Origin of the sequence: Streptomyces sp. NPDC048277 (assembly GCF_040652235.1) — a bacterium.
In the GTDB taxonomy this organism is placed as follows: Bacteria; Actinomycetota; Actinomycetes; order Streptomycetales; family Streptomycetaceae; genus Streptomyces.
In genome coordinates this window covers 1-113,601 of the sequence record NZ_JBEZLQ010000032.1, presented here as the reverse complement: position 1 = coordinate 113,601, position 113,601 = coordinate 1, and the positions used below count along the sequence as shown (strand labels likewise).

Sequence of the window (113,601 nt, the reverse complement as noted above, 5' to 3'; positions counted from 1 at the left end):
CTCGTACTCGCCTGGGAGGGCGGGGATCTGGTTCCCACCAGTCCCGAACTGACTGCCCTTGCGGGGGTGTTGTGGTGTACCCCGGGCGAACTGATCGGGCTCCCGCGGACCTTGCGCGAACACCGGATCGCCCGCAGCCTGGCCCCGGAGGACGTGGCGGCGGCCCTCGGTCTCGGTCTCCTCCCGTACCTGAAGCTGGAGGAGGACGAGGAGTGGCGGGGCACCGACCGCCTGACCGCCACCCTGGCCGATTTCCTCCGCCTCTCCCTGCCGGACGTCATCACGCTCACGGGGAAGGAGGAGAAGCTGGCGGAACTGCTGCGCAGCGCGGTCACCACCACCCGGCGGCATGCCTACGTTCGCCAGGTGAGCAAGCTGATCCCCCTGGACAAGCGACTCATCGAACACGCACTCGACGAGCTGCACGAGTCGTATCAGGCGGAACTGGCGACAACGCTGTCATGGGGCGACTTCACGGCGACGAGCCGGGTACAGAAGCTGGGCGAGGACTTCCTGGCGCAGATCGTCGCCCACTTCTGGAACAGAGTCGAAGCACAGCGCCCCTGAAAGGGGCGCGGGGCTGTGTTCATATGCGGCTCCGCCGCGTGGGCGCGACCAGCCCCCACCCACCCGCGGCCCGAGACCGAACCCAAGCCCTAGAAGACGGACTCGGCCTCGTCCATCCGATCCTTCGGCACCGTCTTCAGCTCGGTCACCGCCTCCGCGAGCGGCACCATCTGGATGTCCGTCCCCCGCAGCGCCGTCATCCTCCCGAAGTCACCCCGGTGCGCCGCCTCCACCGCATGCCACCCGAACCGCGTCGCCAGCACCCGGTCGTACGCCGTAGGCGTCCCGCCCCGCTGGACGTGTCCGAGGATGACCGGCTTGGCCTCCTTGCCGAGCCGCCGCTCCAGCTCGTACGCCAGGGCCGTACCGATGCCCTGGAAGCGCTCATGGCCGTACTGGTCGATCTCGCCCTTGCCGTAGTCCATCGTGCCCTCGGCGGGATGGGCGCCCTCCGCCACGCACACCACCGCGAACTTCTTGCCGCGGGAGAAGCGCTCCTCGACCATCTTGACCAGGTCGGCGGGGTCGAAGGGCCGCTCGGGCAGGCAGATGCCGTGGGCACCGGCGGCCATCCCGGACTCCAGGGCGATCCAGCCCGCGTGCCGGCCCATGACCTCGACGACCATCACCCGCTGGTGGGACTCGGCGGTGGTCTTCAGGCGGTCCATCGCCTCCGTGGCCACGCCGACCGCCGTGTCGAAGCCGAAGGTGCGGTCCGTCGAGGAGATGTCGTTGTCGATCGTCTTCGGGACGCCGACCACCGGCAGGCCCGCGTCGGAGAGCATGCGGGCCGCCGTCAGGGTGCCCTCGCCGCCGATCGGGATCAGCGCGTCGATGCCGAACTGCTCCACCATGTCGGTGGCCAGCTCGCAGGCCTCGCGCAGGCGGTCCCGCTCCAGCCGTGAGGAGCCCAGGATGGTGCCGCCACGGGCGAGGATGCCGCTGACGGCGTCGAGATCGAGGGTGCGGTAGTGGCCGTCGAGCAGTCCCCGGAAGCCGTCCTCGAAGCCGATGACCTCGTCGCCGTACTGCGCGACCGCCCGGTGTACCACCGATCGGATGACGGCGTTCAGGCCGGGGCAGTCGCCGCCTGCGGTGAGAACTCCGATGCGCATGGTGGTGTGTCTCCTGCTCGCTGTCGTTACTTGTGAGCCGATCCGATTGTTTCACGCCCTTTGGGGGCGGTGAAATCTTGACGGGCGCCTTATCCGGCACGGGGGGTACTGTCAAGAGGGTTCTGCTCACCTTGGTGGGCGATTTTTATGCGACTGCAGATAACCGCACATATACGACTTCACAGGGACGGGGTGCACACGTGACGCGCAGCGTGTACGTGACCGGGATCGATCGCGGCGACGGCCGTCAGGTCGTCGAGCTGGGCGTGATGGAGCTGCTGACCCGGCAGGTGGACCGGGTCGGCGTCTTCCGCCCTCTCGTCCACGACCGGCCCGACCGCCTGTTCGAGCTGTTGCGTGCGCGGTACCGCCTCTCCCAGGATCCGGCGACCGTCTACGGCATGGACTACCACGAGGCGTCCGCCCTCCAGGCCGAGCGGGGCGCCGACGAACTGGTCTCCACCCTCGTCGACCGCTTCCACCTGGTGGCGCGGGACTACGACGTGGTCCTGGTCCTCGGCACCGACTACGGCGACACCCAGTTCCCGGACGAGCTCTCCCTGAACGCCCGGCTCGCCAACGAGTTCGGCGCCTCGGTGATCCCGGTGATCGGCGGCCGCAACCAGACCACGGAGTCGGTGCTCGCGGAGACGCGGAACGCCTTCCAGGCGTACGACGGTCTCGGCTGCGACGTGCTGGCGATGGTCGCCAACCGGGTCGCCCGCGAGGACCGCGACGAGATGGCCGAGCGGATCGACGGACGGCTGCCGGTACCGGTGTACGTGCTGCCGGACGAGCCCGCGCTGTCCGCGCCGACGGTCGCCCAGATCACGCACGCGCTCGACGCGAAGGTGCTGCTCGGCGACGATTCGGGGCTGGCGCGGGACGTGCTGGACTTCGTGTTCGGCGGGGCGATGCTGCCGAACTTCCTTCCCGCACTGACCCCCAGCTGTCTGGTCGTGACCCCCGGCGACCGCGCCGACCTGGTCGTCGGCTCGCTGGCCGCGCACAGCGCCGGCACCCCGCCGATAGCCGGCGTGCTGCTCACGCTGAACGAGCGGCCCAGCGACGAGATCCTCACCCTCGCCGCCCGCCTCGCCCCGGGCACCCCGGTGATATCCGTGCCCGGCAACAGCTTCCCGACCGCCGCCCAGCTGTTCTCCCTGGAGGGCAAGCTGAACGCGGCCACCCCGCGCAAGGCGGAGACCGCGCTCGGTCTGTTCGAGCGGTACGTCGACACCGCCGGGCTCAACAAGCGGGTCTCGGCACCGAGCACCGGCCGGCTCACCCCGATGATGTTCGAGCACAAGCTGCTGGAGCAGGCGCGGTCGGACAAGCGAAGGGTCGTGCTGCCGGAGGGCACCGAGACGCGCGTGCTGCACGCGGCGGAGGTGCTGCTGCGCCGGGGTGTCTGCGACCTGACCCTGCTCGGGCCCGTCGACCAGATCCGCAAGAAGGCCGCCGACCTCGGCATCGACCTCGGCGACGCCCAGCTGATCGACCCGGCCACCTCCGAGCTCCGCGAGGGCTTCGCCGAGCAGTACGCCCTCTTCCGCGCCCACAAGGGCGTGACGGTGGAGCTGGCGTACGACGTGGTCTCCGACGTCAACTACTTCGGCACCCTGATGGTGCAGGAGGGGCTCGCGGACGGGATGGTGTCGGGTTCGGTGCACTCCACGGCCGCGACCATCCGGCCCGCCTTCGAGATCATCAAGACCAAGCCGGGGTCGTCGATCGTCTCCTCCGTGTTCTTCATGTGCCTCGCCGACAAGGTGCTGGTCTACGGCGACTGCGCGGTCAACCCGGACCCGAACGCCGAGCAGCTCGCCGACATCGCGATCCAGTCCGCCGCCACCGCCGCGCAGTTCGGCGTGGAGCCGCGGATCGCGATGCTGTCGTACTCGACGGGTACGTCCGGTTCGGGCGCGGACGTCGACAAGGTGCGGGAGGCCACCGAGCTGGCTCGGTCGCGGCGGCCCGACCTGATGATCGAGGGGCCCATCCAGTACGACGCGGCCGTGGAGCCGTCCGTCGCCGCGACGAAGCTGCCGGACTCCGAGGTCGCCGGGCAGGCCAGCGTGCTGATCTTCCCGGACCTGAACACCGGCAACAACACCTACAAGGCCGTGCAGCGGTCGGCCGGCGCGATCGCCGTCGGGCCGGTGCTGCAGGGGCTGCGCAAGCCCGTCAACGACCTGTCCCGGGGCGCCCTCGTCCAGGACATCGTCAACACCGTCGCCATCACGGCGATCCAGGCCCAGCACCCGAGCGAAAAGGCAACCGCCCAGTGAGCCCCTCCCGCGTCCTCGTCCTCAACTCCGGCTCCTCGTCGGTGAAGTACCAACTGCTGGACATGCGGGACAGCAGCCGGCTGGCGGTGGGCCTCGTCGAGCGGATCGGCGAGCAGACCTCGCGGCTGAAGCACACCTGTGTCGACAGCGGTGACACCCGTGAGCAGAACGGGCCGATCGCCGACCACGAGGCGGCCCTGAAGGCGGTGGCGGAGGAGCTCGCGAAGGACGGGCTGGGGCTCGACTCGCCGGAGCTGGCCGCGATCGGGCACCGGGTGGTGCACGGCGGGATGTTCTTCACCGAGCCGACGGTGATCAATGACGAGGTGCTCGCCGAGATCGAGCGGCTGATCCCGGTCGCCCCGCTGCACAACCCGGCGAACCTGACCGGCATCCGTACCGCGCAGGCGCTGCGCCCGGACCTGCCGCAGGTCGCCGTCTTCGACACGGCGTTCCACACGACGATGCCGGAGTCCGCGGCCCGCTACGCGATCGACCCGAAGATCGCCGACCGGTACCGGATCCGCCGCTACGGCTTCCACGGCACCTCGCACGCGTACGTCTCGCGGGAGACCGCGCGGCTGCTGGGCAAGGCGCCCGAGGAGGTGAACGTCATCGTGCTGCACCTGGGCAACGGGGCGTCCGCGTCGGCCGTCGAGGGCGGCCGGTGCGTGGACACCTCCATGGGGCTGACGCCTTTGGAGGGGCTCGTGATGGGAACGCGTTCCGGCGATCTGGACCCGGCCGTCATTTTCCATTTGGCCCGAGTTGGCGGAATGTCCATGGATGAGATCGACACTCTTCTCAACAAGAGGAGTGGTTTGTTCGGCCTGTGCGGTGACAACGACATGCGGGAGATCCGGCGCCGGATCGACGAGGGCGAAGAGGACGCGAAGCTCGCCTTCGACATCTACATTCACCGCCTGAAGAAGTACATCGGCGCCTACTACGCGGTCCTCGGCCGGGTGGACGCGGTGGCCTTCACCGCGGGTGTCGGCGAGAACGCGGCTCCGGTGCGGGAGGCCGCGATCGCGGGCCTGGAGGGGCTGGGGCTGGTCCTGGACCCGGATCTGAACGCCGTACGGGCGGACGAGCCGCGGCTGATATCGCCGGCGGCCGCGCGGGTCGCGGTCGCCGTGGTGCCGACCGACGAGGAACTGGAGATCGCCACGCAGACGTACGCGCTCGTCGGCGTCGGTCGGAATTAACAGCTGAGCACATTAGCGCCCATTTGTATCTTCCACCAGACGGAATATTCCGTAGCGAAACAAACCGATAGGATCGCCCCATGCGCCGTTCGAAAATCGTCTGTACTCTCGGCCCCGCGGTCGACACCCACGAGATGCTCGTCTCCATGATCGAGGCCGGCATGAACGTGGCCCGGTTCAATTTCAGCCACGGCACGCACGCCGAGCACCAGGGGCGGTACGACCGCGTCCGGGCCGCCTCGAAGGAGACCGGCCGTGCCATCGGCGTCCTCGCCGACCTGCAGGGCCCGAAGATCCGTCTGGAGACCTTCGCCGAGGGCCCGGTGGAGCTGGAGCGCGGTGACGAGTTCGTCATCACGACCGAGGACGTCCCGGGCGACAAGACCATCTGCGGTACGACCTACAAGGGCCTGCCCGGCGATGTCTCGCGCGGCGACCAGATCCTCATCAACGACGGCAACGTCGAGCTGAAGGTCCTGGACGTCGAGGGCCCGCGGGTGAAGACGATCGTCATCGAGGGCGGTGTCGTCTCCGACCACAAGGGCATCAACCTGCCCGGCGCGGCCGTCAACGTGCCCGCGCTGAGCGACAAGGACATCGAGGACCTCCGGTTCGCGCTGCGCATGGGCTGCGACATGGTCGCGCTGTCCTTCGTCCGGGACGCCAAGGACGTCAACGACGTCCACCGGGTCATGGACGAGGAGGGCCGCCGGGTCCCCGTCATCGCCAAGGTGGAGAAGCCGCAGGCGGTCGACAACATGGAGGGCGTCGTGATGGCGTTCGACGCCGTGATGGTCGCCCGTGGCGACCTCGCCGTCGAATACCCGCTCGAGAAGGTCCCCATGGTGCAGAAGCGCCTGATCGAGCTGTGCCGGCGCAACGCCAAGCCGGTGATCGTGGCGACCCAGATGATGGAGTCGATGATCACCAACTCCCGTCCGACCCGCGCCGAGGCCTCCGACGTGGCCAACGCGATCCTGGACGGCGCGGACGCGGTCATGCTGTCGGCGGAGTCCTCCGTCGGCGCCTATCCGGTCGAGACCGTCAAGACGATGTCGAAGATCGTGGTGGCGGCCGAGCAGGAGCTGCTGAGCAAGGGCCTGCAGCCGCTGGTGCCGGGCAAGAAGCCGCGCACGCAGGGTGGTTCGGTCGCCCGTGCCGCCTGCGAGATCGCCGACTTCCTCGGCGGCCGCGGCCTGGTCGCCTTCACCCAGTCCGGCGACACCGCCCGCCGTCTCTCCCGCTACCGCGCGCAGCAGCCGATCATCGCCTTCACCACCGACGAGAACACCCGCAACCAGCTCACCCTCAGCTGGGGCGTGGAGTCGCACGTGGTGCCGTTCGTGAACAGCACGGACGAAATGGTCGACATGGTCGACCAGGAGATCGCGAAGATCAACCGCTTCAACCCGGGCGACACCGTCATCATCACCGCCGGCTCGCCCCCCGGCGTCCCGGGCACCACCAACATGCTCCGCGTCCACCACATCGGCGGAAGCAACTGACGCACCCGTAACGGGCCTTGCACGACACCGAGGGCGCCTCCTGCTGTGCGGGGGACGCCCTCGCCGTGTCGACGGACTACGGCAGGTCCGGGGCCACCCGCTCCCAGGACCGGAACTCCTGCCACCGTGGGTGGTCGGCGAGAAGCGGAGCCAACGGGCGCACGGGGTTGAGCAGTCGACGGATCTTCCGGAGTTCGCGTACCTGTGGCAGGAACCCCGGTTTCTGCGCATGCTCCATCTCGGACCAGCGCGCGGCCGGTGCCGCGGCCTCCCCGGGATTCATCGGCATGGCGTCCAAAGCCCGCACGAGGACGGACTCCGGGTCGAACAAGGGGACATCCTCACGCGGGCCCAGATTCTGCAGCAGCCAGGACCTGAGCCACAGGTCCCGGAGGAACCATTCGTCGTCGGCCGGGCCGGTACTCCGCCCGGCGGCGGCCAGCAGCGCGGCCCATGCCTCGGCGACCGCCTGCCACTGCTCACGGGTCAGCCGGCCCGGATCCTGCTGGATGCGGGCGGCGAACATCTGCGCGGCACCGATCCACTCGTTCACCTCGCCGTCGATCCGCATCGCTTCCGGTGCCGACCAGCGACGCGTGTGCGCGTCCACCGGTTCGGCCCGTCACAGGGCTGTGGCCCGGTCCCCCTTGTGCGGTGGACCGGGCCACGGCCGGTTGCGCGGCTCCCGAACGGGTCTCTGTCGACGGTCAGCTGGTTCCGTCGGTGGTGTACACGTGCATCCCGGGCACGTGCAGGGTGCCTCCGAACTGGCCCGCCTGGACGACCTTCACGTTGGTGAAGTAGATCAGCGGAATGTTCAGCGGCGGCGGGCTGTCCGGGGTGAACGTGATCGGGATCAGGCCGAACAGGTTCCCGGAGATGGACTCCGTGTACATCGTCGTGTCGCCGTCGCGGATCGTGGACGTCGAGCCGCTGGCCGCCTGCACGTGATAGGTCTTGCCGATCTTCGTGTCCTTGACGGTCTGGTGCAGGTCGCCGATGTCGGTGCCGCCGGAGATGACGTACTTCAGCACCTTCTTCGTCTTGCCGCTGGCCGTCCTCACCTCGACGATGCCCTTGTAGTCGGCGCTCTTCAGCAGCAGCGAGCTGGCGTTCAGGTACCAGGGGTCGTCGGCCACCGACACCTTGTTGTCGACACCGCTCACGTCGTCGGTGGCGGCGTCGCAGTTGTCGGCGGAGGTGCTGGAGCTCGCGGACGGGCTCGGCGAGGCGCTGGAGGTGGCGTCCTCGGCGGCCTTGGTGACCTCGGCGGCCGCCTTGGTCGCCGTGTCGGTGGTGTCCTTCACGGTGTCCGTGACCGTCTTGGCGGTCTTGGAGACCGTGTCCTTGGCGGTGTCGGAGGCGCTGCTGTCCTTGCCGGACGAGGACGACGAGTCCGAGGACGCGGAGGCCGACGGCGACGGGGTCGCGCTCGCGGTGGAGTCCGACGAGGACGAGGTCGTCGTGCTGCCGCCGCTCAGGATGCCGCTGATCGCGTTCCCGATCGAGTCCAGCAGGCCACCATCGCCGCTGCTGCTCGCGGAGGCGGACGGCGACGCGGTCGCCGTACTGCCGGAGCCGGACGAGTCCGACGAACCCGAGGACGACGAATCACCGGACGTCGAGGACGACTTGGACGCGGACGGCGTCGGCGTGGCCGTGTCGTCGGAACCTGAATCCGACGAGGACGACGTGCCGGACGACGCCGAGTCCTTCGTGTCGGCCGACGCCGTGGCGGACGGCGTGGCCGAGGACGTGGAGTCGTCGCTCGCGCTCGCGGAGGGCGAGGCGGAGTCCAGAGCGGAGACGCAGTCCTTGTACTCGTCGGCCTTCTGACTGTTCGACGTCGACGACGTGTTGTTGGTGTCGGCGATCGCGAGCGTCGATGTGAACCCGAAGCCCATGAGCACGGCCGTCGGCATCGCCACGGAGGCTATCGCCTTGCCCGCCGGCATGTGGAACCTGGTGAACAGCGGCTTCCTGGGTGCCGCATGGCGCGGCCCGGTTCTCACACGGGACTCGTCCACATCAGTCCCGTGGGTCACCTCGTCAGCCGGCACTGTGCCTCCCGTTCGCCCCGTTCACCGGGCTCGTTCCTGACAGGTCGTTCTCCCCCAGCGCACCGGGGCCCTGGGAGGATGCCTCGTGGCCCACACCGTCCGAGCCCGTGAAGTACGTGACCTCGTCGGGGGTGTCGTCCCCGGCCGGCGGGACGTCGCCCTCCGGCTGCGGCTGCTTGGGCACACCCGGCCCCCAGGCCACGGCCATCGCTCCGCCGATCAGGGCGAGCACGAAGCCCATGATGAAGCCGCCGAAGTTGGAGACGGGGAGGGACACCAGCGCCAGCAGGATCGCGGCGACTCCCGCGAACGTGCGGATGTGCTTCTGGAACCAGAGGCTGATGCCCAGGACGACGAGCAGCACGCCGATGATCAGGGATCCGGCGCCCGCGGTGGTCGACATCGCCACCGTCAGGCTGCCGAGCTGGAGATGCGCGTACGGGAAGTACATGATCGGAAAGCCGGCGAGCAGGATGTACAGACCGGCCCAGAACGGCCGCGTGCCCCGCCAGGCGCGGAACTGCAGCCTCCGGCGGGTGAACTGGCCGGGTGCGGCGGCAGGGGTCTCGGCGCTCATGGAAAACAGCTCCCTGGTGCGGCGTTGCTGTGGTGTGGTGCTGTGGTGGTGTTGCTCTGGCGCGGTGGTGGTGCGGTGTACCGCGCGTGAAGACCGTGGGCGGAAGGTGGACGGGCGGGGGTGCCAGCAGCTCCCCCGCCCGTCACGGAGTGCTTAGTAGCACTCCGCGCCCGAAGTCGAGACGGACATGTGCAGACCGCTCAGCTTGAAGGTTCCGGCGGTGGTGGCCCACGCCGTCTGCTTCACGCCGGTCAGCGAGGCGTGGTCCGCCTCCTGCCCGAACCCGTTCGGGTTGGTCAGCCCCTTGCTGACCTCGTCCTGCTTGATGCCAGGACCCTTGCTCATGCTTCCGGCGGCGACACCGATGTTGATGTTGGTGAACGTCGCGTCCGCGGTGAGGTCGTCGAGGTCGATGTACAGCTTGGTGGCCTCGACCGGCTTGTTCGTGTCGGTGCCCGCGTGCAGGATCAGGCTGACGTTCCCGAAGAACGGCACGTTCGGCGTGACCACGGACTGACACAGGTTGGTGATGGTCGCGCTGTTGAACGCCGACACCGCCACCGGGTGGGTGTTCGCCTTGGTGGCGCTGCTGCCCATGTCGACAGCACCGTACTGCTCGAAGCCATCACCCTCGAGCGAGTCGGCCGAGACCTTGAACTGCTGGCCCGACACGCTGAACGACGCGGCGAGAGCGCCCTGCGCGAGGGCGACACCTATACACGCCGTGGCGGCGACGCTGGGCACCATGACCACAGCGAACCGCTTCCATCTGGTCCCGCCACGCACCTGGGACTCCATATTTCCTCCTTCTCGGACGTACATCTCCTGGCCCCGGATCGCCACCGACGGCGGCTCGGCCGGGCAGGGATGGGAGAAGTGCTACGTCCTCGGAAGGGGAGCGCCCGAGTTCACAGGCGCGAACCGCACCTCGATCACCGGCGATCACCCCCGAGCGACAACCACTGGTCGCGCCTGACACGCATCACGCACAACCTTGCTGGACAGGCTTCGCCTCAGGGCGAAGACCCCCCTGCCCAAGAGCCGGCGCCACTGCCGCCGACTCTGCTCGGTGGGGACCCAGATGAACCCGCGCACCCGACTGGTTGTCGGGGTACGGGATTGGACCGAGCGTCGCCGATCGTGGTGCATTCTCGCCGCCCGCACAAGGGGCTTCGTTACTGGGTAGTAACGGGCGGATAACCGAAGGACGACCCGCTGGTCTCGGAGAGCGACTCTGGGTGGCATCCAGGGGCAGAGCAAAGCAGTTGATCCCTGGACGGAATCAGACAGATCAACGCCCCTGATTTACTCCGAGTAACAGCAGCCGCGATTACCAAGATTTGGTAAAGAGCGGCCGCTGTGACATCTCGTCGGCAAATCTTTCACTCGGGCACCACAGGACGTGACGTTTAGCGACTGGTCAGAACTGTGTTCAGAACAGCGCCCGCGCCAGCGCCCGGCGCGCGCCCACGACCCGCGGATCGTCGGTGCCGACGACCTCGAAGAGCTCAAGGAGCCGCCGCCGTACGGCATCCCGGTCGTCCCCGGCCGTCCGCTGCACGGTCTCGATCAGCCGCCCGAAGGCGTCCTCGACATGGCCGCCCACCAGGTCCAGGTCGGCGGCGGCGATCTGCGCCCCGGCGTCGGCCGGCTTCTCGGCCGCCTCCTTGCGCACCCGCTGCGGGTCCATGCCCTGGACGCGCTTGAGCAACTCGGCCTGCGCGAGCCCCAACTGGGCCTCGCTGTTGGCGGGGTCGTCGCTCAGCACGTTCTGGTACGCCTGGATCGCACCGCCCAGGTCACCCGCGTCCAGCGCCTGGACGGCGGCTTCGAGGAGCGCGTCGTAGGGACCGGCCGGCATCACGGGCCCGGCCGGGGCGGCGCCCGGCTGCGCGTCCGGATCGACGACGAGCCCGGTCAGGCCGAAGCGCTGCTCGGCGACCTGGACCAACTGGTCGAGGGTGCCGCGGATCTGCTCCTCGCCCGCCGCCCCCTGGAAGAGCGGCAGGGCCTGCCCGGCGACGACGGCGAACACCGCCGGGATCCCCTGGATCCCGAACTGCTGCATCAGCATCTGGTTGGCGTCGACGTCGATCTTGGCGAGCAGGAAGCGGCCGTTGTACTCGACGGCGAGACGCTCCAGGACCGGGCTCAGCTGCTTGCAGGGCTGACACCACTCGGCCCAGAAGTCGATGACGACGGGGACTTCGGCGGACCGCTGCAGGACATCGCGCTCGAAGCCGGCTTCGTCGACGTCGATGACCAGATCGGCCGGGGAGACGGCACCGGTACCACCCTGCCGGGCCGCTTCGGCGCGCGTCTGCTCGGCCTTGGCCTTGGCCTCCTGGGCCGCCTTCACCGCGGCGAGGTCGACGACGCCGCTCATGGACATGTTCCGTGGCTGCATGCGTCTATCCTCCCCCGTTCCCGCGCGTGTGTGAAAAGCGTTGTGAAAGCCAGGTCCGACGATCCGCCGCAGCTTTCGCTACGACCCGTAGCGTAATGCCCCCGGGAACCCCCGCGACACCACATTCCGGTGATCTCCCTCACGGCATCACATGAACCGCCGGTTATGGTCGTGGGATGCAGAGCCGCACCCCCGCCAGCCGCACCGGACGCCCGCGCAGCGCCGCCGCGGACGCGGCGATCCTGGCGGCGACGCGCCAGGCGCTGGTCGAACTGGGCTGGTCCAAGCTCACCTTGGGAGACGTGGCCACGCGGGCCGGGGTCGCGAAGACGACCCTGTACCGCCGCTGGGCCGGCAAGAACGAACTCGTGGTCGACGCGGTGGCGGAGCTGTTCGACGAACTCGAACTCCCCGACCGCGGCAGCCTGGCCGACGACATCGAGGGCGTGGTGCTCCAGTTCGCGGCGATCCTGGACCGGCCCGAGGCGAAGAGCGGACTGATGGCGGCGGTGGCCGAGTCGACCCGGGACGAGGCACTGCGGGAACGCATCCGCGCCTCCATCGTGGACCGCCAGAAGCGACTGGTACTGGAGGGCCGGGCCCGGGCCCAGTGCCGCGGCGAACTCCCCACGGAGCCGGACCCGGAGGAGGCCGCCCGCACGGTGGACCTGATCTTCGACATGGTGGCGGGTGCGGTGGTCCACCGCACCCTGATGAGCGGCAAACCGGCGAACGAGGCGTGGGTACGCGATTTCACCCGGGTACTGCTGCAGGGCCTCGGCTCACAGCAGCCCGGGGCAGCGGGCAACGGCGCCTAGAACCCCGCCGGCTCCGTGTACACCCCCCACTCGTCCCGCAGCACCCCGCAGATCTCGCCCAGGGTCGCCTCGGCCCGTACGGCGTCCAGCATCGGCTCGATCATGTTGGCGCCGGACCGGGCGGCGCCCAGCATCGCGTCCAGGGCGGCGCGCACCGCGCCCTCGTCGCGCGCGGCCTTCCGCTCGCCCAGCACCCGCACCTGCTCCCGCTCCACCTCGTGCGAGACCCGCAGGATCTCCAGGTCCCCGGTGACGGACCCGGTGTGGACGTTGACGCCGACGACCCGCTTGTCGCCCTTCTCCAGCGCCTGCTGGTACCGGAACGCGGACTCGGCGATCTCGCCGGTGAACCAGCCGTCCTCGATCCCGTGCAGGATGCCCGAGGTGACCGGCCCGATCGGGTGCCGCCCGTCCGGGTGGGCGCGCAGCCCCCGCTCCTTGATCCGGTCGAAGATCTTCTCCGCGTCGGCCTCGATCCGGTCCGTCAGCTGCTCGACGTACCAGGAACCGCCCAGCGGATCCGCCACGTTGGCGACCCCGGTCTCCTCCATGAGCACCTGCTGGGTGCGCAGGGCGATCTCGGCGGCCTGCTCGCTCGGCAGCGCGAGGGTCTCGTCGAGGGCGTTGGTGTGCAGCGAGTTGGTCCCGCCGAGCACCGCGGCCAGCGCCTCCACGGCCGTACGCACCACGTTGTTGTACGGCTGCTGGGCGGTCAGCGAGACGCCCGCGGTCTGCGTGTGGAAGCGCAGCCACTGGGACTTGTCGGACCGGGAGCCGTAGACGTCCCGCATCCACCGGGCCCAGATCCGGCGCGCGGCGCGGAACTTGGCGATCTCCTCGAAGAAATCGACGTGCGCGTCGAAGAAGAAGGAGAGGCCGGGTGCGAAGACGTCGACGTCCAGGCCGCGGCTGAGGCCCAGTTCGACGTACCCGAAGCCGTCGGCGAGCGTGTACGCCAGCTCCTGCGCGGCCGTCGCCCCCGCCTCGCGGATGTGGTAGCCGGACACGGACAGCGGCTTGTACGCGGGGATGCCGGCCGCGCAGTACTCCATCAGGTCGCCGATCAGCCGAAGGTGCGGCTCGGGCTGGAAGAGCCACTCCTTCTGGGCGATGTACTCCTTGAAGATGTCGGTCTGGAGCGTGCCGTTGAGGACCGACGGGTCGACGCCCTGCCGCTCGGCGGCGACCAGGTACATGCAGAAGACCGGGACGGCCGGACCGCTGATCGTCATCGACGTCGTGACGTCACCCAGCGGGATGTCCTTGAACAGGACCTCCATGTCGGCGGCGGAGTCGACGGCCACCCCGCAGTGCCCGACCTCGCCGAGCGAGCGCGGGTCGTCGGAGTCGCGCCCCATGAGGGTGGGCATGTCGAAGGCCACGGACAGGCCGCCGCCCCCGTTGCCGAGGATCATCTTGTAGCGCTCGTTGGTCTGCTCGGCGTTGCCGAACCCGGCGAACTGGCGGATGGTCCAGGTCCGCCCGCGGTAGCCGGTCGGATACAGCCCGCGCGTGAAGGGGTACTCCCCCGGCCAGCCGATCCGCCCGAAACCCTCGTAGGTGTCCCCCGGCCGGGGCCCGTACACCGGCTCCACGGGGTCACCGGAGAGCGTGGTGAAGTCCGCGTCCCGGGTACGGGCCGCGTCGTAGCGGGCCTGCCAGCGTCGGCGGCCCTCCTCGATGGCGTCAGCGTCCATACCCTCGAATTTACTAGGACGTCCAAGTAAATGTCGACGGAGAACCGCCGCACGGGTGTCCGTACGGCGGTGAAGCCGGGATCTAGGCCTTGGCCGCGACCGGGGTGCCCTCGGTCACCTTGGCGTCGAGCTCGCGGGTGACCTTGCGCTCGACGAAGAAGGCGGCCGTCGGGATCGTCCCCGCCAGCAGCACCCACAGCTGCTTGCCGACCGGCCACTTCGCCTTGGAGCCCAGGTCGAAGGCGAAGACCAGGTAGACGACGTAGAGCCAGCCGTGCGCGATGGCGACGACCCGCGTGACGTCGGCCGCACCGTCGATGTCCAGCCCGTACTTGGCGATCATGCTCAGGCACAGCAGCACCAGCAGCACACCGGTGACATAGGCCAGGACGCGGTAGCGGGTCAGCACGCTCTTTTTCATGGGGACGAGCGTAACCACCCGTTCCGGGAGATCTTGCCCCGGGTCACCGCTGCACGGGACGCGGATTCACTCCTCGTCGAAGTCGTGCGCCGAGACCCGCAGCGGCCGCAGCATCGCGAAGATCTCCGCGCACTCCTCGGCGTCGTACACCCCGAGCCCGAAGTCCATCGCCATCAGGTCGCGGGTGGCCGCCTCGACGACCTCGCGGCCCTTCTCGGTGATGGAGGCGAGCGTGCCGCGCCCGTCGTTGGGGTTGGGCCGCTTGTCGACCAGACCGGACCTCACCAGCCGGTCGACGGTGTTCGTCACCGAGGTCGGGTGCACCATCAGACGCTCGCCGATCTTCGACATCGGCAGCTCGCCGGCCTTGGAGAAGGTCAGCAGCACCAGCGCCTCGTAGCGCGCGAACGTCAGCCCGTACGGCTTGACCACCGCGTCGACCTCGGACAGCAGGATCTGCTGGGCCCGCATGATCGAGGTGATCGCGGCCATCGACGGTACGTTCCCCCAGCGCTGCTTCCAGAGATCGTCGGCACGTGCGATGGGGTCGAAGGGAAGACTGAGAGGCTTGGGCACGCCACCGACCCTACCGGCCGGTCATATACCGGTCAGCAGTGTCTCGGCTTTCGGTCAGGTCCGCGCTTTCCGTCAGGTCCGCGCTTTCGGTCAGTTCTACGACGAAGCCGACCGCGCCCCCCGCCGGGCGGCCACCGCGAGGCCGCAGCAGCACACCGCCCCCAGCGCCCCGGCCCCCGCCACGGCGGCCCGCACCCCCACCACTTCCGCCGCCACCCCCGCCAGCGTCATGCCGACGCCCTGGATCGTCATCAGGCCCGCGCTGAGCACGGTCATGGCCCGCCCGCGCAGTTCCTCGGGCACGGCCCGTACGAACCACTGGTCCAGGCCCAGCGTGTACGCCGACCCGGCCCCCGCCGCCAGCAGGAGCAGCAGCGAGACCGCGAGCGAGGGGTGCAGGGCGTAGCCCAGGTACGGCAGCAGGGTGAGGCAGACCAGCGGAAGGGCGATCCGCTCCCGGGCGGCCGGACCGAGCCGTGCCCCCGCGAAGAGCTCCCCGGCGACCGTGCCGACCGGCAGCGCGCACATCAGCAGGCCGAGGCCGGGGGATCCGGCGCCGAGCGCGTCGGCGTAGGGGGCGGCGAGCGCCTCGGGTACGACGGCGAACATCGCCGGTATCCAGAAGAGGAGGAGAAGGCGGCGGACACGGGGGTCGGAGAGGAGCCGGCGGGTGCCGGCACGCTCCCGGGCCCGCCCGCCCCGCGCCGGGCGGTGCCGCGTGCCCAGGCGAAGCAGTGCGGCCGAGGCGAGGAAGCCGGCGACGGTGATCAGCAGCGCGTGGCGCGGGGCGAGGACGGCGAGGAGGAGCCCGCCGAGGCCGTAGCCGACGAGCAGCGCGCTCTGCGCGACGATCCGCAGCAGGGAGCGGCCGAGTACGAACAGGTCGCCGCCGCCGAGGATGTCGGAGAGGGTCGCCATCCGGGTGCCGGCGAACACCGGTGAGACGACGGCGAGGGCGCAGCGCAGCGCGAGCAGCACCCCGATCCCGGTCCCCGGCACCGCCATCACGGCCACGCACGCCGCGCACACCAGGTCGCAGACCACCAGCACCCGCCGGGCCGGGTGGCGGTCGCCGACCCCGGCGAGCAGCGTGCCGCCGACCAGGTACGGCAGAAAGCCGAGCGCGAAGGTCAGCGCGCTGAGCAGCGGCGACGCCGTGAGGTCGTACACCAGCACGGACAGCGCGATCTCGCTGACGATCACGCCGAGCATGGACAGGACATGGGCGGCGAAGACGGCACGGAACTCGGGAACGGAGAGGACACGGCCGTAGCCGACGGGCTGCTGCAGAACGGGCGCGGACATGGACGGCAGCGTGCCCGCGCCGGGGCCGACCGCTTAGAGTTTCGGTTCCAGCCGAATCTTCCGCTCCTGTGTACGGGACCCCGCCATGCCCTCCCACCTCCACTTCGACGAGGACGACTTCCTCCGGTGCCGGTTCGCCGTGTCGCCGCTGTGGGAGACGCAGGAGGCGGTGCGCACCCTGCGGCGGCCGGACCGGCACGGCTATCACGCGCCCTGGCTGCGGCGGATCCGGACGGTCGCCGCCGGTCTCGACCTGACCCCGCTGTGGCTGCTGATGCCGCGGCGCGGCCACACCCCCGACTGGCTGTTGCCCCCGCCGACCGGCCCGGCCGCCTCCGTCGAGGAGGAGCTGGCGGCGCTGCGGGCGGTGGACCCGGAGACGGCCCGCGCCGACACCGCGCGCTCGCTCGCCGACACCCCGGGCGCGCGGGAGTCGGCGACGGCCCGCGCCTGGCTGGCCGATCCGGCGCGCATGGTGCGGGAGCTGACGGAGGCGCTCGCGCGGGCCTGGGAGGTCCTGGTGGCCCCGGACTGGCCCCGGCTGCGCGCCCTGCTGGAGGCGGACATCGCCTTCCACTCCCGGCGGCTCGCGGAGGTCGGCCTGGGCGGGCTGCTGCCGGAGCTGCACCGGCGCGTGGGCTGGCGGGCCGGGAGGCTGACCGTGGAGTCGGCCGGCGTGTACGAGCGGCGCCTGGGCGGGCAGGGTCTGGTGCTGATGCCGAGCGTGTTCGCCTGGCCGGACGTGATCAGCACCTTCGACCCGCCCGCACGGCCCACGCTGGTCTACCCGGCCCGGGGCATCGGCGGCCTGTGGACCGACCCGGCCGAGGACACGCCCGACTCCCTGGTACGGCTGCTGGGCCGCGGCCGGGCCGCCGTCCTCACCGCCCTCGCCGAACCCGCCACCACCACGGCCCTCGCCCACCGCCTCCGCCTGGCCCCCTCCTCTGTCTCCGCGCACCTGTCGGTACTGCGCGCCACGGGCCTGCTCACCGCACGCCGCTACGGCCACCAGGTGCTGTACGAACGGACTCCGCTGGGCATCGCACTGGCGGCCGGGACACCGGGCGGCTGAGGCGTGCCACGATGAGGTCCATGGCCGAAGCACCGGACGCGGCCACCGCCTGGCGGTGGCTCCTCGAGCGACGCCCGCACACCCGGGGCTACCTGGACGACGAACTGGTGGAGATCGCGCACGCGGCCCACGCCGAGCCACTGCTGCGCGCCCTGTACCCCTGGCCGAGCCACGGCGCCCTGCACTTCTTGCGCGACGGGCAGGCCGACGAACATCCCGGCGAGCGCTTCCCCTACGTCCTCTACGGCCCGGCGCCCTACACGGTCCACTCGTCCGACTTCATCAGACTGGGCGAGCCCGCGACGGCGGGGGAGGCCGTCGCGCTGCTGGTCCGGCATCTGCCGCCCGAGCCGCGACGGCCCTGACGGCCCTACCGGCTCTACCGGCGGCCGGCCCGGCGCAGGTGGTGGCGGACCGCTCGCTGGGCGACCGGGCCCAGTTCGTCCAGGGCGGCCACCAGTGCGCCGAGTTGTTCCAGGGCGTCCAGGGCCGCGTGGGCGCCTGGTGCGTCGACGCCCTCGTACAGCTCGATGCCGACGAAGGACGCGGCGACCGCGCGGGCGAGCCCGGCCGGGTCGGTGAACTCGCCGAACGGGGTGGCCGCGAGGACCCGGGCGAGCACCGTCTCGACCTCGGCGATCCACAGGTCGAGCCCGGCCGCCGTGGCGGGGCGGAGCGCCTCGTGGGTCTGGGCGCCGGCGAGCAGCTGGCCGAGCAGGGCGACATGGCCGCCCGAGCGCGCCTCCTGGTGTATCTGCCGTCCCACGGTGAGGAGTTCGGAGAGCGAGCCGACCTCGGCGAGGCGGGGCCGGAAGCGGGCGACGGCCTGCTCGGCGCCGTACCGGCAGGCGGCGGCGAGGAGTTCGTCCATGGATCCGAAGTGGTAGAAGACCAGCGCCTGGTTGACCCCGGCGGCCGCCGCCACCGTACGGGCCGACGTCTTGGCGATCCCCTGCTCGGTGAGCGTCCGCAGCGCGCCCTCCAGCAGTTTGTTCTTCGTCTCCTGGGACTTGGCGGTCTCCGGACTCACGCGCGGGGCTCCTCGCGGACGGGCCGCAGCCCGCGCCGCACCCCGCCGCCGCGGATGCCGGTGTACGACGCCTCGAAGGAGCCCTGGTAGCCGAAGAGCGGCCCGAAGTAGCGGTTCACGACCCGGACCTGGATACGGAAGCGGCCGGTGTGGTCGTCGTACGATTCGCGCACCTCGGCGTCTGCGCCGACGAGTTCGGGGACCCGGACGTCCACCGGGCCCTCCCTGAACCGGTGTTCGCCGGAACGGATCAGCAGGGAGCCGTCGGGCTCGGCGCGGAAGTGCAGTTCGCTGGCCAGGTGCTGGTGGGTGCCGAGGTAGTCGAGGATGCGGTCACCCTTGGGACTGAGCACCATCTGGGCGTCGAAGCGGCGGGCCCGGCCGGGCAGGTCGAAGGTGCGCACGAAGGTCACCGTCTCACGGCCGAAGGTGTCCGCGTACGGAACATTCTCGATCTTGAACGGGATGTTCCTGCCCTCGCGCGGAACCAGGATGTTGCGGGTGGTGCCGAGCGACAGGAACGGCTTCACGAAGGCCCCGCCGTGCCAGATCCGGTCCATCACCCCCCGGCCGGTACAGGCCTCGCCGCTCGCCAGACCGACCGAGAAGCGCCGCTGGAGCTGCGGGTGCAGGCGCTCGAAGTCGGGACCGAGGACGGTACGGAACATCGAGGTCACGCCTGCTCCTCCAGGGTGCACAGGACCCGGGGCGCGGTCACCCGGACGGGCGGGGTGCGCAGACAGCGGCGGGCGGCGGGGGTGGTGGCCAGGGGCGACTTGAACAGGGCCAGGAAGAGGGTGACGACGAGGAGGAGCGGGAGCGGGAAGGCGACGGTGGGCGAGAGCCCGCCGAGGACCTGTCCCTCGCTCAGGCCCGCCGCGCATCCGGCGATCAGCAGCGCCCGGACCGTCAGCTCGGCGAGCCAGTTCCGCAGCGCCCGTTCCGGGCTGATCCCGCGCTCCAGCCACAGCCGCAGCCGGTCGAAGGACCAGGCGGTCGCCCAGCCCATCAGGGGGCGCAGGAGCAGCCGGTCGGCGAGCGCGCCGAAGGCGCCCCAGCGGGGGCGGTAGTCGTAGCCGGTGAGGAAGCGGACGCCGTCGGCGGACGGGATGTACCGCCAGTAGCCGCTGCCCTCGGCGAGCAGCGAGAGCGGGTGCGGGCAGGCGAACCGCAGGGCGGAGGTGCGGGTGCCGTCGGGGCGTTCCTTCTCCCCCGCCGAGACGCCGGTGCCCGCGATGGTCAGAAACGGCAGCACGCGCGTGGCGTAACGGAAGCGCTGCGGCTCGCCCACCGTGCGCGGAAGGTAGTCGATCTCGGTGAACCGCAGGTCCCAGCGCCGGTGCCGGGCCGGGTCCTGGGTGCGGGCCCACAGTTCGTCGAGGTCGGCGCGGATGTGCGCCTCTATGTAGAGCCCCACTGGTCCCGTACCCCCGTCACCTGGTCCTCTGAGCGCCCGTTGAGTACCCGTCAGGCACCTTTTGAGCGAGTGCTCAAACCCTCTGGTGACGACGGTAGCCGTTTTTGAGCGATCGCTCAATCACAGGGCAGAAGAAAACCCCGGCCCAAGGGCCGGGGTTCCGCCGGGAGTTGGCTAGGGCCTGCCCGGCGGATCATGCCGGAGACGCGGGGCCTGGCACGCCCTCCCCCACTGCCCTAAAGACGTGGGGGGACCCCCAGCGGCGTTGTCGTCGGTTGCCGACGTCCCCCAGCCTTCGGCCGGGAGGTGCCCCCACCGCGTCGACGCCCTCCTCCGCCTTGCAGCTGGACGCTCCCCCACGCTCGAACAACCTCGCGCGGGAGGTACCCCCACGCCCCCGCTCACGTGCGCTGATGAGGCGCCGCTGTTTTCCTCCGACTTGATCCGCCGGACAGGCCCTAGTCGGCGAGGTACCGCTCGACCGTCTCCACCTTGCTGGTGAGCCCGTCGGTGACGCTGGGCCGGATGTCCGCCTTGAGGACCAGGGAGACGCGCGGGGCACGCTCCTCGACGGCGGCGACGGCACGCCTGACGACGTCCATGACCTCGTCCCACTCGCCCTCGACGGAGGTGAACATCGCGTCGGTGCGGTTGGGCAGCCCGGACTCGCGGACCACCCGGACGGCGTCGGCGACGTACTCCCCGACGTCCTCGCCCACGCCCAGCGGGGTCACGGAGAAGGCGACGATCATGCGCTCACGGCCCCTTCCTTGCGGGCACGGGCCGCGATGACCGCGTCCTCGGCCTCGCGGCGCAGCTTGCGCTCGGCGAAGAAGCCGCCGGTCGGCAGCACGGAGAGGAGGAAGTAGAGGAGGCCGGTCTTCAGGGGCCACTTGGTGCGATTCCAGGCGTCGGCCCAGAAGATCACGTACAGGACGAACAGGACACCGTGGACCGCGCCCATCACGGGCACCGCGTTGAAGTCCGTGGTCCGCTTGAGCACCGAGCAGACGAGGAGGATCAGGAACGAGACGGCCTCCGGGGCGGAGACCAGGCGGAGGCGGCGGATGGCGGTGGCGGTCTTGATGTCCACGAGTCACCTTCGGTGGGAGAGACGTCCACTCTTTGTGAACGCGAGCACAAACGTTCAGCCATTGTGGCAAAGGGGCCTCGCGGGTCCGGCGCGGGGGTGGGAGGCCGGTTCCCTGGAACCGGCGGCAGCCCCCTAGGGGACGGATCCGGGGTGACGTCCACCCAAGGGACCTGTCGCCGCCGTCCGCCTGCGACTACCTTCGCAGCGTGGCGATGTTCCGACTTCAGGGCAGCAAGGTGCTCGCCGTCGAGATGACCGGGGACGCCGTGAAGGCGAAGAACGGCTCGATGGTCGCGTACGACGGGCAGATGGCGTTCAAGAAGCTGAGCGGCGGCGGCGAGGGGCTGCGGGGGATGGTGACCCGGCGGCTCACCGGCGAGCAGATGACGGTGATGGAGGTGAAGGGGCACGGGACGTGCTGGTTCGCGGACCGGGCGTCCGAGATCAACCTCGTCGGCCTCCAGGGCGACAAGCTGTACGTCGAGTCCAGCAACCTGCTGGCGACCGACGCCGGCCTGCGCACCGGCACGACGTTCACCGGCCTGCGCGGCGCCTCCCAGGGCAACGGCCTGTTCACCACCACGGTCGAGGGACACGGCCAGGCGGCGATCATGTCGGACGGCCCGGCGGTGGTGCTCCGGGTGAGTCAGCAGTACCCGCTGATCGTCGACCCGGGTGCCTACATCGCCCACCAGGGCAACGTCCGCCAGTCCTTCCAGTCGGGTGTGACATTCCGCACGTTCCTGGGCGAGGGCGGCGGCGAGGCCTTCCAGATCCGGTTCGAGGGGGACGGGCTGGTGTACGTACAGCCGAGCGAGCGCAACACGATCGCGGGGGACGTCTGACATGGCCCTGCGCGAGGTGAACTCCAAGATGGTCGAGGCGACCGTCGTCCCCGGGCAGCGGCTGTACAGCCAGCGCGGGGCGATGCTCGCGTACAAGGGCGAGGTGTCCTTCACACCCAACATCCAGGGCGGCCAGGGCGGACTGATGTCGATGCTCGGCCGCCGGGTCGCCGGCGAGGCGACCCCCCTCATGACCGTCGAGGGCAGCGGCACGGTCTTCTTCGGGCACGGCGGCCACCACGTGCACGTGATCAGCCTCTCCGGCGACACCCTCTACGTCGAGGCGGACCGGCTGCTCGCCTTCGAGGGCACGCTCCAGCAGGGCACGATGTTCATGGGCTCCCAGGGCGGGGTGATGGGCATGGTGCGCGGCCAGGTCACCGGCCAGGGCCTGTTCACGACCACACTCAAGGGCCAGGGGGCGGTCGCCGTGATGGCCCACGGCGGGGTCTTCGAGATCCCGATCACCCCGCAGCGCCCGGTCCATGTCGACCCGCAGGCCTATGTCGCCCACCACGGCGACGTCCGCAACAAGCTGTCGACCGCGCTCGGCTGGCGGGAGATGGTGGGCCGCGGCTCCGGCGAGGCGTTCCAGCTGGAGCTCAGCGGCAACGGCATGGTGTACGTGCAGGCGTCGGAGGAGAAGCTGTGAGCGCATACGGAGCGGCCGGCCCGGTCGTGTACGACCCCATGACCCTCCCCGTCGACGACAACGTCAACAAGTACACCTTCTGCGTGGAACTCAAGAGCGGCCAGTGGTTCCTGCAGAAGGGGAAGATGATCGCCTACTACGGCTCGATCGACTTCAACGGCGTGGGACACGGCCGCCTGGACCGCCTGGTCCGCACGTCCTTCCATTCGCCTCTGCACGCGAGCGACTGGGTGGTGGCGGAGGGCTCGGGCAAGATGCTCCTCGCCGACCGGGCCTTCGACGTGAACTCGTACGACCTGGACGACGGCAACCTGACCATTCGCTCCGGCAACCTGCTCGCTTTTCAGCCAAGTCTCGCTCTGAAGCAATCGATCGTTCCGGGTTTTCTGACCCTTATCGGAACCGGAAAGTTTGTGGCCGCGTCCAACGGTCCGGTGGTGTTCATGGAACCCCCGATCCGGGTGGACCCGCAGGCGCTGGTGGGATGGGCCGACTGCCCCTCCCCCTGCCATCACTACGACCATGGCTACATGACCGGCGTGATGGGCGGTCTACGTGCGATGACGGGCCTCGGCGGGGCCTCCGGGGAGGAGCATCAGTTCGAGTTCGTGGGGGCGGGTACGGTCCTGCTCCAGTCCACGGAAACCCTGATGGCCGAGCAGGCCACGGGAGCGGTTCCGCACGAGCCCGGAGTGCCCGGCGGAGCAGGGTCTTCCACAGGTCATCCACAGCAATCGGGCACACCGCGCCTTCCCGGACAGCTGGGGGACCTCCAGCGTCGCTTCGGGCTGTGAGCGGTAGTCTGCGGAGTGTGACGTCGAACGCGTGCGCGCAGTCACACCACCCTCACTAGTTCGCCTTTCAACATTTTAGGTAGACTTCATTCATGGAGACCGAAACGGCCACGCGCTGGCTGACCGATGCGGAGCAGTGCGCCTGGCGCACCCACCTGGAGGTCAACAGGCTGTTGACGTACCAGCTCGAGAAGGATCTGCAGCCGTTCGGACTGACGATGAACGACTACGAGATCCTGGTGAACCTGTCCGAGTCGGAGGACTACCGGATGCGGATGAGCGACCTCGCGTCCGCGACGCTCCAGTCCAAGAGCCGGCTCTCGCACCAGATCACCCGTATGGAGAACGCGAACCTGGTCCGCCGCGAGAACTGCGAGTCCGACCGCCGCGGGCTGTTCGCCGTCCTCACCGAGCACGGCATGGAGCTGATGAAGAAGGTGGCGCCACATCATGTCGCCTCCGTGCGACGGCACTTCATCGACCTGCTGTCGCCGGAGGCACTGACAGAGCTGGACAAGGGCCTGAAGCCGATCGCCGAGCACCTGCGGGGGCAGCGCGGGCGCCCGTGACGGCGAACCACGACTGAAGGCAGCGGCGGACGAGGGTTCAGACCTCGTCCGCCGCCCGCTGCAGCGCCCCGTCAGGGGCGCGGGGCCGTACCGGATGTGCGGCTACCGCCGCGTGGGCGCGACCAGCCCCCACCCATCCGCAGCCGGAGGACGGCCCGCACCGCTACGGCGGTGGCCAGAGCGACGCCTCCCGCCAGTGCGAAGCAAACCCCCACCGACAACCGTCCGACCAGCAGACCGGCCACCACGGAGCCCCCCGAACTCCCGGCATTCACCGCCGCGTTCACCCACGCCCCGGCCCGTGTCCGCTCCCCCTCCGCCGCCGTCTCATCGGCCAGCAGATACGCCGTCGTCAGGGTCGGCGCCACGAACACCCCCGCCACTGCCATGGCCCCCGCCAGCGTCCACAGCCCCGGCGCGAGACCAGCCGCGGCCAACGCCACCCCCAGCCCCACCGTGAGCCACGCCAGCCGCTCCCCCGCCGGGCGGCGCCACTCCACCGCGCCGTTCAGGAGACCTCCCACCGCGCTGCCCGCCGAGAGCGCGGCCAGTACCCAGGGGACGACCCCGGCGCCGTACGACCGCCGCTCGGCGAACGCCATCACCAGCAGGTCCGCCGCGCTCAGCGCCAGGCCCAGGCCGGCAGCCGCGACCACCGGCGCCGCCGGGAAGCGGCCGGGCGGGCGGCCCGCCTCCCGCTTCGGGTTCTTCGGCGGCACCGCTCCCCGCACCGCCGGCGACATCACGAACACACACGTGCCGGCCGGCATCAGCACCGCGCTCAGCAGCAGCCCCGTCGGCGGTGGGCCGAAGCGCAGCAGCAGGCCCACCAGCGCCGGACCCGACACGAACAGCAGTTCCTCGGCGACCCCGTCCAGGCTGTAGGCGCGCCGCAGCAGGGCGGGGTCGTCGACCAGCCGGCCCCACACCGCCCGCATCGTGGGGCCGAGCGGCGGCGCGACGCAGCCGGTGAGCGCGGCGGCCACGGCGAGGGCCGCCGGTGGTGCGCCCGGCCGCCAGGTCAGGGCGGCCAGGAGGCAGAGCAGCGCGCTGTAGACGGCCGCCATCGGCGGCAGGGCGCGCCGGGGGCCGTAGCGGTCGACCAGGGTCGCCCGGACGGGCAGCAGGACGACGACCGTGGCGCCGAAGAGGGCCATCACCAGGCCGGAGACGGCATAGGAGCCGCTCGCCCCGGTCACGGACAGCAGCACGGACAGCGAGACCGTGCCGTAGGAGAGCCGGGCCGCGAGGGCGGCCAGGAAGGTGGGGCGCGCGTGCGGGACGCGCAGGACGGCGGCGTAGGAGGGCCGCCGGGCATGCGAAGGACGCGACGAAACCGGCGCGGACATGAGTGGGTTCCTCAGGCAGAGGCGGAAGAGGGGACACCGGAGCGCGCCGCGGCACACAGGGTGCTCGCAGCGCGGGGTGCGCTCTTACGCACGGGAGAGGAACATGCCGGTCAAGGTAGCAGCGGAAGCGGAGGGTCGGCCATGGTCAGCTCTCCGTGAGGTCCGCCACCAACTCGTCCGCCGCGCGGTACGGGTCCAGTTCGCCCGCCACGATGCGTTCCGCGAGGGCGCCCAGATGGCGGTCTCCATGGAGGTCGCCGATGCGTTCCCGCAACGCCGTCACCGCGATCGTCTCGACCTCGCGGGAGGCGCGGGCCAGACGGCGTTCCGTCAGGACGCCCCGCTCCTCCATCCAGGCGCGGTGCTTCTCCAGGGCCTCCAGGACCTCGTCGATGCCCTCCGCCCGCGCGGCGACCGTCTTGACGATCGGCGGGCGCCAGTCGCCGGGGCCGCGGGACTCGCCGAGGCCCAGCATGTGGTTCAGTTCGCGGGCCGTGGCGTCCGCGCCGTCCCGGTCCGCCTTGTTGACGACGTACACGTCGCCGATCTCCAGGATTCCGGCCTTGGCCGCCTGGATGCCGTCGCCCATCCCGGGGGCGAGCAGGACCACGCTCGTGTCCGCCTGGGAGGCGATCTCGACCTCCGACTGGCCCACCCCGACCGTCTCCACCAGGATCACCTCGCAGCCCGCCGCGTCCAGGACCCGGATGGCCTGGGGGGCCGACCAGGCGAGGCCGCCCAGGTGGCCCCGCGTGGCCATCGAGCGGATGTAGACGCCCGGGTCGGAAGCGTGGTCCGACATCCGGACCCGGTCGCCGAGGAGGGCTCCCCCGGAGAAGGGGGAGGACGGGTCGACGGCCAGGACGCCGACCCGTTTGCCTTGTTTGCGGTACGCGGTCACCAGGGCCGAGGTCGAGGTCGACTTACCGACTCCAGGGGAGCCCGTCAGGCCCACCACGTACGCGTTTCCGGTCAGTGGCGCGAGTGCCGCCATGACCTCCCTGAGCTGCGGGGACGCACCCTCCACCAGTGAGATCAGCCGGGCCACCGCACGCGGTCGGCCGTCCCTGGCCTGGGCCACCAGCGAGGCGACGTCCTGCATCACAGCTCCGTTCGCAGAAGGGAAATGCTCAGGCCTTCGGCACCCGCACGATCAGCGCGTCGCCCTGGCCGCCGCCACCGCACAGCGCGGCCGCGCCGACCCCGCCGCCCCGGCGCTTCAGCTCCAGGGCCAGGTGCAGGACGAGACGCGCGCCGGACATGCCGATGGGGTGGCCCAGGGCGATGGCTCCGCCGTTCACGTTCACCTTTTCGGTGGACACCCCGAGATCCTTCATTGACTGGACGGCGACGGCGGCGAAGGCCTCGTTGATCTCGATCAGGTCGAGGTCGGAGACCTCCAGGCCGTCCTTCTTCAGGGCGTGCTGGATGGCGTTGGACGGCTGGGACTGGAGCGAGTTGTCCGGGCCGGCCACATTGCCGTGGGCGCCGATCTCGGCGAGCCACTCCAGGCCCAGCTCCTCGGCCTTGGCCTTGCTCATCACGACCACGGCGGCCGCGCCGTCCGAGATCTGCGAGGAGGTGCCGGCCGTGATCGTGCCGTCACGGGTGAACGCCGGCCGCAGCTTGCCCAGCGACTCCGCCGTCGTGTCGCCCCGGATGCCCTCGTCCTTGCTGAAGACGACCGGCTCGCCCTTGCGCTGCGGGATCTCGACCGGGGTGATCTCGGCCTCGAAGATCCCGTTCTTCTGGGCGGCGGCGGCCCGCTGGTGGGACAGGGCGGCGATCTCGTCCTGCTCGGGGCGCAGGATGCCGAGACGGGTGTTGTGCTTCTCGGTCGACTCGCCCATCGGGATGTTCTCCCAGGCGTCGGTCAGGCCGTCGTACGCCATCGCGTCGAGCATCTCGACGGCGCCGTACTTGAAGCCCTCGCGGGACTTCGGGAGCAGGTGCGGGGCGTTGGTCATGGACTCCTGGCCGCCCGCGACCACGATGTCGAACTCGCCCGCGCGGATCAGCTGGTCGGCCAGGGCGATGGCGTCGAGGCCGGACAGGCACACCTTGTTGACGGTGAGCGCCGGGACGTTCATCGGGATGCCGGCCTTCACGGCGGCCTGGCGGGCCGGGATCTGGCCCGCGCCGGCCTGCAGCACCTGGCCCATGATCACGTACTGCACCTGGTCGCCCCCGATCCCCGCACGGTCGAGGGCGGCCTTGATCGCGAAGCCGCCGAGGTCGGCTCCCGAGAAGGACTTCAGCGAGCCCAGCAGTCGTCCCATGGGCGTACGCGCCCCGGCGACGATCACCGAGGTTGTTCCAGAGGTTCCAGAAGTCATGAGCTGCGAATCCCCTTACCGGCTGCACCGCCGAGGACTGAACGAGGGTTTACTTCGAATGTATTGCGTGGCACTCCGTGCCGTCATCGGGCCGTCAGTGTGATCGCTGGCACGTTGCGTAACCATCGTGGTGGCGCTGCACTGAATCCATGCTGACGCGAATCGACCACATCGGGATCGCCTGCCACGACCTCGACACCACCGTCGAGTTCTACCGGGCCACGTACGGCTTCGAGGTGTTCCACACCGAGGTCAACGAGGAACAGGGCGTGCGCGAGGCCATGCTCAAGATCAACGAGACGTCCGACGGAGGCGCCTCCTACCTGCAGCTCCTGGAGCCGACCCGGGAGGACTCGGCGGTCGGCAAGTGGCTCGCGAAGAACGGTGAGGGTGTCCACCACATCGCCTTCGGTACGGCGGATGTGGACGGCGACGCGGCCGACATCCGCGCCAAGGGCGTACGCGTTCTGTACGAGGAGCCACGGATCGGCTCCATGGGGTCGCGGATCACCTTCCTGCACCCGAAGGATTGCCACGGCGTACTGACAGAACTGGTCACTTCGGCGGCTGTTGAGTCACCTGAGCACTGACCCTCGTACATATGGGCCGGTAGGGTTGGGGGCGGTCGTCCCTTCGCAGGTTCGCAGGGCCGGGGCGGCCGCATGCCGGGGTCCGGGTTTCGGGGGACGAGCGTCGGGGCAGCAGCCCGTGCTCCGCCGTTGATCTGACACCATTCCCCGGGGGCCCCGTTCGGCGGATGGACGGAGCTCGTTCGGAGAAGGTTGCGACCAGGGGACGGATGGGACCGCGCAGTGCGGGGCTACGAGAGCCAGGAGCGAGAGCCGGCGGCTGACGTCGACCACCTCTCTCGGTTCGAGGCCGAGATGAAACGGCTGAAGACCGAGCGGGAAAAGGCGATCCAGCATGCCGAGGACCTCGGCTACCAGGTCGAGGTGCTGCGCGCCAAGCTGCACGAGGCGCGCCGCACCATCATGTCCCGGCCCGCGTTCGACGGCGGTGACCTCGGCTATCAGGCCGAGCAGATGCTCCGGAACGCCCAGATGCAGGCCGACCAGATCCGCCAGGAGGCGGAGCGGGTGGCCGCGGAGGCCCGGGCGCAGACCCAGCGGATCCTCCAGGAGCACGCCGAGCAAGCCGCGCGGCTGCAGTCCGAGCTGCACCAGGAGGCGGTGACCCGCCGCCAGCAGCTGGACCAGGAGCTGGCCGAGCGCCGGCAGACCGTCGAGTCGCACGTCAACGAGAACGTGGCGTGGGCCGAGCAGCTGCGCGCGCGTACGGAGTCCCAGGCGCGGCGGCTCCTCGACGAGTCGCGGGCCGAGGCCGAGCAGGCCATGTCCGCCGCCCGTACGGAGGCCGAACGGCTGACCGGCGAGGCCCGGCAGCGGGTGGCCGGCGACGCCGAGGCGGCGCGCGGCGAGGCCGAGCAGATCCTGCTGCGCGCCCGCAGGGACGCCGAGCGGCTGCTGAACGCCGCCTCCACCCAGGCCCAGGAGGCCACCGACCACGCGGAGCAGCTCCGCAACTCCACCGCCAACGAGTCGGACTCCGCCCGCCGGCAGGCGGGCGAGCTGAGCCGGGCCGCCGAGCAGCGGATGGCGGAGGCCGAGGAGGCGCTGCGCAAGGCGCAGTCCGAGGCCGAGAAGCTGGTCACCGAGGCCGAGGCGAACGCCTCGAAGGCCCTCGCCAGCGCCGAGGCGAGCAATCAGCAGCGCACCCAGACGGCCAAGGAGCAGGTCGCCCGGCTGGTCAGCGAGGCCACCAAGGACGCCGAGGCCACCAAGGCGGACGCCGAGCAGGTCGTCGCGGACGCCAGGGCCGAGGCCGAGAAGATCATCGCGGAGGCCTCCGAGAAGGCCCGCAGCCTCACCGCCGAGGAGAGCGCCTCCCAGCTGGCGAAGGCGGCCAAGACGGCCGAGGACGTCCTGAACCGGGCGGCCGAGGAGGCCAAGCAGACCACCAAGGGTGCTGTTGAGGAAGCCGAGCGGATCCGGACCGAGGCCGAGTCCGAGGCGGACCGGCTGCGCGCCGAGGCGCACGACATCGCCGAGGGGCTCAAGGGCGCGGCGAAGGACGACACCAAGGAGTACCGCGCCAAGACGGTCGAGCTGCAGGAGGAGGCCCGCCGGCTGCGCGGCGAGGCCGAGCAGCTGCGCGCCGACGCGGTCGCCGAAGGCGAATCGATCCGCGCCGAGGCCCGGCGTGAGACCGTCCAGCAGATCGAGGAGGCGGCCAGGTCCGCCGAGGAGCTGCTCGCCAAGGCCAAGGCCGACGCGGACGAGCTCCGCCAGACGGCCACCACGGACAGCGAGAAGGTCCGCACCGAGGCCATCGAGCGCGCGACCACGCTGCGCCGGCAGGCCGAGGAGACCCTGGAGCGCACCCGGCAGGAGGCCGACCGGCACCGCGAGGAGGTCCTGGAGCAGTCCGAGGGGCTCAAGGCGGACGCCGAGCGGGCCGCGGCCGAGCTGCGCGAGGAGACCGAGCGGGGCGTCGAGGCCCGGCGCGCGGAGGCCGCCGACGAGCTGACCCGGCTGCACACCGAGGCCGAGGACCGGCTGACGGGCGCCGAGCAGGCGCTCACCGAGGCCCGCGAGGAGGCCGGCCGGATCCGCCGGGAGGCCGCCGAGGAGACCGACCGGCTGCGCGGCGAGGCCGCCGAACGCATCCGTACGCTCCAGCAGCAGGCCGAGACCGAGGCCGACCGGCTGCGCAACGAGGCCGCCGGCGACGCGTCCGCGTCCCGCGCGGAGGGCGAGGCCATCGCCGTACGGCTGCGGTCCGAGGCCGCGGCCGAGGCGGAGCGGCTCAAGCAGGAGGCCCAGGACACCGCCGACCGGGTGCGTGCCGAGGCGCAGGCGGCCGCCGAGCGGCTGTCCACCGAGGCGTCCGAGACGCTGGCCGCCGCGCAGGAGGAGGCCGCCCGGCGGCGCCGCGAGGCCGAGGAACTTCTCGGTTCCGCCCGTCAGGAGGCCGACCAGGAGCGCGAGCGGGCCCGCGAGCAGAGCGAGGACCTGCTGGCCCAGGCGCGCAACCGGGTCGAGGAGGCCCAGGCCGAGGCGCTGCGGCTGGTCGAGGAGGCGGACCGGCGGGCCACCGAGATGGTGTCGGCCGCCGAACAGCACGCCCAGCAGGTACGGGACTCGGTCTCCGGGCTGCACGAGCAGGCGCAGGAGGAGATCACCGGGCTGCGTTCGGCCGCCGAGCACGCGGCGGACCGCACCCGCCGGGAGGCGGAGGAGGAGTCGGACCGGGTCCGCGCCGACGCCTACGCCGAGCGGGAGCGGGCCAGCGAGGACGCGACCCGGATCCGGCGCGAGTCGAACGAGGCGTCCGAGGCCGCGAAGGCGCTGGCCGAGCGCACGGTCGCCGACGCCATGGCCGAGTCGGAGCGGCTGCGGTCCGAGGCGTCCGCGCACGCCCAGCGGGTGCGCACCGAGGCCTCCGACACCATCGCCCAGGCCGAGCAGGACGCCTCGCGGGCACGTGCCGAGGCCCGGGAGGACGCCAACCGCATCCGTTCGGACGCGGCGACCCAGGCCGACACCCTCATCACCGAGGCACGCAACGAGGCCGAGCGGCTCCAGAACGAGACCATCGCCGAGGCGGACCGCGTCCGTGCCGACGCCATCGCCAAGGCGGAGAAGCTGATCGCGGACGCCACCGGGGACGCGGAGCGGCTGCGCGCCGAGGCCTCCGAGACGGTCGGTTCCGCCCAGCTGCACGCCGACCGGACCCGTGCCGACTCCGAGCGGCTCAAGGCGGACGCGGAGCTGGCGGTCGAGCGCCTGCTCAACTCCTCGCGCGCGGAGGCCGAGCGGACCCTCGACGAGGCCCGCAAGGACGCCAACAAGCGGCGCCAGGACGTGGCCGAGCAGGTCGACACGCTCATCAACGAGACCACCGCCGAGGCCGACAAACTGCTCACCGAGGCCCAGCAGCAGGCCCACAAGACCACCGCCGACGCGGAGTCGCAGGCCGACACCATGGTCGGCGCGGCCCGCAAGGAGGCCGACCGGCTGGTCTCCGAAGCCACGGTCGAGGGCAACTCGATGGTGGAGAAGGCCCGTACGGACGCGGACGAGCTGCTCGTCGGCACCCGCCGGGACGCCACCGCCATAAGGGAGCGGGCCGAGGAGCTGCGCGACCGCATCACCACCGAGATCGAGGAGCTCCACGAGCGGGCCCGCCGCGAGGCCGCCGAGACCATGAAGTCCACCGGCGACCGCTGCGACGCGCTGATCAGGGCCGCCGAGGAGCAGCTCGCCAAGGCCCAGGCCAAGGCCAAGGACCTGGTCTCGGAGGCCAGCTCCGAGGCGGGCAAGGTCCGGATCGCCGCCGTCAAGAAGGCGGAGGGGCTGCTCAAGGAGGCCGAGCTGAAGAAGGCCACGCTCGTGCGGGAGGCCGAGGAGCTCAAGGCGGAGGCGATCCGCGAGGCCCGGCGCACGGTCGAGGAGGGCAAGCGCGAACTGGAGATCCTGGAGCGCCGGCGGGAGAACATCAACGGCGAGATCTCCCGTGTCCAGGACGTCCTGGAGGCGTTGGAGTCCTTCGAGGCCCCGTCGAACAAGGACGGCGGAGTCAAGGCGGGCAGTACGGTGGGGGCCCCTCGATCGGGTGGCAAGTCATCAGAAGGTTAGAAACCACGGCCGGTTCTGTAACGTTCTGAGGCATTTGCCCGGATCTTGGGTAGAGGCTTTGGCAAGCGTTCTCACAGCCGGCCACCCAAAAGGGGTGTCATTCTCCAGATCAAACACGCATCCGCTCGATGACACACCGCTTTCGCCCCTAGGATTCCACCTATCACCTCACCGGTCTCACTCGACAGGAAACCCATGAGCGACACTTCCCCCTACGGCTTCGAGCTTGTGCGGCGTGGGTACGACCGCGCTCAGGTGGACGAACGGATCTCCAAGCTCGTCTCCGACCGTGACAGCGCTCTCGCCCGCATCACCGCTCTGGAAAAGCGCATCGAGGAGCTCCACCTCGAGACGCAGAACGCCCAGGCCCAGGTAACCGACGCCGAGCCGTCGTACGCCGGTCTCGGCGCGCGTGTCGAGAAGATCCTCCGCCTCGCCGAGGAGGAGGCGAAGGACCTGCGCGAGGAGGCCCGCCGGGCCGCCGAGCAGCACCGCGAGCTCGCCGAGTCGGCGGCCCAGCAGGTGCGCAACGACGCAGAATCGTTCGCTGCAGAGCGCAAGGCCAAGGCCGAGGACGAGGGCGTCCGGATCGTCGAGAAGGCCAAGAGCGACGCGTCGCAGCTGCGCTCCGAGGCCCAGAAGGACGCGCAGTCCAAGCGCGAGGAGGCGGACGCCCTCTTCGAGGAGACCCGTGCGAAGGCCGCGCAGGCCGCCGCCGACTTCGAGACGAACCTCGCGAAGCGCCGCGAGCAGTCCGAGCGTGACCTGGCGTCCCGCCAGCAGAAGGCCGAGAAGCGCCTCGCGGAGATCGAGCACCGCGCGGAGCAGCTGCGGCTGGAGGCGGAGAAGCTGCGCACGGACGCCGAGCGGCGCGCCCGCCAGACCGTCGAGACGGCTCAGCGCCAGGCCGAGGACATCGTCGCCGACGCGAACGCCAAGGCCGACCGGATCCGCTCGGAATCCGAGCGCGAGCTCGCTGCGCTGACGAACCGCCGCGACTCGATCAACGCGCAGCTGACGAACGTCCGCGAGATGCTGGCGACGCTGACGGGGGCGGCGGTGGCTGCCGCGAGCTCTCCGGCGGAGGACGAGCCGATCTCCCGCGGGGTTCCGGCTCAGCAGTCCCGGTAAGTTTTAGCGACCATCACGAAGGCCCGCATTCCCTCCGGGGGTGCGGGCCTTCGTCGTTCGGCCGCGGGCCGGTGGGGGCTGGTCGCGCAGCAACCCCCACGGCGCCGCACGTACCCACGGCGCCCGCACCCGGCCGGCCCCCTCGGGTGGCAGGCGCCGCGGCCCCGTCCTAGCGTGGCCGCATGATCGAGCTGGAGGGCCTGAGCAAGCGCTACGGCGACAAGACGGCGGTCGACGATCTCACCTTCACCGTGAGACCCGGCATCGTGACCGGGTTCCTCGGGCCCAACGGGGCCGGGAAGTCCACGACCATGCGGATGATCCTCGGACTCGACCACCCCACCGGCGGCGACGTGCGGATCGACGGCAAACGGTACGAGCAGCTCAAGGACCCGCTGACGTACATCGGAGCGCTGCTCGACGCCAAGGGCGTGCACGGCGGGCGGAGCGCCTTCAACCATCTGCTGTGCCTCGCGCAGAGCAACGGGATCGAGAAGGGCCGCGTGGCCGAGGTCCTCGACACCGTCGGGCTCACGGCCGTCGCGAGGAAGAAGGCCAAGGGGTTCTCGCTCGGGATGGGACAGCGGCTCGGGATCGCCGGGGCGCTGCTCGGGGACCCCCGGATCCTGATGTTCGACGAGCCGGTGAACGGGCTTGATCCGGAAGGGATCCACTGGATCCGGACCCTGATGAAATCGCTGGCCGCCCAGGGGCGGACCGTGTTCGTTTCGAGCCATCTCATGAGCGAGATGGCGCTGACCGCCGAGCATCTCGTGGTCATCGGGCAGGGGCGGCTGCTCGCCGACACCTCGATGGCCGATTTCATCCGGGCCAACTCACGGTCGTACGTCCGGGTCCGCTCCCCCCAGCGCGAGCGGCTGCTCGATGTGCTGCACGGGGCCGGGATCACCGTCGTGGAGACGGGGACCGGAACCCTGGAGGTGGAGGGCGGGAAGGCCGAGCCGATCGGCGAGCTGGCCGCGCAGAACGGGATCGTGCTGCACGAGCTGAGTCCGCAACAGGCCTCACTGGAGGAGGCGTTCATGCAACTGACCGCGGAGTCCGTGGAGTACCACGCGCACGCCGACTCGCCCCCGGTGCCGCAGGCCTGGGGTGCCGGCTGGGACAAGGGGGCGTGAGATGGCGGTCGTCACTCAGGTCGTGCGGTCCGAGTGGACCAAGATCCGGTCCGTCGCCTCGACGGTGTGGACGCTGTCGCTGGCCGTGGTGGTCACCGTGGCCCTGGGCACGCTGATCTCGGGGCTGGCGAACAGCCAGTTCGGCAACATGCCGGAGCGGCAGCGGCTCTCCTTCGATCCGACGAACATCAGCTTCGCCGGGATGACCCTCGGTCAGCTCGGGATGATCGTGTTCGGGGTGCTCGTCGTCTCCAACGAGTACAGCACCGGGATGATCAGGACCTCGCTCGCGGCCGTGCCGCAGCGGGCCACCTTCCTGTTCAGCAAGGTCGCGGTGGCGGCGGGGCTGGCCCTGGCCGTCGGCATGGTGACCAGCTTCGCGGCCTTCTTCCTCGGGCAGGCGATGCTCGGCTCGCACCGGGCGCACCTCGGCGACGCGGGGGTGCTGCGCGCGGTCGTCGGCGGCGGGCTCTACATGACGCTCATCGCGTTGTTCTCCATGGGCGTGGCCGCGATGCTGCGCTCGCCGATGCTGTCGCTGGGCATCCTGATGCCGTTCTTCTTCCTGATCTCCAACATCCTCGGCAACGTCGACGCCACCAAGAAGATCGGCCGGTTCCTGCCGGACCAGGCGGGCAGCCACATCATGCAGGTGGTGCCGAGGGCCGGCGACGACGTCCCGTACGGGCCCTGGGGCGGGCTCGGGATCATGGGGCTGTGGGTGATCGCCGCACTGGCCGGAGGGTACGTCCTGCTGAAGAAGCGGGACGCCCAATGACCTGATCGGTACCGGCCGACTTTGCCAGCTCTTGATGGGAACCGTCAGCATCCCGATATCCTCCTAACCCTTACGGGGGCGTCTGCCCTGCTGTCCTGATCCTTTCGATGGGTGCGGAGCATGATCGAGGCTGTCGGCCTGACCAAGCGCTACGGCGACAAGACCGCCGTCTACAACCTTTCCTTCCAGGTGCGCCCCGGAGCCGTCACCGGCTTCCTCGGGCCCAACGGTTCGGGCAAGTCGACGACCATGCGGATGATCCTGGGGCTGGACAACCCGAGCGCCGGATCGGTCACCATCGGCGGCTACCCGTACCGCAGGCTGCCCAACGCCGCCCGCCAGGTCGGCGCGCTGCTCGACGCCAAGGCCGTGCACGGCGGCCGCTCCGCCCGCAACCACCTGCTCTGCCTGGCCCAGCTGTCCGGCATCCCGGCCCGCCGGGTGGACGAGGTGCTCGGGGTGGTGGGTCTGCGGGAGGTGGCCGGCAAGCGTTCCAACGGCTTCTCGCTCGGCATGGGCCAGCGCCTGGGCATCGCCGCGGCCCTCCTCGGCGACCCCCAGGTGCTGCTCTTCGACGAGCCGGTCAACGGCCTCGACCCCGAGGGCATCCTCTGGGTGCGCAACCTGATGAAGTCGCTCGCGGCCGAGGGCCGTACGGTCTTCGTCTCCTCCCATCTGATGAGCGAGATGGCGCTGACCGCCGACCACCTCATCGTCATCGGGCGGGGCCAGCTGCTCTCCGACATGAGCGTGAAGGACTTCATTTCGGCCAACTCCGCCGACTTCGCCCGGGTGCGCACCCCGGACACCGAGCCCCAGCAGCGCGAGAAGCTCAGCTCGGCACTGACCGAGGCCGGCGGCCATGTCCTGCCCGAGCAGGACGGCGCCCTCAGAGTGACCGGACTGCCGCTGCCCCGGATCAGCGACCTCGCGCACGAGGCGGACGTACGGCTGTGGGAGCTGTCCCCGCACCAGGCCTCGCTGGAGGAGGCGTACATGCGGATGACGCAGGGCGCCGTCGACTACCGGTCCACGATCGACGAGAAGGCCGGGCTCCAGCAGCCGCTGCCGCCCGGCGCACAGCCGCCGATGCCGGTGCCCGGGCAGGGCCAGCCCGGCTGGTACGCCCCGCCGCCGCCCCAGCAGGGCGGCCGGCCGTTCCCGGGCCCCTACGGGGCACAGGGGGCGCCTTCCGGGGCGCACGGCGCACCGCAGGGTCCGTACAACCCCTATGCGGCCCCCGCGCCCGCGCCCACACCGGCTCCCGCCGCCCCCGCCGCCCCCGCCGCCCCCGCCGACCTGACCAAGCCCGAGGACGCCCGATGAGCACCCAGCAGCCCCCGATGCCGCAGGCGGCCCCGGCCGCGCCCGACTGGCAGGCGGCGCCCGGCGCTCCGTACCCCGGTTACAACTCGCCGATCCCGGTGGTGCGCACGCACCTCGGACACGCGATCTCCTCCGAGTGGACGAAGATCCGGTCGGTGCGTTCGACGATGTGGACGCTCGGTGTGTTCGTCGCCCTCCTCATCGGTATCGGCCTCCTGGCCGGCGCGGTGGTCAGCAACTCCTCCTCGTCCGACGGCCCCTCCGAGAGCAACGCGCTGGCCCTGGGCTTCTTCGGACTGCTGCTCGGCAGCATCTGCATCATCACGCTGGGCGTGCTGACCACGGCCTCGGAGTACGGCACCGGCATGATCCGTACGACGATGGTGGCCTGCCCGTCCCGGGTACGGGTGCTCACCGCGAAGTCGATCGTCTTCTTCGGCGTCGCCTTCGTGATCACCCTCGCGGGCACCTCGTTCGTCGCCATGACGCAGGTGTCGATGCTGGGCGACACCGCCCGGACGCCGACCGGCGGTGAATGGCTGAAGGCGACCGTCGGCGTCAGCCTCTACATCGCGCTGCTCGGGCTGCTCTCCCTGGTCATCGGTTCGGTCATCCGGCACTCGGCGGGCGCCATCACGATCATGATCGGCGCGGTGCTCGCCCCGCTGGTGATCGCGCTGTTCATGTTCTCGTCGTCGCTGGAGAAGGTGCGCACGATCCTGTTCGAGTACTCGATCCCGAACCAGATGAGCATCTTCTACTCCAACTCGCTCAGCCAGGAAGGCCCTTCGGGCTGGGACCCGCTGTGGATCATCCTGGGCGTGACGGCCGTCGCGTTCGCGGGCGCCTGCGCGCTGCTGGAGAAGCGGGACGTGTAACAGGGCTAGAACTTAGGCGAGTTACGGGACCGCTGCACCCGCGTGGTGCGGCGGTCCTTCGCGTTCCAGCAGGCCTTGTGCCAGTGCCGGCGCTCGTCGACGCCCGAGTGCTCGGGCCAGGCCACCACGTGCGGGACGCCGGAGGGGATCACCTGGTCGCAGCCCGGGCAGCGGTACGTCTTGCCGATCGCGCTGGCGCCCGCTACATGCCGTACGCTCCATTCCTCGCCCTGCCAGCTCTCCGAGGACTGCCAGCCGCCGTAGCGGTCCGTGCGGTCGTCCTCGGCGCTCCGGCCGGACGAGGCCGCTGCGTTCGGGCCCTTGGGTCGGTTGCGACGCGGGGACACGGGACACCTCTCGGGGCTATACAGGAAGCACGGGCTGTGTCCAGCCTACGACGCGCGGGCGGGGGTACGCGTAGGGCACCAACCCGCACAAGTCCCCCTCCAGGCCGACCCATTCTCCAGACAATCCGCAAATCTCTTCGCCAGGCCGTGTCCTCGGCACGTGTCAGACGGTTATGCCGGGTGGGGGAGCTCCGGGTCGGAGCCAGGAAAGCAGGAAATGCGATGCACGTAGGAAGTTTTGTGCTGGCCGCCCAGTTCCCGGGCCAGGGCCAGGGGGAGGCCCTGCACCGGGCGGTGCGCACGGCGGAAGTGGCCGAGGAGGCCGGTCTCGACGCGGTCTGGCTGGCCGAGCACCACTTCGTGCCGTACGGCACGTGTCCGTCGGCGGTCACCCTGGCGGCGCTGCTGCTGGGCCGCACCAGCCGGCTGAGGGTCGGCACGGCGGTGAGCGTGCTGCCCACCGTCCACCCGGTCGCCCTCGGCGAACAGGCCGCGCTGCTGCATGTGACGAGCGGCGGCCGCTTCACGCTCGGCGTGGGGCGGGGCGGGCCCTGGGTGGATCTGGAGGTGTTCGGGTCGGGCCTGGAGGCGTACGAACAGGGCTTCCCGGAATCACTCGATCTGCTGGTCCGCTGGCTGCGCGAACCGCGCGTGTCGGCGGACGGTCCGCGCTTCTCGTTCCGTGAGGTGACGGTCGTACCCCGTCCGTCGGAGGCGCTCACGGCGACGCTGACGGAGGTGCCCGGGCCGGAGGTCGTGGTCGCCTGCACCTCGCCGGCGAGCGTCCGGCTGGCCGCCGAGCGGGGGCTGCCGATGCTGCTGGGGATGCATGTCGGCGACGAGGAGAAGGCCGAGATGGTCGCCCTGTGGCGGCAGCACGCACGGGCGGCCGGGCGGCCGGGCGACGAGATCGCCGGGGCGGGCCATGTCTCGGCCGGGGTCTGCCAGATCGCCGACAGCCGCACCGTCGCCGCGGAGGCGCTGACGAAGGCGATGCCGGGCTGGCTGAAGCAGGGCCTGGAAGCCCATGTGACGGTGGACGGCCGGTTCCGCTCGATGCGCGACCCGCTCGCGTACACCGAGCTGCTCTGCGGACTGCACCCGGTGGGTACCCCGCGGCTGTGCGTCGACCGGCTCGCCGCGACCTCCGAGCGGACCGGAATCTCCCGTTTCGCCCTCCTGACCGAGGGCTCGGGTGACCTTGCGGCCACGGAGGAGAACGTACGACGGCTGGGTACCGAGGTACTGCCGCACCTCCGGTGACCGCGGCGCCGCGAGGAGCTTGCCGCCCCAGTGACTGATGCACCTCCCGCGTGTGGAGCGGCAAGCAAGCGGCTCACTGTGTCAGCAGTACAGGAGTGCCGCGTCAGCAGTCCCGGAGTTCCGGGGACTGGTTCAGCAGCTGACTGCGCACCGAGGTGAAGCGGGCCAGCGTCTCGTCGACCGAGACGTCCAGCGGGAACACCGCAACCCGGTGGCAGTTCTGGAAGGCCAGCCGCACACCGAAGTGCCGCTGCAGGGCGCCGCGTATGGCGTCACTCGCGAGCGCACGCAGCAGCTGACCGCGTGCCTGCTCGTCCGGCGGGGGCGTCTGGTTGTCGGCGAAGTCTCCGCCGTCCACCTTCAGCTGGGCCACCAGGGAGCTGATCATCTCCCACGCATAGGGCAGGGAGGTCCGGACGCAGTCGACGAAATCTGCTTCGTCGACCTCGCCTCGCTCGGCCTGTTCGAGTAGGGCCGGTGAGACGTCGAGCGACATGGGTTCTCCTCTCGCACCCCCGAACAGCAGGGGTTGCCGGACAGGTAAGGGAGTTCGCGATACCGAACACTCTGAGTACACACATCGCGACCTCCCGTTTACTACGGTAGGCAACGGACGGTGACCTCACCAGGAGATTGCGTATATGCGACGGTCCCTTTAGGCACACAATCGGCCAGAGACGAACAGGGGTTGTCCAGGGCCCCGGTGGGGGCGGGCGCCGAAGGCTCCTGGGCGAATCGCGCCGCCCCAGGTCTGTCGAGTAGCGTTGCCGACCATGCGTCTCGTCATCGCCCGGTGCTCCGTCGACTACGCCGGCCGGCTCACCGCCCACCTTCCCTCGGCTCCCCGTCTGATCCTCGTCAAGGCGGACGGCAGCGTCTCGATCCACGCGGACGACCGGGCCTACAAGCCCCTCAACTGGATGTCGCCGCCGTGCACCCTCAAGGAGGGGACGGGCGAGGAGGAGGGCGTCTGGACCGTCATCAACAAGGCGGGCGAGAAGCTCATCATCACGATGGAGGAGGTCCTCCACGACTCCTCGCACGAGCTGGGCGTCGATCCTGGCCTGATCAAGGACGGCGTGGAAGCGCACCTGCAGGAGCTGCTGGCCGACCGCATCGAGACCCTCGGCGACGGCTACACCCTCATCCGCCGCGAGTACATGACGGCGATCGGCCCCGTGGACATCCTCTGCCGCGACGCGGAGGGCCGGACCGTGGCCATCGAGATCAAACGCCGGGGCGAGATCGACGGCGTGGAACAGCTCACCCGCTACCTGGAGTTGCTGAACCGCGACCCCCATCTGGCCCCCGTCCGCGGCATCTTCGCGGCGCAGGAGATCAAGCCGCAGGCGAAGGTCCTGGCCACCGACAGGGGCATCGGCTGCACGATCCTCGACTACGACGCCCTGCGCGGCATCGAGGACGACAAGCTGAGGCTGTTCTGACGACCAACGCACAGCACACGCCGAACACGCCTCCCTGAGGGCCGTGCGCTTCTTCCTTGCCCCTGCTCCACCGCCCGCTTCTCCACTTCACCTCCGCCGCGACGGAGCAGGCGGCAGGCTGTGAACGTCGGCGGGAGAGCCACGGATTCGGGCGGCGGCGCGTGAAGCGCCGCCGCCCGGTTGTCTCAGATCACCGTGCCGGTCGATGTTCCCGTGTCGCTGCTTTCGGAGGCCGCCGCCGAGCTGCTCTCCGCCGCCGGGGCGCTGGACGCCGGGCCGCTTGCCGAGTCGGTCGTGGACGGGGTGTCGGACGGCTCCGTGGACGTCGACTCCGACGGGGAAGCCGACGGTGTGGGGGACGACTTCGACGGGCTCGGCGATGCCGACTTCGAAGGTGACGACGAGGGTGACGACGACTTCGTCGGGGAGCTCGTCGTGCCGCCGCCCGACGAACCCTTCGTACCCGTCGGCGTGTCCGAGGGCGTCGCACCCTCCGTCGGCGGTGTCGGGTCGTCCGACGTGCCGAGTGTGCCGTCGGCGCCCGGGTCCGTCGTGCGGCTGGTCGCTGTGCCCGTGTCCCCCGTGCCCGACGACTGCTTCGGGTCCGCGCCCAGGCTGCCGTCGCCCGTGCCCTCGCTCGCCGACGGGTTGACGCTCACGTTGTTGGACGGGTTGTCGGCGTTGTCGTGGGACGTCATGCCCAGCCCCACCACCGTGCCGAGGACGGCGGTGAGGAGGACGCCCGCGCCCACCGCCACCAGGTTGCGGCGGGCCATGCGGACGAGACCGCCGCCGCTCTCCTGGACGGGCTTCGGCGCCTCCGGGACCCGGTGGGTGACCACCGTGTCCGAGAACGGGGAGTGGACGGCGGGGAAGGGGGTCGTGACCCCTCCCGCCGGGGATATGGACTCCTCGTGGCGGGCGTCGGGGACCTCGTCGCCCGCCATGGCGGCGATGGCGGGGATGGCCTCGCCGGAGAGGTCCGCGACCAGGGCCAGCGCGCGCCGGCCGGCCGTCGTGCCCCGCTTGTCGGAGAGCGCCCCGCGCAGGCCGATCGAGGCCTCCAGCTCGGCCCGGGCCCGGTCCAGCCGGCCGCCGCAGAGCGCGAGTATGCCCAGCTCGTGGTGGAAGTAGGCCTGTTCGCCGACCTCACCGGCGAGGCGGGAGGCCTCGGCGCCGGCGCGGAGGGCGCGTTCCCAGGCGGCCCAGTGCAGCCCCGCCGCGAACGCGGGCGCGGCCGTACGGGCCAGTCGTACCGGCGTGGACTCCTCGTCCTCGGCCGGCGGCACGGTGGCGGGGACGAGGACCGAGAGGGCGGCGAGGACCGCGTCGGCCTCGGCGCAGACCCGGTCGGGGGTGACGGAGGGGTGTCCGGCCCACCAGGCGTAGTGCTGGGCGGCGGTGAGCGCCTGGGCCGCGGTGTCGTCGGCGTATCCGGAGGCCTCCAGCTGCTGCAGGACGCCCGAGGCGAGCCGGTAGCGGGAGCCGACCGGGGAGACCAGTCCGCAGGCCGCCAGTTCGCCGAGGGCCGCGTCCGCGTGGGTGTCGCCGACGAGCGCGGGGAGGTGGGCCTGGTGCGGGACCTCGCCGCCGAGGGCGACCGCGAAGCGCAGCGTGGCCCGGGCCGAGGTGCTGAGCCGGGCGGCGAGCAGCGGGGCGGGCGCGGCGGCCTCGCCGAGGGACGGGAGGGGGACCTCGTCGGTGGTCTCGGCGTCGAACGGCGCGTCGGCCGGGATGGCGTCCTGGAAGACCCCCAGCTCGTCCACCGCGCCGGTACTGGCGCGCAGTTGGTCGCGCTGGCGCAGCAGCGCGCCCGCCTGGACGAACCGCAGCGGCAGGCCCTCGGACTCGAACCAGAGGTCGCCCGCCCAGTTGGCCTCCTCCTCGGTGAGCACCCGGCCGACCGCGCGCTCCAGGATGTCCACTCCCCCGGCCCGCTCCAGGCCGCTGAGGGGGAGTTCCTCGACGGCGGAGTCGGCGGCGGGCGCCGGCACGTCCGGGGTGGCGCCGATCAGGAACGCGCACTCGGGGGTGGCGTCGATCAGCTCGTCGAGCCCGGCGCCGCCGAACTCGATGTCGTCGAGGACGACGACCGCGCCGATGTCACGGACCAGTTCGAGGAGTTCGTCGGGTCCGGGGCGGTGCGCGGGTGCCTTGTAGACGGCGTAGAAGAGGTCGTGGAGCAGGTCCTCGGGTGTGCGGTGGAAGCCGTTGAGGCGGACCACGCCGTCGGGGGCGAGGTCGGAGCAGTCGTCGGCGACCAGGTCGAGGAGCGCGGTGCGGCCGGAGCCCGAGGGCCCGGTGAGGCGTACGGAGCGGCCGCGGGCGAGGAGCCGTACGAGGCGCTCGCGGTCGTCCTGGCGCTCCAGGAGGTGCAGCTCGGGCTGGACCGGGCCGGGGGGTACCGGCGGCCGGGCGGCGCGCTCGTGGTCGGTGCGCTCGGCGGCCGTGCGCTTCTCGGGTCTGGCGGGGCGCTCGGTCGGCGGGCAGGGTTCTATCTCGCTGCCGTCGACGGGGTTGACGGTCAGCAGGAAGTCGCCGGTGACCAGTCGTGCCGTGCGGGCGAGCGGTGGTGCGCTCTGGCCGAAGTCGTTGGTGAGGGATTCCCTGGGCGGGCGCTGGCGCGGCGTGCTGCCGTCGCCGTCCTGGCCGTACCCCTCGGGTCCCGGGTTGATCGGGTCCATAGGTTCCTAGCCCCCCAAAAGCGTCGTGTGCCGTGAATTCCGGCCCCTCCCGGCCTGTTGCACACCGCGCTGTCGCTTCTGGTCCGGGCCCGCGCTCGAAGGATGGCAAGGGCGGCGGGCGACCGAACCTTAAACCTTGGCACAGTATCTACGACAGTCCGGGGTACCGCGCCGTCCGAGACATCACAGTCTCGTGAGGATTGCGTCTGACGTGCGCTTGCGCGCCGTCCGTCCGGGTCACCCCCGTCGCCCGGTTCACACCCGAGGGCCGTGTCACACCCGGGGCAGTGACTCCACCCCGATACCCCCCTCGATCGCCAGGATGCGGTGCAGCCGGGTGGCCACCAGCAGGCGCTGCATCTGCGGCGGTACGCGGCGCAGCACCAGGCGGCGGCCGCAGCGGCCGGCCCGCCGGTGGGCCCCCATGATCACCCCGAGTCCGGTGGCGTCCCAGGAGTCCAGCTCGGACAGGTCCAGCACCAGGTCGCCGACTCCGTCGTCGACGGCCTCGTGCAGGACCGTACGGGCGTCCGCCGCGCTGCGGACGTCGAGGCGGCCCCCGACGACCAGCTCGGCGTGGTCGCCCCTGATGTACATATGCGCTCCCCGAGAGTGCGTGTCCTACTCCATGAAAGTGATGTCCGGTGATGCAACTTCTGACTGCATTCGACGGCCGGAGGTTGCCATCTGTAAGCGAACCGATACCGAATTCACCCCCAAGAGGGACGCTCCCGGGGTTTGTGCGTTTTCAGAGGCGGTTCAGATGTGATTCAAAGGCGATCAGAGGTGGTACGCACTGATGTTTCAGTACGTGTAGAAGCCCTGCCCGCTCTTGCGTCCGATGTCACCGGCGTCAACCATCCGGCGCATCAGCTCCGGAGGGGCGAACTTCTCGTCCTGCGACTCGGTGTAGATGTTGCTGGTGGCGTGCAGCAGGATGTCGACGCCGGTGAGGTCGGCCGTGGCGAGCGGGCCCATGGCGTGACCGAAGCCCAGCTTGCAGGCCAGGTCGATGTCCTCGGCGGTGGCGACGCCCGACTCGTACAGTTTGGTGGCCTCGACGACGAGCGCCGAGATCAGCCGAGTCGTCACGAAGCCGGCGACGTCCCGGTTGACGACGATGCAGGTCTTGCCGGTGGACTCGGCGAACTCCCGCGCGGTGGCGAGGGTTTCGTCGCTCGTCTTGTAGCCGCGGACCAGTTCGACGAGCTGCATCATCGGCACCGGCGAGAAGAAGTGGACGCCGACGACGCGCTCGGGGTGCTCGGTGGCCGCCGCGATCTTGGTGATCGGGATGGCGGAGGTGTTGGAGGCGAGCACGGCGTCCGGGCGCACGATCTTGTCGAGCGCGCGGAAGATCTCGTGCTTGACCTCCAGCTTCTCGAAGACGGCCTCTATCACGACGTCCGCGTCGGCGACGGCGTCCAGGTCGGTGGTCGTGGTGATGCGGGCCAGGGCGGTGTCGGCGTCGTGCGCCTCCAGCCTGCCCTTGCCGACGAACTTGTCGTAAGAGGCCTGGATGCCGCCGATCGCACGGTCCAGTGCCTCGTCGGTGACGTCACGCAGGACCACGTCCCAGCCGGCCTGTGCGGCGACCTGGGCGATGCCGGAACCCATCAGGCCGGCCCCGATGACGGCAAGCTTCCGTGCCACTCCGCTCCCCTTACACGCTGTTTAGGTATGACCCTTGGGCGGACCCTAGCGCTCGTTCGGGGCCGGGAAACCCGGTAAGTAATGCGTGTCACGGTCTCAGGACGTGAGACAACCGTCACGTCTCGTCAGCCGGGTCCGGCGGCAGGGTCCATTACGCGCCACGCACCGCGTAGTTGAGGACCGCCTCGCTCAACAGGTCCTCGATGTCGTCGAGGAGAACCAGCACCTCTCGTGACACTTCGCCCGGATCGCGCCCCTTGACCATTCCGCAGCCGATGACCGCCGTGACCGTGTCGTGCGACCGCCCAGTAACCGCCTTGCGCGATGCCGTGACCTTCGGCACCAACAAGCGTTACCACGGCGTAGGACGCAAATGTTCGCTCATGGCGCACACGTTCCCGCGGAGGGGAGGCGATGAGCCGGGGCGTAATTACGCTGGTCGCGTCACACGTTCCCTGGCCTGATGGCCAGAGCCGACCCACGCGGGATCAGCTCAGTGTGACCAGCACGAGCCAACTCACTTCAAGGAGGCGACCGAAGTTGGCTACGTTCCACGCAGGACAGGAGACCCACCAGGCCGTGCTTCCTCAGCGGCCTGCTCTGGAATTCGAGTCAGCAGACACCCCCGGGAACAAGGACGAAACGGGACTCGAGGGCCGCGAGGCACCCGGCGTAGGACATGTGCGAGGGGAGATCATCAGCGGTTCGCCTGCCGCTGATGGCGTCACCCCGGCCCGCGAGGGCCGAGAGCAGGGCCGTGAGGTCCATACCACTAATCCGGTCGTGTTCGTACTCGACCGACATGGCATTCCTCTACAACCTACCTCGCCGGCCAGGGCGCGGAGGCTGCTCCGTTCAGGGCGAGCGGTTGTGCATCGGCACACCCCTTTCGTCATCCGTCTCAAGGACCGCACCGCTGGGGCTTCACAGGTGGACGGAGTAGAGCTGGGAATCGATCCGGGCAGTAGGCACACCGGCATCGCCGTCGTCACGACCAAGGATGGGAACCGTCGCGGCCTGTACCACGTGGAACTCACCCACCGAAGCATGCAGATCCGGGACAAGTTGACCCAGCGGGCCGGTTATCGACGGGGACGCAGGACCCGCAATCTCCGACACCGGGCGCCCCGCTTCTCCAATCGGGGACGTTCTGACGGTTGGCTGGCCCCTTCCCTGCGGCACCGTGTGGACACGACCATGGCTTGGAGCCGCCGGCTAGCCCGGTGGGCACCGGTGGAAGCGGTACACGTGGAGTTGGCCGCATTCGACACCCATGCCATCAGCGCCGGGCGCCCCCTTGAGGACGTCGAGTACCAGCACGGAACGCTGCACGGCACAGAGGTCCGCGAATACCTGCTCGCCAAGTGGGGCCGAGCGTGCGCCTACTGTGACGCAAAGGGCGTTCCGCTGAGTGTCGATCACATCGAGCCACGCTCACGCGGCGGGTCCGACCGCATCAGCAACCTCACCTTGGCGTGCGTCCCGTGCAACCAGGCCAAGGACAATCATTCCGTGGAGGACTTCCTGAAACACCGGCCCAGAATCCTCGCCAGGGTTCTGGCCCAAACCAAGACCCCTCTGCGGGATGCGGCTGCGGTCAACGCCACCCGGTGGGCCCTGTGGCGCGCACTCGACGCCGAGTTTTCCGGGAGGGTACGCGGCGCCTCAGGCGGCCGCACAAAATGGAACCGGCAGTGCGCCAACCTTCCAAAATCCCATACATTGGATGCGCTGTGCGTTGGCCGATTCGACACCATCGATCAGTATCCAGCAGACGTCCTGGCTGTTGCTGCAACCGGTCGCGGCACCTACGCCCGTACGCGCACCAACGCGTCCGGCTTTCCGCGCCTACGACTTCCCAGACAGAAGCGATTCCATGGCTTCGCCACCGGGGACCTTGTCCGCGCCATCGTCCCCAAGGGCAGGAAGGCGGGCACACACAAGGGGCGGGTCGCGGTACGTGCCCGTGGAACATTCACCATCCGAACTGCATACGGCCTGATCACTGACATCCACCACCGGCACGTCCACCTGCTCCAGCGAGCCGACGGATACGCATACATCACAACAAAGGAGGCCGCGCGGGCATGCAGATCTGAAGGCAATGTGCCTGCGTAAACCATCTCATGGTCAATCTGACGCGCATCTACACCAGGACCGGCGACCAGGGCAGCACCGCCCTCGGGGACATGAGCCGGGTCGCCAAGACCGATCTCCGGATCTCGGCGTACGCGGACGCCAACGAGGCGAACGCGGTGATCGGGACGGCGATCGCGCTCGGCGGGCTGGAGGAGGAGGTCGTCGCGGTGCTCACCCGGGTGCAGAACGACCTCTTCGACGTCGGCGCCGACCTGTCCACTCCCGTGGTGGAGAACCCGGAGTTCCCGCCGCTGCGGGTGGAGCAGTTCTACGTCGACAAGCTGGAGGCGGACTGCGACCGCTTCAACGAACGGCTGGAGAAGCTCCGTTCCTTCATCCTCCCGGGCGGCACCCCGGGCGCGGCCCTGCTCCACCAGGCCTGCACGGTCGTACGGCGGGCCGAGCGGTCGACCTGGGCCGCGCTCGAGGTGCACGGCGAGGCGATGAATCCGCTGACCGCGACCTATCTCAACCGCCTGTCGGACCTGCTCTTCATCCTGGCCCGCACGGCCAACAAGGACGTCGGCGACGTGCTGTGGGTGCCGGGCGGGGAGCGCTAGAAGCCGCACCGGCAAGGGAGTTGGGGAACCGGCCGCCGTATACAGAGTGGTCCAGACCTATTGACCCGTGGTCCAGACCTTTCTATTCTCGCGGCACTGTGGCGCGAGGGCTCAGTCGCGCCCCCTACTCCCCCTAGGAGGCGCAGCATGCGCTTCAGACACAGAGCCGCGGCGGGGTTCGCGACCCTGTTGCTCCCCCTGGCCGGTCTGGTCGGCCTCGCCGGCCCGGCCCAGGCCGCGACGGCGGCGACCGCGACCTTCACCAAGACCTCGGACTGGGGCACCGGGTTCGGCGGCCAGTGGACCGTCAAGAACACCGGTACCACGTCGATCAGTTCCTGGACCGTCGAGTGGGACTTCCCCTCCGGAACCTCGGTCACCTCCGCCTGGGACGCCGACGTCACCTCCTCCGGCACCCACTGGACCGCCAGGAACAAGTCCTACGACGGCACCATCGCCCCCGGCGCCTCCGTCTCCTTCGGCTTCAACGGGGCCGGGTCCGGCTCACCGAGCAACTGTCTGGTCAACGGCGGGAGTTGTGACGGGGGTACCACCACCCCGGGCGACTCGGCGCCCTCCGCGCCCGGCACCCCGACCGCGTCCGGCATCACCGACACCTCGGTACAGCTGAACTGGTCGGCGGCCACCGACGACAACGGCGTCAAGAACTACGACGTGCTGCGCGACGGCAAGGTCGTCTCCACCGTGACCTCCACGTCGTACACCGACACGGGTCTCACCGCCGGCACCGACTACTCGTACACCGTCCAGGCCCGCGACACCGCGAACCAGACCGGACCGGTCAGCGGCGCGGTCGCCGTCCACACCACGGGCGGTACGACCACTCCCCCGACCACCGGCTCCAAGGTCAAGCTCGGCTACTTCACCGAGTGGGGCATCTACGGCCGCAACTACCAGGTCAAGAACCTGGTGACGTCCGGCTCGGCGGCGAAGATCACGCACATCAACTACGCCTTCGGCAACGTGACGAACGGCCAGTGCGCGATCGGTGACGCCTACGCCGACTACCAGAAGACGTTCACCGCGGACCAGTCGGTCAGCGGCGTCGCCGACACCTGGGACCAGCCGCTGGCGGGCAACTTCAACCAGTTGCGCGAGCTGAAGGCCAAGTACCCGAACCTCAAGATCCTGTGGTCCTTCGGCGGCTGGACCTGGTCCGGCGGCTTCGCGCAGGCGGCGGCCAACCCGACCGCGTTCGCGGACTCCTGCTACAACCTGGTCAAGGACCCGCGCTGGGCCGATGTCTTCGACGGCATCGACATCGACTGGGAGTACCCGAACGCCTGCGGGCTCAGCTGCGACACCAGCGGCCCTGCGGCCTTCAAGAACGTGATGGCCGCGCTGCGCGCCAAGTTCGGGTCCTCCGCCCTGGTCACCGCGGCCACCACGGCCGACGGCTCCGCCGGCGGCAAGATCGACGCCACCGACTACGCGGGCGCCTCGCAGTACGTCGACTGGTACAACGTGATGTCGTACGACTTCTTCGGCGCCTGGGCCACCACCGGGCCGACCGCTCCGCACTCCCCGCTCACCTCGTACAGCGGCATCCCGACCGCCGGCTTCGACACGGCCGACGCGATGGCCAGGTTCAAGGCGCAGGGCGTGCCGGCCAGCAAGCTGCTGATCGGGATCGGGTTCTACGGGCGTGGCTGGACGGGTGTGACGCAGGACGCGCCCGGCGGGACCGCCACCGGTCCGGCCGCGGGGACGTACGAGCAGGGCATCGAGGACTACAAGGTGCTCAAGACGTCCTGCCCGGCGACCGGCACCGTCGCGGGCACCGCGTACGCGCACTGCGGCAGCAACTGGTGGTCGTACGACACCCCGTCGACCATCGCCGGGAAGATGAGCTGGGCCAAGTCCCAGGGTCTCGGCGGCGCGTTCTTCTGGGAGTTCAGCGGTGACACGAGTGACGGCGAGCTGGTGGGCGCCATCAACTCCGGGCTGTCGTAGAAGAGTTACTACGCAACATTGACTCGCTGACCGGGCGGGGCTGCTTCCAGCCACGCGAGGAATCCGGTCAGCGCGTCTTCGCTCATGGCGAGTTCGAGGCGGGTGCCCCGGTGGGTGCAGGCGAGGATGACGGCGTCGGAGAGCAGCGCCAGTTCCTCCTCGCCCTCGGGGAGCCGGCGGCCGGCCACCTCGATCTGGGCGCGTTCCAGGACCCGGCGGGGGCGGTAGGCGTAGGAGAAGACGCGGTACCACTCGACGCTGTCACCGTTGTAGCGGGCGACGCCGTAGCTCCAGCCCTTGCCGCTGGTGTCCGGTTTCTCGGGGACGTCCCAGCGCAGGGAACAGTCGAAGGTGCCGCCGGAGCGCTGGATGAGTCTGCGGCGCAGGCCGAAGAGGAACAGTCCCACCACCACCAGCGCGACCACGATTCCGGCCACAGTCAGAGCGAGGACCATCGGCACCGACCTCCCCGTCTCCTAGGTAATGGAACGTAAAAAGACCCAGATCTACCTCAGCCGCGGCTGGGACCCGAAGGTCCCAGCCGCGGCTGAATGACGTCATCGCACAGCGTGCTGTGTCAGCGCGCTGTCGCCGCCCGCAGGCGGACATCGGCGCGCCGTTCGGCGGTGGCGTCGCCCTCCGCCTTCGCGCGCTCCAGCTCCCGCTCCGCGCGCTGGACGTCGATCTCGTCCGACAGTTCGGCGATCTCGGCCAGCAGCGACAGCTTGTTGTCCGCGAACGAGATGAAACCGCCGTGCACCGCGGCGACGACCGTTCCACCTTCACTCGTACGGATGGTCACCGGGCCCGACTCCAGCACACCGAGCAGCGGCTGGTGACCGGGCATGACGCCGATGTCGCCGGACGTGGTGCGCGCGACGACCAGGGTGGCCTCGCCGGACCAGACCTGGCGGTCCGCGGCGACGAGCTCGACGTGCAGCTCAGCAGCCAAGGGTGGCTCCTCGGGTCACCACCCGGCAGGGGTGCCGGGTGTTGGGGTCAATTCTAATGGGCGTGAATGAGGGGGCGGGACGCGCCCGCCCCCTCACACGAGCACGAGGCTCAGGAGACGCCCAGCTCCTTGGCGTTGGCCTTGAGGTCCTCAATGCCACCGCAGAGGAAGAACGCCTGCTCCGGGAAGTGGTCGTACTCGCCGTCGATGATCGCGTTGAACGCGGCGATCGACTCGTCCAGCGGCACGTCCGACCCGTCGACGCCGGTGAACTGCTTGGCGACGTGGGTGTTCTGGGACAGGAAGCGCTCCACGCGACGGGCACGGTGGACGACGAGCTTGTCCTCCTCGCCGAGCTCGTCGATACCGAGGATCGCGATGATGTCCTGGAGGTCCTTGTACTTCTGGAGGACCGTCTTCACGCGCATGGCGGTGTTGTAGTGGTCCGCCGCGATGTAGCGCGGGTCCAGGATCCGGGACGTGGAGTCCAGCGGGTCCACGGCCGGGTAGATGCCCTTCTCGGAGATCGGACGGGAGAGCACCGTCGTCGCGTCGAGGTGGGCGAAGGTGGTGGCCGGGGCCGGGTCGGTCAGGTCGTCCGCGGGGACGTAGATCGCCTGCATCGAGGTGATCGAGTGACCACGGGTCGAGGTGATGCGCTCCTGGAGGAGACCCATCTCGTCGGCCAGGTTCGGCTGGTAGCCCACCGCGGAGGGCATGCGGCCGAGCAGGGTCGAGACCTCGGAACCGGCCTGCGTGAAGCGGAAGATGTTGTCGATGAAGAACAGCACGTCCTGCTTCTGGACGTCACGGAAGTACTCGGCCATGGTGAGGCCGGCCAGCGCGACGCGCAGACGGGTGCCCGGGGGCTCGTCCATCTGGCCGAAGACCAGGGCGGTCTTGTCGATGACGCCCGAGTCGGCCATCTCCTCGATGAGGTCGTTGCCCTCACGGGTGCGCTCGCCGACACCGGCGAACACGGAGACACCGTCGTGGTTGTTGGCGACGCGGTAGATCATCTCCTGGATGAGCACCGTCTTGCCGACGCCGGCACCACCGAACAGACCGATCTTGCCACCCTTGACGTACGGGGTGAGCAGGTCGATGACCTTGACGCCGGTCTCGAACATCTCGGTCTTCGACTCGAGCTCGTCGAAGTTCGGGGCCTTGCGGTGGATGGACCAGCGCTCGCCCTCGTACTTCTCGTCGACGTTGAGCACGTCACCGAGGGTGTTGAACACCTTACCCTTGGTGAAGTCGCCGACCGGGACGGTGATGCCGTCGCCGGTGTCGGTGACCGGGGCCTGGCGGACCAGGCCGTCGGTGGGCTGCATGGAGATGGTGCGGACCAGGCCGTCACCCAGGTGCTGGGCGACCTCCAGGGTCAGCGTCTTCTTCTCGCCGGCGTTGGCCGGGTCGGCCACCTCGACGTGAAGGGCGTTGTAGATGTCCGGCATCGCGTCGACGGGGAACTCCACGTCGACGACCGGGCCGATGACCCGGGCGACGCGGCCCGTGGCCGTCGCGGTCTCAACAGTGGTCATTTATCGGTCACTCCCCGCGGTCGCGTCGGCCAGGGCGCTGGCGCCACCGACGATCTCGCTGATTTCCTGGGTGATTTCGGCCTGGCGGGCCGCGTTGGCAAGACGGGAGAGCGTGTTGATCAGCTCGCCCGCGTTGTCGGTGGCCGACTTCATCGCGCGCCGCGTGGCGGCGTGCTTCGAAGCCGCCGACTGGAGGAGCGCGTTGTAGATCCGGCTCTCCACGTAGCGCGGCAGCAGGGCGTCGAGGACGTCCTCCGCCGAGGGCTCGAAGTCGTACAGCGGGAGGATCTCGCCCTGGGGCTTCTCCTCGGCCACCTCTTCGAGGCGCAGCGGCAGCAGCCGGGCGTCGAGCGCCGACTGCGTCATCATCGACACGAACTCGGTGTAGACGATGTGGAGTTCATCCACCCCGCCGTCCGCCGTCTCCGTCTCGATGGCCTCGATCAGCGGCGCCGCGACCTTCTTGGCGTCCGCGTACGAGGGCTCGTCGGTGAAGCCCGACCACGACTCCACGACCTTGCGCTCGCGGAAGTTGTAGTGGGCCAGACCGCGGCGGCCGACGATGTAGGTGTCGACCTCCTTGCCCTCCGCCTCAAGGCGCGCCGTCAGCTGCTCGGCGGCCTTGATGGCGTTGGAGTTGAAGGCGCCGGCCAGACCGCGGTCGCTCGTGAGGAGCAGCACCGCGGAACGCGTCGGCGTCTCCGCCTCGGTGGTCAGCGGGTGCCTGGTGTTCGACCCGGTACCGACCGCCGTGACCGCGCGGGTGAGCTCGGTCGCGTACGGCGCGGAGGCCCGCACCTTGCGCTGCGCCTTGACGACACGCGAGGCGGCGATCATCTCCATCGCCTTGGTGATCTTCTTGGTCGCGGTGACGGATCGGATGCGACGCTTGTAGACCCGGAGCTGGGCTCCCATGAGTCAGGTCCCTTCCTTACGTCACTTGGCGGCGGCCGGGGCGTCCTCGCCGAGAAGCTTGCCGTCCGAGGTCTCGAACTGCTTCTTGAACTCGGCGATCGCGTCGGCAACAGCGGTGAGGGTGTCGTCCGACATCTTGCCGCCCTCCTTGATGGAGGTCATGAGGCCCTGCTCCTTGCGGTGCAGGTACTCGAGCAGCTCCTTCTCGAAGCGGCGGATGTCGGAGACCGGGACGTCGTCCATCTTGCCGGTGGTGCCGGCCCACACGGAGACGACCTGGTCCTCGGTCGGCATCGGCTGGTACTGAGCCTGCTTGAGCAGCTCGACCAGACGCTGGCCACGCTCCAGCTGCGACTTCGACGCGGCGTCCAGGTCGGAACCGAAGGCGGCGAACGCCTCCAGCTCGCGGTACTGGGCCAGGTCCAGACGCAGACGGCCGGAGACCTGCTTCATCGCCTTGTGCTGCGCGGAACCGCCGACTCGGGAGACGGAGATACCGACGTTCAGCGCGGGGCGCTGACCGGCGTTGAACAGGTCCGACTCCAGGAAGCACTGGCCGTCGGTGATGGAGATGACGTTGGTCGGGATGAACGCCGAGACGTCGTTGGCCTTGGTCTCGACGATCGGCAGACCGGTCATCGAGCCGGCACCCATCTCGTCGGAGAGCTTGGCGCAGCGCTCCAGCAGACGGGAGTGCAGGTAGAAGACGTCACCCGGGTAGGCCTCACGGCCCGGCGGGCGGCGCAGCAGCAGCGACACGGCGCGGTAGGCGTCGGCCTGCTTCGACAGGTCGTCGAAGATGATGAGGACGTGCTTGCCGTCGTACATCCAGTGCTGGCCGATGGCCGAACCGGTGTACGGCGCCAGGTACTTGAAGCCGGCCGGGTCGGACGCCGGGGCGGCGACGATGGTCGTGTACTCAAGCGCGCCGGCCTCTTCGAGCGCACCACGCACGGAGGCGATGGTCGAGCCCTTCTGGCCGATGGCGACGTAGACGCAGCGGACCTGCTTCTTCGGGTCGCCCGAGCGCCAGTTGTCGCGCTGGTTGATGATCGTGTCGACGGCCAGGGCGGTCTTGCCGGTCTGGCGGTCGCCGATGATCAGCTGACGCTGGCCGCGGCCGACCGGGGTCATGGCGTCGACGGCCTTGTAGCCGGTCTCCATCGGCTCGTGCACCGACTTACGGGCCATGACGCCCGGAGCCTGCAGCTCCAGGGCGCGGCGGCCGGACGTCTCGATCTCGCCGAGGCCGTCGATCGGGTTGCCGAGCGGGTCGACGACGCGGCCGAGGTAGCCCTCGCCGACCGCGACGGAGAGGACCTCACCGGTGCGCTGCACCGGCTGACCCTCCTCGATGCCGCTGAACTCACCGAGGACGATGGCGCCGATCTCGCGCTCTTCCAGGTTCAGCGCGAGGCCGAGGGTGCCGTCCTCGAACTTCAGCAGTTCGTTGGCCATGGCCGAGGGAAGACCCTCGACCTTCGCGATGCCGTCGCCGGCAAGGGTGACCGTACCGACCTCCTCGCGCGAGGCCGCGTCCGGCTGGTACGACTGGACGAAGTTCTCCAGCGCGTCCCGGATCTCCTCCGGCCGGATCGTGAGCTCCGCCATCTGGGTTCCCTGCTCTCCTTGTTGGGCCCGAAGTTTCACTTGGGGGGTCTGGGGGCGACCCCCAGGATTCTTCTTGTACGGCCCAACCCGGGCCGTCGTAAGTACGTACTGCTCTTGAGTTCGGTCAGCTCGCCATGCGGCGGGCCGCGTCCTCGAGCCGGTCCGCGATGGAACCGTTGATGACCTCGTCACCGACCTGCACCCGGATCCCGCCGACGACCTCGGGGTCGACGTCGAGGTTGAGGTGCATCGTGCGGCCGTAGAGCTTCGCGAGGGCGGCGCCCAGGCGCTGCTTCTGCGGCTCGCTCAGCGGCACCGCCGAGGTGACGACGGCGACGACACGGCTGCGGCGGTCCGCGGCGAGCTTGGAGAGGGCCTCCAGGCCCGCTTCCAGGCTACGTCCCCGCGGCGCGGTCACAAGGCGCGTGACCAGACGCTCGGTGACCGGCTTGGCACGGCCGCCGAGCAGCCGGTGCAGCAGCTCGATCTTGGCGGCGGCGGTGGCCTTGCGGTCGGTGAGCGCGGCGCGCAGCTCGGTGTTGGAGGAGACGATCCGGCCGAACCGGAACAGCTCGTCCTCGACGTCGTCCAGCGTGCCCGACTTCTCCGCGGCCGTGAGGTCGGCGGTGTTCGCCAGCTCCTCCAGCGCGTCCACCAGGTCACGGGGCTGCGACCAGCGGGAGCGGACCATGCCGGACACCACGTCGGCGGTGGTCTCGCCGACCTGGCCGCCGATCAGCCGCCGGACCAGCTCGGCCTTCGCCTCGCCGGGCTGCGCCGGGTCGGTGAGAACCCGACGCAGGCCTCCCTCGCGGTCGAGCAGCGCGGTGACGGCCGCCAGCTCGTCGGCGAGCCGCGTCGCGTCCGCGGACGTGCTGTCCGTCAGCGCGTCGAGACGCTCGCGTGCGGCTGCCAGGGCATCGCGGCTCGCACCGTTCATCGCGTCGCCTCGGCCTTCTCCTCGAGCTCGTCGAGGAAGCGGTCGATCACGCGGCTCTGCCGGGCGTGGTCCTCCAGGGACTCGCCGACGAGCTTGCCGGCCAGTTCGGTGGCCAGGTGGCCCACGTCCTGACGCAGGGACTGCGCGGCGGACCTGCGGTCGGCCTCGATCTGGGCGTGACCGGCGGCGACGATCTCCTCGCGCTGCCGCTGGCCCTCGGCGCGCATCTCCGCGATGAGCGTGGCGCCCTGCTCCTGAGCCTCCTGGCGCAGGCGCGCGGCCTCGTGCCGAGCCTCGGCCAGCTGCGCCTTGTACTGCTCAAGGACGCTCTGGGCCTCGGTCTGCGCGGCCTCGGCCTTCTCGATACCGCCCTCGATCGCCTCCCGGCGCTGCTCCAGAACCTTGTTGATGTTCGGAAGGAGCTTCTTGGCGAGGAAGCCGAAGACGATGACGAAGGCGATGAGGCCGATGACGAGCTCTGGGATCGGCGGGAAGAGCGGATTCTCTGTCTCCGCCGCCAGCTGAACCAGGGGGCTCATATCAGTGCCTTTCGTCTAATGGTGCGACGGTCGGGTCAGGAGGTCGGGTAGACGAACGGCATGACCAGACCGATCAGGGCGAGCGCCTCACAGAAGGCGAAGCCGAGGATCTGGTTGGCGCGGATCAGGCCGGCCGCCTCGGGCTGGCGGGCGAGCGCCTGCGTGCCGTTGCCGAAGATGATGCCGATGCCGACGCCCGGGCCGATCGCGGCGAGGCCGTAACCGATCGAGCCGAGGTTGCCCTTGATCTGGGTGGCGGCGAGGGTGGCCTGCGCAAGAGCGGACATGCCGGTTCTTCCTTCTCTTTCAAGGACCGGTGGGGGTTGGCCACCGGATGTCACGGGTGGAGGGTCGGGTTGGCGCTCAGTGGTGCTCGGCGAGCGCGCCCTGGATGTAGCTGCAGGTCAGCAGTACGAAGACGTACGCCTGGACAGCCTGGATGAAGAGCTCGAAGGCGGTCATCACGAGGACCATGACGAACGAGACACCGGAGTAGGCGACGCCGATGCCGTTGAGCATGTACCAGCTGGCGATCGTGAAGAGCAGCAGCAGGGTGTGACCGGCGAACATGTTCGCGAAGAGTCGCACGGCGTGGGTGAACGGCCGGACGAGAAGGTTCGAGAAGAACTCGATCGTCATCGACAGCGGGAGAACCCCGCCGAGCGTCTTGTCGTAGCCGGTGACGTTCTTGAAGAAGCCGACGAAACCCTGGCGCTTGAAAGTGAGCGCGATCCACGTGATGTAGACGAGGCCGGCCAGGACCGCGGGGTACGAGATGATCGCGGTGACCGGGAACTGGGCGACCGGGATGATCGACCAGAGGTTCATCATCCAGATGAAGAAGAACAGCGAGACGACGAACGGAACGTACTTCTCGCCTTCCTTCTTGCCGATGGTCTCGTAGACGACGCCGCGCCGGACAAAGTCGTAGCCGGTCTCGGCGATCATCTGGAGCTTGCCCGGGACGACCTTCGGCTTGGCGAAGGCGGCCCAGAAGAAGCCAACGATGATGATCGACCCGAGCAGCGCCAGCAGCATCGTCTTGTTGAAGTACACATTGCTGTTCGCGTCGCCGAAGAGCGGCTGGAACAGGAACGAGTGCAGGCCCGGAGCCGGGAAGCCACACCCGTCGAACAGGTGACAGCTCGTGTCGAAAGCGAGCGTCTGCGTCGGGTCAGCACTCACCGCGGGCTCCTTCATCGTGGCGCATGGATACGGCAACCTCGTTGTGTCGGCGCGGCGCATGGCCGCGGTTCGGCACGGGACTGGTGTTACGGATGTGGGGGCGGCCGGGGGGCATCTCGCCTCGCGATTGAGCAGGCGTCAGCTCAGATGCCCGCGCCCGCGATGCCGCAGTTGGCACCGGACGATAGCAGGCTCTCTCGTGCGCCTTTATCCCCGCCCTACCTCTCACGACGAATGCCCGGTCTTCTCGGCCTTGTCGGTCTTGTCGGGTTCGACGTAGAGGATCTTTGCCTTCATGTGCGCGCGGGTCTGCGCGGCGATCCAGGTGAGCGTGGCGACCACGAGCGTGATGGCGAAGGCCCGGGGGTTGAACAGCGTCGTGTTCTTGAACAGGGCCATGAAGATGACCAGCAGCAGGAGCTGGGCCGCGTAGAGCATCAGGCCCATCATCTGGAAGAGCTGCGGCATGGACTTGGCCGTGCGCTGCAGAACGTAGAGACCGATCCCCATGAAGAGGATCACGATCACCGTCCCGACGAGCGCCCCGATCGCCCCTTTGCCGCCCGCGACCACTCCGCTGACGACGGCTGCGAGCACGCCGACGGCGGCCGTGGGTACGGCGGCCTGGGCCAGGTTCCGGGCGTCATTGGACGGCATGGCGGCAACTCCGCTTTCACAGGGGGGCAGGGTGTCGTCATGGACGAGCGTAGTCCCGGTCAGAGGGTCGAAGACCTCACGCTGACGGACCGTCGCACTCAGGCCCATCAGCTCTGTCCGGGGTTCTCGTGAACCGTATCACAAACTATTTGATGAGGTCTTTACCTGGTAGGTGTGCTTGCTGTCACACATGAGAGTGAACATGCCCGTCTGAGCGAAAACCGGGGTGTTGTGTCTGGTATTAGGGGCTTTTATTCCCCCACGACTTGGCAATGCTCTAGTCAGATTCTTACCTTGGCGGGCGTCAGCGGGAGGTCTCGGAGGTGCGCCGGTCCAGGAACCGCGAACGGGCTCCGATGGCGGTCGCGCCGTTGGCTCCGGACGTCCCGGCGGTCACCGGAGAGCGGTACTCGTCGCTGTCCGGCTTCTCGACGGCCTCCGCCGCCTGGGGCGTTGCGGCGGCCGGCGCCTCGGCCGCCAGGGCGGCCCGGCGCCGCCGGTAGCGGGGCGGCACGAAGGCCTGCGCCCACATCGGGGCACGCGGCGTGAACCGCGGCAGCAGAAGCAGCCCCAGGCCGATCGCGCTGAGGAACACCACACCGAGCACGATCCACATGGACGCGGAGTTCACCGAGTAGGCGAGCGCCCCGAAGCCGATCAGCGCCGACCAGAAGTACATGATCAGCACGGCCCTGCTGTGCGAGTGGCCGATCTCCAGCAGCCGGTGGTGCAGATGCCCCCGGTCGGCCGCGAACGGCGACTGGCCGCGCCAGGTGCGCCGCACGATCGCCAGCACCAGGTCGGCGGCCGGCACCGCGATGATCGTCAGCGGCAGCAGCAGCGGGATGTAGACCGGGACCATCTGGTGCACGGTGTTGCGCTCGGACCCGGCGTACAGGTTCATCGCGTCCGGGTCCACCTGGCCCGTGACGGAGATCGCGCCGGCCGCCAGCACCAGGCCGATCAGCATCGAGCCTGAGTCGCCCATGAAGATCCGCGCGGGGTGCATGTTGTGCGGCAGGAAGCCCAGGCACATGCCCATCAGGATCGCCGAGAACAGCGTGGCCGGGGCGGCGGCCTCGATGCCGTACGAGTACCAGATCCGGTAGGCGTACATGAAGAACGCCGCGGCCGCGATGCACACCATGCCGGAGGCCAGGCCGTCCAGGCCGTCGACGAAGTTCACCGCGTTGATGGTGATGACCACCAGGGCCACCGTCAGCAGGGTGCCCTGCCACGGGGTCAGCGCCACCGTGCCGATGCCCGGGATGGGCAGCCACAGGATCGTCAGACCCTGCATGACCATGACGCCCGCGGCGATCATCTGACCGCCCAGCTTGATCAGCGCGTCGATCTCGAACTTGTCGTCGAGCACACCGATCAGCCAGATCAGCGCCGCGCCGGAGAGCAGCGCTCTCGGTTCGTTCGACTTCGCGAAGACCTCGTTGAGGTTGGTCATGTGGTCCGCGACGAGCAGACCCGCGCACAGGCCGAAGAACATCGCGATCCCGCCGAGCCGCGGAGTGGGTTCCCGGTGCACGTCACGGGCCCTGATCTCGGGCATGGCCCCGGCCACGATCGCGAACTTCCGTACCGGCCCTGTCAGCAGATACGTCACCGCGGCCGTGATGCAGAGCGTCAGCAGGTATTCACGCACGGGCTTCCCCACAGGTCTCGCTGGCCATCACAGCCCCACACCCTAGCGAGGGACGCATATGTATGGGGACTTCCGGGTAGCGAAGATGGTTGCACGTGTGGCTGTGAGACGGGCTTACATCGGGTGTACGACGCTGCGCCTACCCCGTCTCAGCCGGGATACGGCGGAAATCTACCGGTGAGCTCGCGCACCTCGTCACGCACCCTCCCTACTTCCGTGTCACCGCGCACCACGCCCGCCAGCCAGGCCGCGATCCGGGGCATCTCCGCCTCCCCCATGCCCTGCGTGGTCACGGCGGCGGTGCCCAGGCGCAGCCCCCGCGCGTCGGCGTGCGGCAGGGCGCAGCAGTCGAGGACGATCCCGGCGGCGGCGAGCCGTCCCCGGGCCGTGCGGCCGTCGACGCCGAGCGGGGCGGTGTCGGCGGTGATCAGATGCGTGTCCGTGCCGCCGGTGGTGACCACCAGCCCCTCGGCGGCCAGCGCGGCCGCGAGAACCCGCGCGTTGGCGACCACCTGATGGGCGTAGGCGGTGAACGCCGGAGTCGCCGCCTCCCCGAACGCGACCGCCTTGGCGGCGATGGTGTGCATCTGCGCGCCGCCCTGGGTGAACGGGAACACGGCCCGGTCGAGCCGCTCGGCCAGGTCGGGGGACCCGCACAGCAGCATCCCGCCGCGCGGCCCGCGCAGCACCTTGTGTGTCGTCGCGCACACCACGTCGGCGTACGGCACCGGGTTCGGCGCCGCTCCCCCGGCCACCAGCCCGATGGGATGGGCGGCGTCGGCGATCAGATAGGCCCCGACCTCGTCGGCGACCTCGCGGAAGAAGGCGTAGTCGATGTGGCGCGGATAGGCGATGGAGCCGCACACGACCGCCTTGGGCCGATGGCTGCGGGCCAGCGCCCGCACCTGGTCGTGGTCGATGAACCCGCTCTCCGCGTCCACCCCGTACCCGACGAAGTCGAACCAGCGGCCGGAGAAGTTGGCCGGCGAGCCGTGGGTCAGATGGCCGCCGTAGGGCAGTCCGAGGGCGAGCACGGTGTCACCGGGGCGCAGCAGGGCGGCGTAGGCGGCCAGCATGGCGGACGACCCGGAATGGGACTGCACATTGGCGTGCGCGGCGCCGAACAGGGCCTTGGCGCGGTCGACGGCGAGCCGCTCGGCGACGTCCACGATCTCGCAGCCGCCGTGGTGGCGGGCGCCCGGATAGCCCTCGGCGTACTTGTTGGCGAGCGGCGAGCCGAGGGCTGCGAGCACGGCCCGGGAGGTGAAGTTCTCGGCGGCGATCAGCTGCAGCGACGTCGACTGCCGGGCCAGCTCCCCCAGCAGGATCTCGGCCAGCTCCGGATCCTGCCGCCGCAGCAGATCGGCCTCGTCGAGGAGGGGGGTGACCGACATGACGGACTCCGGGCGGTCGACGATGACGTACGACCAATGTAGGCCGGGGGCCGGTGGGGCGCGCGGTGTGTGCGTACGGTCGGCTACATCCGGGCCGGCACGCCGGTGAGGGCCGTCACCACCGGGTCCAGCGCCTCGTGTATCTCGACGCCGATGGACTGGAAGAACGGCAGCGGGGCGCCGTACGGGTCGTACACCTCGTCCGCCTCCGCCGTCGGCGCCAGCAGCCATCCGCGCAGCGCCGCCGCCGCGCGGACCAGCGCCCGCGCCCGGACGACCACGCCGTCCGACAGCGGCGGCAGCGTCGCCGGGTCGATCGCGCGGACCAGCCGGGTGAACTCCTTCAGGGTGAAGGTGCGCAGGCCCGCCGAGTGGCCCATGGAGATGACCTGGGCGCGGTGGTCACGGGTGGCGGTCAGCACCAGGTCGGCGCGGATCACGTGCTCGTCGAGCAGCTCCCGCCCCACGAACCCGGTCGGGTCCGCGCCGAAGTCGGCGAGGACCGCCTCCGCGTTGGCCTCCATGGGCGCGCCCTCGTGGCCCCAGGTGCCCGCGCTCTCCACGATCAGCCCGCCGCCCAGGAACGTCCCGAGCCGGTCCGTCACGAGATGGCGGGTCAGCCGCTCGGTGATCGGCGAGCGGCACACGTTGCCTGTGCTGACGTGGAGGATGCGGAAACTGTCGCGCGGCAGTCCCACGAAGGTGGTCGTGATCTCCGCCGCGCGCTCCCCGTTGCCTATGCCACGCCCCGCGTCAGGGGCTGTCAATTCGCCACCTCGAGGTCGGGTACGACCTTCCTGAGCTCCTCCGCCGAGATGGCGCCCGCGCGCAGCAGCAGCGGCACCTCCCGGGTGACGTCGACGATCGACGAGGGGACGTTGCCCGGGGTCGGGCCGCCGTCGAGGTACACGGAGACGGAGTCGCCGAGCATCTGCTGGGCGGCGTCGCAGTCCTCGGGCGCCGGGTGACCGGTCAGGTTGGCGGAGGACACGGCCATCGGGCCGACCTCGGTGAGCAGTTCGATGGCGACCGGGTGCAGTGGCATGCGCACGGCGACCGTGCCCCGGGTGTCGCCCAGGTCCCACTGCAGGGACGGCTGGTGCTTGGCGACCAGTGTGAGCGCGCCCGGCCAGAACGCGTCGACCAGTTCCCAGGCCAGCTCCGAGAAGTCGGTGACGAGACCGTGGAGCGTGTTCGGGGACCCGATCAGCACGGGGGTGGGCATGTTGCGGCCCCGGCCCTTGGCGTCGAGCAGGTCGGCGACCGCCTCCGAGGTGAACGCGTCGGCGCCGATGCCGTACACCGTGTCGGTCGGCAGCACCACCAGTTCGCCCCGGCGGACGGCGGACGCGGCCTCGCGCAGACCCGTCGCGCGGTCGGTCGCGTCGTTGGTGTCGTATCGCCGTGCCATGTCTAGCGGGCCTCCTCGTACACGAAGTACACGTACTTCCGGGACTCCCGGAGCTTCCGGGACTGAGTCTGGGGGGTGCTCACGGCAGCGCCTTGCGGGCGGTCGCGAAGCGGGGTCGCCTGTTGAGGTCCGGGTGGTCGGCCGCGTCGGCCCAGCCCCGCTCCTCGGTGAAGATCCACGGCACCTGGCCGCCCTGGGTGTCGGCGTGCTCGATGACGACGACACCGCCCGGGCGCAGGAGCCGGTGCGCGGTGCGTTCGATGCCCCGGATGAGGTCGAGGCCGTCCTCGCCGGAGAACAGGGCGAGTTCGGGGTCGTAGTCGCGGGCCTCGGGGGCGACGTACTCCCACTCGGTGAGCGGGATGTACGGAGGGTTGGAGATGACCAGGTCGACATGGCCGTCGAGGTCGTGGAAGGCGTCCAGGGCATCTCCCTGGCGCAGGTCGACCCTGGAGCCCGCCATGTTCTTGCGGGTCCACTGGAGCGCCTCCTCGGACAGCTCCACGGCGTGCACGCTGGACCGCGGGACCTCCTGGGCGAGGGCGAGCGCGATCGCGCCGGAGCCGGTGCACAGGTCGACGATGCACGGCTCCACGACGTCCATGGCGCGCACGGCGTCTATGGCCCAGCCGACCACGGACTCGGTCTCGGGCCGCGGCACGAACACCCCCGGCCCCACCTGGAGTTCGAGATACCGGAAATACGCCCGCCCGGTGATGTGCTGGAGCGGCTCACGCTGCTCCCGCCGGGCGATGACCTCCCAGTAGCGGGCGTCGAAGTCGGAGTCCTTGACGGAGTGCAGCGCTCCCCGCTTCACGCCGTGCACGAACGCGGCGAGCTCCTCCGCGTCGTTGCGCGGCGAGGGCACGCCGGCGTCGGCCAGCCGCTGGGCGGCCTGGGCCACCTCGGCGAGCAGCAGGTTCACGCTGGTCCTCCGTGTAGTAACTCGTACCTCTTATGCAGCTGCCAGCTTCGCGGCCGAGTCCGCGTCGACGCAGGCCTGGATCACCGTGTCGAGGTCGCCGTCCAGGACCTGGTCCAAGTTGTACGCCTTGAAGCCGACGCGGTGGTCCGAGATGCGATTCTCCGGGAAGTTGTACGTGCGGATCTTCTCGGAGCGGTCGACGGTGCGGACCTGGCTGCGGCGGGCGTCGGCGGCTTCCTTCTCCGCCTCCTCCTGTGCCGCGGCGAGCAGCCTGGAGCGCAGGATACGCAAGGCCTGCTCCTTGTTCTGCAGCTGGCTCTTCTCGTTCTGGCAGGAGGCGACGACTCCGGTGGGCAGGTGCGTGATGCGCACGGCGGAGTCGGTGGTGTTGACGGACTGCCCGCCGGGCCCGGAGGACCGGTAGACGTCGATGCGGAGGTCGTTCGGGTTGATCTCCACCTCGACCTCCTCCGCCTCCGGCGTGACGAGGACACCGGCCGCCGACGTGTGGATCCGGCCCTGCGACTCGGTCGCCGGCACGCGCTGCACGCGGTGCACACCGCCCTCGTACTTCAACCGCGCCCAGACGCCATGTCCGGGCTCCGTGGCGCCCTGGCCGCCCTTGGTCTTCACGGCGACCTGGACGTCCTTGTAGCCGCCGAGCTCGGACTCGGTGGAGTCGATGATCTCGGTCTTCCAGCCGACACGCTCGGCGTACCGCAGATACATCCGCAGCAGGTCCCCGGCGAACAGCGCGGACTCGTCCCCGCCGGCCCCGGCCTTGATCTCCAGGATCACGTCCTTGTCGTCGGACGGGTCCCGGGGCACCAGCAGCAGCCGCAGCTTCTCGGTCAGCTCCTCGCGGTGCTTGTCCAGCTCCTTGACCTCGGCGGCGAAGTCGGGGTCGTCGGCGGCCAGTTCACGCGCGGTCTCGATGTCGTCGCCGGTCTGCTTCCAGGAGCGGAACGTGGCGACGATCGGGGTGAGCTCGGCGTAGCGCTTGTTCAGCTTGCGCGCGTTGGCCTGGTCGGCGTGGACCGACGGGTCGGCGAGCTTCTTCTCCAGGTCTGCGTGCTCGACGACGAGTTCCTCGACGGCCTCGAACATTTTTGGCTCCTGATACTGCTACGGCGTACGGAAGGGAAGGCGGGCGACCAAAAACGCCGGTCCCGGGCACACCCCTCGCGGGGGCGTGGCCGTGGACCGGCGATATGGAGCTCGCTACTTCTTGGAGCCGGCCGCAGCCTTGCCGAAGCGGGCCTCGAAGCGGGCCACACGGCCACCGGTGTCGAGGATCTTCTGCTTGCCCGTGTAGAACGGGTGGCACTCGGAGCAGACCTCAGCACGGATGGTGCCGGACTGGATGGTGCTACGGGTCGTGAACGACGCGCCACAGGTGCAGCTGACCTGCGTCTCGACGTACTCGGGGTGGATGTCGCGCTTCAAGGTGTCTCCTAGATATCGGGAGGGCACCGGGTCGCTGCCGCGGGCTGCGGGAACGTGAACCGGGGCCGACGTATCAGTTTGCCAGGACTGACCGCATCTCCCAAAACCGGGGGGCTCGGTGATCTATTCCCTGCGGGTGCACGGGCCGGACTACGACGTCACGACGCCCTTCGCCTGCCCCGTCGCCGTGCCCTTCGTCGCCGACGCCGGGATCGGCCTGTCGTTCTTCAAAGCCGTCCACACCAGCTTGGCCTTCGCCTCGGCCACTATCACCCGGTTCGGGTTCGACGGGTCGTAGACGACCGGCATCGTGACCATGCGCATGTTCGTGGAGCTGATGGACTTCAGGCCGTTCGCGAAGTCGACCAGGGAGTTCACCGAGCCGAGGTCGGAGTCGGTGGTGACCGTCTTCGTCGCGGTGTCGGCCAGGTCGTACAGCTTCTTGGGGCTGGTGAACACGCCCACCTGCTTGACCTGGTTGATCAGCGCCTTGACGAACGCCTGCTGGAGCTGGATGCGGCCCAGGTCGGAGCCGTCGCCGACACCGTGCCGGGTGCGGACCAGGCCGAGCGCCTGCTTGCCGTTCAGGGTGTGCGTGCCGGCCTTGAGGTCGAGGTGGCTCTCGCGGTCGTCGATGTTCTTCGTCGTGGTGACCTCGACCCCGCCGAGCTCGTCGACGAGCTTCTGGAAGCCGGAGAAGTCGACCTCCAGGTAGTGGTCCATGCGGATGCCGGTCAGGGACTCGACCGTCTTGACCGCACAGCTCGCCCCGCCCGTGGAGTACGCGGAGTTGAACATCACGCCCGTCGCGGCGGAGTGCGTGACGCCCTTCGCGTCCTTGCAGGACGGGCGGTCGATCAGGGTGTCCCGGGGGATGGAGACCACACTGGCCTTCTTGTGCCCCTTGTAGACATGGATGATCATCGCTGTGTCGGACCGGGCACTGCCGTCGTCCGCGCCGCCGCCGAGCTTCTTGTTGGCACCGGACCGCGAGTCCGAGCCGAGGACCAGGATGTTCTCGGAGCCGTTGTCGACCTTGGCGGGACGGTCGCTGCCGAGTGCCTGGTTGATGTCGACGGTCTTCAGGTTGCCGTTGAGCTTGAAGTACAGATAGCCGAGGCCGGTGCCGCCCAGGACGAGGATGCCCGCCGCGGTCCAGGCCGTGACGAGGAGCGCCCTGCGGCCCGCCCCTCGGGGCTTGCGGTGGCTCATGGCCTTGCTGCCGGCCTCGGGTATGCCCGGCTCCGGCGTGCTCTCCGCGGACATGGGCTCCTCTGCTCTCGTACGGCTGCTCGCTTACCCCCTGCGTTCAGGGTCGGGTCCGGTGGGTGCATACCGGACCATCGTCACTCCGCCTGGTCAGACGGCGAAACTCGGGAAAGGGTTGCACAACGCAGTGTGCCCACCGCGTAGGGCGATGGGCACACTGCGTAAGGGGGCAAGTGGGGCGAACCCCGCTCACCAGGTATTTCAGCCGAAGATGTCGTACTGCTGGAAACCGGTACCGAGCGACTTCCTTGTGGCAAAGATCTCGCTGGTGCCCTTGCCGGTGCCCGGGTAGAGGTACAGCGTGCCGCCGGTCGTACGGGCCAGCAGGTCCGCCTTGCCGTCGCCGGTGAGGTCGCCGACCGCGACGAGCGTGTTGAAGCCGGTCCAGCCGGTACGGACCTTCACACGGGCCGAGAAGAGGCCGGTGCCGGACTTGCCGGTGCCCTTGTACAGGTACAGGTCGCCGCCGCTGCTCTTGCGGGCCAGCAGGTCGGCCTTGCCGTCGCCGTTGAAGTCACCGACACCGCGCAGCTGGTTGTACTGGCTCCAGCCGCCGCCGATCCGAACGGCACTGCCGAACGTGCCGTTGCCCTTGCCCGGGTACAGCCACAGCACACCGCTGGAGTCCTCGGAGAGCACGTCGGGCAGGTAGTCACCGGTGAGGTCACCGGGAATGATGATCGCCTTGCGGGTCTTCCAGTTGGAGAAGATCTTCTTCGTGGCCCAGGAGCCGCTGGTGCGGGCACTGTTCAGCACGAAGTGGTCCCAGTAGACGTCACCGGTGGAGGACACCCGGTAGACGAGGTCCTGGTAGCCGTCGCGGTTGAGGTCGGCCTGCAGGATGACGTTGACGCCGCTCCAGTCGCCCCAGGAGACACGGGAGGCGAGCGAGGTGCCCTTGGAGTCCAGCTCGTAGCCGACCTTGCTCGACGACTTGCGGGCGAACAGGTCCGCCTTGCCGTCGGTGTAGCTCAGGTTGGTGTCGGCGATCTGCGGGTAGACGGCACCGACGTAGGTGCTGACCTTCGTGAAGACGCTGTAGGAGCCCTGCACGACGCACTCGACGCCGTTGTCCGTGACACCCCACGAGACCACGCCGACGATCCGGCCGCCGACGACCAGCGGGCCGCCGGAGTCGCCGTTGCAGGTGGCGGTGGAGCCGGTGTCGGAGCCGGTGGCGGGAGTGCCGGCGCAGACCATGTGGCCCTTGATGAACAGGCTGCCGAAGTAGGACGAGCAGGTGCTGTCCGACTGGATCGGCAGCGTGGCCGTCTTCAGGGTCTCGGAGATGTCGTCCGAGGTGGAGCTGGTGCGCCCCCAGCCGTAGACCGTCGCGCTCTTGCCGGCCGCGTAGGAGGCCGTGTCGGTGGACGTCGTCAGCTTGATCGGCGTGGCCGTGACCGGGGCGGCCAGGGTGAGCACGGCGATGTCGTTGTTGATCGTCGACGGGCTGAACGACGGGTTGTTCCACTGGCGCAGTACGCCGGTGACGACGCCGCCGTGCAGGTTGGCGGTGCCGTCGCTGTTGGTGGTGGGCAGCGAGGCGGTGCCGGTGATGACGGCGCCGTAGGCCTTCCAGTTGTAGGCCTTGCCGTTCTCGTCCTTGACGCAGTGCGCGGCGGTGAGGATCTTCGTCGGCGAGACGACCGAGCCGCCGCAGAAGAAGCCGACGTCGTCGCTGGTGCTGGTGGTGCCCTTGTCGTCGTAGTACCAGAGCTGGGCCATCCAGGGCGCCGTGGAGATGGTGGTCTCACTACCGCCGATGATCTTCGGCGAGACGGCCGAGCCGCTGGAGCTCGTCTTGGAGGACGACGTGGACGTCGACTTGGTCGTCGTCGCGCTGTCGGTGGCCAGGGCGCCGGCGATACGCGCGTTCAGCGTGGCCTGCGAGGTGGTGCTGACGACCGGCTTGACCGTCGGCGTCGGCAGAGTGGCCGCGCTGGCGGACGTCGAGATCAGTGCGGCCGTGACGGCGGCGGCGACTCCGGCCGCGGCCACGGGCAGAGCGAAACGTATCCGGCGTCTGTGACGACCGCTCCCGGACATGGGTGTACCCACCTAAGTCCCCCCTCGGGATCAGGAGTTCGTGATTCGGTCAATTGACCGAAGAGCGTGATGGTACATCGGAGAAAGAAACGCAAAGGGCTGCCCCCTGCGTCTTGCGGGGCAGCCCTTTGCTCGCTCACCGAGCGGACATGCCGAACCGCAGCCCGACGGCCGGGAGTCCGCCCGCGCCCGGTGCGTAGGCGGGGACGGCTGTGCGGTGCCTCCGGTCACGAAGGGAGCCGTAGGCGCCCGGTCCATAGGGCATGCCGATGTAGAGGTTGGCCCGCGTGCCGTACAGACTGGTGCCCGCCGCCTGCGCGGCGGTCGGGGTGCCCGGCGCACTGCGTAGACCGAAGACCATCACGGCGCCCGCGTCGGCGACCGTACCGATGTCCTCGCCCGGGACACCGATGGCGACGCGTTCGGGCCGGGGGTGGCCACAAGGCCCTCGCCCGGTATGCCGACCACCACGTACTCGGCACCCGCCTCCAGAGTGCCCGCCACTCCGGAACTGCCCTGGACCAGCGTCCGGTTGACGCTGCACGAGTTCCCCCCTCGTGCAGCAAAGCACGGAATGCACAGCACCGTTTCCATAGCTCAGGCAAAGCGCCGCCTATTGGCCGCCAGCAGCGCATGCAAATGAGTACCCATACTCATGCGCGTTGCGGGATAGCGGCCGGAGACTGCGCGCATGACACCCATCGCTGCCCCCATCAGCGCCTTCGCCCGCCCCCGCCGCACCCTCGCGGCCGCCGCCCTCGCCGCACTGGCGCTTGCCGGCTGCGGAAACAACGGGTCGAGCGACAGCGGGAGTGCCGCACAGTCGGCCCCCGAGCAGGCGGCGTTCGCAGCGATGCTCGACAAGGTCGCGCAACCGTGTTCTTCGACCGTCGAGTCCGCGTCCGGCCCCACCGACAAGGAGCCGACCGGCCCCGAAGGGAAGCAGAGCCTCGCACCCGGCGAGACTCCCCCGACCGACCCGATCGAGCCCGCTGCCCCCACAGGGGCGCAGTTGAGCGACCGAGACCGGTGTGCGAGCGTCCAGCACGAACAGCGCATCATCCAGGCGCTGCAGGCAGTCTCGAAGCCCACCCCCGCCAAGGTCCGCAAGAGCTTGAACGGCCTCGGCCACGTCGACGAGCGCATCCACGGCCTCGAGCAGGACGGCAAGGTCACGCGCTTCTACCTCGACCTGCGCGAGAAGGGCGGCCGACTCTGCGAGGCGGGTACGGCGGCGGGCGGAGAAACGGATGTCACCCCGTGCGCGGCTCCCGCCACCGGATCGTTCGCAGTCAAGAAGCTGCTGTCCGACGGGGCGTGATCGCCCGCCTTCCACCGAGAGCGGATTTCGGCCGCACCGGTGGACCGGCCCTCCGCGTTCGCCACTCCCACCACCAAACCCTTCACCCAGGCAAAGTAGAGGTAAAGGGTTTGGATTGGTGTAACTGGAGACACAGCACAAAAGGGCCGCCCCCTGCGGCTTGCAGAGGGCGGCCCTTTTCGTTGTTCTACGACAGCGCTCAGTCTCCGTTGCCGGGCATCGGCGTCGTCTTCTGGATCTGCATCAGGAACTCGACGTTCGACTTCGTCTGCTTCATCTTGTCGAGCAGCAGCTCGATCGCCTGCTGCTGGTCGAGCGCGTGCAGCACCCGGCGCAGCTTCCAGACGACCGCCAGCTCCTCGTTGCCGAGCAGGATCTCCTCCTTGCGGGTGCCGGACGCGTCCACGTCCACCGCCGGGAAGATGCGCTTGTCGGCGAGCTTGCGGTCGAGCTTGAGCTCGGCGTTGCCAGTGCCCTTGAACTCCTCGAAGATCACCTCGTCCATGCGGGACCCGGTGTCCACCAGGGCGGTGGCGAGGATGGTCAGCGAGCCGCCGTCCTCGATGTTGCGGGCCGCACCGAAGAAGCGCTTCGGCGGGTACAGGGCGGTCGAGTCGACACCACCGGACAGGATGCGGCCGGAGGCCGGCGCCGCGAGGTTGTACGCACGGCCCAGACGCGTGATCGAGTCGAGCAGCACGACGACGTCGTGGCCGAGCTCGACCAGACGCTTGGCACGCTCGATCGCCAGCTCGGCGACCGTGGTGTGGTCCTCGGCCGGGCGGTCGAAGGTCGAGGAGATGACCTCGCCCTTGACCGACCGCTGCATGTCGGTGACCTCTTCCGGACGCTCGTCGACCAGGACGACCATCAGGTGGCACTCGGGGTTGTTGTGCGTGATCGCGTTGGCGATCGCCTGCATGATCATGGTCTTGCCGGTCTTCGGCGGGGCCACGATCAGACCGCGCTGGCCCTTACCGATCGGCGCGACGAGGTCGATGATGCGGGTGGTGAGGATGCCCGGGTCGGTCTCCAGGCGGAGGCGGTCCTGCGGGTAGAGCGGGGTCAGCTTGTTGAACTCCGGGCGGCCGCGGCCGTGTTCGGGCGCCATGCCGTTGACGGAGTCCAGGCGGACCAGCGCGTTGAACTTCTCGCGCCGCTCGCCTTCCTTGGGCTGGCGGACCGCGCCGGTGATGTGGTCGCCCTTGCGCAGGCCGTTCTTGCGGACCTGGGCGAGGGAGACGTACACGTCGTTCGGACCGGGCAGGTAGCCGGAGGTCCGGATGAACGCGTAGTTGTCGAGGATGTCGAGGATGCCCGCGACGGGGATCAGGACGTCGTCGTCGGCGAGCTGCGGCTCGGCGCCGCCGATCTCGTCGCGGCCACGGCGGCCACGGCGGTCCCGGTAACGGCCACGGCGGCCACGGCGGTCACCGAACTCGTCGTCGTCCTGCGGGCCGGCGTTGCGGTCCTGACGGCCGCCGCCCTGCTGCTGGCCCTGCTGCTGACGGTCCGGCCGGTCCTGACGGTCCGGCCGGTCCTGGCGGCCGCCCTGGCCGCCGCCCTGCTGCTCGTCGCCCTTGCCACGGCGGTCGCGGTCACGGCCGCGGTCGCGGCGGTCGCGGCGGCCGCGGCCCTCGCCGTCGGCCTCGCCCTGGGGCTGCTGCTGCGGCTGCGCGACGGAGGTCTCCGCCTTCGGCTCGGTCTTCGCCTCGGCGACGATCGTGTCGGTGCTGTTCGCGGCCGGGCTGCCCGCCTCGGCGGTGGCGCGGCGACGGCGGCGCTCGGTCGGCGCGTCCTCGCTGGCCGGCTGGCCGGGGATCTCGATCTGCTGCTGGGCCACGGCCTTCTCGGCGGGGGCCTCGGCGGGCTGCTCCGCCTTCTTCTCGGCGTCGTCGCCCGTACGGGCCTTGGAGGTGGCCCGGCGCTTCGGCTTGGTCTCGGTGGCCGACTCGGCCTTGGCGGGGGCCTCCCCGCCGGCCTGCGCCTCCTTGATGACCTCGATCAGCTGGCTCTTGCGCATACGCGCCGTGCCCCTGATGCCGAGGCCGGATGCGACCTGCTGAAGCTCGGCCAGCACCATGCCCTCGAGGCCGGTACCGCGGCGCCGCCGGGAGCCGGCACCGGTGGCAGGCGCGGAGGCGTCCGTGGCGGGCGCGGCAGCGGTCTCCTCGACACGTGCGCCCATCAGATCGGTGGTGTCGCTCACGAAGGGTCCTTCCCTGGAGCGGACGTCGGCCTGTCTGGCTCGGCGACCGGTTGTGCTGTCCGGCTTTCGGTCCTTGCTTGTGTGGACCGTGCCGGGGCGGTGGTCCGCCAAAGCGGCGGAAGAGGATTTCTGATGACGGCGCTTCCTCGACGAGCCGTGGCACCCTGTGTCACGCGGCGTGGTCGCACCAATTCCGGAGCGTGCCCAGCGGCCCGCTCAGTGCCCGCGTACGGCGTACTGCCCAGGTACGACATACGGAACGCTGAGTGACTTGGGAGACTCCCGGAAGAATGTCTGTCCCGGACGGGGACACGAAGCACCTCGCCATGGTGGGGTCGGGTGCAGACTTGAGGTTAACACTACCGGATCCAACAAACATTCCCCCTCTCCAAATCCGGCAACCGTGTGTCAGGTCGCAAGCGGCAGCACGCTCGCTCCCAGTACATCCAGGCTCAGCCGGTTGGCCGCCCAGTCGGCGCCGGCCAGGGCCTGCACCTTGTCGGCGCTGTCGGTGTCGACCAGCGCCATGACGGTGGGTCCGGCGCCGGAGATCACGGCGGGGATCCCGTCGGCGCGCAGCCGCTCCACCAGTGCGGCGCTCTCCGGCATGGCCGGGGCGCGGTACTCCTGGTGCAGACGGTCCTCGGTGGCGGGCAGCAGCAGCTCGGGGCGCCGGGTGAGGGCCTCGACGAGCAGGGCGGCACGGCCCGCGTTGGCGGCGGCATCGACGTGCGGCACGGTGCGCGGGAGCAGTCCGCGCGCCGTCTCGGTCAGGACCGGCTTCCCGGGCACGAAAACCACCGGAACGATGGAATCGGCGGGCTCCATCCTGATCGCCCGGGCGGCGCCGGACTCCATCCAGGAGAGCGTGAAGCCGCCCAGCAGACAGGCCGCGACGTTGTCGGGGTGGCCCTCGATCTCGGTGGCCAGTTCGAGCAGGGCGGCGTCGTCGAGCCTGGTCTCGCCGCCTATGGTCACGGCGCGGGCGGCGACGATGCCGGCGCAGATCGCGGCGGAGGAGGAGCCGAGGCCGCGGCCGTGCGGGATGCGGTTGGCGCACACGATCTCCAGGCCGCGGGGCTGTCCGCCCAGCAGGTCGAAGGCGGTGCGCAGGGAACGTACGAGAAGGTGGCTCTCGTCACGCGGCAGCGTCTCGCTGCCCTCACCCGCGATGTCGATGTGCAGCCCGGAGTCGGCCACCCGGACGACGACGTCGTCGTAGAGCCCCAGCGCGAGGCCCAGGGCGTCGAAGCCCGGACCCAGGTTGGCGCTGGTGGCGGGAACGCGCACCCGGACGGCGGCGGCGCGGAACGCTGGACCGGCCATCGCTCGATGACTCTCCTTGAGCTGCGTGATGGTCGAATGACATTCGATAGGTGACATCCGATAGGTACGTGAAGACCCTCGGGCCGTGGAGACGGCGCGGCACCGCGCCATATGCGGAGGCATATGCAGCGGGCGGGTTCACTACAGCCTATCGAAGGAAGGTTCTGTGGCGACATAGGGCGCACAGGAGGCGCACGATGCGTGTCGTAAGCCCCCTGTGCCCCCTCCGTAGGGAGTGCCCTCGCTCGGCTGCTGCTCAAGTACTCCTCGAGCGCTTCTCGAGTACCGCTGGAGCGGTTCTCTAGGCGAGGCCCAGCCGCTCGGCCGCGGTCGCGGCGTCCACCGGCACGGTGACCGGCTGCGGGGCGCCGGCGACGGCCCAGTCGGGGTCCTTCAGACCGTTGCCGGTGACCGTGCAGACAATGCGCTGGCCCGGGTCGACCTTGCCCTGCTCGGCGGCCTTGAGCAGACCGGCGACGGAGGCGGCGGAGGCGGGCTCCACGAAGACACCCTCCTGCGCGGCCAACAGCCGGTAGGCGCGCAGGATCTCACGGTCCGTCACCTCGTCGATGAGGCCCTCGGACTCGTCCCGGGCCGCGAGCGCGAACTGCCAGGAGGCGGGGTTGCCGATGCGGATCGCGGTGGCGATGGTCGACGGGTCCTTGACGATCTCGCCGCGCACGATCGGGGCGCTGCCGGAGGCCTGGAAACCCCACATCCGGGGGGTCTTGGCGGAGATGCCGTCACCGGCGTACTCCTTGTAGCCCTTCCAGTACGCGGTGATGTTGCCCGCGTTGCCGACCGGCAGGACGTGGATGTCGGGCGCGTCGCCGAGCATGTCCACGATCTCGAAGGCGGCGGTCTTCTGGCCCTCGATGCGCACCGGGTTGACCGAATTGACCAGCGCCACCGGGTAGTTCTCGCTCAGCTCGCGGGCGAGGGTGAGGCAGTCGTCGAAGTTGCCGTCGACCTGGAGGATCTTCGCGCCGTGCACGAGGGCCTGGCCCATCTTGCCGAGCGCGATCTTGCCGCGGGGCACCAGCACGGCGGAGACCATCCCGGCGCGCACGGCGTACGCGGCGGCGGAGGCGGAGGTGTTGCCGGTGGAGGCGCAGATGACGGCCTGCGCGCCCTCCTCCTTGGCCTTGCTGATGGCCATGGTCATACCGCGGTCCTTGAAGGACCCGGTCGGGTTCGCACCCTCCACCTTGAGGTGGACCTCGCAGCCCGTGCGCTCGGAGAGCACCTGCGCGGGCACGAGGGGCGTGCCGCCCTCGCGGAGCGTCACGACCGGCGTGGTGTCGGAGACGGGCAGCCGGTCCCGGTACTCCTCGATGATTCCGCGCCACTGGTGAGTCATTGCTGGTTACTCTCCTTCAACCCGCATGATGCTGGCGACACCCCGCACGGTGTCGAGCTTGCGCAGCGCCTCGACGGTCCCGGACAGGGAGGCGTCGGAGGCCCGGTGGGTGACGACGACGAGGGAGGCCTCGCCGTCCTTGCCCGTCTGCCGAACCGTATCGATGGAAACCCCGTGCTCTGCGAACACGGTGGCGACCTGGGCGAGAACACCCGGTTTGTCGGCGACGTCGAGGCTGATGTGGTAGCGCGTGACGACATCGCCCATCGGCGAGACGGGCAGAGCGGCGTACGCCGACTCGCCGGGCCCCGTTGCCCCGCTGAGCCGGTTGCGGCAGACGGCGACCAGGTCGCCGAGGACCGCGGAGGCCGTAGGCGCGCCGCCGGCGCCGGGCCCGTAGAACATCAGCTGACCGGCCGCGTCGGACTCGACGAAGACGGCGTTGTACGCACCGCGCACGGAGGCGAGCGGGTGGGTCAGGGGAATCATCGCGGGGTGCACGCGTGCGGTGACCGAGCCGCCGTCCTCGGCGCGCTCGCAGATGGCGAGCAGCTTGATGGTGCAGCCCATGTTCTTGGCGGAGGCGAAGTCGGAGGCGGTGACCTCGGTCATGCCCTCGCGGTAGACGTCGTCGAGGCGCACCCGCGAGTGGAAGGCGATCCCGGCGAGGATGGCGGCCTTGGCGGCGGCGTCGAAGCCCTCGACGTCGGCGGTCGGGTCGGCCTCCGCGTACCCCAGGGCGGTGGCCTCGTCGAGGGCCTCCTGGTAGCCCGCCCCCGTGCTGTCCATCTTGTCGAGGATGAAGTTGGTCGTCCCGTTGACGATGCCCATCACCCGGTTGATCTTGTCGCCGGCGAGGGACTCGCGCAGCGGCCGGATCAGCGGGATGGCGCCGGCGACGGCGGCCTCGTAGTAGAGGTCCTTGTCGTTGGCCTCGGCGGCCGCGTGCAGGGCGGCCCCGTCCTGGGCGAGCAGCGCCTTGTTGGCGGAGACCACGGAGGCGCCGTGCTCGAAGGCGGTGGTGATGAGGGTGCGGGCGGGCTCGATACCGCCGATGACCTCGACGACCACGTCGATGTCGCCGCGTTTCACGAGGGCCGTGGCATCGGTGGTGACCAGATTCGGGTCGATGCCCTCACGGACCTTGGAGGGCCGCCGTACCGCGACACCGGCCAGCTCGATCGGGGCGCCGATCCGCTGGGCGAGGTCGTCGGCGTGCGTCGTCATGATGCGCGCCACCTCTGAGCCGACAACCCCACAGCCCAGCAGCGCCACCTTCAGCGGACGCGTACGCATCATCCGACCTCGTTTCCTCATACCGTCTACGGTTGGACCAGTCTCACTCACCGGACGGGAGTTTCTACCCTTCGTCCGGATCGTGAGACATCTATTTCATTCTGTGAGGACCGGAAGACAGGAGATCTTCCGGGCCCTGTTCCGTTGCTCAGCCGACGTCCAGACGCAGGAGGTCCTCCTCCGTCTCCCGGCGGACGATCACCCGGGCCTCGCCGTCGTTCACCGCGACGACGGGCGGCCGGAGCACATGGTTGTAATTGCTCGCCATGGAACGGCAGTAGGCGCCGGTGGCCGGTACGGCGATGAGGTCACCGGGTGCCAGGTCGCCCGGCAGGAACGCGTCCTTGACCACGATGTCCCCGCTCTCGCAGTGCTTGCCGACGACGCGGGCGAGCATCGGCTCGGCCTCGCTCGTCCGCGACACCAGGGCGACGCTGTACTCGGCGTCGTACAGCGCGGTCCGGATGTTGTCGGACATGCCGCCGTCGACGGAGACGTAGGTGCGCAGCCCGTCGAGGGGCTTGATGGTGCCGACCTCGTAGAGCGTGAAGGCGGTGGGCCCGACGATGGCACGCCCGGGCTCGACGGAGATCCGCGGCGTACGCAGCTTGGCGGACTCGCACTCCCGCGTCACGATCTCGGTGAGCGCCTTGGCGATCTCGTGCGGCTCGCGCGGGTCGTCGTCACTGGTGTACGCGATCCCGAGCCCGCCGCCGAGATCGATCTCGGGCAGCTCGACGCCGTGCTCGTCCCGGATGTCCTTGAGCAGCCCGACGACCCGGTGCGCGGCGACCTCGAAGCCGGACATGTCGAAGATCTGCGACCCGATGTGCGAGTGGATGCCGATGAGCTCCAGCCCGTCCAGCTGCAACGCCCGCCGCACGGCCTCCGCCGCCTGCCCCCCGGCCAGCGGAATCCCGAACTTCTGGTCCTCGTGTGCCGTGGCGATGAACTCGTGCGTGTGCGCCTCGACACCGACGGTGATACGGATCTGCACCCGCTGCCGCTTGCCCAGGGACTGCGCGATGTGCGCGACCCGCACGATCTCCTGGAAGGAGTCGAGCACGATCCGCCCCACACCGGCGCGCACCGCCCGCTCGATCTCCTCCGTGGACTTGTTGTTGCCGTGGAAGGCGATCCGCTCGGCGGGCATCCCGGCGGACAGCGCCGTGGCCAGCTCCCCACCGGAACACACGTCCAGGTTGAGCCCCTCCTCGTCCAGCCAGCGCACGACGGCCCGGGACAGGAAGGCCTTGCCGGCGTAGAAGACGTCGGCGTCGTGCCCGAAGGCGGTACGCCACGCACGCGCGCGTGCCCGGAAGTCGGCCTCGTCGAGGATGTAGGCGGGGGTGCCGTGCTGCGCCGCGAGGGTCTTCACATCGACCCCGCCGACGGTGACGACCCCGTCACCGTCACGCGTGACGGTCTGGGCCCACACCTTGGGGTCGAGGGAGTTGAGGTCGGTGGGCGGAGCGGCGTAGTGGCCCTCGGGCAGGACATCGGCGTGCCGGGGCCCGGCGGGGTGTGCGGATCGGCTCATTGCTCTTCTGGCGCTCTCTTCAGAGGTGATCGGGTGCGTCGATGCCGAGCAGGGACAGGCCGCCGGCCAGCACCGTCCCGGTGGCTTCGGCGAGGGCGAGCCGGGCACGGTGGGCGGCCGAGGGTTTCTCGTCGCCGCGGGGCAGCACGGTCGGCAGGTACGGCAGGGCGGCATCGGCGACGGTGACCAGGTGCCGGGCGAGCCGGTCGGGGGCGCGGTGGGTGGCCGCGGCGGTGAGGATGCGGGGGTAGTCGGCGAGGGCGGTGACCAGGGCGCTCGGGGCGTCGGGGACATCGCCGGGTACGGCACCGAACCCCAGCCGCCCGGCCCCACGCCCGACGGCGCGTACCCGGGCGTGCGCGTACCGGACCCGGAACAGCGGGTTGCCCTCCCGCTGCACCAGATGGTCGGCGGTGATCCGGGGCCGGTCGTGGGCGGCGGGATGCAGCAGCGCCCACTGGGCGGCGTCTGGCCCGAGCGGCGCGGGGTCCTCCGGCGCGGGCACGGGCCGCAGGTTCACCGGCTCGCCGTGCTCGACCTCGCCACGGCCGCCCTGGGCGGCGACGATCCGCACCACGGCGTCGGCGACGACTTCGGCCCGGACGTCGTACGGCACCCGAAGCGCGACCACCTGTCCGGCGAGGGCGTCGCCGTGGCCGTAGCCGGGCCCGAGGGCGCGGATGTCCTCGACCAGGGTCGCCGTCGGGGACGCGAGGGGGGTGAGGCTGATGTTGAGGAAGCCGGGTCCGGTGACGACGACGTCACCGACGCCGGCGCAGTTCGAGAGGTGGGGCAGCAGGATCTCGGCCACCCGCAGCGGCGGCTGCCCGGCCGGGCGGGCGAGCTGCAGCGCGACGTTGGTGGCGTAGTCCCCGCACCCACCGGGCCCCGGCGGCGTCACCACGACCCGCTCCGGCACGGTCACGCTGAGCTCCCCCTCGTCCACAGCACGACGCACCGCGCGCAGCACGGTACGGGAGAGCTCGACGGGGGTCACGGGACAAGCGTAGGGGAGGAGGGGGGTGGGTAGGCGAGCCGGTTTGAGGACGGTTCCGGGATGTGGACGGTGCGATCCGGTACGACGACGGGGTTCCCGGCGTCACGGGTAGGCCGGGTTGCCCCCCGCCCTCTCCCCGGACAGCTCCACCGCCCCGGCCACTCCCCCGCCGGCGCGCTGCTCACCACCGCGCCCCCGCGCCATCAACTCTCTTACCGTCCTGATGAGTTCGGCGGGCTCGAAGGGCTTGGCGAGAAAGGCGTCGACGCCGACGTCCAGCCCGGCCTCGACCTCGTACTGCGTACAGGCGCTGACGATGGCGAGCGGAAGATCACGGGTCCGGGGGTCGGCACGAAGCTGGGCGGCCGTCCGCAGCCCGTCCAGCCGGGGCATGACGACATCGAGAGTGATCACGTCGGGCCGCACCCGATGAACGACATCCAGACACTCGGCACCGTCGGCCGCGGTCACGACCTCGAGACCCTCCAGTTCGAGATTGACCCTGATCAGCTGCCGGATGACCTTGTTGTCGTCCACAACAAGCACCCGACCCGACGCCCCTGGCACAACTCGAGAGTAGGTCCGGACCGGCCACCGCGTCCGGGTTTTCCGGACTTCCACCTCCTGCGGGGGAGCGACCCCCAGGAAACCCGTTCATGAACACCCCGGACGAGCTGGTAGTGTTCTGTCCGTCGCCGCGAGCAACAGCTCAACGCCAGACGCCCCCGTAGCTCAGGGGATAGAGCAACGGCCTCCGGAGCCGTGTGCGCAGGTTCGAATCCTGCCGGGGGCACCTTAGATGAGGTGCCTAAAGACCCCGCCGCCAGCGCGTTTGCTGGGTGCGGGGTCTTGTTGTTTGTGCAGGCGGATGCGGCTCGATGCAGTCTCACGACAGTGATCACGTAATGGCCACGTAATGATCTTCATGGGTGTCGGGCCTGCTCAGAAGCCACATGCAGTATCTCGCTCGTTCCGCAGCGGATTGCCGAAAGCTCCTTCGTGTGGCTCCGCCGGGCAGCACGATGGGCGATATGGCCTGGGAATGGATAGCACCCGTCATCACGGGTGCCTCGGGGACTGTGGGCGTGATCTTCACATGGCTGGCAGGTGCGCAGGGGAGATCACACACAGAGCGGATGGTCGGGCAGTCACGTGCAGCGGAACAACGCTCCCAGCTAATGAAGGAGCGGCGGGACGCGTACTTCGCTGCGCTCCGAGTTGCCGATCTGGATCTTCGACGCGTGAAGTACCGAACAGACGAAGAGTCCCTCAAGCTCGAAGAGCTTGAGCACTACTGGAACAAGAGCCGACGCATCGAGATGAGCACGGAAGCGCTGATTGGGCTCCATGCCTTCGGCAGCGACGAAGCGCGAGAGTTCGCGGAAGCGTGGCGGATAGCCGTTGACGCCAAGGACTTGGTCACGATGCAAGATCTCACCGAACGGTTCCGGGTACAGATGCGAGCGGAACTTGCAGGAGAACACGTCCAGCCTCCGTCTCACTGACTGCTCGTTGACCATGCGAACCCCTGTCACTGAGAAGCAGCATGAGGCCCTGGGAACCTCAGGGCCTCATGCTGCTTCCGTTGCCTTCAATCAGTAGGTGCCCGTGCCGGTGTCGGCCTCCTCACCAAGGCCTTTCAGGATCCGGTCGTTCATCTCCGCTTCCTGCCCGTCGATGCACTTCGCGTAGATCTTCAGCAAGACGTCCACGGAATGCCCGGCGCGAGCCGCCACCTCCGGAGCCGGAACCCCCGAGTTGAGCCACTGGGAGACGCCCGCATGCCGTAGGTCGTACGGACGAGCCGCCAGGACGGAGCCGACCTGTTCGGGTGGGAACGCCAAGGCTCGGGCTTGCTTCCACGCGCGCGAGTACGACGAGGCGGCGATCACGTTGCCCCGCTCGCTGGAAAACAGCCGGCCGTCGTCGGCCGTGCCGAACTCCTTGATGTGGTCCTGGAGCATCCGCACGAGCGGGGGCGGTATCGGCACGATGCGTACCTCGCCGTCCGCCCGCTGCTTCAGGCCGCGCCGATCGTGTGCCTCGCCGGAGTCGGTCCACGCCTTACCGGCGGTGGGCCTGGTCTCTGCCAGATCAATCCGGCCCCAGCCCCTTTCCGGAAGCGTGCAGTCCGAGAGTCGCAGTCCGAGCGCCTCACCGGGGCGCATGGCCGCGTAGTACAGGCAGCCGAAGAACGCCCGTAACCGCCGGCCGCTCGCCCGCTCATACCCTCCGACGTACGTGACCGCCGCCATCAACTCCCGCGCCTGCCGGGGGTTGACCACGACCCGACGGTCAACCTCCTGCACCGCTCGCTTCCCCCTCTTACGCCGCACTCGGCTCAGCGGGTTCGAGGGCAGCGCCTCCAGCTCAACCCCGTATTCGAGAACGTTGAAGACCACCGCACGCCGCCGACGGTACGTCTGCGTCGCCGCAGGCTTGCCGTCGAGCTTCCGCGTGAGCGCGTCGATCAGGTCGTGCACCCGGGTGATCTCCTGAAGCTCGGCCACCGGGAGCGACGCCTTCTCGATCCATTTCGCTGCCGCCGCGATCTCCTCGGGCCGTTCGCGCTCCCTCCGGGGCGGAGGCAGGACGTACGAACGCAGTGCCCGCCGCAGATCCGCCGGGGCAGGACGCCCACGGACCGACTTGACCAGCGCGGGCATGACCGTTGCCAGGGCATCCGTCATGCTGTCCCGCTGCTTCGCTGACGCCTCGGGCCACCGGGCATCGAGGTACCTCAGCGCCAGCTCCAACAAGGACAGAGCAGCCTTACCCCCGCGCAAGGAGTCGGGCAGACCGGTCACCGTGTCGAAGGGCTCGCCCTTGTCCGCCGCCCGAAGCAGCTTCGCCCGGAAGCGATCGGCGAGCGCCTTGGTCTTGTGCGACTCGTGGAACGGCTCGCCGTCCACGGACCAGCGGACGAGGTACGTCGGTTTCTTCGCGGAGCGGTTGATGCTGAGCTTCCAGATGACGACCTTGTACGACTTCACGATGCCGCCCCTTCCGCCCGTTCCTCCAACCAGTCGTTGAGCACGTCCCGGCGAACCCGGAGCTCCCCGTTCGGCAGCCGGATGCAGGCCGGGGCGATGCGCAGTTCCCGCCAGCGGTAGAAGGTGCGTCGGGAGATGCCGCCCAGTTCGTCGAGCACCTGCCGAACGGTGAGCAGTTCGGCCGTCTTCGCACGGCTGTCACGCGCCATGACGACCACCGCCCTCCCGCACCGAAGCGGCCAGGAGCTCCCCCGCCGGCGAGTAGCCGCGCCCCGCATAACGCCATTGGCCAACCACGACGGTCGGGACGTCAGCCAGGCCCAGCGACGCCCGTTGCTGCTCCGCACGATGATCGGCACGGGCCTGCCGAAGAGCGGTCAACGTGGTCGAGTAGCGCCGCGATTTGCTGGAGAAGTGGCCGCCGTACCCGAGCATGTGGGCCCAGCGACGAAGCCCGAGCGGCTCGAACTCCGCCAGGCCGCCCAGCCACCAACACGTGCCGATCATGCGCAGCACGTGCGCCCGAACGGGCAGCATGACCATGTCCCGCGCGTCGTAGATCCGGCCGTCCACCGCGCCGGCGGTTTCCGCCCCCTTCGTCGCGTACTTGGCGATGTAGCCCGCCACGGCCCCGGCAGAGGCTGGCCGCTCCCCCGCGTCCCGTCGGTACGAGGTGACGGGCCGTACGTCGACCTGCCCGCCGAATCGCAGCTCCCGCGGACCGACGACGTCCACACCCGGGGCCGTAAGCCGCACCCGACCAGCCACCACCGGAACGGCCTCCGCCAGCAGTGCCGTAGTCGCCCAGCCCGGCGGAGGTGAGTCGGGCCCGTCCGGTCCGTCGAGTCGGATCACACCATGGAAGTGGACCAGGCCCCGCCGCTGATACTCCGCGACCTTCGCGTACGAGAGTCGGGCGACTTCCCCGAACTCCGTACGCGACAGACCAGCCCGCCGGGCAATCTCCCGCCGCAGCTCCAGCCCGAACCGGTGCCAGAGGTGACCGGCGAACGCATGCCAGAGAACGGCACCCGCGTAGTCGTAGCAGCGCGGGCAGAGCGGTTCACCAAGGCGAGGATCGTCGGCCGCGTGGCGCGTACGGCATCCGACCGGCCGCCCGTGCCGGCAGCACTCCCCCAGCCGGCGGGGACGACAGGCCCGTACGAGCCCATCGCGTTCCCGCCGGGTGTGGACCGGCCCAAAGCCGGGAGCGGTGAGCGTGGCGAACACGCACGGGTGCCCGCTCACCGCCTCCGTGACGCTCTTGCCGCCGACGAGTCCGGCCCGCACCAGTTGGTACGTGTCCGCCCGGTACAGCGCCGAGCAGGCCGGGCACACCGTCGCCCGCCGGTTGCCGCATGCGGTGAGCAGGCGACCGCCATAGACGTCCGACCCGTACGAGAGCAGAGCCGCACCCGTGGCAGTGTCGAAGACGGTCGCCGTGCCGACGAGGTGAATCGGGTTGGTACAACCGCCGAGGCGGACGATGTTCCGGCGCCAGGCGGCGAACTCGGGTTCCGAGGCCCTGGCGACCAGGGCGGCAGCACCACCCGGTACGAGGTTCGTGGTCATCGTTGACCACCGCCCCCACCGAAGGCGTGCCGCATCACGGCCGAGATTGCCTCCGGCCGAGTCTTGGCACTGAACCGGAACGTCGGATCCGTGAGCCAGACCGCGGCAGCGTGCGCTGGGCACAGGTGCTGCTCGGTGTCGTCGAGCCCGACGAGGACGACACGTTCGGGTCCCTCGCAGGTCGAGACCTCGGGAACGTCTCCCTTGAGGTCGCAGTCGGGCAGCGGAGATTTGCGCGAATGATGCGCAGTGGACAAAGTGTGAGTGCTCCTTTCACTGCTCACGTGGCGGATGGAGTGGGTTCCTGACGGGGTCGGGTTTGGCGACTTCGCGCCCCGTCGGGAGCCCGTCGTACGGGCGATCACTGCCGTTCCTTGGGCGGGATCGCGATGACGCTGTAGGCGATCGGGCCGAAGTCACGGCGTGCGTCGTAGTAGCCCTCGCCGATGTCCTCGACGGGCGCGCCGAGGAACGCGGCAACATGCTCCGCGCCCTCCCTGCGCGCCGCGGTGTCGGCCGCGTCGACGAAGACGCCGAAGGACGCGTTGCGCGGGACGAGGACGGCGGGGTTGGCGGTGAGGAAGTCCGTCAGCTCCCGAAGGCCAGCGATGAACGCGGCCCGGTCACCGGAGCGGATGACGTACTCGGACACAGGAAGTCCCTTTCTCTTCCCAACGGGTGCTTTCAGAAGCGGAGTTGGCCGAGGAAGCCGTTCACGCCGTCGAGGAAGGCCTGAGCGAACGGCGCGGCCACGGTCTTGGAGAGCAGGAAGCCGAAGGCTCCGCAGAGCAGCGCGTCGGCCCACCGCAGGTACCGGATGCGCAGCAGGAACCAGATCAGCAGGCCCAGCAGGAGAACGGTGGACATGGACACCAGCACGGCAGGCCCCTTTCACGGCGCTTCGACGTGCAGCTCGGACAGGACGGGAGTCAAGTGCGCGTACTCGGCGGCAACGGCTTCCGCCTCCGCCTCGGTGATCAGGTGCGAGCGGGCGCGTTCCCAGCCGTCGCCGGAAGCGAGGACGGCGGTACCGGCCTGTTCCGGTGTGATGGCCTGTGCCGCCTTCAGCGCATCGGGGTTGAGGTCGCCGAGCGCCATTTCGGCTGTTCCGGGGTCGGCCACGCGGTGACAGACCCGGCCGCCGAGCTGCGCTCGCAGGGCGGTGACCCCGGGCCCCAGGTCGGAGCCGACGCGTTGGCCGGCGACGACGAGGAACACCCCCAGTGCCGCACCGAGCTGAGCGAGCCGGATGAGCGCCGTACCGGCCGCCTGCGCTTCGTCCTTCTCGCTGCGGCTCGCGACGAGGAACAGCTCTGCGATCTCGTCAACGATCACGACAACGGGTACGGGACGTTTCTTGTCCGGCAGACCCCAGACGTTTCGCACCCGTGCCGCCCGGCACACGCTCATGCGGTCGAGGGTCAAATCAACGAGCGCGGCCAGCAGCCTGACCGCTTGTTCACGGTTGGTCGCGAGGGCGGACAACCGCGGCTCGTAGAGGGACAGCTCCATGCCGCCCTTGCAGTCGATCCCGACCAAGGCGACATGCTGCGGGGCGAGACCCGCCACGAGCGCGTTGATCAGTGTCGACTTGCCGGAACGGGTGGCCCCCACGATCAGCCAGTGCGGCACGCGCCGCAGGTCGACCACCCACGAGGCCCCGGTCTCCAGCACGCCCACGGCCACCCGGAGCAGATGGCCAGAGCCTCGCTGCTTCGGCACCCGCGGAGCGGCCAACGGATCGGACGCCGACGCGACGATCCGTACAACCCCCGGCTTCCAGGAGGTCACCCGCACCGCGTGAACCTGCCAGTCCTCGGCCATGGCAGGCGCCGCCTTGACGAAGTCCTCGGGTACCTGCCCTGGTAACAGCCGGACCAGCAACACGAAGCCGCCGGCAGTCGGCCGTATGAGACCGCGGTGCGGCACACGCGGCTGTGGCGGAGGCGCCCCGTTGCCGACGAGCCCGGAAACGACCGTAAGCGCCGGTCGCCGGCTCACAGCGAGCCCGCACCCGGCCATCAGCGGCCGCCAGGTCCGCACGACCCGGAAGGCGGCGACCGGAAAGCCGAGTAACAGCCACCAGGCGACGGGATGACGGCGGCGCAGGGCCGGGCCCGCCAGAAGCAGGCCCGACACCAGCACTGCGGCCACCAACAGCACCCAACTCGGCCCGGTCGCACCGGCCGATGTGGTGGTGGAGGCCAGTTTCATCACTGCCCGGCCCCCTTGCCCGCCGGAGCGGGAGCGCTCAGGGGCCGGATCTCCGCCGCACGAAACGCGATCCCGTGCCGCCCCTCGTTCTCCCACGGCGTGGCGACCAGATCCCGCACGGCCACCGGCATGCCGAGCTGCACACCGGTCGGCTCACCGGCCACGCTCACGTTCACGACGTCGGCCGACGCCCCGGCCATCAGGCACAGGCCGACCTGGTACATGGTCTTGCCGGTCTCGCGGTCGACCCGCAACTGACCGGTCTCTCGGTTGGCGACCCGCGGAGCCGGGGGCACGGCGCAGATGATCCCCGTGAACTTCGCGGTGTCGATCGGAAGGCTTGCCACTGTTCGTCGCTCCTCATCTCTGGCACCCGCAGGCCGATCCTGCGGGTTGCTAGACCACCCGTAGTACGGGTGACGCAGACCAGATTGCCGACCCGTAGTACGGGTTGTCAACCGACCTAGCGATACGAGAAACTGCCCACGATCGTGGGCAAGCCGTCCACGGCGACGGACAGCCGCAGAAGCCACCGCCACGGAGGGCCCACATGCCGCCGAAGAACACGCAGCCGAAGTACCGGCAAATCGCCGACTACCTGCGCGATGGCATCCTGGACGGCACCTTCCCGGCCGGCCAACCGCTCCCGTCCGAGGAGGCATTGGCGAAACAGTTCGGCGTGACGCGCCCCACAGTCCGTCAGGGCCTGGCCGAGCTGAGGGCATCGGGTCTCGTCGAGGCCATCATGGGCCGCGGCACCTTCGCCCGCTCCCCCCACAGCCGCCCCGGCCTCACCCGCCCACGGGGCGTACGCCGAGCCTCGGACGGCCGCTACATCGAAGCCGACGGCATCCGCTGGACCGACGCCGAGCCCCCAGTGGCCACTCGGACCGACGCCCCGTTGGCACTGGCGGACCTACTCCGCATCCCACCGGGCGAGCCGATGTTCACGTACGACGCCCTGCAGACGGCAGACAACGGCCACCTCCGCCAACTCCACCGGACGTACGTGCCGTTCTCGGTCCTCGTAGACACCAAGTACGAGGAGGAGGCCCCACCGCCAGCGCCGGAGCTCTACGCCGCCCTCGCTTACTTGGGCCACGAGCTCCACTTCACGGAGTACGTCCGCACCCGCATGCCTCTGCCAGACCAGACCCAGGCCCTCCGACTGGCGGACGGGGTGCCGCTTCTCCATGTCCTACGCGTGACGCTCGCGGCAGCAGACAAGCCCTTGGCCCTGGAGGAGTTCCACCTGCCTGGCGACGAGCTGGAACTGTCGTTCAGGCTGTAGCCGAATCCGACTTGGCTCAGAGTCTCTCTACACAATCAAGACGGCTCGCTCCGCTCCCCGTGCGCAGCCACCTGACGTTAGAGAAGGGGTACGTCGTGGCTGGGGCGGTCGGCTCCACGGCTTTACGGAGCCACTTTGGCGCGAGCCTCGAAGATCATGGCCCCAACGTCGTGCTTTACCGGGCAGCTCCACAGACTGCCCGACGCGCCGCAAGCTTACGGGGCCATGATCACTCGCGCCAAAGCAGCGCCGCCCCAAAGCCGTTCCGCCAACCTTCCGGATCAAGGGAACCCTGACACAGCCGTGATGTATACCCCTCACCTCCCGGCGGCGCCGAGCGTAATCTTGAGGCCAGAACGTCCAGCGAGGAATCCGGGGCATAGTCATGCACCTGAGGGGAGAAGCATGAACTATAAAGGGTCATGGCGACGCCTTTTCGGTAACAGTAGGTCCGCAATCGTCAGCGCGATCGAGGTATATAACAAGCCACGCTTCGATTACCGTGACGAAGTTTTCGTAATTTTGCTAATAAATGCCTGGGAATTGCTATTTAAGGGAATCACTTCGAAATCAGGCAACAGAATTTACTATCCGAAGAAACGCGGAGAACCGTATCGAACACTTACTTGCAGGGATGCCTTCTGGCGAGCCGCCAACTCGGCCCTCTGGCCAAAGTCCATCCCCATGCAGGCCGTGGAAGCAAATGTCGATCTACTGACTACCTATCGCGATAATGCGGTTCACTTCTACAACGAAAAGTCGTTCTCGACTCTGATTTATTCACTCGCTCAGACCTCAATACTGAACTACCGAGACATAGCCACAGCCGTCTTCGGCAAAGACCTAGCTGACGAAATCTCATGGCGCATAATGCCGCTGGGCATCGAAAATCCCGTAGATCCGATCCGTTTCATGAAGAGTGGTTCGGGGGAAGTTCCAAAAAGCCGCGCGGTACAGGACTTTCTGGCGTACCTGAAGGAAAAAAGCGACGCACTTGAGTCTGATGGTATCGACACGGAACGCCTTCTAACAGTCTTCGATGTGTCGCTGCAATCCATCAAAAAGATCGACAAGGCCGATATCGTCGTTGGAGTTACCGCCGAAGAGCTGGCCGATGCCGTTGTAGTCTCCCGTAAGGTGGATCCCAACATATCCCACCCCTATCGACAAAAAGACCTACTCCCCAAACTGAAGCGCCCCACGACTTCTTACGAATGGCAGGCTGTGACGTACATGCATGAAATGCGAGAGGAAGCCAAATATTGCTGGCGCGATAAGGATGCGAATCTCGTCAAATGGTCACCAGAAGCCATCCGATACTTCAACAGTCTCACGGATGACCAAATCAAGAAGGCGAAAGAAGAGTACTCGGCCACTTTCAGGAAGTGACAACCGATAATCCAATTCCCTCGCAGGAGAAAGCGTCAACGGTGACACTTAACATGTCGACCGCTGGCGCTTTAAAATTCTATCTGCAGACCAAGATTAAGATCCCTTTCGAGAAAGGGTCTGCTCCGTTAGGACCCTCAGCACCTTATCGGCGTTACTCAGCGGATAGGCAGCCCAGTTGTGGGCAAGAGACACCGGGATCACTGCATCGTCATATAGGTGTGTCCCCATACGGTCGAGGACCTCGAAGGTGCGTCTAAGAGTCGGAAAGCGAGCGGGGTCGTCAGTCCCTTCCCCACCTTGTTTTGCGTACGCCAGGCCTTCCGCCGGCGGGACGGTTATCACCAAATGCTGACCGTCTGCCGCGTGATAGAAAAATTTGCGCCCATAATAGGTTTCACTGAGGCTCTGCACACGCAGCACCTCTTTCATATAAGCGTCATCAATACGCATATAGGAGCGGGGCGGAATTGGCACGGGACGCTTTGGCTCTGCAACCTCAGCAGCACGTTGGATACCCTTGAAATGTTCGACTGGATAACCGCTTTTGGCGATTCCTAGCAAAAGCGGCGGCTGCTGTCCACGTCGGCGAGATCGACGCCATACCTCCTGCCACGATCCCAAGAGGCCGCGAAACATACGGGCACTGTTGCCGAAAACAGCCAAGTCACCATCGTAAAGAAAGGCGGTCTGATTCAGAAGCCGAGGGTAGCGCCGTTCCAAATCCAGGGCAACGCCCAGCAACACCAAGTGCTCTATGATGTCCCGGACCCTCCCTAGCACCTCACCGTTGGAAGCATCCGGACGAAAATCCTCAAAAACGCGGAAGGTGTCTGTTGCCCAAAGCAGGCATGAGCATGAAGGACACGTTCCGGTACCTTTGAGCGCCGTAGTGAGATTTGCTTTTCGTGCCACCTTCGATTCGTTCAGGTCACACGCTAGATTCGGGCACTTAGGAAGAACCACTTCTCCTCTCGCAGCCGCCGCAGCGTCCTCAGGAAGGCCGTACCGCTGCACCTCACGGATGAGACTGAGTAGAGTGCCACTTTGAACCTCAGTTGTGGCGAAGAGATCGTAGAGCTCGGCCCGGAAGGCTTCCACCGGATCCGCGTATTCCTCATGCTTCAGGAAAGAGCCGGGAAGGAAACCCGAGACAACTGAAGCCTCGGTGGCTTCAGCGATGCGACTTGGGTCAACAAAAGGTCCCGACTGCTTCTGCATATGCTCTAGATCGATAAAGACCCCAGCGATCTGAAGGTAAAGAACGCGCGTGGAAGGATAGCGGTCAAACGCCTCCTCATACTCGTGGTTTGATCCGTCAACTGCCACAACGTAGCGGATCCGAGGGTCAAGGGCCTGATCTAGATCGTCCGCGGCGCCGGTCAGCTTTTCGATTCTGCTGAAGTCCATGTTCGCGTCAGGCCGGTTATAACGGGCCAAGCGCTCACGGATATGTTCGTTGGTGACCGTCGGCAGGTGACCCATACTGGAGGCGGCCTCAAAGGCAAGAGCTCCACCCGGGAGACGTGTGCTGTACGGCATCAGCTACCTAACCTCAAATTCATCAAAGAGCAGAGCGTCCTCCTGGCCGGCCGTAGAGTGACCAGCTCGTGCCCCGCTCTCCCTGGAGAACACTTCATCCGGGTCTGGACAGTCCGAGAAGTCGTCAGCGTCCCCACCAGCTTCGGGGGCGAAGTCATCACTGGCAACGGTAGCGTTGAGCCCGCATTCTCGCCGCACATAATTCACCATGTCTAGGTCGAACTTAGCGATCTGCACCGGAAGCGTGTAGGGGGACGAGTCCGTTCGGAGCCGAACGAAGCCGCGGTCATCAGCCGTCAAGATTTGAGCAGCATAATCGGCGAAGTCATAGTAATTCGAAAGCTTTTTTACTTCACTACTGTTGTTCATGTAGGCACAAACCCAGTTCGCAGTATTGGACAGAATCATTTCGTCAACACTAGAAACTTCTTGGGTTGCGTAGACCATTCCGATCTTGTACTTAGCGGCTTCCTTCGCTAGACGAACGTACGGGTCTTTGTCACCGGCCGCTCGATTGAACTTGTCACGGTCCAAGAGACGGTGCGCCTCTTCGAGGAAGACCTGCATCATCCGGGGAGGCTTACCGTCGCGGAACCGTTCGGAGGCTTTCCCGACCACTACGTTAACGATGCGCTCAGCGCAGGTCTGTAGTACCTGCTCAGAGCCTCGCGAGAGGTCAACAATTACCATTCGTCCGCGAGCAAGATCGGCGTAAATGGCTGGCGCGAAATCAGCTTCGGACTCAGGCGAGTGGTAAGGAAGAAGGGCGCGCAACTCTTTGTATCCGTTAGCGCGACCGGACGTCGCGATCATTCCAACCATTCCATCGATCGCGGAATCACCGTGACCCCCGATTGATTTATCCGCTACCCACATCTTCACGGCCTCAACATCGGCCTTCGGCTTGTGTGCCTCCATAGCCGCCCGGGCGATGATCGGCGCGTACGAACGAAGCTGCCCCGCCGAGACTCTAACGATTGGACCGGAGCTCGTGATGCTAAGCAAAGCCCGAGTTTTCTCGTTGGTAGGCAGATCGCAGGTCCAGCCCCTGGGCGGCTGCAAGCCCGCCAAAAGCAAGATGGCGTAGTACATCGCACGCACGGCCAGCAGTCGATTGTAATCACCCATGCGGCTCTCAGCCTTAGCATGCTCGGGTGACCGTGTTGGGTCGCACGCGAGGAAGTTTTGGATGTACTTACGGTCATCGCCCTTCAGTAGTGCATCGATGAGGCCCCAGCAGCCGTCGATTTGCTCAACGTCGAAGAAGTTCAACGACAACGGTCGGATGTTCCGAGTCCGCTCCTTCGCCGTTGCCCCCAGGCGGTAGATACGTACATTGTCACCGAGCTGGGAGAGTGCGGTGCCATCCTGGCGGTTGGCATAGGCATACTCACCAGCCGGGTCGAAAATAAGCTGCCCAACCCTGACTCCGGTTTTATGGGCATAGAGGTGCACAGCTGCCGCTAGAACCTTCATCGTGTTGGACTTACCAGCCCGGGTCATGCCGAAGACAGCCGTCTTGTGCGCCACGAAATCCTTGGGTCGCACCTTAACCTGAATTTCCGTCGACCTACTCTCCGCACGCGCGGCCCACTCACGCTTGCGAGCCGAGGCGTAGCGCAGGCTGCCAATAACCATGGTCTCCGGCATATTGGGCAACCCGGCGTTCGGTGCGTCGTCCCCACCCTGTTCGTCTTCACGTTCCCCCATGGGGAGCTCCACATGATCGACGACCTTTTGAAGGCTGGACCCGTGCGGCTTGGCGACGACGTAGCCGCCGGCGGCGTAGACCGCATCTACATCCTTGCCGAAGACCAGGTCCCCTGCCTCGTTCTCGACGAAGGTCCCGAGGATGCGACACCGGAAAGCCGCTTGCTGCATGAGGTTCCGAGTGAGCACGTCAGCAGGAGCAGACTCCCGGCCGTCGGTGCGGTAGTGGCTCGTGATGGTGCGATCCGTGTCCTCCGCGCGCAGACGCGTCAGGTCTGCCTGGTTGGGCAGTGTCGTTTCACGCGTGACGCGTAGCAGTACGATCTCGCGGTCCTCGGGAGCAACCTCGGCAGCTTTCTTAGGATCGTCCAAGCCGCGGGGATAGGCGAGAAGCAGGCAGTGCTGGGGAACACCGTGAGCACCATGAAGCCAAGCGTCGTTCGTCAAGACGCTTGCCTCGTGGTAACCGAAGTCGTAGATCCCCCCGATCCTGACCGACTCCGTCAACAGCTCGACCAGAGCCGACTCTTGTGCTCCAGCTCCAGCTCCGAGCTTGACCCCTGCCATGGTTCCCCTCCAGGACACACCCCGGCCAACACCGCACGTTGGCGCGTACAGGCATCATCCTGCCAAACCCCACTGACAGTTGAGGAGCCGTTTCGCTTTTTGCGACTGCCGCCCCAAGAGGTCTAGGCCGTGCTGACGTGCTCCGAAGGAAGCTGCGCGAGGTTAGTGATGATCAACTCTGTGGCGCCACGGCCCTTGTGCCGGTTGCAGTAGAGCAGGTCTGTCTTGTGTAGCTGAGGACTGCTGGCAGAGGTGCTCGCCGCAAGCGAGTCTCCTTGCACAGATGCCCGATACAGCTCGACGATCTCCTCGTGATGGTCGTAGGAGAGCACCCACGGGGCATCCATGGCTGTCAACAGCTTGGCGAGGGACTCATGCTGCGCGCGGCCGAACGCCTTGCGGTAAAGACGCTCCCCCTTCTCCCAGAAGGGGGGATCGAAGTAGTAGAGTCGTTCGGAGCTCTTAAACTCCGTCTCCACCCACTCAACGGTCTTATCTACGCTTGTCGGCCGCACTGCGGCTACGCGTCCATCAGAGGCAAGTTTCCCAATTTGCCGCAGGCGGTGAATTATCTCGTCTTTATAGAATCGGCAGTCAATCTTATAGGCACTCTGCTGTTTCTGACCACCAATAGGCCCTGCTCTACCCTGAAGGATTCCTGAGTAGCTTGTTCGATTCAGGAATAGGCAGGCGTAGGCCTTTTCACGGAGTGTACGTCCTGGGTTTGCCCGAAGTCGATGCCATTCTTCCAGCGTGACGTCCGCTGCTGCGATGTCCTGTACGAGCTGCTCGGTATAAAAGCAGGCTTGGTGCCAAAACGCGTAGACCAACGGATCAAGATCGGCGAGAACCACGGCATCAACTAGCCCCGCCGCGAGGAGGTGCAGGGACACAGCCGCCCCGCCAGCAAAGGGCTCGACGAACAAAGGCAACGGTGACTGTCCGTTCAGCTTCAACAAGTCCACAAAGAAGGGAACGAGTTGACGTTTGCCTCCTGGGTAACGCAGAGGACTATGTAGGTCCGCGTTACGGCTCGGCCGCCGAGGCCGGTCAGTTGACTCGGAGAGGCCCTCCAGGGCCATAGGGAGTTGGAGTGCCTCGGGAGCTGCTGGCCTCCCAGGGTCCGTGGCCAGCTCCACGAGGTCTCCTCTGTGTCGATCTTGGTGCAGGGCAGTCTTGTACCGCACGATGTTATAGGAGTGCAAGCGCCCTTCCAGGAGGAACGGCCCCGGGATCGGCTATGCGCGTGCCCGACAGCTGCTGACGGTGCACGGGGCCGAGTCGGACATAACATGCCGCCACCATGAGTCAGATCACATCTTCCAGGCGGTCGCTGCTCCAGGATCGCTTACATGGTTAGCCCTCGCCCCAGAATACGGAGGCTTGGGCTATTCCCGGGCTGGGTCATGCTTACTCGTCGTCCGCGTAGCCTGACCTGCGGCGCTGCCGTACACATTCACGCCCTCCGGGAGCCGCGTGCATCACGGCAAGCGGATGAACCCTGCCACGTGCTGGTCTGCCGCTTCGTCCGGGCTGCGGCGCTGGGGCGCCGGTCCCGGCCGAGCGGCAGACGAAGGACCGGCGAGCAGGGGAAGGCCCTCACTTCGGCTGCCGGAGGGGACCGCGATGTGCGGGGCCAGCCCGGCCGGTCACAGGAGCCTGCCAGCGCTGTGGCCAACCAGAGCCCCACTGGTAGATACGATCACGCCGCTGACGAACTCCGACGGACCGTGCGAGTCACCGTGGGCGATACAACGGAACTCGTCTCCCCCTCCGCCTCAATGCCCGACACGATCAGTTCGGCCAGCATCAGCGCCACCTCGGGGCGGATGCTGCCGAGGCGTACCAAGCCGTCGCCCGAGACGTTCACGTCGGCCGTGAGGCCGGGGAAGTCCGACTCCAAGCCAAGGGCACTCAGTTGCTCAGCCACAGCGCTGGCGCTGCGTCGAGCCTGTGCCCAGCCGCGGACGTAGGGGACGCCGGGCATCAGGTTCTCCGCACGCTTGGCGACTACGCCCCATCGGTCGGTCATGGTTCAGCCCTCTTTTTCACGAGATTCGGTCGTTTCGTCGCCGCTCTCCCCAAAGCGCTGCAAGCCCGAGGCCAGTGCCAGCCGCAGCAGTTCCGCCAGTCGCTCCGCAGTGGCCGGCGATACGCGCCCGAGTTCGACCAAGCCGTGCCCGAAGGCATTCAACTCAGCCCGTAGATAGGGGAAGTCCTTCTCCAGTCCCGCCCGGATCAAAGCGTCCCTCAGAGCGGTGGTGGCATTACGCGCGGCGTACCAACCGTCGCTGTCCAGCGGTGACCAGGTGGCAGCGTCGTGCCGGTCGGTGGCGTCATCCCGACGCATCGATCGGAGCCCCCTCAATCGCAGAGAAGCCGAAGGTGTCCGCGGCCAGGTAGCGCTCGCCATACCGGTCCACCCGGGCAAGCAACTCGGCGGAGGCAACGAGCATGGTCGCCAGGGCCACCGGACGCAGCGGGTTGGCCATCGGCCGCCGGGTCGGGGCGCGTAGCCACTCGTAACGGTCGCCGCGCAGGGGAATGGGACCGGGGACAACGACCGCCGAGCCGCGGCTTAGGTAGCGGTAAGCGGGTGCAGTGCCCTCTTCCTGTGCGAGGTAGTGGAGGAAAGTCTCCTGGCTCCGCGAGCCCAGGAAGAAGCCCACACGTCGTGCCTTGTGATCGAGGACGGTAGGGCCGAACGGCAACCCCCGGCGGAGCAGTTGGTCGAACGTCTCGACGCCGATCCGCTGGTCCACCGTCACCACGTCGAAGTAGCGGCCGGTCGGCAGCATGTACGGTGCACGGGGGTCGTCGCCCCAGGTAGCGCGGCACCCCACCGGATCGTCAGCCGCCGCGGAGAGCCATTCAATGCCTCTCCTGGTCATCCTCTGCACGTCATCTCACCTCGGTCGGACTCAGTTGCGGCCGCGATGCCGCCCTGTGTCCAGACTCAGGGTCACCACCCTGGCCAGGGCAGATGACGAGAGGTGACGGGGGATGACGCGTCACCCGCGCACGCGTCATCCCCAGTCATGTTGCAACCGTTCACGATCTCCGATTACATGCAGCGCTCAACGATGAGCAGCGCGTACATTCGGTCGTAAGGTCAAGGAGTCACGCGTCCCAGAAGTCGCACCCGTGGGCCCGTGGGGAGGGAACGGTCACGTCTTCGATGGAGCCAACTAGCGTTCGCTTACGGCAAGCCCGTGTGGGTCGAGGCTGGAGTCAGCCGCGGTTGGTGCGCGAACTCCGCCAGGCCGCAACGCGCCGTGGCCACCAACTCCCTTCGGATGCGAGCGTGAAGCGCCGTTTCGCCAGTTGGGAGAACGGGCACAGCACACCAGACGACTTCTACGGTCCGTTGCTCTGCGAGGTGTACGGCCTCAGCGCTGCCGAACTCGGGCTGAGCCACGAAGGCGAGCGGGACACCGGGCTCTTGGACGCCGGCTATCCGGCGAGCCCCGAGGGCGCCATCGAAGCCGTCGGTCAGTTGTGGCGAGCAGATCTCAACCGGTATGAGCCCCTGCTCCAGGCCGAGCCCTCCGAACCGGCCTGGAACGAAGCTTCGCTCCGGTGGTTGGTGGCGCCCGAGCCTGCCGTTCCTCGGCAGCGGCAGAGCGGAATGCGCGTCGGTCTCGGGGATGTAGCCGCTATCAAGACCACCGCCGACATGTTCGCCGACTTAGACGACCGATTCGGCGGCGATCACGCGCGGCACTCGCCCATCCAGTACCTCAGTACCGAAGTGACGCCCCTGCTGCGCGGCCAATACACCGAGCAGGTCGGCCGGGCCCTGTTCTCGACCGTCGCGGAGGCAACACTCCTGGCCGGTTGGATGTCCTACGACGCCTGTCGGCACGGCTTAGCGCAGAGGTATTTCCTCCAAGCCCTCCGGTTGGCCCAGGACGCCAATGACCGCCGGCTCGCCGGAAGCATTCTGTCCGCCATGAGCCATCAGGCGACGTTTCTCGGCCGATACGCGCAGGGCGCGACGCTCGCCCGTGCTGCTCTCATGGGTATCTCTCCCGTGGCCACGCCCACGCTTCGCGCTCAGTTCCACGCCATGGAGGCACGCGCACTTGCCCGGACCGGAGACGTTCGGGCGTGCGAAGCCGCCTTGAGTGCCGCCACGAAGGCACTGGAGAGCCGGAACAACGACGACGAACCTGAGTGGATCAGCTATTTCGACGAGGCCGAGCTTGCCGCAGAGGCGGCCCATTGCTTCCGTGACGTCAACAGCGCCCGGCAGGCCGTCGCCCACGCCGAGAACGCCATGAGCGGCAGCCACGTCCGGAGCGACTTCTTCGCAACCATGGTGCTCGCCGATGCCCACCTACGCGCCGGCGACGTCGAGGAGGCATGTCGCGTGGCACTCGACGCGCTAGACCTGGGCGAGCAGCTCAAATCGGCGCGATGCGTCAGCTACCTTGCCGAGTTCCGGCAGAACCTCGCAGTGGCCAGCAGCAGCGCGGACGTGCAGACGTTTACCGATCAGGTCAGGGAGCACAGGCTGTGGATCGCCTCAGGCGATCATGTCGCTGTCTGAGCGCAGGTCGCCGCGCCTTCAGAACGGGCCCCATTCGTCTCGCCCCTTTCCGGTGCGAAGGGACCGCACCCGACGAGCGAATTCCGCGGCGGCCGAGTCGCTGGTCGTGACCTGGTGGCCGAGCCAGGCGACCATCATCAGTTCACGCAGGTCCGCGAGGGTCTCGTACCCGGGCCAGTTCATCAGGTCGAAGCCGTACCGGTGCACGAACTCCGCGTACTCCGCCTTGGTGTGCCAGCGGTACCGGTCGTAGAACATCGCCGTCTGGATCAGATCCCACTCACGCGGGGCGAGGGCGAAGCCGTCCAGGTCGATGAGCACCGCGTGCCCATCCCGGTGGCGGAGGATGTTCCCGATGCTCGCATCGCCATGGATCATGCCGAAGGGGAGAACGAAGTCCAGCCGGTCGTACTCCTTGGCGAGTCTTGCCGCTCGCTCATCGAGGAACGTCCGGTCCTCATCCGAGATGCCGTCCAGCCCTTCGAGGGAGGCCCCCACCTTGGCCAGCGGATCGAAGTACGGCAGTCCGAGGGACTCGGGCTCTTCGAACCAGTGCAGACGGCGGAGCAAGTCGGCCAACTCGGCGACCGTGCCGTACTCCTCGCGCTCCTGGACGCTCTCCCAGAAGGTGACCACTCGGCCGGCGATGACAAGAGGCTGAGCTGTCGAGGCCGGCACGCGCATGGCCGGGAAGTCCTGGGTCTCCAGCCACCGGGCCACACCCACAGCCCGCTCCATGTCCGCCCGGACCGCCGGATCACGCGCGATGCGGACTATGACGGGTAACGACGTGAGACGGTAGACCGCATTCGAACCGAGGCGCAGCAACTCGGCGCCGCGGGAGTCGAGTCCGGCCGTCGCGCAGGCCTCTTGGAGTACGGGCTCCAGGCCCTCCGCCGTGAACTCCGTACCGCCGCTGTCCGGTCCCCCGCTGCTGCCCGAGATCATGCATCGACCATACGGGCCGGACCCAGCGCCCGACAGGCCGCCCACGTAATAGGGACGTAATGATCTTGCTCAGGCCGCACCCCGGTGGGCTCTCCGTCGCAGGTCAGGCCGCCGGTGCCCTCTCGGCCCCACCTGGCCTCCGGAGCCGTGTGCGCAGGTTCGAATCCTGCCGGGGGCACCCAGGTAGCCGGCATTTGTACAGGTCAGGGTGTCCAGGCCCGTTTCCCTCATCGGGAGACGGGCCTTTGCGATATATGTCGCGATGCTTCCTTCGCGGTCGCCTTCTGTCCATCGTCGACTCAAGCATGCAGGTCGTCCGCCCCATGCGGCGCTCGCAACACCGTCGTTGAGTTTGCGCAGGTGTGAGCCCTCTCCGGCACCCAGAACATGGGAACAGGGCTCTCTACGACGGGCCCGTGCGGCGGGGATCCTGGTCGGCTCCCTGATGCTGCCCTTGCTGTTCAACGAGGCATCGCAGGACTTCCAGGATGGCGGCTCCTTGACGGCGGGCCAGCTCCTCCTTCGGGGCCGCCCACGACGACGTACTCATACCGGACCGTCAAGCCGTCCTGCCGTTGGCGCCCCGGCCTCGTGCGCTCGCTCTGGTCCACGCGCACCTCCCGAATGGCGGAGAGGCCAGGTCCCCGCCCCTCTGCGCGCCAGGCGGGCAAGGGGGGGCGGTCAACTCCTGGCGAGTATCGGAAAGTTCGCCGGGTCACGGCGGTCTGGGGTCTCCATGTGGGTGACATACCGTGCGGCGCACAAATCTGCCAGGCGCACAGCGCCAGTCATGGGAGCAGAGCCCGCGGACATGACCCTCGGCTATCAAAGGAGCGGCGTCAGCACGTGTTCAGAGCCGTCGTCGCCCACCTGCGAGGGCCATTCCCAAGCGATGCGCCGGGCTGCCCTCCGGGGGCGCACCCCGGCCGCCGAGGGGTCGGGTCAACTCCATGATGATGGTGGCGATCAACTCGGCTTCACGCTCCTGCTCTTCCTCGTAGGCAGTGCGCTGGAGCGCCCTGCGGACGACTTCGGGCGACAGATGCGGCATCATCCCCTCCAGTAGTTCACCTCTCATCTCGCCGCCGCGATGCCCCGCCAGGATGTGCCCCACCTCATGCAGGATGATGTGGTCTTGATGGGCTGCACTGGTCTCCTGTTGGTAGAAGATGTAATCAGTCGTACCGGTGGCCATCCACAGCCCTGATGGACCGTGCGTGGGGAATCGGTGGGCGAGCAGGCAGATGGGGCGGCCTCGATGGTTCCCAAGGTGTCCGCAAAGCCTTCTCACATCCACGGGAGAGCGAACCCCGAGAACTCGAAGTTCACGCTTGCACCACCGACGTAACCGTCGTTCCACCACTCGAATCCCTTCACGCCTGACACCGACATCGATCATGTAACAATGAGGCAGGGGCATGGACCAGGAGAGTTTAGGCCACGATCGGTGTCGAAGATCACCTTGAATAAATCATTCGAGATCTCGAACGCATTCAACGAGTCCACAGCCCGCCTGGATTTTTTCGGCGGGTATTCCGACAGCCCAGTAAGCTGCACAGCGCATCCGGTAGCACCGAAGAACTGACTTCGGTTTCAGTTTTTCATGCGTCGTTTCCGCTTCTCGTCGTTGAAGAAGTACACCGGAGCTCCGAGTGAATCCTTGATCGAGGCGCATGCGGGAAGGGCCGCCCCTTCTTCCCCTGTTTACCCGGAAGTCTTGGATAAGTTCCCGGAACCGAGCTGTATTACGGCGGATGTGATAGTGATCGAGCACTGCCGGATCAGGGACAGCGAGGACATCGAGTGCAGATTCACCGCGCCGTCTGAGGCATCTCCGATTGCAACGACGCTTCCGTGCCACGAGCCCGGTGGAGCAGACCTGCAACTCCGGCCGTGAGTGTCCACACGAGAAGAGGCAGGGCGGCCACGCGCTCCATGCCTCCTATGCCGAGTCCGAGATAGCGCTGGGACAAGAACAGCGACAGAGCAGTGAGCGCAAGGGCTCCCAACAGGCCAGTCGCCCACCGGAGCCCGGTCCCGACCTCACGCGACAGGCCGGCGCCCGCCGTCAGAAGGCCGATGTTGCCAAGGCCCATGATGAGCATTGCCCCCAAAACATGCTGGTTCTCGTAGACGTCGGCAGGGGCGAGCCCGGCCACGACGAATCCGACGCCGGCGCTCGTGAGGAGAGCCCGTGTCACCGTCGCAGTCCGGTTTGTGCGCCAGAGGGAGCCGCCGCAGGCGACGCCGACGGCGAGGAGCACACCCAGGAGAACGAACGAGAAGTTCATCAAGTCGTGTGCTGGCGAGCAGACGTACCTTGGTCGGGGTTGCGTCTGCGTGGTGCAGTACACGTTGCCGAGGTCGCTGATGTTGTTCCGTGCCCAGCTGTACGGTGTCGACCAGGAGACCTCGACGACCGCGTGCGCCCCGAAGAACTGCACGACGCCTACGATCCACGCGAGGCAGCCGATCCGGTACTTCAAGTACCTCTCCTCTTTCCTCTGGCATTGGGCCATTTCCCCCTATGGACAGTCCCGGCCCAGCCACCGCGGGGGATCGGTTCATGGCTGAGCCGGGACGACTCATCTCGACCAGCGGTCTTCTGCTGCCAGACCACGAGGCCGAGCGTCTTCAGGCATGCCGTCGAAGGTGGGAAGTCGGCGGTTTCGGCGGCGTGCCACCAATTGGGCCACCAGCACTCCCATAGCGATGAGCATGGACACCGCGGGCCCGACGGCGATGACCGTGTATTCGTTCGCTGAGATGCTCCCACCGAAGTATCCGATTCCCACGACGCACGCGACGAACAAGGCTTCCGCTGTGCACATCGCGGCGGCGTAGCGCCACATGGCAAAGCGGGTGAGACCCGCCATAAGGCCTGCGAACAGTCGCCCTCCGGGGACGAATCGAACACCGATCAGAACTGCGACGCCATGGCGTCCTGCGTGACGTGAGGCCCGCTGGACGGTTGTATCCCGGCGCCGGTGCCGGGAGAGCCTGCTCAGCAGCCTCGGACTTCCGCGACGACCGATTGCGTACACGAGCAGGTCGCCGACGAAGGCTCCCGTGAGCGGAATTGCCACGACCAGTACGAGGTTCAGACGGCCCGTTGCGGCGAAGGCCCCTGCCGCGGCCAGTGGGGCGGAGTTGGGGACCAGTGGCAGGACGGTGATGGCTGCCAGAAAGGGATAGATCCACAGCGAGTCGCCCATGTGGTTACGACGTGGCGCGGCGTGCCGCGCCCGACAGGAAGACAGCGGCGAGCATCACGGCCACACTCACGATCAGGAACGTCGGTGACATGCCGGCCGGAGTGCCGTCGTCGGCCCGGATCGCGCCCATGAAGTCGACGGGTGCGATGCCGTTGACCGTTCCGTACCAGAGGGGCAGATAGGCGAACTGGAAGAGGCGGTGGGTCCGGCTGAGGGTTCCGAGGACGAGCGCGAAGGACGGGATGAAGAGCGCCCCGAGGAACCAGTGGACGAGGCCCTGGGTGTCGGATCCGGTGACCATGCGCACCGCCGGGCCGATGCCGGCGATGACCGTGAGCAGGAAGCCTGCTCCCCATTCCGCCGCCATTCGGCTGCGCGCGGAGGGATAGGCGCCCAGGATTGCTTCCACTCCGTACTCATGGCGCTGGGTGCCGAGACGGGACCAGATGAGCACCGGCCAGATCCAGGCCAGCGGGAGCAGGAACCGCGTGACGCCGGTCGCGGGCGTGACCATCTGGGCGACGAGCGTGAGGGCAAGGACTCCGGCCCACCACCACAAGGGCGTTCCCTGAATGAGGATGCGGACCTCTCCGAACAGCAGGCGCAGCGCGGGATTGCCGTACTTCACTGAAGCGCGGGGCAGGTTGGTGAACCCGGCGGAGCGCTCCTCCGTGCGGTCGTCCTGCATGATCACAGCGGGGGTTGTCGACCTTTCCGGCGCTACACCTCTGTCCGAGCCGGGGACCGCGAGGCCGCCTGCCCGGGCCGGGTCGAAACGGGGGAACCAGAGAGCGGGAAGCAGCGCGAGCGCCACGGCGATCATGACAAGGGCATACCGGCTGAGAAGAAACGCGGGACTCGGGTCGAAGCCGTGCCACACGAAGGTCTTCAGAGGCTTGTCGATCAGTGTCAGGCCCAGGCTAAAATCTCCGACCTTGTCAGGGTCGATGCCCTGCGCCTTCATGCTCGCGCTCAGCGACTGGACGACACTGTGGACCCCGATACCGCCGAGCGGGGCGTTGGGTGACTGACCGCCGATCGCGATGAACGCCCAGATGAAGAACCACAGGACGTTGCCGAGCCCCGCCCTCAGCAGCGGAATCGCCTCGAAGAGAAGCGCTGCGGCTGCGGTGAACGCCATCAATGGCAGAGCGATGGTCACGAACGGGCTCAGCAACTCGACGGGGTTGACCGTCATGGCTTCCCCGCGCGCCAGTTGCATCACCACCGCGGTGACCACGAGAACACCCAGCATGGAGGCCAGCACCAGCACACTGCTGAGGAATTTGGCGAGGAGATAGGCCCACGTCCGCAACGGTGTCGCTGCCAGGAGTCTGCCCACACCGGTGCTCTCGTCGCGCGAGATCGCGTTGCGTACGACGTAGAAGCCGCCCAGCGAGAGCCAGACCGTTCCGGCCAGCGCGACGACCATGCCGATGTACGCGCTGTTGTAGGTGCCCCGGTAGGCACCCACCTGCATGACCACCCAGCCTGATTCCTCGGCGGGCGTGGCGAGGTAGCCCAGTCCGACGGCGGCGATCAGGATGACGGCGTATGCCGGTCGGCGCACCCGGTCCCAGAAGTCGCCGATGGCGAGCCTGACGAGTGTCTCCAGCATCACTGCCATCCCGTGGGCTCGGAGGGCGCGGCCAGCGGTTCGGACGGTCGCACAACGGCCTGGTTCACGATGGCCAGGTAGGCGTCCTCGAGGTCGGGCTCGACCCGCTCGGCGGTGGCGTACGGCGGTACGTGCGTCAGGAGTCGTACGCGAACTCCGCTCGAGGTGCGGATCATCCTGCTGACGATCTGCCGCTTTTGGATGACGGGGACGTCCGCGGGGTCGACGAGGACCTCCCACACCCGGTCTTCGACCGCTGCCAGGAGCTCTTCGGGGGACCCCCGGCGCAGGAGTCGTCCGCCGGCGACGACCGCGATGTCGGAGGCTACGGACTCGACGTCGGAGACGATGTGGGTGGAGAGCATGACGACCCGGTCCGCGGCGAGGTCGCTCAGCAGGTTCCGGAAACGGACGCGTTCTTCGGGGTCGAGTCCTGCGGTGGGCTCGTCCACGATGATGACCTTCGGGTTGGCGAGCAGTGCCTGGGCGATGCCCACCCGCCGCATCATGCCGCCGGAGTACTTACCGAGGGGGCGCTTGACCGCCTCGGTGAGGTTGACCAGTTCCAGCAGTTCGTCGATGCGGGCGCGAGCCGAGCGGGCAGAAAGGCCCTTGGCGGCCGCGAGGTAGGAGAGGAACTCCCGCGAGGTGAGGTTCGGGTACACGCCGAAGTCCTGCGGGAGATAGCCGAGGGTTCGGCGCAGCACGTCGGGTTTGGCCACCACATCGGTGCCGTCGAACAGGACCTGGCCGCTGGTCGGCCGGGTCACGGTCGAGGCGATCCGCATGAGTGAGGACTTACCGGCTCCGTTCGGGCCGAGCAGACCGAGCATCCCGGTCTCCAGCCGCATCGTCATCCCGTCCACGGCTCGCTTGCCGCCCCGGTAGACCTTGGTGATGTCGACGAGTTCCAGCATGATCGCGGCCCCCTACGCCCCGAAGTTCCGGGCATCGACCAGCGGCGCCAGAGCAGCTGTCTGTGTGCCCTTCAGCTTCGTCTCACGACCATTGCGCAGGACCTTCACCGACTTCGGCACCTCGACACGGAAGCGCACATCACAGTTGGCGAACCGCTCGCAGCCCGCCTGCAGGTCCAGGGTGCCGTCGTCGAGCTTCCAGCTGGAATGCGGCTTGGCCCCGGGCTCAACGTCGAACCACCGGGTGACCTCCACGTCCTCGCGATCGCTTGCGACAAGGTCGGTGGGGATGCCGTGAGACCGGACGTTGAGTGTCTTCCCGTCGAACGAGAAGGTCTTCTTCTCAGGTGTCGCGTCGTCGGCATCGGCGCAGCCGGTGAGAACGACCAACGAGGTCAGGGCCGCGGCGGCCAGGACGCTCCTTGTCAGACGGCGAGTGAACACGCTTACCTCCGGATAGCTCAGTAGACCTCTTCAGCATGGTTTTCCTGAGCCCGGCGGACATCTGCCGTTCGGCAGATATCCGGCGGCCAGTCAGCGATCCGCGCTCGTCCGGGTCGGCGTGCGCAGCGGCAACGTCCCCGTGACCTGCCAGCCGTCGCCGGCGGGGCCAGCCGTGAGGGCCCCGCCGAGTGTCTTGAACCGCTCGTCCAGCCCGACCAGCCCAGTGCCGCCGCCCTTGCGGTCCGGCAGCAGCGGCTTGCCACTGCTTCGGTCATTCACGACGCAGACCCGCAGCAGGCTCTCGTCCGCCCGCTCGACGGTCACGGTGACCAGACGGGCCGAGACAGCGTGGCGCCGGACGTTGGTCAAGGACTCCAGCACCAGGCTGTACGCAGTCTCGTCGATCTCCCGGGGCAGAGTGCCGACCAGGACCTCGTCGAGGTTGAGTTCGGTGGTGACCGAGTTGGACTCGGCGAATCTGCGAACCAGGTCCGAGACATCCGCCAGCCCGTACAGCCGGGTCGTCGGCTGAGCGGGCTCCTGTCCCGGCGGGGCGTCCTGTTCGGCCTCCGCCTCGCGCAGCGTCTGTAGGGTGCGGTCCATCGAGTCGAGGGCGCGCAGGCCCGCCTGCTCCACCCGGGTCAGCAGCGCCTGGTGCTGTTCCGGTTCGTACGCCGACACTTGGGCGGCCTGTACCTCGAGCACCATGCCCGTCACCTCGTGGGCGACGAAGTCGTGCAGGACTCTGGCCATGTGGAGGCGCTGTTCGCGGCGGGCCTGAAGTACCGCCCGCCGTCGGCGGTTGTCCGTGGACCTCAGATAGCCGCCGATGCCGGCGGCGCAGGCCACCGGCACGAGCGTGACGAGCACCATGGTCAACGACCCGGTGGCCCCCGACTCCGGATTGCGCAGGGTGAAGCGCAGCGGTAGGGCAGCCGTCGTGAGGATGGCCAGCAGCGCGGTGGGGAGGAGATGGCGGGGCTGCGACCGTCGAATGAGACGCGCGGTGAGGATGAGCAGCCCGGCGAACTCGAAGGGCATCCACAAGAGGGTCAGGCCCTGCTTGCCGACGTACACGAGGTCCGTGAGGAGGGAGACCGCCATGACCGCCAGCGCGGCCGCGTTCTCGGTGATCCTTCCCCACGGCCACCGCAGGAGCGGCACCGACACCGCAAGCAGGGCCGATACGGCGAGGAGCAGCGCGATGGGCGGGCCGAGCAGGGCCGGCAGCCCCAGGCAGACGACCGCTGTTCCGATGCATAAGCTCCGCCAACGTCCCAGTGCCGCGCTGCTCGTCGTCATGGTCATCAGCCTACGCAGAGACCTTCGTCGAGGTCGTCTTCGGTGGTCGGCGCCGAGCCCAGCGGCGTACCGCCGGCTGTTCGACACAGACGTTCAGCACCCAGGCCAGCGCCAGGGAGACCATGAAGGCGCCGGACAGGAAGGCGAGGCCTCCGACAGGCGCCCAGGCATCTCCCTTGGGTATTCCGCCGTCCATGGTGTAACCAAGCATCAGATGGCCGAATTTCAGCACGGGGCCGTGGAGCAGGTAGAAGGCGAAGGTGAGTTCACCGAGTCGGACCATGGGGCCGCCGGTGAGGCAGGTGCGGCGGCCCGCCACGTCGGCCACGGCCAGCGAAGCGGTCAGCAGGGCCACGGGCACCGCGATGAGGGCGGCGTACCGGTAGAGGTAGGGCAGTTGCTGGGCGGTCACGTAGACCGCCACCAGCAGGGCTGCGGCGGGCAGCGGGCGCAAGCCTATCCAACGGCCGGTGAGGACGACACGTGCCATCAGCATGCCGAGTACGCATTCCAGCATGCGGGTGAGCGGGAAGAAGTACACGAACCAGTACCGGCTCTCCGACGTGTTCCACAGCGGGGTGGGCGGAGTGTCCGGCAGGAAGACATTGGCGGCCACCGGAATCAACGCGATGACCACGGCGACGCCGCCTACGGCGAACCAGAGCCGCTCCGGCCTGATCCGGCGCACCAACGGCAGCAACAGCGGAAAGAGGGCGTAGAAACCGATGTCCACGGACAGCGACCACGTCGCGCTGTTGCCGACGTCGGTGAATTCGGGCGAGGGGAACCAGGACTGGACGAGCAGCAGCTGGGTCATCAGCGGGAACACCCGCGGCAGCTCGGTCAGTGACGCGATCAGGACGACGGTGAAAGCCAGCGCGACGATGTGGTTGGGGAAGACCCTGACAACGCGTCGGCGCCAGAAGGAGCGGGCTGTGTCATTATCGCGCCAGGTCCACGTGAGAACGAATCCCGAGAGGACGAAGAAGTACGAAACCGCGGTCTGCCCCGTGGTTCCCACACCCTCCAGGTAATTCAGGCTCCAGTCGTAGGACTTGAAGACGATCTCGAATGATCCGTGGACGATGAAGACCAGAACCATGCCGATGACCCGCAGGCTGGTCAGAGAATTGAGCTGAGGACGTCTTTCACGAAACTGGGCGGATATGTCTTCGTCGACCATGATGCCTCTTCCGGGTGTGACCATGTAGGGCTAACATTTCGTGGCGTATCCCATCTCCCATGCCCGCACGGCGATTCCGACACGGTTCCGCACGCCGAGTTTCCGCTGAATGCTGGCGACATGCGTCTTGACCGTGCCCGGCGAAATGAACATCTCCGATGCGATATCGGCGTTGGTGAGCCCTTCGGCGACCTTTCCAGCGATCTCGATCTCCCTCTTGGTGAGGGGGTCGATGAGGGTTTCACGCCCGGTGGCCGCACCGACACCGGGCCCGTTACCGGTGACGTGCCTGAGCAGCCGTACCGTGACGGACGGGCTGATCAGACTGTCACCGGCAACCGCCGCCCGCACGGCCTCCACGAGCAGCGTGGGTCCGGAACGCTTGAGCAGAAAGCCCGAAGCGCCATAACGCAGTGCCGGATACACGTACTCGTCCAAGTCGAAGGTCGTCACGATGACGACCTTGCCTTCGAAGCCGGCCGTGGGGGAGAGCAGGTTACGGGTGACTTCCAGCCCGTCCATGCGCGGCATCCGGACGTCCAGGAGCGCGACGTCGGGGCGCAGACGCTGGGCTGTCTCAAGGGCATCCGCGCCATTGGCGGCCTCACCGATCACCTCTATGTCCGCCTGGCTCTCGAGGATGCGCCGCATACCTCGGCGAACCATCTCCTGATCGTCAGCGATGAGCACACGAATCGTCACGGTGGGCCATTCTTACAGCCGATGGGCGGTGGGATTCCGCGGATATGAAGGGGGACCTGCTAGTTCTCGGCCATCCTTTCGGCCAGACGCCGAGGCCTCATGTCGGTCCAGTGCTCGTTGACGTAGGCGAGTGCCGACTGACGGTCCGTCGCCTCCAGGACGACGAGCCATCCGGCGGGAACGTCGGCGAAGGACGGCCACAGGGAGTGCTGGCCCTCGTCGTTGGCCAGGACCAGGAAGGTGCCGTCCGGATCGTCGAACGGGTTGGTGCTCACGATGTCTCCTCCTTGGGATCGAGCGGGAACTCGGGGTCAGGCAGCAGGAACGCGAACGGCCTGGGGCTGCGCGAACCTGCGTGCGTCAGGGGTTCGGCTGTCGAGCAGGGCCACGCCGAGCGGGGTGAGGGTGTGCAGCGCGGTGTTCCTGCTTCTCGTCGTCATGATCAGGCCGGCCCGGCGCAGTATGGAGGCATGCTTGCTCGCCCCTGCCAGCGAGAGGTTGAGCCGTTTCGCCAGCTCACTGGTGGTGCAGCTTTCGGTCAACACCTGAAGAGCGGCGGCCCGGGTGTGTCCCACGAGCGCGCCGAGAGCCTCAGCGTCCCCGGCACACTGCCTGCTGAACTCCGCTTTGGCCGGATTGTTGACCGGGAAGAGCACCGCCGGTCGTCCGTTCGGACCTGTCGCCTCCACGAACAGACAGGTCTGTTCGGGCAAGAAGAACGAGGGGCTGAGCACCAGTCCGCGGCCGGCCAGGTAGACATCCCGTTCCGGGCCACGGTGGAGTTCCAGGACCGGAGCATTCCAGCGCAGTCTCGGGTGCAGACTGCCGAGCAGTCGTTCCGCGCCCGAGGCGATCATGATGCGTCCGCTTGCGTCACGGATTGCCTCCAGCATGGTGCGCACCTGCGCCCAGTAGGGGCGCACCGCCGCATGGCTGAAGTCGGCCAGCGTGGACATCATGGCGGCTTGGCGGGAGTTGGCCGGGCGTGGGCCCGTGTCCGCAGGTCGCTCGCCACAGTGGACGAGGTTCACCAGCTCATCGATCGATTCGTTGCTGCGCGCCAGGACCTCGAAGGCCGCAGAGCGCTGCCCGAGTTCGACCCGCAATTGTCGGCGCCAGCCGTGGAACGTGACATTGCCGCTGTCGGCGAACAGCCGGAGCGCGAGCGCACTTTCGGTCAGTAGTCCGAGACCGGCTGGCATGTGCAGCCGAGCGAGGTCCTCGGCGGTGAAGTGGATCCTCAGCATGTGTCACTCCCCGAGGAGGGGCAGCAGGCGCCCTCCCTTGAGCGTCTCTGCGTACGAGAAGACATGACCGGCGCCGACCTCGACCGGTCTCAGCCCGGTGAAGTCCTCGTCAAGGGCATCAAGGAACTCGAGTTCGGCCTTGCCGCTCCAGATGTTGTCGAACTCCACGTCGGTCACCTCCGAGGCGGCCAGCGGAGCGGGCCGCTCGATCGGAGTTGTCCAGGCCGGGGTGACGAGGCTGTGGACGAGCGGGACCGTGTGCAGGGCCGGCGGTTCCTGTGCGGGGCCGGTCAGGGTCACGGTGGCCTCGACGACGCGTTGGCCGTGCACCGAGAGGTTCCCGGCGAACAGGCCGCCTTCGGCCCGGCGCGAGCCGGCCCGGCCCGCCAGCCCGTGCCGGGTCTGATGGACGGCGCCGTACTGCTTGGGCATGCCCTGCACCCAGCCACGCACGAGCGGCACTGCCTGGTCGACCCAGGCGTACGGGCACCGCGCCATGGCGGCCCCGTCGTAGGCGCAGCCGAGGAGGATCAGGAACTCGGAGAACTGGCTGCGGGACGGGTCGGACAGTTGTTCGCCCGAGTCGGAGCACCACTGCCATGCAGCGAAGACGGCCGCGGCGGCGCCGGGGTCGGCACCGAGGGTGAGCCCGGGCGGCAGGAAACCCGCGGCCGCCGCCGGGTCGACGCGGTAGTCGACCATGATGACGTCGCCCGAGAAGTGCCAGGGCGGTGGAGTGAGCATGGCGGAACGGCCTGATGGCGACAGAGGCAGGCTGTAGCCGTGCGGGCCCGCGCCGTCGGAGTGAGAGGCGATGGCCTGATGTGGGGCAGGAGACATCAACGGTTCCCGTTTCCGTGTCGGTTTCGTGCGGGGAATGGGGCGGGTGCGGGCGAGCGGGTGCCAGGGTGGCTGGGTCCGTTGCCCGGTCAGACGGTCCACGCTGCGGCGAGGCGGTGTGCCGCCTCGGTCAGCACGGCGGGCGGGTTGAAGCTGTACGCAAGCCGCAGTCGGGGCTGGTGACCGGTGCCGAACCGGGACCCGGGCGCGAGCCGTACCCCGGCCGTCTCGGCGGCGGCGGTGTACGTCTCTTCCCTGACCTCGGGCGTGCCTGCGGGTCCGAGCCACAGGAAGAACCCGCCGCCGGGCACCTGGCAGGCGAACCGCTCGCCCAGGAGGGCACACAGTGGTCCTGCCAGCGCGTCCCGGCGCTTGCCCAACTCTTCCCGTGTCAGGGCCAGATGGCGGTGGTAGTCCCCGCCGCGCAGGACGGTGGCGACCGCCAGGGACGTGGTGTGGTTCAGGGAACCGCCGCTCACGAGCATGCCGTGCTCGCCGAGCCATGCCACCAGGGCGGGTTCACCGAGCAGCCAGCCGAGCCGTAGCCCGGGAGCGAGTGTCTTGGCGAAGGTACCTAGGCGCAGCACCCCCTGGTAGCCGGCCAGCGCGGCGAACGACGGAGGGACGGGCTCCTCGGTGTCGAGGGCAAGTTCGGCGTAGGCGTCGTCCTCGATCACCATCACCTCGTACTCCCGAGCGACGTCGAGCAGTTCTCTTCTGCGGGTGAGCGGGACGACGATGCCGGTCGGATTGTGGAAGGTGGGGTTGACGTAGACGAAGGCCACGCGCCGCCTCGCCGCGCGCTCGGTGCGCACAGCCTCGCGCAGGGACTCGGGGTCTGTGCCCAGACCGTCCATCGCCACCGGGCGCACGCGCAGCCCACAGTCGCTGAAGATCCGCCGCGCCAGGTCATAGGAGTACTGGTCGGTGATCACCGTGTCGCCGGGTCGTCCCAGCAGGCCGGACAGGAAGTGCAGGGCCTGGGATGTGCCGGCGGTCAGCAGTACCTGATCTGGTCCGCAGGGGTGTCCGTCGGCGAGTGTGGCCCGCTCCGCCAGTGCCTCGCGCAACGACAGCGCACCCGTGTTGTGGCCGTAGGCCAGCGCGGCCGGTCCGTATTCGTCGAGGGCCCGCTGGTAGGCAGCGCGCAGCAGACCGACTGGCAGCAGTGCGGGGGCGGGGTAACCGGGGCCCAGGTCGATCAGGCCCGGCGGTGGGACATGCTGGACGATCCCCGGCCGCCAGTGCCGCAGGGCTGGCCCGCGGTCCGCCACCTCGTGTCTGACGGGCGCTGCGGTGCCGAACGTCATCGACGCGACTCCAGCGCGGCGCGCAACATACGGACCGCACGTCCGAGGGGCTCCGCGGGACGAGCGAGCGCGATGCGGAAGCTGTCGTCCCCTTCCTGCGGGTTCGCCCAGTGGAACTTGCGGCAGGGCAGAACATAGACGTTCTTGCCGCGCAGCTCGGTCCAGACCTCCGATGCCGAGCCGTCGTGCAGGCGGACACGCTCCACGCTCACACGGATGTCGTCGCCGAGGCAGGTTATCCCCTCGACCCCGGTCAATCCGTCCCGCACGATGCCGCGGTTTCGGGCGATGAACTCGTGCAGATCGGCGAAACCGCCGGTGGCGGCGTCCTCGGCGAAGCTACGGATCAGGGTGAGGATCATCGGGGAGACGCCGAGCAGAATGTCGGAGTAGATCAGGTCGACCGGCAACCCGAGGTTGTCCGAGTACACGAGAAAGCCGGCCTTGAGGTCGAGAGTCGGCCACAGCTTGCCGGTGTCCTCGATCACCACCCAGCGGCAGCCGCTGGCGGTCAGGACCTCGTAGTGGTCGTACTGGGCGCGCAGGTCGAAGCCTCGGAAGGAGGTGTCCAGGCACAGGACCACGTCGTGCTCGGCGCACTGTTGGGCCAGCCGGGCCAGGTTCTCTTGGGAGAGCACGAGGCCGGTGGGGTTGTTCGGGGTGGTGACGAAGACCGCGCCCACCGACGTGAGAAACTCGGGGTCCAGATCGCCGGAGTGCAGCGGTTCCTCGTCCAGGCGGACCAGTCGCAGGCCGCAGCCGCGCAGGATGTCCGGGATGTTGTCGAAGGTCGGGTGGACCAGCGCGATGGCGTCGATGGAGGTCGCCAGGGTACGGGCGAGGATCTCCATGGCCACGGACGACGCGTAGCAGCTCAGCACGCGACCGCTGCCCGACAGATACCTGTGCTGGCCGAGTGAGTGGAAGAAGGCTTCGTGGGCTTCGTTCTCCAGTTCCTCCACGGGTCGCTCCGCGCTCTCCTCGAAGAGGGCGGGCAGCTCGTTGATGATCTTCTCCTGGGTCGGAGTCAGCCCCTGTCGGGCATGGCCGTCGGCCAGGTTGAGTTCACTGTTGATGGCCATGAACTCCAGCTGGGTGAGGTTTTCCTCGCCCCGGCCGTGCATGATCGGCCGGTTGCCTATCTCGGGTGCAGCAGTCACAACAACCTCGCGTGAAGTGGGGGAAGGTGGGCGTGCGTCGGGTCTCGACGGCGGTGCCGTTCAGTGGATGACGCGGGATTCCGCGTCGAGCCGTGCCCCGCGGGAGGGACGCAGATCCCGGGCGATGTTCAGCCGGCGCAGCCAGCGATCCGTGCCGTCGAAGCGGGCGCGGAAGGGCTTGCGTCCGTGGACGGCCCGGAAGTTGTCGAGGAAGCAGATGTCGCCGGGCCTGAGCACCACGTCAGTGAGGGCGGCGTCGACGGCGTCGCACAGGGTGTCGAGCGCGCGTTGCTCCTCCTCGCCCTGGCTGCCGGCCATGTAGTGGGGGTCGACGCACAGGTACGGGTCCTCGGTGTCGCCGAACAGCACAGCGACGGGCGTGGGATCGGCCAGGGCCCGCTCCACGCGCTCCCGGCTGCGCATGAGCAGTTCGGCACTGCGGCCGGTGGCGGCGAGGGACTCACCGGTCAGCCGGTGGGCGTCGTCCGGTCGGATGACGAAGCGCTCCTGCCAGAGCAGGGCGCGCAGGTCGTCGCCGATGCGGATGTCGGCGAGGTCGGCGACGGTCGTCTCCACACCGTCCGGATTGCGCAGGCACATCAGCCCGAGGTAATCGGCGCGCAGCGGGTGGAAGGCGTCCTCCGTGTGCCAGGTCAGGGTCTCGACGCTGCCCCAGCCGATCTGGCCGTGCTCGTGCTCCTTGACCGGGTAGATGTCGTGCATGAGGCGCCCGTCCTGCTGAGTGGCCCAGCCGACGGGGTCCCCGAGCAGCGCGGCGATCAGGAAGAACGCGATGTCCTGCCGAAGCGAGGCGGTCCCGCTCGGGGAGCCCGCGCGATCGAGAGGGGTAGGGCCGAGCACCGCGTCGTCCAACGGGAGGCCGGAAACGACGAGGGTGGCCGACCGCTCCGAGGACCGGTAGTCCAGTACGGTGCTGCGCAGTCGGCGAGGCAGCTCGGCTGCGTACAGGCGGCTCTCCTTCTGGAAGGAGGCGGACTCCACCGATTGGTGGTGTCGGGATATCTCAACTGTCAGCGCTTCTAATGCCGTTATTTCCTCTTTGTCCAGCACGTGGGTGATCAAGGGGTGTACGACCTCCGCTGGTGGGGTGTCGGTTCCGGCTCACACGACGCGAGGTTCAGGAGCCGTCGCGGGTGCGAGCGAGCACAGTCGGCCGACCCGGCGCAGAGCGAGTTGCCGGGGAAGATGGTTACGGGCTGCTCCACCCGACCGTCCGGACCGTGCTGTATGAAGCCTCTCAGTCGCCCCAGAGGTCTCGCCACATGCTTCGGCCGCTGACGAAACACCCTCAACTTCCCGCACCTGCATCGGTGTTCGTGGACGGGAAGCGGCGCATCGTCGGGCTCGCCGTGACGAGCAGGGCGATCACGGCGAACGCCGCCGCGCATCCCAGGACCGCCGGGGCGCCGCCACCCGTGGCCGCCATCAGCGAGCCGCCCGCCGCGGGGCCGAGGGCCCCTGCCCCGCCGCTGCAGAAGCCGGCCACTCCGCTCAGCCGTCCGCGCAGTGCATCCGGGGTCGCCATCAACTGGTAGGTGAGCACGGCGGTGTTGGCGGTCGGTGCGAGCAACGCGAGCAGTCCGAGCAGCAGCCCCAGCTCTATTCCCGGCGGCACGAAGGCCATGGCCGCAGTGCCTGTTGCCGCCAGCCAGGAGAAGCCCAGGACGATCAACGCAGCCGGCAGCCGGGCGTACAGCCGGGGCGCGGCCAGGGCGCCAAGCACGCCGCCCACGCCGAAGCAGCCCATCATCAGGCCCGTCTCCCCCGCGCCCACGTCGTCCTCCCCGGCCAGAGCGAGGACGACCACCATCAGTGCGCCGAAGACGAAGTTGGTCAGCATCACCCACGCCAGGGTCGTGCGGATGACGCGCCGTCCGAGCACCCAGCTGAAGCCGTCCAGCACGTCCCCTCGGGTGGTGCGGGGCGCCGGGGCATCGGCGGGCGGGGCCGGGCGCCCGGGCAGCCGCAGCAGTGCCAACGCACCGCAGCACAGCGCCAGCATCACCGCGTTGGCGAGGAACGGGTGCACGGGGTGCACCGCGAACAGGAAGCCCGCCGCCGGAGGTCCGAGCACCGCAGCGACATAGGGCCGGGCTGTGTTGCGGGCGACGGCTGCGGACAGTTGCTCCTCGGGCACCACCTGGGTCAGGGCGGCGTGCTCGGCGGGGTCGAAGGCCGCGCCGAAGACGCCCTCGACGGCCACCGCCGCGAGGACGAGCGGAAACGTGTAGTGGCCCAGGGCGAGCGAGGTCGCTAGGGCGGCCATGCCGAGGGTTCGCGCGCCCGCGCTGACCAACAGGATCGTGCGTCTGTTCCAGCGGTCGGCAAGCACGCCCGCCGGTACCACGGCCGCCATCTGGGCCAGGGACAGGACGGAGGAGGCCAGCCCCATCTGCAGCGGGGAGCCGGAACCGGCAAGGATCAGCAACGGCAGGGCGATGGCCAGGATCTCCGCCGTCAACTGCGACAGGAGCTGGCCGGTCCACAGGATCGTGTAGTTGCGATTACAGGAGAGCGGGAGAAGGGGGAGCGGGGGGGGGGGGGCCCCCCCCCCCCCCCCGGGGGGGGGGGGTGGGGGGGGGGGGGGTTTAAAATAAGAAGGTGGGCGTGGGGGGGGAGTGTGGTTTAAATAGGAGTGGGTT

Annotated in this window: 108 protein-coding genes, 1 tRNA gene and 1 pseudogene (1 of these 110 only partly in view); 28 read left to right on the top strand and 82 right to left on the bottom strand. The window is 68.7% G+C overall.

Annotated elements, in window-relative coordinates:
* Positions 1 to 567: the 3' portion of an XRE family transcriptional regulator gene (locus AB0D85_RS44640; RefSeq protein ID WP_362334595.1), read on the top strand. The gene continues 159 nt to the left of window position 1, outside the view; only the last 567 of its 726 coding nucleotides appear in the window; its start codon lies beyond the left edge, outside the window; it ends in the stop codon at positions 565 to 567.
* Positions 568 to 656: 89 nt separating this feature from the next.
* On the opposite strand, the gene AB0D85_RS44635 is transcribed toward AB0D85_RS44640, so the two are convergent.
* Complete coding sequence (locus tag AB0D85_RS44635) at positions 657 to 1,682, bottom strand: ATP-dependent 6-phosphofructokinase (protein ID WP_362334532.1); 1,026 nt, start codon at positions 1,680 to 1,682, stop codon at positions 657 to 659.
* A gap of 200 nt (positions 1,683 to 1,882) precedes the next feature.
* On the opposite strand from AB0D85_RS44635, the gene pta reads away from it, so the two are divergent.
* From pta to pyk, 3 genes are all read left to right on the top strand, one after another.
* A complete protein-coding gene (gene pta / locus AB0D85_RS44630; protein ID WP_362334529.1) occupies positions 1,883 to 3,973 on the top strand; it encodes a phosphate acetyltransferase in 2,091 nt (696 codons plus the stop codon).
* Positions 3,970 to 5,181: an acetate kinase gene (locus tag AB0D85_RS44625; protein WP_362334525.1), complete on the top strand. Its 1,212-nt coding sequence runs from the start codon at positions 3,970 to 3,972 to the stop codon at positions 5,179 to 5,181. The genes pta and AB0D85_RS44625 overlap by 4 nt, the downstream gene beginning before the upstream one ends.
* An 80-nt stretch (positions 5,182 to 5,261) precedes the next feature.
* Complete coding sequence (pyk, locus tag AB0D85_RS44620) at positions 5,262 to 6,686, top strand: pyruvate kinase (RefSeq protein WP_362334522.1); 1,425 nt, start codon at positions 5,262 to 5,264, stop codon at positions 6,684 to 6,686.
* 76 nt (positions 6,687 to 6,762) lie between these two features.
* Here pyk and AB0D85_RS44615 read toward each other — a convergent pair whose 3' ends face one another.
* The 5 genes from AB0D85_RS44615 to AB0D85_RS44595 all read right to left on the bottom strand — a co-directional run bounded on the left by AB0D85_RS44615 (position 6,763) and on the right by AB0D85_RS44595 (position 11,730).
* On the bottom strand, positions 6,763 to 7,296 hold the full coding sequence (locus AB0D85_RS44615; RefSeq protein ID WP_362334519.1) for a hypothetical protein: 534 nt from the start codon (positions 7,294 to 7,296) through the stop codon (positions 6,763 to 6,765).
* 97 nt (positions 7,297 to 7,393) lie between these two features.
* Positions 7,394 to 8,746 carry a hypothetical protein gene (locus AB0D85_RS44610; RefSeq protein ID WP_362334516.1) on the bottom strand — a complete coding sequence of 451 codons (1,353 nt, stop codon included), beginning with the start codon at positions 8,744 to 8,746 and terminating at the stop codon, positions 7,394 to 7,396.
* On the bottom strand, positions 8,736 to 9,323 hold the full coding sequence (locus AB0D85_RS44605) for a DUF6114 domain-containing protein (RefSeq protein ID WP_362334512.1): 588 nt from the start codon (positions 9,321 to 9,323) through the stop codon (positions 8,736 to 8,738). Before AB0D85_RS44605 ends, AB0D85_RS44610 begins: the two co-directional genes overlap by 11 nt.
* A 153-nt stretch (positions 9,324 to 9,476) precedes the next feature.
* Positions 9,477 to 10,121 (bottom strand): DUF6230 family protein, encoded by a 645-nt coding sequence (locus AB0D85_RS44600; protein WP_362334509.1) that lies wholly within the window; start codon positions 10,119 to 10,121, stop codon positions 9,477 to 9,479.
* 634 nt (positions 10,122 to 10,755) lie between these two features.
* Entirely contained in the window at positions 10,756 to 11,730 is a 975-nt protein-coding gene (locus tag AB0D85_RS44595; protein ID WP_362334505.1) for a tetratricopeptide repeat protein, read from the bottom strand.
* A 176-nt stretch (positions 11,731 to 11,906) separates the two neighbouring features.
* Here AB0D85_RS44595 and AB0D85_RS44590 point away from each other — a divergent pair, with 176 nt between their 5' ends.
* The gene (locus AB0D85_RS44590; RefSeq protein ID WP_362334502.1) at positions 11,907 to 12,548 is read left to right on the top strand and encodes a TetR/AcrR family transcriptional regulator; all 642 of its coding nucleotides are present in this window, start codon (positions 11,907 to 11,909) and stop codon (positions 12,546 to 12,548) included.
* Here AB0D85_RS44590 and AB0D85_RS44585 read toward each other — a convergent pair.
* The 4 genes from AB0D85_RS44585 to AB0D85_RS44570 all read right to left on the bottom strand — a co-directional run bounded on the left by AB0D85_RS44585 (position 12,545) and on the right by AB0D85_RS44570 (position 16,547).
* Positions 12,545 to 14,245, bottom strand: a complete 1,701-nt coding sequence (locus AB0D85_RS44585) for a methylmalonyl-CoA mutase family protein (protein WP_362334499.1) — start codon at positions 14,243 to 14,245, stop codon at positions 12,545 to 12,547. The two genes, AB0D85_RS44590 and AB0D85_RS44585, sit on opposite strands and share 4 nt — an antisense overlap.
* A gap of 82 nt (positions 14,246 to 14,327) precedes the next feature.
* Positions 14,328 to 14,666, bottom strand: a complete 339-nt coding sequence (locus AB0D85_RS44580) for a DUF3817 domain-containing protein (protein WP_362334496.1) — start codon at positions 14,664 to 14,666, stop codon at positions 14,328 to 14,330.
* 66 nt (positions 14,667 to 14,732) lie between these two features.
* Positions 14,733 to 15,242 carry a MarR family transcriptional regulator gene (locus AB0D85_RS44575; protein ID WP_362334493.1) on the bottom strand — a complete coding sequence of 170 codons (510 nt, stop codon included), beginning with the start codon at positions 15,240 to 15,242 and terminating at the stop codon, positions 14,733 to 14,735.
* A gap of 96 nt (positions 15,243 to 15,338) precedes the next feature.
* Positions 15,339 to 16,547, bottom strand: coding sequence for an MFS transporter (locus AB0D85_RS44570; RefSeq protein ID WP_362334490.1), 1,209 nt, complete (start codon positions 16,545 to 16,547; stop codon positions 15,339 to 15,341).
* Between the two features lie 85 nt (positions 16,548 to 16,632).
* On the opposite strand from AB0D85_RS44570, the gene AB0D85_RS44565 reads away from it, so the two are divergent.
* Both AB0D85_RS44565 and AB0D85_RS44560 read left to right on the top strand, forming a co-directional pair.
* Positions 16,633 to 17,622, top strand: a complete 990-nt coding sequence (locus tag AB0D85_RS44565; RefSeq protein ID WP_362334487.1) for a DUF5937 family protein — start codon at positions 16,633 to 16,635, stop codon at positions 17,620 to 17,622.
* A gap of 20 nt (positions 17,623 to 17,642) precedes the next feature.
* Positions 17,643 to 17,987 carry a DUF6193 family natural product biosynthesis protein gene (locus tag AB0D85_RS44560; RefSeq protein WP_362334484.1) on the top strand — a complete coding sequence of 115 codons (345 nt, stop codon included), beginning with the start codon at positions 17,643 to 17,645 and terminating at the stop codon, positions 17,985 to 17,987.
* A gap of 14 nt (positions 17,988 to 18,001) precedes the next feature.
* Here AB0D85_RS44560 and AB0D85_RS44555 read toward each other — a convergent pair whose 3' ends face one another.
* From AB0D85_RS44555 to AB0D85_RS44535, 5 genes are all read right to left on the bottom strand, one after another.
* Positions 18,002 to 18,652: a TetR/AcrR family transcriptional regulator gene (locus AB0D85_RS44555; protein ID WP_362334481.1), complete on the bottom strand. Its 651-nt coding sequence runs from the start codon at positions 18,650 to 18,652 to the stop codon at positions 18,002 to 18,004.
* A complete protein-coding gene (locus AB0D85_RS44550; RefSeq protein WP_362334478.1) occupies positions 18,649 to 19,329 on the bottom strand; it encodes a DUF4166 domain-containing protein in 681 nt (226 codons plus the stop codon). The genes AB0D85_RS44555 and AB0D85_RS44550 overlap by 4 nt, the downstream gene beginning before the upstream one ends.
* Positions 19,326 to 20,069 carry a hypothetical protein gene (locus AB0D85_RS44545; RefSeq protein ID WP_362334475.1) on the bottom strand — a complete coding sequence of 248 codons (744 nt, stop codon included), beginning with the start codon at positions 20,067 to 20,069 and terminating at the stop codon, positions 19,326 to 19,328. Before AB0D85_RS44545 ends, AB0D85_RS44550 begins: the two co-directional genes overlap by 4 nt.
* 458 nt (positions 20,070 to 20,527) lie before the next feature.
* Positions 20,528 to 20,821, bottom strand: a complete 294-nt coding sequence (locus AB0D85_RS44540; protein WP_362334472.1) for an MTH1187 family thiamine-binding protein — start codon at positions 20,819 to 20,821, stop codon at positions 20,528 to 20,530.
* A complete protein-coding gene (locus AB0D85_RS44535) occupies positions 20,818 to 21,162 on the bottom strand; it encodes a DUF3817 domain-containing protein (RefSeq protein WP_362334469.1) in 345 nt (114 codons plus the stop codon). Before AB0D85_RS44535 ends, AB0D85_RS44540 begins: the two co-directional genes overlap by 4 nt.
* Positions 21,163 to 21,374: 212 nt before the next feature.
* Here AB0D85_RS44535 and AB0D85_RS44530 point away from each other — a divergent pair, with 212 nt between their 5' ends.
* The 4 genes from AB0D85_RS44530 to AB0D85_RS44515 all read left to right on the top strand — a co-directional run bounded on the left by AB0D85_RS44530 (position 21,375) and on the right by AB0D85_RS44515 (position 24,022).
* On the top strand, positions 21,375 to 22,007 hold the full coding sequence (locus AB0D85_RS44530; RefSeq protein WP_362334592.1) for an AIM24 family protein: 633 nt from the start codon (positions 21,375 to 21,377) through the stop codon (positions 22,005 to 22,007).
* A gap of 1 nt (position 22,008) precedes the next feature.
* The gene (locus AB0D85_RS44525) at positions 22,009 to 22,659 is read left to right on the top strand and encodes an AIM24 family protein (protein WP_362334466.1); all 651 of its coding nucleotides are present in this window, start codon (positions 22,009 to 22,011) and stop codon (positions 22,657 to 22,659) included.
* Positions 22,656 to 23,453, top strand: coding sequence for an AIM24 family protein (locus AB0D85_RS44520; RefSeq protein ID WP_362334463.1), 798 nt, complete (start codon positions 22,656 to 22,658; stop codon positions 23,451 to 23,453). The genes AB0D85_RS44525 and AB0D85_RS44520 overlap by 4 nt, the downstream gene beginning before the upstream one ends.
* Positions 23,454 to 23,545: 92 nt before the next feature.
* Positions 23,546 to 24,022, top strand: a complete 477-nt coding sequence (locus tag AB0D85_RS44515; protein WP_362334460.1) for a MarR family transcriptional regulator — start codon at positions 23,546 to 23,548, stop codon at positions 24,020 to 24,022.
* A gap of 71 nt (positions 24,023 to 24,093) precedes the next feature.
* On the opposite strand, the gene AB0D85_RS44510 is transcribed toward AB0D85_RS44515, so the two are convergent.
* The 3 genes from AB0D85_RS44510 to AB0D85_RS44500 all read right to left on the bottom strand — a co-directional run bounded on the left by AB0D85_RS44510 (position 24,094) and on the right by AB0D85_RS44500 (position 27,707).
* The gene (locus AB0D85_RS44510; RefSeq protein WP_362334457.1) at positions 24,094 to 25,371 is read right to left on the bottom strand and encodes an MFS transporter; all 1,278 of its coding nucleotides are present in this window, start codon (positions 25,369 to 25,371) and stop codon (positions 24,094 to 24,096) included.
* A gap of 145 nt (positions 25,372 to 25,516) precedes the next feature.
* Positions 25,517 to 26,473, bottom strand: a complete 957-nt coding sequence (gene meaB / locus AB0D85_RS44505) for a methylmalonyl Co-A mutase-associated GTPase MeaB (protein ID WP_362334454.1) — start codon at positions 26,471 to 26,473, stop codon at positions 25,517 to 25,519.
* Between the two features lie 28 nt (positions 26,474 to 26,501).
* Complete coding sequence (locus tag AB0D85_RS44500) at positions 26,502 to 27,707, bottom strand: acetyl-CoA C-acetyltransferase (RefSeq protein WP_362334449.1); 1,206 nt, start codon at positions 27,705 to 27,707, stop codon at positions 26,502 to 26,504.
* Between the two features lie 149 nt (positions 27,708 to 27,856).
* On the opposite strand from AB0D85_RS44500, the gene mce reads away from it, so the two are divergent.
* The 7 genes from mce to AB0D85_RS44465 all read left to right on the top strand — a co-directional run bounded on the left by mce (position 27,857) and on the right by AB0D85_RS44465 (position 37,617).
* Complete coding sequence (gene mce, locus AB0D85_RS44495; protein ID WP_362334446.1) at positions 27,857 to 28,297, top strand: methylmalonyl-CoA epimerase; 441 nt, start codon at positions 27,857 to 27,859, stop codon at positions 28,295 to 28,297.
* 222 nt (positions 28,298 to 28,519) lie between these two features.
* On the top strand, positions 28,520 to 32,365 hold the full coding sequence (gene scy, locus AB0D85_RS44490) for a polarized growth protein Scy (RefSeq protein WP_362334442.1): 3,846 nt from the start codon (positions 28,520 to 28,522) through the stop codon (positions 32,363 to 32,365).
* Positions 32,366 to 32,560: 195 nt separating this feature from the next.
* A complete protein-coding gene (locus tag AB0D85_RS44485; RefSeq protein WP_089098739.1) occupies positions 32,561 to 33,496 on the top strand; it encodes a cellulose-binding protein in 936 nt (311 codons plus the stop codon).
* A 182-nt stretch (positions 33,497 to 33,678) separates the two neighbouring features.
* On the top strand, positions 33,679 to 34,635 hold the full coding sequence (locus tag AB0D85_RS44480; protein ID WP_362334437.1) for an ATP-binding cassette domain-containing protein: 957 nt from the start codon (positions 33,679 to 33,681) through the stop codon (positions 34,633 to 34,635).
* A 1-nt stretch (position 34,636) separates the two neighbouring features.
* Entirely contained in the window at positions 34,637 to 35,413 is a 777-nt protein-coding gene (locus AB0D85_RS44475) for an ABC transporter permease (protein WP_362334433.1), read from the top strand.
* Between the two features lie 120 nt (positions 35,414 to 35,533).
* A complete protein-coding gene (locus tag AB0D85_RS44470) occupies positions 35,534 to 36,739 on the top strand; it encodes an ATP-binding cassette domain-containing protein (protein WP_362334430.1) in 1,206 nt (401 codons plus the stop codon).
* Positions 36,736 to 37,617: an ABC transporter permease gene (locus AB0D85_RS44465; RefSeq protein WP_362334426.1), complete on the top strand. Its 882-nt coding sequence runs from the start codon at positions 36,736 to 36,738 to the stop codon at positions 37,615 to 37,617. The genes AB0D85_RS44470 and AB0D85_RS44465 overlap by 4 nt, the downstream gene beginning before the upstream one ends.
* A 5-nt stretch (positions 37,618 to 37,622) precedes the next feature.
* Here the strand turns inward: AB0D85_RS44465 and AB0D85_RS44460 are convergent, their stop codons facing one another.
* Positions 37,623 to 37,964 carry an ATP/GTP-binding protein gene (locus AB0D85_RS44460; RefSeq protein ID WP_362334423.1) on the bottom strand — a complete coding sequence of 114 codons (342 nt, stop codon included), beginning with the start codon at positions 37,962 to 37,964 and terminating at the stop codon, positions 37,623 to 37,625.
* Positions 37,965 to 38,186: 222 nt separating this feature from the next.
* On the opposite strand from AB0D85_RS44460, the gene AB0D85_RS44455 reads away from it, so the two are divergent.
* Positions 38,187 to 39,227, top strand: coding sequence for an LLM class flavin-dependent oxidoreductase (locus AB0D85_RS44455; protein ID WP_362334420.1), 1,041 nt, complete (start codon positions 38,187 to 38,189; stop codon positions 39,225 to 39,227).
* Positions 39,228 to 39,330: 103 nt separating this feature from the next.
* Here the strand turns inward: AB0D85_RS44455 and AB0D85_RS44450 are convergent, their stop codons facing one another.
* Entirely contained in the window at positions 39,331 to 39,723 is a 393-nt protein-coding gene (locus AB0D85_RS44450) for an SCO5389 family protein (protein ID WP_362334417.1), read from the bottom strand.
* Between the two features lie 277 nt (positions 39,724 to 40,000).
* On the opposite strand from AB0D85_RS44450, the gene nucS reads away from it, so the two are divergent.
* A complete protein-coding gene (gene nucS, locus AB0D85_RS44445; RefSeq protein ID WP_362334414.1) occupies positions 40,001 to 40,672 on the top strand; it encodes an endonuclease NucS in 672 nt (223 codons plus the stop codon).
* A 185-nt stretch (positions 40,673 to 40,857) separates the two neighbouring features.
* Here the strand turns inward: nucS and AB0D85_RS44440 are convergent, their stop codons facing one another.
* From AB0D85_RS44440 to AB0D85_RS44425, 4 genes and pseudogenes are all read right to left on the bottom strand, one after another.
* Positions 40,858 to 43,356 (bottom strand): ATP-binding protein, encoded by a 2,499-nt coding sequence (locus AB0D85_RS44440; RefSeq protein WP_362334411.1) that lies wholly within the window; start codon positions 43,354 to 43,356, stop codon positions 40,858 to 40,860.
* 273 nt (positions 43,357 to 43,629) lie between these two features.
* A complete protein-coding gene (locus AB0D85_RS44435) occupies positions 43,630 to 43,953 on the bottom strand; it encodes an STAS domain-containing protein (protein WP_362334407.1) in 324 nt (107 codons plus the stop codon).
* A gap of 207 nt (positions 43,954 to 44,160) precedes the next feature.
* On the bottom strand, positions 44,161 to 45,009 hold the full coding sequence (locus AB0D85_RS44430; RefSeq protein WP_362334404.1) for a 3-hydroxyacyl-CoA dehydrogenase family protein: 849 nt from the start codon (positions 45,007 to 45,009) through the stop codon (positions 44,161 to 44,163).
* 151 nt (positions 45,010 to 45,160) lie between these two features.
* Positions 45,161 to 45,307 (bottom strand): annotated as a pseudogene (locus AB0D85_RS44425) (TetR/AcrR family transcriptional regulator); the annotation flags it as partial.
* A 116-nt stretch (positions 45,308 to 45,423) separates the two neighbouring features.
* Here AB0D85_RS44425 and iscB point away from each other — a divergent pair.
* The 3 genes from iscB to AB0D85_RS44410 all read left to right on the top strand — a co-directional run bounded on the left by iscB (position 45,424) and on the right by AB0D85_RS44410 (position 49,682).
* Entirely contained in the window at positions 45,424 to 47,127 is a 1,704-nt protein-coding gene (gene iscB / locus AB0D85_RS44420; protein ID WP_362334401.1) for an RNA-guided endonuclease IscB, read from the top strand.
* A gap of 8 nt (positions 47,128 to 47,135) precedes the next feature.
* On the top strand, positions 47,136 to 47,708 hold the full coding sequence (locus AB0D85_RS44415; RefSeq protein ID WP_362334396.1) for a cob(I)yrinic acid a,c-diamide adenosyltransferase: 573 nt from the start codon (positions 47,136 to 47,138) through the stop codon (positions 47,706 to 47,708).
* Positions 47,709 to 47,855: 147 nt separating this feature from the next.
* On the top strand, positions 47,856 to 49,682 hold the full coding sequence (locus tag AB0D85_RS44410) for a glycosyl hydrolase family 18 protein (protein ID WP_362334393.1): 1,827 nt from the start codon (positions 47,856 to 47,858) through the stop codon (positions 49,680 to 49,682).
* Between the two features lie 8 nt (positions 49,683 to 49,690).
* Here the strand turns inward: AB0D85_RS44410 and AB0D85_RS44405 are convergent, their stop codons facing one another.
* From AB0D85_RS44405 to AB0D85_RS44310, 20 genes are all read right to left on the bottom strand, one after another.
* Positions 49,691 to 50,137 carry a DUF2550 domain-containing protein gene (locus AB0D85_RS44405; RefSeq protein ID WP_362334390.1) on the bottom strand — a complete coding sequence of 149 codons (447 nt, stop codon included), beginning with the start codon at positions 50,135 to 50,137 and terminating at the stop codon, positions 49,691 to 49,693.
* A 122-nt stretch (positions 50,138 to 50,259) separates the two neighbouring features.
* Positions 50,260 to 50,634 carry a F0F1 ATP synthase subunit epsilon gene (locus AB0D85_RS44400; protein ID WP_362334387.1) on the bottom strand — a complete coding sequence of 125 codons (375 nt, stop codon included), beginning with the start codon at positions 50,632 to 50,634 and terminating at the stop codon, positions 50,260 to 50,262.
* A gap of 110 nt (positions 50,635 to 50,744) precedes the next feature.
* Complete coding sequence (gene atpD / locus AB0D85_RS44395; RefSeq protein ID WP_362334383.1) at positions 50,745 to 52,178, bottom strand: F0F1 ATP synthase subunit beta; 1,434 nt, start codon at positions 52,176 to 52,178, stop codon at positions 50,745 to 50,747.
* Positions 52,179 to 53,093 (bottom strand): F0F1 ATP synthase subunit gamma, encoded by a 915-nt coding sequence (locus tag AB0D85_RS44390; RefSeq protein WP_362334380.1) that lies wholly within the window; start codon positions 53,091 to 53,093, stop codon positions 52,179 to 52,181.
* Between the two features lie 21 nt (positions 53,094 to 53,114).
* On the bottom strand, positions 53,115 to 54,704 hold the full coding sequence (atpA, locus tag AB0D85_RS44385; protein WP_362334377.1) for a F0F1 ATP synthase subunit alpha: 1,590 nt from the start codon (positions 54,702 to 54,704) through the stop codon (positions 53,115 to 53,117).
* 124 nt (positions 54,705 to 54,828) lie between these two features.
* Entirely contained in the window at positions 54,829 to 55,644 is an 816-nt protein-coding gene (locus AB0D85_RS44380; RefSeq protein ID WP_362334374.1) for a F0F1 ATP synthase subunit delta, read from the bottom strand.
* The gene (locus AB0D85_RS44375) at positions 55,641 to 56,183 is read right to left on the bottom strand and encodes a F0F1 ATP synthase subunit B (RefSeq protein ID WP_362334371.1); all 543 of its coding nucleotides are present in this window, start codon (positions 56,181 to 56,183) and stop codon (positions 55,641 to 55,643) included. The genes AB0D85_RS44380 and AB0D85_RS44375 overlap by 4 nt, the downstream gene beginning before the upstream one ends.
* A gap of 35 nt (positions 56,184 to 56,218) precedes the next feature.
* The gene (gene atpE, locus AB0D85_RS44370; RefSeq protein ID WP_093499060.1) at positions 56,219 to 56,470 is read right to left on the bottom strand and encodes an ATP synthase F0 subunit C; all 252 of its coding nucleotides are present in this window, start codon (positions 56,468 to 56,470) and stop codon (positions 56,219 to 56,221) included.
* 76 nt (positions 56,471 to 56,546) lie between these two features.
* On the bottom strand, positions 56,547 to 57,383 hold the full coding sequence (gene atpB, locus AB0D85_RS44365) for a F0F1 ATP synthase subunit A (protein ID WP_362334367.1): 837 nt from the start codon (positions 57,381 to 57,383) through the stop codon (positions 56,547 to 56,549).
* A gap of 210 nt (positions 57,384 to 57,593) precedes the next feature.
* On the bottom strand, positions 57,594 to 58,025 hold the full coding sequence (locus AB0D85_RS44360; protein ID WP_362334364.1) for a hypothetical protein: 432 nt from the start codon (positions 58,023 to 58,025) through the stop codon (positions 57,594 to 57,596).
* A gap of 304 nt (positions 58,026 to 58,329) precedes the next feature.
* On the bottom strand, positions 58,330 to 59,682 hold the full coding sequence (locus tag AB0D85_RS44355) for an MraY family glycosyltransferase (protein WP_362334361.1): 1,353 nt from the start codon (positions 59,680 to 59,682) through the stop codon (positions 58,330 to 58,332).
* 149 nt (positions 59,683 to 59,831) lie between these two features.
* Positions 59,832 to 61,076 (bottom strand): serine hydroxymethyltransferase, encoded by a 1,245-nt coding sequence (gene glyA / locus AB0D85_RS44350; RefSeq protein WP_362334358.1) that lies wholly within the window; start codon positions 61,074 to 61,076, stop codon positions 59,832 to 59,834.
* 83 nt (positions 61,077 to 61,159) lie between these two features.
* Positions 61,160 to 61,843 (bottom strand): protein-tyrosine-phosphatase, encoded by a 684-nt coding sequence (locus tag AB0D85_RS44345; protein WP_362334355.1) that lies wholly within the window; start codon positions 61,841 to 61,843, stop codon positions 61,160 to 61,162.
* Entirely contained in the window at positions 61,840 to 62,487 is a 648-nt protein-coding gene (locus AB0D85_RS44340) for an L-threonylcarbamoyladenylate synthase (RefSeq protein WP_362334352.1), read from the bottom strand. Before AB0D85_RS44340 ends, AB0D85_RS44345 begins: the two co-directional genes overlap by 4 nt.
* 79 nt (positions 62,488 to 62,566) lie before the next feature.
* A complete protein-coding gene (prmC, locus tag AB0D85_RS44335) occupies positions 62,567 to 63,412 on the bottom strand; it encodes a peptide chain release factor N(5)-glutamine methyltransferase (protein ID WP_362334349.1) in 846 nt (281 codons plus the stop codon).
* A 30-nt stretch (positions 63,413 to 63,442) separates the two neighbouring features.
* The gene (gene prfA, locus AB0D85_RS44330; protein WP_362334346.1) at positions 63,443 to 64,519 is read right to left on the bottom strand and encodes a peptide chain release factor 1; all 1,077 of its coding nucleotides are present in this window, start codon (positions 64,517 to 64,519) and stop codon (positions 63,443 to 63,445) included.
* 114 nt (positions 64,520 to 64,633) lie between these two features.
* A complete protein-coding gene (gene rpmE / locus AB0D85_RS44325) occupies positions 64,634 to 64,858 on the bottom strand; it encodes a 50S ribosomal protein L31 (RefSeq protein ID WP_030672379.1) in 225 nt (74 codons plus the stop codon).
* A 150-nt stretch (positions 64,859 to 65,008) separates the two neighbouring features.
* Positions 65,009 to 66,124 carry an LCP family protein gene (locus AB0D85_RS44320; protein WP_362334343.1) on the bottom strand — a complete coding sequence of 372 codons (1,116 nt, stop codon included), beginning with the start codon at positions 66,122 to 66,124 and terminating at the stop codon, positions 65,009 to 65,011.
* 204 nt (positions 66,125 to 66,328) lie between these two features.
* Positions 66,329 to 68,173, bottom strand: coding sequence for a trypsin-like serine protease (locus tag AB0D85_RS44315; RefSeq protein WP_362334339.1), 1,845 nt, complete (start codon positions 68,171 to 68,173; stop codon positions 66,329 to 66,331).
* 136 nt (positions 68,174 to 68,309) lie between these two features.
* Positions 68,310 to 68,534 carry a hypothetical protein gene (locus AB0D85_RS44310; RefSeq protein WP_362334336.1) on the bottom strand — a complete coding sequence of 75 codons (225 nt, stop codon included), beginning with the start codon at positions 68,532 to 68,534 and terminating at the stop codon, positions 68,310 to 68,312.
* A gap of 330 nt (positions 68,535 to 68,864) precedes the next feature.
* Here AB0D85_RS44310 and AB0D85_RS44305 point away from each other — a divergent pair, with 330 nt between their 5' ends.
* The gene (locus tag AB0D85_RS44305; protein WP_362334333.1) at positions 68,865 to 69,494 is read left to right on the top strand and encodes a hypothetical protein; all 630 of its coding nucleotides are present in this window, start codon (positions 68,865 to 68,867) and stop codon (positions 69,492 to 69,494) included.
* 199 nt (positions 69,495 to 69,693) lie between these two features.
* On the opposite strand, the gene rho is transcribed toward AB0D85_RS44305, so the two are convergent.
* The 7 genes from rho to AB0D85_RS44270 form a co-directional block, all read right to left on the bottom strand.
* Positions 69,694 to 71,703: a transcription termination factor Rho gene (gene rho / locus AB0D85_RS44300; RefSeq protein ID WP_362334330.1), complete on the bottom strand. Its 2,010-nt coding sequence runs from the start codon at positions 71,701 to 71,703 to the stop codon at positions 69,694 to 69,696.
* A gap of 408 nt (positions 71,704 to 72,111) precedes the next feature.
* On the bottom strand, positions 72,112 to 73,029 hold the full coding sequence (thrB, locus tag AB0D85_RS44295) for a homoserine kinase (protein ID WP_362334327.1): 918 nt from the start codon (positions 73,027 to 73,029) through the stop codon (positions 72,112 to 72,114).
* Between the two features lie 301 nt (positions 73,030 to 73,330).
* Positions 73,331 to 74,389, bottom strand: a complete 1,059-nt coding sequence (thrC, locus tag AB0D85_RS44290; protein WP_362334323.1) for a threonine synthase — start codon at positions 74,387 to 74,389, stop codon at positions 73,331 to 73,333.
* A 6-nt stretch (positions 74,390 to 74,395) separates the two neighbouring features.
* The gene (locus tag AB0D85_RS44285; RefSeq protein ID WP_362334320.1) at positions 74,396 to 75,688 is read right to left on the bottom strand and encodes a homoserine dehydrogenase; all 1,293 of its coding nucleotides are present in this window, start codon (positions 75,686 to 75,688) and stop codon (positions 74,396 to 74,398) included.
* A gap of 145 nt (positions 75,689 to 75,833) precedes the next feature.
* Positions 75,834 to 77,225 carry a diaminopimelate decarboxylase gene (lysA, locus tag AB0D85_RS44280; protein WP_362334317.1) on the bottom strand — a complete coding sequence of 464 codons (1,392 nt, stop codon included), beginning with the start codon at positions 77,223 to 77,225 and terminating at the stop codon, positions 75,834 to 75,836.
* Between the two features lie 19 nt (positions 77,226 to 77,244).
* Entirely contained in the window at positions 77,245 to 78,222 is a 978-nt protein-coding gene (gene nrtL, locus AB0D85_RS44275) for an ArgS-related anticodon-binding protein NrtL (RefSeq protein ID WP_362334314.1), read from the bottom strand.
* 102 nt (positions 78,223 to 78,324) lie between these two features.
* Positions 78,325 to 78,867: a response regulator gene (locus tag AB0D85_RS44270; protein ID WP_362334589.1), complete on the bottom strand. Its 543-nt coding sequence runs from the start codon at positions 78,865 to 78,867 to the stop codon at positions 78,325 to 78,327.
* 76 nt (positions 78,868 to 78,943) lie between these two features.
* On the opposite strand from AB0D85_RS44270, the gene AB0D85_RS44265 reads away from it, so the two are divergent.
* Positions 78,944 to 79,015: transfer RNA gene (locus AB0D85_RS44265), tRNA-Arg, on the top strand.
* 382 nt (positions 79,016 to 79,397) lie between these two features.
* Here AB0D85_RS44265 and AB0D85_RS44260 read toward each other — a convergent pair.
* The 8 genes from AB0D85_RS44260 to AB0D85_RS44225 all read right to left on the bottom strand — a co-directional run bounded on the left by AB0D85_RS44260 (position 79,398) and on the right by AB0D85_RS44225 (position 85,348).
* A complete protein-coding gene (locus tag AB0D85_RS44260; protein WP_362334310.1) occupies positions 79,398 to 79,742 on the bottom strand; it encodes a hypothetical protein in 345 nt (114 codons plus the stop codon).
* 75 nt (positions 79,743 to 79,817) lie between these two features.
* Positions 79,818 to 81,215 (bottom strand): tyrosine-type recombinase/integrase, encoded by a 1,398-nt coding sequence (locus tag AB0D85_RS44255; RefSeq protein WP_362334307.1) that lies wholly within the window; start codon positions 81,213 to 81,215, stop codon positions 79,818 to 79,820.
* Positions 81,212 to 81,424, bottom strand: coding sequence for a helix-turn-helix domain-containing protein (locus AB0D85_RS44250; protein ID WP_362334302.1), 213 nt, complete (start codon positions 81,422 to 81,424; stop codon positions 81,212 to 81,214). The genes AB0D85_RS44255 and AB0D85_RS44250 overlap by 4 nt, the downstream gene beginning before the upstream one ends.
* Complete coding sequence (locus tag AB0D85_RS44245) at positions 81,414 to 82,787, bottom strand: replication initiator (RefSeq protein ID WP_362334299.1); 1,374 nt, start codon at positions 82,785 to 82,787, stop codon at positions 81,414 to 81,416. The genes AB0D85_RS44250 and AB0D85_RS44245 overlap by 11 nt, the downstream gene beginning before the upstream one ends.
* Positions 82,788 to 83,148: 361 nt before the next feature.
* Positions 83,149 to 83,439: a hypothetical protein gene (locus AB0D85_RS44240; RefSeq protein WP_362334296.1), complete on the bottom strand. Its 291-nt coding sequence runs from the start codon at positions 83,437 to 83,439 to the stop codon at positions 83,149 to 83,151.
* A 32-nt stretch (positions 83,440 to 83,471) separates the two neighbouring features.
* The gene (locus tag AB0D85_RS44235; protein ID WP_362334293.1) at positions 83,472 to 83,666 is read right to left on the bottom strand and encodes a hypothetical protein; all 195 of its coding nucleotides are present in this window, start codon (positions 83,664 to 83,666) and stop codon (positions 83,472 to 83,474) included.
* Positions 83,667 to 83,678: 12 nt separating this feature from the next.
* Positions 83,679 to 85,001, bottom strand: coding sequence for an FtsK/SpoIIIE domain-containing protein (locus AB0D85_RS44230; protein ID WP_362334290.1), 1,323 nt, complete (start codon positions 84,999 to 85,001; stop codon positions 83,679 to 83,681).
* On the bottom strand, positions 85,001 to 85,348 hold the full coding sequence (locus AB0D85_RS44225; RefSeq protein ID WP_362334287.1) for a hypothetical protein: 348 nt from the start codon (positions 85,346 to 85,348) through the stop codon (positions 85,001 to 85,003). Before AB0D85_RS44225 ends, AB0D85_RS44230 begins: the two co-directional genes overlap by 1 nt.
* 203 nt (positions 85,349 to 85,551) lie before the next feature.
* On the opposite strand from AB0D85_RS44225, the gene AB0D85_RS44220 reads away from it, so the two are divergent.
* Entirely contained in the window at positions 85,552 to 86,292 is a 741-nt protein-coding gene (locus AB0D85_RS44220; protein WP_362334283.1) for a GntR family transcriptional regulator, read from the top strand.
* Positions 86,293 to 86,448: 156 nt separating this feature from the next.
* A complete protein-coding gene (locus AB0D85_RS44215; RefSeq protein ID WP_362334280.1) occupies positions 86,449 to 87,681 on the top strand; it encodes a DUF3644 domain-containing protein in 1,233 nt (410 codons plus the stop codon).
* 96 nt (positions 87,682 to 87,777) lie between these two features.
* Here AB0D85_RS44215 and AB0D85_RS44210 read toward each other — a convergent pair whose 3' ends face one another.
* From AB0D85_RS44210 to AB0D85_RS44185, 6 genes are all read right to left on the bottom strand, one after another.
* Positions 87,778 to 89,223: a hypothetical protein gene (locus AB0D85_RS44210; protein ID WP_362334277.1), complete on the bottom strand. Its 1,446-nt coding sequence runs from the start codon at positions 89,221 to 89,223 to the stop codon at positions 87,778 to 87,780.
* Positions 89,224 to 89,226: 3 nt separating this feature from the next.
* Positions 89,227 to 91,500, bottom strand: a complete 2,274-nt coding sequence (locus AB0D85_RS44205; RefSeq protein WP_362334273.1) for a DUF87 domain-containing protein — start codon at positions 91,498 to 91,500, stop codon at positions 89,227 to 89,229.
* Between the two features lie 122 nt (positions 91,501 to 91,622).
* The gene (locus AB0D85_RS44200) at positions 91,623 to 92,582 is read right to left on the bottom strand and encodes a DNA adenine methylase (protein ID WP_362334586.1); all 960 of its coding nucleotides are present in this window, start codon (positions 92,580 to 92,582) and stop codon (positions 91,623 to 91,625) included.
* Between the two features lie 620 nt (positions 92,583 to 93,202).
* On the bottom strand, positions 93,203 to 93,532 hold the full coding sequence (locus AB0D85_RS44195) for a hypothetical protein (protein ID WP_362334270.1): 330 nt from the start codon (positions 93,530 to 93,532) through the stop codon (positions 93,203 to 93,205).
* A gap of 3 nt (positions 93,533 to 93,535) precedes the next feature.
* Positions 93,536 to 93,850: a hypothetical protein gene (locus AB0D85_RS44190; RefSeq protein ID WP_362334267.1), complete on the bottom strand. Its 315-nt coding sequence runs from the start codon at positions 93,848 to 93,850 to the stop codon at positions 93,536 to 93,538.
* The gene (locus AB0D85_RS44185; RefSeq protein WP_362334583.1) at positions 93,837 to 94,391 is read right to left on the bottom strand and encodes a bifunctional DNA primase/polymerase; all 555 of its coding nucleotides are present in this window, start codon (positions 94,389 to 94,391) and stop codon (positions 93,837 to 93,839) included. Before AB0D85_RS44185 ends, AB0D85_RS44190 begins: the two co-directional genes overlap by 14 nt.
* A gap of 413 nt (positions 94,392 to 94,804) precedes the next feature.
* Here AB0D85_RS44185 and AB0D85_RS44180 point away from each other — a divergent pair, with 413 nt between their 5' ends.
* Positions 94,805 to 96,052, top strand: coding sequence for a hypothetical protein (locus AB0D85_RS44180; protein WP_362334264.1), 1,248 nt, complete (start codon positions 94,805 to 94,807; stop codon positions 96,050 to 96,052).
* Positions 96,053 to 96,070: 18 nt separating this feature from the next.
* On the opposite strand, the gene AB0D85_RS44175 is transcribed toward AB0D85_RS44180, so the two are convergent.
* From AB0D85_RS44175 to AB0D85_RS44095, 17 genes are all read right to left on the bottom strand, one after another.
* On the bottom strand, positions 96,071 to 97,000 hold the full coding sequence (locus AB0D85_RS44175) for an aminoglycoside phosphotransferase family protein (RefSeq protein ID WP_362334261.1): 930 nt from the start codon (positions 96,998 to 97,000) through the stop codon (positions 96,071 to 96,073).
* An 850-nt stretch (positions 97,001 to 97,850) separates the two neighbouring features.
* Positions 97,851 to 98,195, bottom strand: a complete 345-nt coding sequence (locus AB0D85_RS44170) for a hypothetical protein (protein ID WP_362334258.1) — start codon at positions 98,193 to 98,195, stop codon at positions 97,851 to 97,853.
* Between the two features lie 616 nt (positions 98,196 to 98,811).
* Entirely contained in the window at positions 98,812 to 99,486 is a 675-nt protein-coding gene (locus tag AB0D85_RS44165) for a DUF998 domain-containing protein (protein WP_362334255.1), read from the bottom strand.
* A 99-nt stretch (positions 99,487 to 99,585) separates the two neighbouring features.
* The gene (locus AB0D85_RS44160; RefSeq protein WP_362334252.1) at positions 99,586 to 100,215 is read right to left on the bottom strand and encodes a VTT domain-containing protein; all 630 of its coding nucleotides are present in this window, start codon (positions 100,213 to 100,215) and stop codon (positions 99,586 to 99,588) included.
* Between the two features lie 4 nt (positions 100,216 to 100,219).
* Positions 100,220 to 101,833, bottom strand: a complete 1,614-nt coding sequence (locus AB0D85_RS44155; protein ID WP_362334249.1) for a hypothetical protein — start codon at positions 101,831 to 101,833, stop codon at positions 100,220 to 100,222.
* On the bottom strand, positions 101,833 to 102,750 hold the full coding sequence (locus tag AB0D85_RS44150) for an ABC transporter ATP-binding protein (RefSeq protein WP_362334246.1): 918 nt from the start codon (positions 102,748 to 102,750) through the stop codon (positions 101,833 to 101,835). The genes AB0D85_RS44155 and AB0D85_RS44150 overlap by 1 nt, the downstream gene beginning before the upstream one ends.
* A gap of 12 nt (positions 102,751 to 102,762) precedes the next feature.
* On the bottom strand, positions 102,763 to 103,194 hold the full coding sequence (locus AB0D85_RS44145) for a hypothetical protein (protein ID WP_362334243.1): 432 nt from the start codon (positions 103,192 to 103,194) through the stop codon (positions 102,763 to 102,765).
* Between the two features lie 90 nt (positions 103,195 to 103,284).
* Positions 103,285 to 104,496 carry a histidine kinase gene (locus AB0D85_RS44140; RefSeq protein ID WP_362334240.1) on the bottom strand — a complete coding sequence of 404 codons (1,212 nt, stop codon included), beginning with the start codon at positions 104,494 to 104,496 and terminating at the stop codon, positions 103,285 to 103,287.
* A 10-nt stretch (positions 104,497 to 104,506) separates the two neighbouring features.
* A complete protein-coding gene (locus tag AB0D85_RS44135; RefSeq protein WP_362334237.1) occupies positions 104,507 to 105,679 on the bottom strand; it encodes an acyltransferase in 1,173 nt (390 codons plus the stop codon).
* Between the two features lie 30 nt (positions 105,680 to 105,709).
* Positions 105,710 to 106,381 carry a response regulator transcription factor gene (locus AB0D85_RS44130; protein WP_362334234.1) on the bottom strand — a complete coding sequence of 224 codons (672 nt, stop codon included), beginning with the start codon at positions 106,379 to 106,381 and terminating at the stop codon, positions 105,710 to 105,712.
* 59 nt (positions 106,382 to 106,440) lie between these two features.
* Positions 106,441 to 106,656 (bottom strand): MbtH family protein, encoded by a 216-nt coding sequence (locus tag AB0D85_RS44125; protein WP_362334231.1) that lies wholly within the window; start codon positions 106,654 to 106,656, stop codon positions 106,441 to 106,443.
* A 36-nt stretch (positions 106,657 to 106,692) separates the two neighbouring features.
* Positions 106,693 to 107,628 (bottom strand): winged helix-turn-helix domain-containing protein, encoded by a 936-nt coding sequence (locus AB0D85_RS44120; RefSeq protein ID WP_362334229.1) that lies wholly within the window; start codon positions 107,626 to 107,628, stop codon positions 106,693 to 106,695.
* Between the two features lie 3 nt (positions 107,629 to 107,631).
* Positions 107,632 to 108,468 (bottom strand): enduracididine biosynthesis enzyme MppR, encoded by an 837-nt coding sequence (gene mppR / locus AB0D85_RS44115; RefSeq protein WP_362334226.1) that lies wholly within the window; start codon positions 108,466 to 108,468, stop codon positions 107,632 to 107,634.
* An 89-nt stretch (positions 108,469 to 108,557) separates the two neighbouring features.
* Complete coding sequence (locus AB0D85_RS44110) at positions 108,558 to 109,778, bottom strand: aminotransferase class I/II-fold pyridoxal phosphate-dependent enzyme (RefSeq protein WP_362334223.1); 1,221 nt, start codon at positions 109,776 to 109,778, stop codon at positions 108,558 to 108,560.
* Entirely contained in the window at positions 109,775 to 110,938 is a 1,164-nt protein-coding gene (gene mppP / locus AB0D85_RS44105) for an enduracididine biosynthesis enzyme MppP (protein WP_362334220.1), read from the bottom strand. The genes AB0D85_RS44110 and mppP overlap by 4 nt, the downstream gene beginning before the upstream one ends.
* 60 nt (positions 110,939 to 110,998) lie before the next feature.
* A complete protein-coding gene (gene gntD, locus AB0D85_RS44100) occupies positions 110,999 to 112,009 on the bottom strand; it encodes a guanitoxin biosynthesis L-enduracididine beta-hydroxylase GntD (RefSeq protein WP_362334580.1) in 1,011 nt (336 codons plus the stop codon).
* Positions 112,010 to 112,247: 238 nt separating this feature from the next.
* The coding region (locus AB0D85_RS44095; RefSeq protein WP_362334217.1) for an MFS transporter at positions 112,248 to 113,601 on the bottom strand (1,354 nt) is incomplete at its 5' end.

Coding starts and splice junctions, on each gene's coding strand:
- atpA (WP_362334377.1), bottom strand. CDS start 54,704: ATGGCGGAGCTCACGATCCGGCCGGAGGAGATCCGGGACGCGCTGGAG.
- AB0D85_RS44605 (WP_362334512.1), bottom strand. CDS start 9,323: ATGAGCGCCGAGACCCCTGCCGCCGCACCCGGCCAGTTCACCCGCCGG.
- AB0D85_RS44140 (WP_362334240.1), bottom strand. CDS start 104,496: ATGACGACGAGCAGCGCGGCACTGGGACGTTGGCGGAGCTTATGCATC.
- nucS (WP_362334414.1), top strand. CDS start 40,001: ATGCGTCTCGTCATCGCCCGGTGCTCCGTCGACTACGCCGGCCGGCTC.
- AB0D85_RS44600 (WP_362334509.1), bottom strand. CDS start 10,121: ATGGAGTCCCAGGTGCGTGGCGGGACCAGATGGAAGCGGTTCGCTGTG.
- lysA (WP_362334317.1), bottom strand. CDS start 77,225: ATGAGCCGATCCGCACACCCCGCCGGGCCCCGGCACGCCGATGTCCTG.
- AB0D85_RS44380 (WP_362334374.1), bottom strand. CDS start 55,644: ATGAACGGTGCGAGCCGCGATGCCCTGGCAGCCGCACGCGAGCGTCTC.
- atpE (WP_093499060.1), bottom strand. CDS start 56,470: ATGTCCGCTCTTGCGCAGGCCACCCTCGCCGCCACCCAGATCAAGGGC.
- meaB (WP_362334454.1), bottom strand. CDS start 26,473: ATGCAGGACGTCGCCTCGCTGGTGGCCCAGGCCAGGGACGGCCGACCG.
- AB0D85_RS44175 (WP_362334261.1), bottom strand. CDS start 97,000: ATGATCTCGGGCAGCAGCGGGGGACCGGACAGCGGCGGTACGGAGTTC.
- mppR (WP_362334226.1), bottom strand. CDS start 108,468: ATGTCTCCTGCCCCACATCAGGCCATCGCCTCTCACTCCGACGGCGCG.
- AB0D85_RS44170 (WP_362334258.1), bottom strand. CDS start 98,195: ATGGCCACCGGTACGACTGATTACATCTTCTACCAACAGGAGACCAGT.
- AB0D85_RS44210 (WP_362334277.1), bottom strand. CDS start 89,223: ATGCCGTACAGCACACGTCTCCCGGGTGGAGCTCTTGCCTTTGAGGCC.
- AB0D85_RS44435 (WP_362334407.1), bottom strand. CDS start 43,953: ATGTACATCAGGGGCGACCACGCCGAGCTGGTCGTCGGGGGCCGCCTC.
- AB0D85_RS44470 (WP_362334430.1), top strand. CDS start 35,534: ATGATCGAGGCTGTCGGCCTGACCAAGCGCTACGGCGACAAGACCGCC.
- AB0D85_RS44440 (WP_362334411.1), bottom strand. CDS start 43,356: ATGGACCCGATCAACCCGGGACCCGAGGGGTACGGCCAGGACGGCGAC.
- AB0D85_RS44250 (WP_362334302.1), bottom strand. CDS start 81,424: ATGGCGCGTGACAGCCGTGCGAAGACGGCCGAACTGCTCACCGTTCGG.
- AB0D85_RS44230 (WP_362334290.1), bottom strand. CDS start 85,001: ATGAAACTGGCCTCCACCACCACATCGGCCGGTGCGACCGGGCCGAGT.
- AB0D85_RS44510 (WP_362334457.1), bottom strand. CDS start 25,371: ATGTCCGCGCCGGTTTCGTCGCGTCCTTCGCATGCCCGGCGGCCCTCC.
- AB0D85_RS44320 (WP_362334343.1), bottom strand. CDS start 66,124: ATGTCCGCGGAGAGCACGCCGGAGCCGGGCATACCCGAGGCCGGCAGC.
- AB0D85_RS44525 (WP_362334466.1), top strand. CDS start 22,009: ATGGCCCTGCGCGAGGTGAACTCCAAGATGGTCGAGGCGACCGTCGTC.
- AB0D85_RS44560 (WP_362334484.1), top strand. CDS start 17,643: ATGGCCGAAGCACCGGACGCGGCCACCGCCTGGCGGTGGCTCCTCGAG.
- AB0D85_RS44565 (WP_362334487.1), top strand. CDS start 16,633: ATGCCCTCCCACCTCCACTTCGACGAGGACGACTTCCTCCGGTGCCGG.
- mce (WP_362334446.1), top strand. CDS start 27,857: ATGCTGACGCGAATCGACCACATCGGGATCGCCTGCCACGACCTCGAC.
- AB0D85_RS44375 (WP_362334371.1), bottom strand. CDS start 56,183: ATGAGCCCCCTGGTTCAGCTGGCGGCGGAGACAGAGAATCCGCTCTTC.
- AB0D85_RS44120 (WP_362334229.1), bottom strand. CDS start 107,628: ATGCTGAGGATCCACTTCACCGCCGAGGACCTCGCTCGGCTGCACATG.
- AB0D85_RS44415 (WP_362334396.1), top strand. CDS start 47,136: ATGGTCAATCTGACGCGCATCTACACCAGGACCGGCGACCAGGGCAGC.
- AB0D85_RS44410 (WP_362334393.1), top strand. CDS start 47,856: ATGCGCTTCAGACACAGAGCCGCGGCGGGGTTCGCGACCCTGTTGCTC.
- AB0D85_RS44310 (WP_362334336.1), bottom strand. CDS start 68,534: ATGGTCTTCGGTCTACGCAGTGCGCCGGGCACCCCGACCGCCGCGCAG.
- glyA (WP_362334358.1), bottom strand. CDS start 61,076: ATGTCGGTCACCCCCCTCCTCGACGAGGCCGATCTGCTGCGGCGGCAG.
- thrC (WP_362334323.1), bottom strand. CDS start 74,389: ATGACTCACCAGTGGCGCGGAATCATCGAGGAGTACCGGGACCGGCTG.
- prfA (WP_362334346.1), bottom strand. CDS start 64,519: ATGTTCGAGGCCGTCGAGGAACTCGTCGTCGAGCACGCAGACCTGGAG.
- AB0D85_RS44315 (WP_362334339.1), bottom strand. CDS start 68,173: ATGTCCGGGAGCGGTCGTCACAGACGCCGGATACGTTTCGCTCTGCCC.
- AB0D85_RS44515 (WP_362334460.1), top strand. CDS start 23,546: ATGGAGACCGAAACGGCCACGCGCTGGCTGACCGATGCGGAGCAGTGC.
- AB0D85_RS44155 (WP_362334249.1), bottom strand. CDS start 101,833: ATGCTGGAGACACTCGTCAGGCTCGCCATCGGCGACTTCTGGGACCGG.
- AB0D85_RS44220 (WP_362334283.1), top strand. CDS start 85,552: ATGCCGCCGAAGAACACGCAGCCGAAGTACCGGCAAATCGCCGACTAC.
- AB0D85_RS44205 (WP_362334273.1), bottom strand. CDS start 91,500: ATGGCAGGGGTCAAGCTCGGAGCTGGAGCTGGAGCACAAGAGTCGGCT.
- atpB (WP_362334367.1), bottom strand. CDS start 57,383: ATGAAGGAGCCCGCGGTGAGTGCTGACCCGACGCAGACGCTCGCTTTC.
- AB0D85_RS44530 (WP_362334592.1), top strand. CDS start 21,375: ATGTTCCGACTTCAGGGCAGCAAGGTGCTCGCCGTCGAGATGACCGGG.
- AB0D85_RS44305 (WP_362334333.1), top strand. CDS start 68,865: ATGACACCCATCGCTGCCCCCATCAGCGCCTTCGCCCGCCCCCGCCGC.
- AB0D85_RS44500 (WP_362334449.1), bottom strand. CDS start 27,707: ATGACTTCTGGAACCTCTGGAACAACCTCGGTGATCGTCGCCGGGGCG.
- AB0D85_RS44285 (WP_362334320.1), bottom strand. CDS start 75,688: ATGATGCGTACGCGTCCGCTGAAGGTGGCGCTGCTGGGCTGTGGGGTT.
- AB0D85_RS44580 (WP_362334496.1), bottom strand. CDS start 14,666: ATGAAAAAGAGCGTGCTGACCCGCTACCGCGTCCTGGCCTATGTCACC.
- AB0D85_RS44455 (WP_362334420.1), top strand. CDS start 38,187: ATGCACGTAGGAAGTTTTGTGCTGGCCGCCCAGTTCCCGGGCCAGGGC.
- iscB (WP_362334401.1), top strand. CDS start 45,424: ATGAGCCGGGGCGTAATTACGCTGGTCGCGTCACACGTTCCCTGGCCT.
- AB0D85_RS44360 (WP_362334364.1), bottom strand. CDS start 58,025: ATGCCGTCCAATGACGCCCGGAACCTGGCCCAGGCCGCCGTACCCACG.
- AB0D85_RS44200 (WP_362334586.1), bottom strand. CDS start 92,582: ATGGCCCTGGAGGGCCTCTCCGAGTCAACTGACCGGCCTCGGCGGCCG.
- AB0D85_RS44185 (WP_362334583.1), bottom strand. CDS start 94,391: ATGACCAGGAGAGGCATTGAATGGCTCTCCGCGGCGGCTGACGATCCG.
- AB0D85_RS44475 (WP_362334433.1), top strand. CDS start 34,637: ATGGCGGTCGTCACTCAGGTCGTGCGGTCCGAGTGGACCAAGATCCGG.
- AB0D85_RS44390 (WP_362334380.1), bottom strand. CDS start 53,093: ATGGGAGCCCAGCTCCGGGTCTACAAGCGTCGCATCCGATCCGTCACC.
- AB0D85_RS44595 (WP_362334505.1), bottom strand. CDS start 11,730: ATGCAGCCACGGAACATGTCCATGAGCGGCGTCGTCGACCTCGCCGCG.
- atpD (WP_362334383.1), bottom strand. CDS start 52,178: ATGACCACTGTTGAGACCGCGACGGCCACGGGCCGCGTCGCCCGGGTC.
- AB0D85_RS44245 (WP_362334299.1), bottom strand. CDS start 82,787: ATGACCACGAACCTCGTACCGGGTGGTGCTGCCGCCCTGGTCGCCAGG.
- AB0D85_RS44405 (WP_362334390.1), bottom strand. CDS start 50,137: ATGGTCCTCGCTCTGACTGTGGCCGGAATCGTGGTCGCGCTGGTGGTG.
- AB0D85_RS44340 (WP_362334352.1), bottom strand. CDS start 62,487: ATGGCACGGCGATACGACACCAACGACGCGACCGACCGCGCGACGGGT.
- pyk (WP_362334522.1), top strand. CDS start 5,262: ATGCGCCGTTCGAAAATCGTCTGTACTCTCGGCCCCGCGGTCGACACC.
- thrB (WP_362334327.1), bottom strand. CDS start 73,029: ATGGCCGGTCCAGCGTTCCGCGCCGCCGCCGTCCGGGTGCGCGTTCCC.
- AB0D85_RS44110 (WP_362334223.1), bottom strand. CDS start 109,778: ATGACGTTCGGCACCGCAGCGCCCGTCAGACACGAGGTGGCGGACCGC.
- AB0D85_RS44570 (WP_362334490.1), bottom strand. CDS start 16,547: ATGTCCGCGCCCGTTCTGCAGCAGCCCGTCGGCTACGGCCGTGTCCTC.
- AB0D85_RS44215 (WP_362334280.1), top strand. CDS start 86,449: ATGGCCCCAACGTCGTGCTTTACCGGGCAGCTCCACAGACTGCCCGAC.
- AB0D85_RS44480 (WP_362334437.1), top strand. CDS start 33,679: ATGATCGAGCTGGAGGGCCTGAGCAAGCGCTACGGCGACAAGACGGCG.
- AB0D85_RS44190 (WP_362334267.1), bottom strand. CDS start 93,850: ATGCGTCGGGATGACGCCACCGACCGGCACGACGCTGCCACCTGGTCA.
- AB0D85_RS44540 (WP_362334472.1), bottom strand. CDS start 20,821: ATGATCGTCGCCTTCTCCGTGACCCCGCTGGGCGTGGGCGAGGACGTC.
- AB0D85_RS44590 (WP_362334502.1), top strand. CDS start 11,907: ATGCAGAGCCGCACCCCCGCCAGCCGCACCGGACGCCCGCGCAGCGCC.
- AB0D85_RS44465 (WP_362334426.1), top strand. CDS start 36,736: ATGAGCACCCAGCAGCCCCCGATGCCGCAGGCGGCCCCGGCCGCGCCC.
- AB0D85_RS44160 (WP_362334252.1), bottom strand. CDS start 100,215: ATGGGCGACTCGCTGTGGATCTATCCCTTTCTGGCAGCCATCACCGTC.
- AB0D85_RS44260 (WP_362334310.1), bottom strand. CDS start 79,742: ATGGTCAACGAGCAGTCAGTGAGACGGAGGCTGGACGTGTTCTCCTGC.
- AB0D85_RS44585 (WP_362334499.1), bottom strand. CDS start 14,245: ATGGACGCTGACGCCATCGAGGAGGGCCGCCGACGCTGGCAGGCCCGC.
- AB0D85_RS44135 (WP_362334237.1), bottom strand. CDS start 105,679: ATGGTCGACGAAGACATATCCGCCCAGTTTCGTGAAAGACGTCCTCAG.
- AB0D85_RS44635 (WP_362334532.1), bottom strand. CDS start 1,682: ATGCGCATCGGAGTTCTCACCGCAGGCGGCGACTGCCCCGGCCTGAAC.
- AB0D85_RS44485 (WP_089098739.1), top strand. CDS start 32,561: ATGAGCGACACTTCCCCCTACGGCTTCGAGCTTGTGCGGCGTGGGTAC.
- AB0D85_RS44150 (WP_362334246.1), bottom strand. CDS start 102,750: ATGCTGGAACTCGTCGACATCACCAAGGTCTACCGGGGCGGCAAGCGA.
- AB0D85_RS44450 (WP_362334417.1), bottom strand. CDS start 39,723: ATGTCGCTCGACGTCTCACCGGCCCTACTCGAACAGGCCGAGCGAGGC.
- AB0D85_RS44195 (WP_362334270.1), bottom strand. CDS start 93,532: ATGACCGACCGATGGGGCGTAGTCGCCAAGCGTGCGGAGAACCTGATG.